This window comes from Tardiphaga sp. 20_F10_N6_6 (genome assembly GCF_052076045.1).
Taxonomy (GTDB): Bacteria; Pseudomonadota; Alphaproteobacteria; order Rhizobiales; family Xanthobacteraceae; genus Tardiphaga; species Tardiphaga robiniae.
This window is the reverse complement of the sequence record NZ_CP197239.1, coordinates 850154-961614: the sequence shown is the minus strand read 5'-3', so window position 1 is coordinate 961614 and position 111461 is coordinate 850154. Positions and strand designations below refer to the sequence as shown.

The following is a 111461-nucleotide window of genomic DNA, read 5'->3' as shown; positions in this document are numbered from 1 at the left end:
CATCTGGCGTTTCGTGGCGCGGATATCGATTGGCAAATCTGGATCGAGAGTGGAGCACGGCCTGTTCCTCGGAAATATGTGATCACCAGCAAGACGGTGACCGGGGCACCGCAATACACGCTCAGGATCAGGGACTGGAAGAATGACGCCGTCGTGGAGGCCGACACATTTGTATTCAAGCCACCGGCCGGTGCGACGAAGGTCGATCTGGATTCCGGCGCAATGGCAGAGTTCGACGAAATTCCCCCCGGTACGCCATCAGGAGCAAAAAAATGAAATCAGTGCGAAAAGTGATCATGGTAGCAGTCGCGCTCATGTCCTTTGTAGCGGGATGGTGCTGGAGCGGCGGAGACGTCACAATACATGGGGTATTCTCCGTCGCTGAAGCGAGGGTTGGGCGGCCGCTGACACCGATGAGCTATGCCGGGGTAGCGCGCCGGACCACCCGCCGAGCCGTTGCAGTGGGTGCTGCGGCCGGCGCCGCGGGCGTCTATTATGGCTCATCGTGCAGGCAAGTCGTGGACGCCTATGGGCGAGTCACGACGGTCTGTTGACGTCAGCGCTGCCTGGCCCGGCTGTTGCGGAAATGCGCACACGCTGACACTGTGTCATAGCGACTGTTCGCGAGTCTCAGACGGTTGGGGAGGACGATGAATCGCTGCATCCCCGTTGCTGTCACGGATCGACTACGCCTGGTCGTACGTCTGTGTGTCTGCGCGCTGCTGTGGGCGTCCATTCCGTTCGACATTGCCGGAGCTACTGAGCGTAGTGACATTAAGCGCGTGCTGGTACTTCATTCATTCGGTCGGGAATTTCGCCCCTGGAGCGAGCATGCTAGGAGCATCAAGGCGACGCTCGAGCGGCTTTCGCCGTGGCCGCTGGACATCCAGGAACATGCGCTGCTCACGGCGAGGTTCAATAACCCGGGTCCGGAAGCACCGTTCGTTGACTATTTGAACTCGCTCTACCATGGCCGTCCACCTGATATCGTGTTGAGCATCGGAGCGCCGGCGGCAACGTTCGTTCAGAAGTATCGCGAGCAGCTTTTTCCCGGAACGCCAATGGTTCTGACGGTGGTGGAGCAGCGGCTGGTGAACCGCGTGAACCTCACGGACAACGACACCGTCATTTCGGTCCGCAATGATTTTCTGGCCGCGTTCAAGAATATTCTTCAGGTCATGCCGGAAACTCAGACGATTGCCGTTGTGATCGGTGCCTCAGCATTGGAACAATTTTGGCTTGAGGAGCTAAAAAGGGAATTGAAGCCGCTAGAGAACCGTGTCGCCTTTGTCTATTATACCGATCTTCCGTTTACGGAAATTCTCAAGAGAGCGTCTGCGCTTCCGCCGCACACCGTCCTGTTCTGGGGTTTGATGTCTATCGACGCTGCCGGTGTCAGCCATGAAGGCGACCTTGCCTTGCGTAGCCTTCATGCAGTCGCCAATGCGCCGATCTTCTCCTACCAGGAAGCCTTTTTCGATCCAGAAACCGTTGGCGGCCCGATGCATTCGATCGCCGAAACCAGCAAGCAGACTGTCAACGCTGCGGTTCGAATCCTTGGCGGCGAGAAGCCGGGGAACATCAAAGTCGAGCCGATTGAATTCGCTGCGCCGAAATTCGATTGGCGGCAAATGCAACGCTGGGGCATCAACCAGAGCAATCTGCCGCCGGGCAGCGAGATCCTGTTTCGCGAGCCCGATATTTGGGCGCAGTATCGCTGGCAGATTCAGCTGATTGCTGCCGTCATTCTGATCCAAACGGGGTTGATCAGCGGCTTATTGCACGAACGTCGCCGGCGACGCCTTGCCGAGATCGAGTCACGACAGCGGCTGGCGGAACTTGCGCACGTCAACCGCTATTCGGCCGCCGGAGAGTTGACGACCTCCATTGCGCATGAGCTGAATCAGCCGCTTGGCTCCATTCTTACGAATACAGAGACAGCGGAGCTTTTGCTGAAGGGGGCCTCTCCGGATCTCGCCGAAGTTAGGGAAATCCTTGCGGACATCAGGCGTGACGATCAACGGGCCAGCGAAGTGATCCGCCGACTTCGCAGCGTACTGAAGAAAACGCCGTTCGAGGTCCGGGACATCGATTTGAACAGTACGGTGCGGGAGGCGATCGGGCTTGTAGAAGCAGTGACTGATCGACGCGGCATTGCGCTAATGTTCGCTGCCGCTTCGGGCGATTTGTACGTCAAGGGCGATCCGGTTCAGCTGCAACAGGTCATTCTCAACCTGATCATTAATGCAATGGACGCAATCTCCGATGCCGACGATAAAGAGCGCGAAGTCAACATATCGACGGCCCGGCTGAACGCGCACGCCGAAATCAAGATTAGCGACACCGGTCCAGGAATCGTGGTCGCGGATATCCGGAGCATCTTCAACCCATTCTTCACGACCAAGGCGCAAGGCTTGGGTATGGGACTCGCCATCGCCCGTACTATCGTAGAGGCGCACCAAGGGGAGATCTCTGCTGCAAATCAAGTATCAGGCGGCGCGCTGTTTGTGATCAAAATCCCACTCGCTCTCGCGCAGTCGTCCACCGCATGAAGTCAGAGATCCTCCAACGTCGCGGTCACTGGAAATTCGGCTTTCCTTGATCTTGATCAAAGGACCTTCCTCCCTTCCGTCGATGCTTGCTGCAGGGAACCCCGAAGGAGGGTGTGATGTTCTGCTGCCGCAAGATTCTATTCGCGCTTGCACTGGTGATGGCGATCCCTGTCGCTGTCTCGGCCCAGACGGTTGATAAGGCAGCCGCTCCAGACGTTCCGGCGAGCCGACCAACGCCGAGCGTCGAGCTGCTAAAGCCAGAGCAACTTGAGGCGCTGGTCGCACCCATTGCGCTTTATCCCGACGAACTGCTCGCGAATGTCCTGGCAGCATCGACCTACCCGCTGGAGGTAGTGCAGGCGGATCGTTGGGCCAAGGAACGCAAGTCGCTCAAGGGTGACGCGCTGAAGGAAGCGGTCGACAAGCAGGCGTGGGACGACAGCGTCAAGGCTCTGGTCAGCACTCCGGACGTCCTGGCGATGATGAGCGACAAGGTCGATTGGACAAAGAGCCTCGGCGATGCGGTGCTCGCTCAACAGCCGGATGTCATGGATGCGATCCAGCGGCTGCGGGCGAAAGCCTATGACAACAAAAAGCTCGTGACCACCAAGCAGCAAAAGGTCAGCGTTAAGGCCCAGGAAAGCAAGCAGGTGGTCGTGATCGAACAGGCGGATCCTGCGGCGGTTTATGTACCGTATTACGATCCGGCAACGGTGTACGGGACCTGGCCCTATGCGGAATATCCACCGTATTACTTCGGGTACCCGTCCTATATCGGCGCGGGTGTTGTCGCGGCGGGTGTCGCCTTCGGCACCGCATGGGCAATCGGGCGTTGGGGCAACTACTGGGGCGGTGGCTTCAACTGGGGTAACCGCAACGTCTATGTCAACCATCGCACGACCAATGTTGGAAACGGTTGGCAGCACAACCCGGCGCACCGCCAGGGCGTGCGCTACAACAACGCCAACGTTCAGCAGCGCTTCAGCAACAACAATCTGAAGGCGGGCGCCTCGAACCGGATGGATTTCCGTGGTCGCGACGGGCAGCAGGTGCTGCGTCCGAACCAGGGCGCTGGCGATCGCGCGGGAGATCGAGGCGGCGTTGGCGCCGGCACACGAGATCGGCCGGGAGGTGGAGATCGCGCCAGCGTTGCGGACCGGGCCAAAGGCGGCGCCGATCGCGCGAAGGCTGGCAATCGCGCCAAAGGCGGCGGTGATCGTGTGAAGACTGCCAACCGCAGCGGGGCCGGCGCGGCCGGGCGTGGCGGTGGAAATCGTGGCGGTGCAATGAATGTGTCGTCCGGCCGCGCGGCGGCGGCGGCGTCTGCACGCGGACGGGCCAGCATGGCGAGCATGCCGCGCGGCGGCGGCGCAAGCTTCGCTGGCGCGCGCGGAGGCGGCGGCTTTCATGGCGGTGGCGGCGGTGGTTTCCGTGGTGGTGGCGGCGGTGGTTTCCGAGGTGGCGGCGGCGGTGGGCGGCGGTCTGACATCGCTCTGAAGCATGACGTTGTCCTGCTGGGCCATCTCGCCAACGGTCTCGGCTACTATCGCTTCAGCTATCTCGGCGGCCAGAAGGCCTATGTCGGCGTGATCGCGCAGGAAGTCGAAAACGTGGTGCCAGATGCCGTGAGGCGGGGCAGCGACGGCTACCTGCGGGTGAAGTATGAGGCGCTCGGTCTGACGTTCCGCACCTATCGGGATTGGCTTGCAAATGGCGCAAAAATCCCTTCGGAGGTGTCGCCATGATCGTTTGGACGTCAATCCATCGCGCTGCATCGACAACTGCGGCGACTGTCGTGGCGCTGGCCCTCATGGGCTCGGTGTCGGAAGCGCAACAATCCTTTCCAACGCCGGAGGCTGCTGCAGCGGCGCTTGCCATCGCGGTCAAGGGTGACGCTAGCGATATTCTAAAGGTCCTCGGCAAGGCAGCCGATGACATCGTGTCGTCCGGTGACGAGGTGGCCGACGCTGACACGCGTCTGCGCTTCACGTCCATGTATGACGCCAAGCATGCGATCAAGACGGAGGGCAACAAGAGAGCTACCTTGATGCTCGGTACGGACGACTTTCCGTTCCCGATTCCACTCATCAACACCAAGACAGGTTGGGAGTTCGATACTGAAGAGGGCCGCATCGAGGTCCTGTATCGCCGGATCGGCCGTAACGAACTTGATGCGATCCAGACCAGTCTCGCCTATGTCGACGCCCAGAACGAATATGCCGAGAAGGATCGCGGCGAGGGCGCTGGCGTTTATGCACAGCGGATTGTATCGACGCCGGGCAAGAAGGACGGGCTGTTTTGGCGTGATGATGGCGATCCGAGCCCGTTGGGTGCGTTGGTCGCAGAAGCTTCAACTGAAGGCTACCAGGTCGGTGAAAAGCCGCAGCCGTATCACGGCTACTACTTTCGCATACTGAAAGGGCAGGGGGCCAATGCTCCCGGCGGCGCGCTGATCTATTTGGTGAAAGGCAAGATGATCGGCGGCTATGGACTAATCGCCTGGCCTGCCGAATACGGAAATTCCGGCGTCAAGACGTTCGTGGTCAATCATGCCGGGACGGTCTACGAAAAGGATCTCGGACCGCAGACCGACCGGATCGTGAGGCGCATGTCCTTGTTCGATCCGGACCAGACCTGGAAAAAAGTCGATGCAGAAAAGCCCTGAGCGCGGGATATCTGCTTTGCGTCTGCTCGTGATGCATCTGACGGCAGTTGTACTGCTCACATCGACTGTTCCGGTGACGCCGTCCCGGGCTCAGGCATCCGGCTATGTTCGGGTAAAGCTGTTGAAGGCGGGGCTGGTCTTGGGCGCGGGCGGCGGCAGCGGCATCGTGACATATCGCGGCCGGGACTATCCATTCAGGGTATCCGGCCTGAGTCTCGGGTTTGCAGCGGGAGTGTCCGTCATTCGACTGACAGGATGGGCCTCGGGCATAAGGCAGATCAGGGACTTTGCCGGCACCTATAGCTCTGTTGGGGGTGGAGGCGCCTTCGTTGGCGGGATGGGCGGCGTTCAACTAACGAATGGGCAGGGTGTAAGGATTGCCCTGCGCGGACCCCGCGCGGGAGTGGAGCTTGCTGGAAATATCGGCCAGATCACAATTTCCCTGAAGGAGTGACGAGCGGATAGTCACGACGTAATCGGTTTGATTTCGTAAGAGGTGCGCACTCAGCATGAATTTATCGAAAGCGCCTGAAAGGCCTTATCTATTCTTGGGGCGGTCCGCAGAAATTGGCTGGGGATTAGTGCTGTCACGTAAACTATCCACTATTCGCGGTAAGGCCTTGATCTGCCGACAGTGCCCCTGGGTGTTCGCATTTCTGCTGTTCGCGCCGTCTGCTGTCACTGCTCTCCCGCTTACTTCGTTTCGCTATGAGACGCAGGCGCGGGAGCATTGCCATGAAGATACTGTTGTTTGGCTCGATTATCGCGACGAGGTCTATTACCTCAAGCGGCAGAGAAAATACGGGCGAGGCATGACGGGAAGTTTCGGTTGCGAGAAAGAAGCTCGGGGTAGTGGTTTTCGACGATCGCTTCTTGGGAGACGGTGAACGCCGATTCGCCGGGATGACCGACTACAGCGGGACGAGGATAAAATCTATCCTACTGGCGATTCAGACGCGTACGGCGGGCGCTGACGGTTCTCGTCCAAACCTCATGAAATTTCCTGGCTGAAGTCTTGTCGATATGCGGACCGATCAAGGCCGTCATAGCGAATGTGAGATCGTCGTAGTCGATCTCGCAGGTTTCGGCTCGCTGCTTAGGCAAGATGTCGTTCGCGACGATATCGGCAAACAGCTTCTTGTCCGCGCCGTAAGCGATACACAAAACATTGAAAGCTCGCTGGGCCGGCATCGAATGCTCGTCCGAGAACTTATCGCGAGAGGACAGGGGCTCCGCTTCCGGAAGCTCCTTTGCGCGAAGATAGGCTGCGCCGAGGATCATTCTGCGGGCCTCGGCTTTGCTGAGCCGGAGCATGACGTAAGCGGAGAACTGATCGGCCGCATCCTCCTCCCGGCCGAGGACAGGGATTTGCAGCATGTCGAAAACAGCATGTCCGGTCTCGTGCAGGAAAACGTCGAGCGCTGGACCGAGAATTGTGTCGGCTTTGGAGACCCCAGCAGGGAGATCGCGCGTCGTCGCATTCTTCAGAATCTCTGCCAGCAGTTCGTAGCACAACGTGACGACCTCATCTCCGTACCAGGCATCGGGAACGCCGTCGCAACTCGCGACTTTGAGTGTGAGCGGATGGGGAAGGCGGAGAGGGCTCAGCAATTGCTGCAGGAGTTCAAGGGCTCGGCCTTGCTTGATCTGATCGTAGATCGCTTGGTGCGACGGATCTGTTGGCCGAATATACTTGTATCGGATCTGGTCAGGCTTGGCTCGCGGCGCAGCATCTACGCTGCCGATGGCGGCCATGGCGCCGAGGAGTATTGCGGTCACTGCGGCAAGCGATCGGCTCAACAAGCCGCTCCGTACTACATCCGAAACGGTCGTCCGATGGGATTGCAGATGGTCGAGCTGTGGCGACATGTTCGACCTGCTTTTAAGGGGTCTCTTCGCTGTTCGAGCAGCTCTCTCGTTCGCTTGATGCGGGCGGAGACGTTCGCCAGCCTTGCATCGACTTACGGCTTGCGAGTACAGGACTATCCGCAGGGTTTGGGCAACAGAGATTTGATTTTCAAGAATGGCGCGTTGAATTTGAGCTATCATCTCAGTTGTTAGAAGTGCGCCCGCGAGCAAGCGGCAGCCGCAAGCGCTTTACTTGCCGGCCCGCGCCGGGTGCCAGGGCGTGCTGGCATGCAGATCGCGGTGGCCTGGAAGCTCCGCGACCGCAATTATGAGAATGGCGACAACGAGCCGGGCAGCCGCGGCATACCGACCTCTACCGTCTCACCCCGACGCGATTGACGCCACCATTCATGTTGCCACCGGCGTTATGACGAACCGCAGCGCGCGCCACCGGACGTGCCCTAAGCGCGACGCCCGCGCGGGCAACACAACCTGAAGGATAGCTGACGTACTGGCAATAAACGACCGCGTTGGCTGGCGCCGGATTAAGAGTGAGGCCTGCAGACCCCAACAGGGCGCTCGCAATAATACCGGCAATAGTCGCCGACTTGATTGATGGACTTTTCCTCGGGTGCATGGCCGCACTCCCTCTTTCACGCTTGCGTCACCGAAGGGTGACTGGTGGAGACGCCTGTGGGGCGCGTTACTATAGCGTGAATGCTTGAAGCTCGCAGACGTTGACCTAGATCAAAGGTTTTGTCTCCGACCCGACCGGCGGCACCGTTGCCAAAGATGACGCGCTGCGGCGCTACTGCTGAGAGTAGGGAACGCGATTCATCGTCATGGGTCCGCAGGTTCTGTGGAGGGGACTGAGTTGGGACTGTGCGACCGCAACTGTTGACGATATCTGGTTTGAGAAAGGCCGTGGTTTTAATGCAAGGATAATACGCTGCCATGGCGACTGATCCAGCAGCCAAGCAAAATGACATGTACAGCAGACATGGAAAGCGGTCACTGATTTTTCCATGACTTCGGTGCTTCTGCGCGAAGCGCCGGCGGCACGCTCAGACCGAGTTGCTTGGCGCTATTGACGTCGATGGATAATTCATACTTCGGTGCTAATGGGTTTGCGGATGCTGGCGTCGAGCAGTAGCTGAATCTTTCGACCGCCGTAGGGAGGACCGAGACGATGAAAATCACTTTGGCGACCATCGCACTGCTCCCGATAATCGTGACGGTGCAGATGCAGACGCTGACGGACGCCGAATCGACGTTCCTAGACCAACTTGCTACCGCAGCCGCGGTGCTCGAACAACGGTGCACCGGCTACGAGGCCAATGGCGTCGGCGGCGTCCAACAAGGGGCCAAGCTTCTCGGGAGCGCTGATGCGGCGATGGCAATGATCGAGGCTTATGACGCTGCTATAAAGGCCCACGATGCCAAGGATTACGACCGAAGTAAATTCCGTCCTGAAGTATCAGAGGCGGCTGGAAAAACGACCAATCGAGTGCTCGCGGCCTTGAGGAGAGCGCCTAAAGTGGCGTGCGCCGATTACGGCGACATAAGCGTGGAACACGGCATGCTAAGGAGGTATTGAACTGCCGCGCCGACGCCATGACAAGAATTATGTCGGCTTTGGAGACCCCAGCAGCAGAGAGATCGCGCGTCGTCGCATTCTTCAAAATCTCTGCCAGCAGTTCGTAGCATAATGTGACGACCTCATCTTCGTACCAGGCGTTGGGAACGCCGTCGCAACTCGCGACTTTGAGTGTGAGCGGGTGGGGCAGGCGGAGAGGGCTCAGCAATTGCTGCAGGAGCTCGAGGGCTCGGCTTGCTCGATCTGATCGTAGATCGCCTGGTGCGACGGGTCCGTTGGCGCAACATACTTGTATCGGATCTGGTTGGGCTTGGCTCGCGTCGCTGCATCTACGCTGCCGACGGCGGCCAAGGCCGCGAGGAGCATTGCGGTCACAATTGCGGTCGCTGGGGCAAGCGTTCGGCTCAACAGGCCGCTCCGTATCGCGTCCGAAGCGGTCGTCCGATAGGATTGCCGATGGTTGGGCTGTGGCGACATGTTGGTAAGCCGATTCGAGCGTGGAGATTGCGCCTGTTATTTCTGATCTCGGTGCGATGCGCCGAACGCCGCACGATAGATTGCCCAGTAAGCGACACCGACAAAGCCGGCGCCGCCTATGATGTTGCCGAGCGTTACCGGCAACAGATTGTGGAATATCGCGGACATTGTGATGGATGAAGTGTCGAAATTCGCTGGCGCGTGACCGGTTTGGACTAGCAGCCACGCCAGGGGGAGGAAATACATATTGGCAACGCAGTGTTCGAACCCGGCTGCTATGAAAGCAGACACCGGCAGGATGACTGCAACGATCTTGTCGGTAACTGACCGGCCAGCATAAGCAAGCCACACCGCCGCGCAAACGAGCACGTTGCAAAGGATGCCTTTGAAGAACAGTGTCATCATATCGGGGCGAAGTTTTCCGGCGGCCGTATTCAGTATCGAAAGGCCGATGCGGCCATCATTCATGTCCGGGTGATGAGAGAGAAAGACCAGCACAACCAGTCCAAGTGATCCGAGGAAATTTCCGAGATAGACGGTGGCCCAGTTGCGGAGCATCGCCGCCGTAGATACCTTTCCGCTCGCCCACGCCATCACGATCAGGTTGTTGCCCGTGAACAACTCGGCGCCTCCAACTAGAACAAGCGCAAGTCCGAGGGAGAACACTAACCCGCCGACGACGCGCACAGTGGCGAAGCTGAGATCTGCGTCGCTGGCAATGATCGTGTAGTAAAGAGCGCCGAAGCCGACGCTACCGCCCGCGATGACCGCCAGCATGAAGGAGGCCAGGAACGGTAGCGTTGCCTTCTTTATACCGACCTTTTCTACAGCTTCCTTGATTTCTGCCGGGCTGTAAGCCTGCAGATTGAAGATAGCCGGTTGCGGCGCGGGGATCCGATCGGGCATTCCTGCTCCTCCTCGATCGTCGTCACTGGCGCTATTGCCCGCCTGTACTGCCTATCGTCAAAAGCCCGACGATCTGCGCCGCGATCACTTTCAAAAGTGTCATCGATGGGAAGATCATGGCGTAGCCGATGTCTGGGCGTTCGGTCGGCGCCATTTTCGTTGAATAGACCAGGATGGCAGGGTTTCCAGTTGCGCCGGATGCCACGCCGACCAGGTCATCGTATGGGATCTTCAGAATGTAGTGGCCGACAACGAGGACGATGAACACTGTCGTCAGAAGTATGGCAACGCCGATGAACAGCATTGTGAATCCCGATTCCGCTACGGTGCGGACGAAGGGCTGTCCGGAATTCACCCCAACAGTTGCGAGAAAAATCGCGAGACCGAAGTTCCGAAGAACGATGTTCGCTGGCAGAGGCATGGTCCAAAGCATCGGTCCGGTGCGGCGGAGCTTGCCGAGAACGAGCGCAACGATTAGCGGGCCGCCGCCGATGCCGAGCGTCACAGTACCCACGCCCGGAATCGGAATAGGGATCAGACCGAGAAGGACGCCCATCACCATGCCGAGACCGAGCGAAACATAGCTGAAGTCAGCAGTCGCCTTGATGGAGTCACCAAAATGTTTGCGGATGTCTTCTTTCTTGTCCGGCGGCGTCAGCACTCCGACGCGGTCGCCAAACTCCAGCATGAGGTCGGGAGATGGAACGAGGTCAGCATCGTAGCGCCGCACGTGCAAGATGTGCGCTGGCACGCCGGGCGGCATCGGCAGCTTCGAAAGCGGTACGCCGACCGTGCTGGCCTTGCCAACGAAGACCCGGATGTAATCGAGGTCGGCGCGGTCGCTCGCGAGCCGGCCCGGTTCGAGTCGGCCAAGACGTTCAGCCGCCAGTGCGATTTCCTCTTTGCGATCGGCGACGACGAGCAGGGCGTCTCCCGCATTCAGAATGGTGCCGTCGGTCGGAACGACGTTGCGGCCGTTCTGGCGGACCATCGTGATCTGCAGCTCGGCGAGAGAGTCAGTGGCGAGGTCTCCAAGCGTGACACCGGAAAAGTTCTCGCCGATAGTGATTTCGCCCATATGAAAATGCTGGGCCTTGGCCGGGAACTTGGGCTTAACGAGCCTGGTCATGAAATAGATGCAGAGAATTGGACCGATGACGCCAAACGGATATGCGATTGAATATCCGATCGACGGGTCCTTGTTCTTCATGACGTCGAGCGCGGCCTGTAGTGATGCCGTGCTTGTCATCGATCCCGCATAAAGCCCAAGGGTATGACCAATTTTGATGTTAAATATGTGCCCGAGCCCGAGCGCTACGGCCAAGCCGGTCAGGCACGCAACGAGGGCGAGCAGATTGTATTTCTGCCCAACTCCGCTCATGCCTTCGAAAAACTGACGGCCGTAGAGGATGCCGATCCCGTAGAGGAACATGATTAGACCGGTCAGTCCGATCGGACCAATGATCTGGGCTTTTGGCGCAAAGGCCCCGATCCCGAGGCCGACAAAAAGAACGGCTCCGACGCCCATGGAAAATCCGGCGATGCTGATCTGGCCGACGAGGTAGCCTAATCCAATCGCCAGAAAAGCCGTCAAGATTGGCTGGCTGCCGATGATGTCGCGCGCAAAATCCATCATGTGTCTTACTCCCAAATCTGCCGAACAATTGTTTGATCAGCGTGCTTGACATCCCGCAGCACGGAACTGTCCGAGCACCCGGTTCACCAGATCCGGACTGGGCGGTAGCGTGTCAGCAAGTTTGTATTCGAGACCCATCGCTTTCCACTTGAACGCGCCCATCTGGTGGAAAGGTTGCACTTCCACCCATTCGACATTCTTCATCGGCGCGACAAATCGCGCGATGCCATCGACATTCGCCGGATCGTCATTCTCGCCGGGAACGAGGGTGAAGCGGACCCAGACCGGCTTCGACATCGACGCCAAGCGCTCGGCAAAACGAAGCGTTGGCGCGATGTCGCGGCCGGTAGTTCGACGATATGTTTCGGGATCCGAACTCTTGATGTCGAGAAGAACGAGGTCGATCTCGGACAGATAGGTATCGTCCGCGTGATCGCCGAGGAAGCCGGAGGTCTGCACAGCCGTGTGCAGGCCCATCTTCTTGGCGCCGGCAAATATTTGCTGGGTAAACGCGCGCTGTACCATCGGCTCGCCACCCGAGATGGTTAGCCCGCCGCCAAGTGCCCGAAGGGAGGGCGCGAAATCGGCAAGGCGGCGGAGCACGTGGGCGGCCGAGACGTAGGTGCCGTCCTTAAGGTGCCAAGTGTCCGGATTGTGACAATAGGTGCATCGCAGAAGGCAGCCCGAGACGAACAGCACGGTGCGCAAGCCGGGCCCGTCGTAGCGAGAGGACGTCTCATAGGAATGGCAGTATCCGAACGTGCCTTCCTGGTCCTTGAATTTGTCCTCATCGGGCGCGTCGGGTGAAATCCCGACCCGAAGGTCATGACGACTTCCCGGCTCCAGGGTCTGCACCGTTGACATGGTGCACCTCGCTCAGATCTGGCCGTGGAAGGTGCGGCTGATCACGTCGCGTTGCTGCTCTGGCGTCAGTCGGACGAAATTCACGGCATAACCCGAGACCCGGATCGTAAGTTGTGGATACTTGTCGGGGTTTTTCATCGCGTCCTCGAGCGTTTCCCTGTCGATGACGTTCAGGTTCATATGGAACCCGCCTCGATCGAAGTACACGTCGAATGCCTTGACTGCTTCATCCACGAGTTGGTCTTCCGACAGATGAGCCTTCTGGGGAGCGACCGAAACTGTGTAGCTGATGCCGTCCTGCGCATCCTTGTAGGGTAGCTTTGCGACCGAGAGGCAGGACGCGAGCCAACCGTGGCTATCGCGTCCATGCATTGGGTTCGCGCCAGGTCCGAACGGCTCTCCTTTCCGCCGTCCGTCCGGGGTGTTTCCGGTGGCTTTGCCGTAGACGACGTTGGACGTAATCGTGAGCACGCTCTGGGTGTGTGTCGCGTTCCGGTAGGTCGGATGCTTACGGATTTTCTCCATGAAGCGCGTGACGAGGCTAGAGGCGATCTGATCGACCCGGTCGTCGTTGTTACCGAACTGCGGCGTCGACTTGTTACCCTCGTTCTGGTAGTCAACCACAAGTCCCGTCGCGTCTCGCACGACGCGTACTTTCCCGTACTTCATAGCGCTGAGACTGTCGGCAACCACCGAGAGGCCTGCTATGCCGAACGCCATCGTCCGCAGGATGTCGCGGTCGTGAAGCGCCATCTCCAGACGCTCATAGAAGTACTTGTCGTGCATATAGTGGATGCAGTTCATGGCGTGGACGTAAATCTTGGCGAGCCACTCCATCGTCGTATCGAACTTACCCATCACATCGTCGTAGTCGAGGAAATCACCCGCAACGGGCTGCGACTGAGGCGCGACCTGCTCGCCAGATACTTCGTCTCGGCCGCCGTTGATGGCATAGAGCAGTGCTTTCGCCAGATTGACCCGCGCTCCAAAGAACTGCATCTGCTTTCCGAGGCGCATTGCCGAAACACAGCAGGCAATGCCGTAATCGTCCCCCCAGAAAGGTCGCATCAAATCGTCATTCTCGTACTGAAGTGAAGAGGTGTCCTTGCTGACTCTCACGCAGTATCGCTTGAAGGGCGCGGGCATCTTGGTCGACCAGAGCACCGTAATATTCGGCTCGGGCGCCGGACCGAGATTGTAGAGCGTGTGCAGCATCCGGTAGCTGCTTCGGGTCACCAAAGCCCGCCCGTCCAAATCCATGCCACCAACGCATTCGGTCGCCCAGTAGGGGTCGCCGCTGAACAACGCATCATAGTCAGGGGTACGGAGGAAGCGGACGATGCGGAGCTTCTGGACAAGCTGGTCCCAGAGCTCCTGGGCCCCGGTTTCGTCCAGAATGCCGCCTTTCAGGTCGCGCTCGATGAAGATATCGAGGAAGCTCGATATACGGCCGATCGACATCGCGGCGCCGTTTGCCTCCTTGATCGCGCCAAGATAGGCGAAATAGGTCCACTGGAATGCTTCATGTGCATTCGCTGCTGGCTTGGATACGTCGCTCCCGTAGAGCTTCGCCATGGCAGCCAGATCGCCGAGCGCACGCATCTGCTCCGAGAGTTCTTCGCGCATCCGAATGATTTCGTCGGTTGGCCACATGTCGTCGATCTGGGCGCGTTCTGCCTGCTTGACCTCAACGAGACGGTCGATCCCGTAAAGAGCCAAACGGCGATAATCACCAATGATGCGGCCGCGCCCGTAAGAGTCGGGCAGACCGGTAACGATCCCGGATCTCCGACAGTTCATGATCTCGGGCGTATAGGCGTCGAACACGCCATCATTGTGCGACTTACGATATTTCGTGAATGCCTCGTGCACGCGCGCGTCAGGTTCGAAGCCGGCAGCTTGCAAACCATTCTCAACCATCCTCAGGCCGCCGAACGGGAAGATCGCTCGCTTGAAGGGCTCATCCGTCTGCAGGCCGACAATGACTTCATTGTCGCGATCGATATAGCCAGCTTTGTGTGCCAGCATAGTGGAAGGAGAGGCCGCATCTACCGCAAGCACGCCCTTCTTTCTCTCATCCGAAAAGTAAGGCTGCAGTTTCGCCCATACCGCCTTTGTGCGCTGCGATGGAGCTGCCAGGAAAGTCTCGCTACCGGTATAAGGCGTAACGTTCCGGACAATAAAATCGCGCACATTGATCGAAGTCTGCCAGTCTCCTGGCCGGAACCCCTTCCAGCGATCTTTGGTGTCAGCTTCCTTCCTGAGTGCTGCACTTGCTTTCATGGTTTCCTCCGGTGCTTCCTCGGTCGCTGTGCCGATGGGGTGATTTTGCGCGAGCAAGTGTCTCGGATGTTGGTCCAGCCGAGCTACCGATGCTTGATCTAGATCAAGCCAACGCTGAGCCAAGCGCAGTTGTATCCACAGAGTTCTTGCCTCTCCGTCGTCTTACCCGCCCGAGCGGTCACTCAGTTTAGGGGGCTGGTCTTGCAGCGATGCGGCGGGACCGCCTGATATGTGCTGCGAACTTGTAGGGGAGAAACGGCTCTTGGCGGTGTGTGAATTAAAAGAGGGTTCCGAATGGCTGAAACACCCAAACTCTCCGTAGAGAAAGCGTTGAGTAAACTGCGTGAGAACGATGCAAAATCGGATAGCGCAGTACGCGACGAAAAGAGCGATGCGCTGAATGAAGAAATAAAACGAATGAGAGCGCAGCGTCTGCGGCTAGGTCAGCAGCCGCCCAAGCGCGACTAGTGCCTGCGAGACAAAGACTTTCGATCTCTTCCTTCTCGGGAGCTTCGCTGTGATTCCGAGCGAGCCGCCTTTAACGGACGCCTATCTGAGAACGCCAAAGGCCGCGGCGTTTGCCGGGATCATATTCTCGGTCCTGTTGTTTGCAGTGTTTGGGCTCATGCGGCTCTCAGTCCCCTCCGATCCTTTCGAGCGGGGAGCTTGGCTTGCGGGAGGCACCGGTTATGTCACGCTGGCCATGAACCTAGTGCCATTCGCCGGGATAGCTTTTCTATGGTTCCTGGGAGTTCTTCGCGATCGACTCGGGGCACGGGAAGATCGTTTTTTTGCTACGGTCTTCTTAGGAAGCGGATTTTTGATGTTGGCCATGCTCTTCGCCGCGGCCGCGGTTGTTGGTGCGATCATCATCGCGTTCCACGCGGCGCCCGAGTTGCTCATTCACTCTGCGACGTTTCACTTTGGGCGCGGCCTAGCCTACGGGATGGTCAACATCTATTTGGCGAAGACGGCGGCCGTCTTCATGATCACGACATCGACTATTGCTATCTATACCCGTTTGACGCCGCGTTGGCTGGCGGTCGGCGGATATGTCATCGCAGCTGTTCTTCTGCTTGGAAGCAATTGCTTCGATGGAAGCTTGCTCGTTTTCCCACTGTGGGTCTTGGTCGTCAGCGCGTCGGTCTTGTACGACAGGCGGCCCGTTCCTAGTTCGAAGGCGCTGCCGCCGCAAAATTAAGGCGTATTGGGTTTATTGATGGTAGCACAGACGCTAGGTCATCATCGCTATCACATCATATATGGAGCATGTCGATGTGGATTCTGATGTACGTCTTTTCCTACTCAGTGAGCCCTGCGGTGACAAACGACAGATCGGAATGGAGACTTCTTCCAACTGTTGTGTTTCAGGAGTTCTCCAACGAGGAACGATGCAAGAAAGCCAAGCTGATGCTTGAAGGCAGCTTAAAGGAGGCGGGAGCCAAGTTGAAAAGTGGGCTTGAAGACCTTAAGAGTGTCGGTAAGGCCGACCCTGCGCAGATCATCATTGCATTTAATGTGGAATGCCTTCCGAAATAGATTGTGCCGCTAAGATATCGCTATTGTCTTACTCCACAGCCAGCACCGGCGACGAATAGATGACAGCTCCACGAAATCCCAACGTGCCTAAAGTGGTCACTCGATGCTGACTTCTTGTCCGTGCATAGCTGTTAGCAGCGATACTCTCTACCGCGGTCGTGGCATCTTGATGCCGAGCGCCCGTTCAATGCCGGACACCACCGTTGCGCGCGGGTTTGTCGAACAATAATCTTTCACCACCTTAGCGGCCTGCGCGAATTGATAGAGGTCGATGGTGGTATTTCGAACGCTCGCATTGTAGTAGCCACTCAGCCACATGGCGATGCCGGAGAAATCCTGGAAGCCGAGCTTGGTCAATTCACTGCAGCTCATCTTGCTCATGTCGACGACCATCTTGTCTTCTGCAGCGGCTGGCGCAGCCAATGATGATATGACCGTGGTCGCAACGAGTAATTTATGCATGCCGCTCTCTGCGTTGTTTCATACGCAACCAAGCGGCTGCGCTATGCCTCGGCGGGCAGATTCCGCTGGTTGCGGCTACCCGGACTTGATCTGAATCAATGGGCGGTCTGGTCAGGAGTCCATTAGTGTCGGTCATTTCCTGGCAGCAGGCTGACACTCCTCTTTTTACGGTCACAGAGCCGCAGCGGAGGAGTTTTTGTGCGAGACACGCAGCATGGACGCGATCAAGCTACCCATCTGGCTGCGGATCACGTTGGTCGCAGGCGCCGTCGTTCTGATGACGAGCGCCGGGCTATTTGCCTGGCGCTGGCATGCCCGGCCTACAACCCTCTCCATCGCGGCGGGGTCACTGGATGGCGAGGCGAGCAGGTTGGTCGCTGCATTGGCTAGCAGGCTGGCGCAGCAGAAGGCGCCGGTGCGGCTCAACATCGTTGAGGCAGCAGGCGCTGCCGAAGCGGCCGATGCATTTTCTTCCGGCACGGTGGATCTTGCCGTGGTCAGGGGTGACGTTGGCGACCTCTCGCAGGCGCAAGCGGTCGCCGTTGTGACGCATACGGTGGCTCTGCTGGTCGCTCCACCGGGCTCTCCTATTACTGATATTGCAAGCCTGAAGCGCGCCAACGTCGGCGTAGTCGGCGGCGATATCAATCAGCGGCTCGTAAAAGTCTTGATCGACGAGTATGACCTCACGCGATCTGGGGTCGTCTTCAAGAATATTGGGCTGGCTGACACGCGACGCATGATCGACTCCAAGGAAGTGCGCGCGATACTGATCGTGATGCCACTTGCGGAAAAGTATCTGTCGCTTCTGCGTAGTCTGTTCCCGCAGGCCGGGAAATCCGGCCCAACACTGATCCCGATCGAATCGGCTCCGGCTATTGCCCAGAAGGAGCGGGCGTATGAGTCCTTCGAAATTCCAAAAGGTACGTTGCGAGGCTCTCCGCCCAATCCGGCCGAGGACGTCACTACGCTGCGGACCTCATTCTATCTGGTTGCCCAAAAGACGTTGAGCAGCGATCTCGTGGCGGACCTCACGGAATCCGTGATGAAAGCGCGGCGCGACTTATTGGCCGAATTGCCGATCTTGGCTCAGGTCTCGGCGGCCGATACAGACGCGTCTGCCTATCTGCCGGCGCACCCGGGGGCGGCGGTATTCTACAACGGCACGCAGGTGAGTTTTCTGGACAAATGGGGCAACATAATCTTTTTGGTACCCATGATCGTGGGCGCGCTTGCGTCCGTGTTCGCTGCATCCTGGAAGTTCCTGTGGGCGAAGCCGCCGCTGACCCAAGAGGAGGCGCTGGATGTACTCTATGCACTCGGACGGCGTATCCGTGGCAGCAGCGATGAGGCTGAACTCGACGAAATCGAGCGCGAGATCGACGGAGTGCTTCAGACGCAACAATTAAAGCGCGCGTCGAGCGATGAGGAGGCCCGCGATGTTGTTGCGCTAAACGTGGCAGCCCATCGGCTGGAAAACCTGATCCATGATCGCAAGCTGTTGGTTGGGGCGCAGCGAACTGGCGCGTCTGGAGAACAGGCCTAATGCAATTCCTCGCGCGTTGCCCGAGCGCACGCCGCTCTCGAGGTTGCCTGCCGTGTGCGGCGTACCGCTCGTAGCTTCGGTCGACCGAACGCAATCGGGCAAAATTGCGAGTAGCGCGAAAGGTAGTCGACTTCCATCGTTTCAAGAACAGGACAATGCGGGGTGTTGCTGGCATCACCTCAGCCAGACCCCGTGGGATTTCGTGGCTCCGGTTTCAGAATTCGGGAACGTCTCGGGCAGCGCCGTAACTGCCCTCGGCCCGGTCGAGAATGATCCAGAACGAATGTCGCAACGTATTTGTAACTGCCGCTCTAGCTGGGGATTGCCTCCCATGCTTTGATGTTGGGGCAGGGATCATTCCAGGGCGGAGGCACTCTTGACTGGCAATGGCGTGGGGCGGCTAGGGGCAGTTGATCCGACTCGGCAATGGGTCACCGCGATTGGCGTGACCGTGGCGGTTGGCTTCGCGTTTTTTCTAGCGGCGCGGCTCGGTCTTACTCTGCTGACAAAGCCTGATGGCGTGGCCGTGTTCTGGCCGGCTTCCGGTGTTGCCACCGGAGCCCTGATAGCGCTTGGTCCCCGTGCCAAATTGCCAGTTGCTATCGGGACGGCCGCGGCAACGATTGCAGCCAATATGTCGGGAGACAGAACCTTGGCAGGCTCTGTCATCTTTGCTCTGTGCAATGCCGGTGAGGCATTGCTTGCCGCTGGCCTTATTGAGCGCAGATTTGGTCCGGGTTTCGCTCTCGACCGGTTGCGACATGTCCTCGAATTGCTCGCGGCAGCGGTTTTCGCGAGCTCTATCTCGGGGATCGGCGGGATCTTGGGGTTCAAATTATTCCAGGGTTCGACAGCACCGATCTTGACCATTTGGGAGCACTGGTTCGCGTCAGCCGCGCTTGGCATCATAACCTTTGCGCCTTTGCTGATCGGAACTGGCGCGGCCGTGCGCAACCCGCCGTCGGCAAACGAGGCTGTGGAAGGATCATTACTGCTCTTGGCAATAACTGTGCTGGGCGCCCTTGTTGTCTTTCCGCCGCACGGATCATGGACGCATGTGGTTCCCATCGCGCTGCTGTTCCCGCTATTGCTGCTGCTGACGGCCCGTTGCCAACCGATGTTCGCCGCGGCAGCAGCATTCATCTTTGCGCTGACAATCGTGTGGACTATAGCCTTTGACATTGGGTATTTCGGCACCCCTTACCTGCCGATAGACGAACGCGTCGTGGGCGCGCAAGCCGCCATCCTGACAACGTCGCTCTGCGCGCTGGTTCTTGCCTCTCTGTTCGCAGAGCGGCGTGAGCACGAGGCAGCGGTTAGCGAGGTTGCGGCCCGGTTGGAAGAGGCGTTGGAGGCCGGTGCGGTAATGGCCTTCGAATGGGACGCTCGCACCGGCTTGTCGCGACATAGTGAAAATGCTTCGAACGTACTTGGCTGCGACACACTAGTTCCGTTAACAACAATTCGCTTTTTTGCGCTGGTTCACCCTGATGACCGCGCTAGCTTCAAGTCGCAGGTGAAAAATGTCCGGCCGGACAAACCTTCGTATGCAATCACCTTTCGAGTGATGCACCCCGACGGTCGGGAAATGTGGCTTGAAGAAACGGCAACGGCCGAGTTCGACCAAGCCGGGGAATGCATATGCATCAGGGGCCTGACCCGCGATATAACGGAACGCAAGCGAGCTGAGGAGCATCAACGGTTGCTGGTGGCAGAGCTTGATCACCGCGTCAAAAATGTGCTTGCGCGGGTCGGGGCGGTCGCCATGTGCACGAGACAGGGCAGCAGTACGATGGACGAATTTGTCCAATCCCTCGATAAGCGCATTCAAAGCATGGCAATTGCCCATGAGTTGTTAAGCCAGAATAAGTGGGAGCGAGTTCGCGTCGCGGATATTGTCCGCCTCCAGTTGGCGCCCTATGCGACGAAAGCAAACACGACGACTTGCGGACCCGATATCGCGCTCAACGCCGTGGCAGTTGAGGCGCTGGGGATGGTGTTGCACGAGCTTGTGACGAATGCATCCAAATACGGCGCACTGTCGATCCCGGAAGGCCGGGTGTCCGTAAGCTGGGGCTCCCGCAGTAGTGGAGGCGCCGCGAAAGTTTTGAACATCGTGTGGCGCGAGACAGGGGGTCCACCGGTAGAGGCTCCGCCTCAGGAAGGATACGGAACAAGCCTCATTTGCAGTCTCATCCCGCATGAGCTCGGTGGTACGGCCAACCTTGCATTTTCGTCTGAGGGTATATCCTGTACAATCGAGATACCACTCAAAACAGGCATAGCCGATGCCACGTGAAAGGACCTCTCATCGTTCCTTCTGTCTGTTAAGGATAGGGCGCAACATCGCGAGAAGTGTTTCCGCTCTTACGGGTTTCGTCAGAATGGCCTCGGCCTTGCCGGGAGGTAGAGAGACGGACGAGTAACCTGTGACGACGAGAACGGGAATACAAAGTTCGTGCAGGCGATCAATCAAGTCGTTAGACCGCTCGCCGTTTCGGAGATTGATATCGATGATGCCTACATCGGGAGCATCTTCGGCAATCAGGCGCTCGGCGTCGGCTATGGTAGCAGCTGGACCGGATACATCCGCTCCCAATAAGCGAAGCAGTCGTTTCATAGCATTGCCGAGTTGCCAAGAGTCTTCAACCAATAGGATATGTGTGCCTTTCAGTTCCGACGGTCCGCTTGCAATGGGTTGGTGACCGATCAGCGCCATGTTGGATCCCTGCGCAATGGTATCTGTTGTGACCTGTCTTCATTGCTGCCACGCCAGCGATTATCGGAACGCTAACGCTCAAATCCGTGCTTGTTCCGGAAGCGGGAAAGCCTATGCCGACGAATGCCCTTTCTGAGGCCCACAACCTTGTCGCTGCAATCGTAAAGTGGCAAATCCCCGCCAGTTTCAACTGTTCACCAGCAGACTTCCGAGTTCAGAGCCTCGTGGAAGGAACGCTATTCAGTGTCAAGTTCCTTACAATGTATAACGGTGTTCTGAAGGTCAATTGATAAGAAGGCTTCGGCACCCAGGAGACCAGTAACGAGGCGCCGAACAAATGGTTATCGCTGTCATCTAACTGGTCTAGGTCCATACGAAGTAGTGGCTGAGTGAACGATGCAATTGGATTAAAATTGAGGAGCCGTGCGCCTCCGAAAGACTGAACCCCGACGCGACCGGTGAGCTTCCAATTGTTGTCCCACTGGTAGTAGCCGCCGACGTAGCCGATCAGGTTTGCATTGACGGTGGCCAAGACAGTACCGGCTGCCACCTTTGTGTATTGAAAGGCGGCCAGCATTCCACACGTCTCGTCATCGTTCAGAGCGTAATCCGCTTCGATGACGTTATTGAAAGATGTCGTCGCCAGCGAAGCGTCGGGCACGGAGCGCGTTAAAGTCTCCTGTATCGTAATCGTCGGGATCAGGCCGCCGTTCTGGCGGTATACGTCAGCCTGGAGCCCGACGTTCCAGCTCTTGTTCGTGAATGCGCTCCAGGCGTCAGCGCCTGCATGGGTGGCGGCCGCGCACCGCACCAGGCGCTTCCGAGTCACGTCACGGTCACGAACAAGAGAAGCGGGCGATCGGCCCGAGTCCGGATCACGGACCGGGGACAGTTCATCAAGGGGCGCTGCATTTATCTGTCTCGAGCAGCCGCCAGCGCAAATCGGCTGGCGGCATCGCCAAGGTGACCGTCCTGCGGGAGGTCACGGGGAGGCTCGGCCAGAGTTATACGTGGAAACACACGTGTGAATGCGTGCACGCGTGTACCGCTTGCGAGGTGATCTACTGACAAAATGCTAGGGGCTGCGACCCCGTGTAACACGATAAACCGGGCCTACGGTCCCTACGCCGGGGGGCGCGTCTGCGCAACATACTGGCAGGCCCTGTCCCGTGGCGCGATGCGGGAGCGGCGGAAGCTCGCGTTCGACATCCGGAGGGCTGTCGAGCCGTACAATTCGCTGATGCGCTAGCGCTCATGTTCCGCCAATTGCGTACTTCGGCAGCGCGCGTCGGTCACTGCGGATCAGGTGGGGCAGCACGAACCTCCACCCGCATGACGGTTGGCTTCTCCGCTTGCCACGCATCGAGCAGCGTTAGACCGAACTGAGCATTGACGTAGTCAGCGACGAAGCTGGTCGGTGCAGCCAGCGTGACGACATCCGCCGTTTCGCCAACGAAGCTCAGCTTCGCGATCCAGGCGCCGCATATGTCATCGCCGAGCCGCCTCCGTAGACGCCTCACAACGGCGGCCAGCAGCGGATCCGTGTCCCACCGCCCGAAAGGATCGGGGCGAGCAGTTGGTGCGGCGACTGCCGACTGCCCCGTCTTGGAAGACCGCACGGCATCGTCGATGACGTGCACAAATACCTCGATCAACCTGGCCAATAGCCTCGCATCGGCATCATCGGTCTTGTGGAGCGTCTCTGCCAACCGAGATACGCGATCCATTGAAGTGCCACCTGTCATGCTGCCCTCCGGCTCATCAGCTCGAGCCGAACCCTTGCCAGGCTTTCTTCGGTCAGGCTGCCGGATCGCTGCTGGGCGGTGAGCTGGTCTAACCGGCCAGGAGCAAGTTCGCCGAGCAATTCCCAGCCAAGCGCCACGTCCCCGCGACCCAGCCGGCTAGCAATTTGCGATTGCAACGCCTCGGATCGAACAGGCGGAGGGGTCGACGCGGGTCGCGCGCGCGCAGCAGTAGAGCTCTCGGTAAAAGAAGAAGGTTTAGTAAAGTCAGTATTTGATTTCTTCATTTCTTTATATGCAGCCGCCCTAGCCGGCGCCGGGTCAGCCGGAGCCGGGTAATCAGGCTGCGGTAGAAATGCCACAGCGTCTGTTGCAACATCGCCTGCGACATCATCGACGTCCGTCACGGGGGCGGGCTCGTCACGGATCACATATTCGAGGGCGACGAACGCACCATTTTCATTGCGGATCGTTTCGCGCGTGACGTAACCAGCAGCAATCAGGGTGCGAAAGATACGCTGCATGCGATCCTTGCCAACACCCATGACCCGCCCGACCTGCGACAGATGCACAGCCCAATTCGGAGGCCGTGACAGCAAGTATCCCAGAACGCCTTTTTCATCGACACCGATCCGGCCGTCTTCCCAGATTGAGTTCGGAAACGATGCGTAGCGGGAGTTGTGTTTTCTTCTGATAATCGTCATCGACGCTCGTTCCGATTGAGCTTTTTCGGGGCGCTTGCCCCGCGGTGAAGTCTTCAAACGGGATTTGTTAGATTCGTGTTATGCGGAGATTGACGAGGCGCCAGGGTCAATAATCGACAGCTTTTAGGTCCGCTCACCAATCGCTGACATTGTGCTTGGCAGTCGGCCGGCAGGCCAGCCACCGCCTCGCATCCAAAGGCAGCCGGGATCGGCCCGGATGGCCGCGACCGGCGATGGCTTCGATCCTCCGCCTTCATTGCTGCGCGGGATCATTTCATGCGCCATCGAGTGACGCCCAAGCTGGCGCGCCCGCTGCGAACATTCATCGTGGGACAATTTACGGTTGTCTAACCACGATCTCAATGAGACCAAGTATGATGATGCACGTTTAAGGGGAAATAACGAGGTTGCGTTCCACGATCCACTCCCGTTTGGGGATGGGGGATCTGTTGTGGCGAAATCGAGCGTCAGTAATCAGCTGTTTTACGGCGACAACCTTTATTACTTGCGTGAACTGGATCGCGAAACCGTCGATCTGATTTACTTGGACCCGCCCTTCAACTCGAAAGCCAACTACAACTTGTTGTACCGAACCCCGAAGGGGGACGCGGTCCAAGCACAAACGACCGCCTTCAAGGATACATGGTGGTGGGACACCCCTGCGGCTCGCGCGTTCGATGACGTCGTTGCTTCTGGATCGCGTGCGGCACCAATCTTAGTGGCCCTCCGGTCATATTTGGGCGACGGCGATCTAATGGCTTATTTGGCGATGATGTCTGTCCGTCTTGTGGAAATGCATCGGATTTTAAAGCCAACAGGGAGCCTATATCTTCACTGCGACCCGACTGCTAGCCATTATTTGAAGCTGATATTAGACAGCATTTTCGGTGTCGATAATTTCAAGAATGAAATTACTTGGAAGCGCACTGCTGCGCATGGTGATAGCGGGACTTGGAGTCGGGTGGCAGACAAAATACTATTCTATACGCGTAGCCAGAATTTCACTTGGAATACTCCTTACGAGCCGCATTCTGATTCTTATGTGGCCTCGCATTATTCAAACGCGGACAAGCAAGGCCGCAAGTTTCAGCTGACATCGATGTTAAGCCCGTCGCCGCGCCCTAATATGATGTACGAGTGGAAAGGTTTTGCATCTCCCCCTATGGGATGGCGTTTCTCCCGAGAAACGATGGCTGATCTCGATAAGAAAGGGCTGATTTGGTATCCGACAACGAAGGCCGGTGCCTTGGATACGACTAAGCGACCCCGTTACAAGCGGTTCTTGGACGAGCAAAAGGGAAACGTATTAACAACAATCTGGACGGATATTCATCCCGTGAATGCTCGGGCTAAAGAGCGGATGGGGTATCCAACGCAGAAGCCAGTTGCTTTGCTTGAAAGGATTTTGGCGGCTTCGACCGACCCCGGCCATCTAGTGCTTGATCCATTTTGCGGTTGCGGGACTACCATTGAGGCCGCGCAGAAACTAGGGCGTAAGTGGCTTGGCATTGACGTAACCCATCATGCCATCGATGTCATCGAAGGGCGACTTGATGAACGGTGCCCAAATTCAACCTATAAGGTTGCCGGCCGCCCCGAGAACGTTAGCGAGGCGCGCAATTTGGCAGCGCGAGACCCCTATGAATTTCAATGGTGGGCAAATTGGCTGATCGGGGTGCAAAACTACCTCGAAAAGAAAAAGGGAGCCGACAAGGGAATCGATGGGATCATCTATTTTCGCAACGGTCCGCGTGGAATTGGCAGAGTTATTGTATCGGTCAAGAGCGGAGAAAACGTCAGCCCCGAAATGGTTGCTGCTTTAGCAGGAACAGTTCAGCGCGAAGAAGCTGAATTGGGCGTGTTCGTATGTCTGGCAGAGCCAACGCGCAGAATGAGGCAGGACGCTGCTGGGTCCGGTATGGTCAGCACGCCGCACGGCCGTTTTCAAAAAATTCAAATTGCGACCATTGAGGATATGTTGGCTGGGAAGCGTCCCGATCTCCCTCCAGCAATAGAAACGGATGCATTCCGCCATAGCCTTCGGCCCGTCCGCCCGGCAGCAGCTGAAACGCCTTCCGATCAAATGTCGTTCCGATTCGAAATCAAGGGCGGCAAGAAATTCGATAAGGAAACGCATTGGTCGGGCAAGGTTCTTGCCCGAATTGCTGCCAATGAATGAACTCACGACTTGCCGCCATCAATTACCGTGAACAGCTTGCGGCGCTGAGGGGCGGTCGGGACCGGTGCAAGGGGCTGCGTAGCAAGCGCGGCGTCGATCAGGTCGCCAATCGCCCAAGCGCGGTCCACAACGCCTAGGGCCTTCGCTGGCGTCGTCTTGAGTGGTTCATGAACCCGGCACAAGTTGTAATGCGCAACGTACAGGGCAACCGCTGCGACGTGGTTATCCAGCTTCTTGGAAAAGCCGTTGGTCAGACGGGTGAAGCGGTGCGATCCAATGCGGAGCGAGAGGTTCTGGCGCTCCACGCAGCTAGTCGAGACATACTGCTCGGGATCGCCCGACATTACCTCACGGCTTACAGCTACTACAGCGGCGGCCGAGTACCGGGTGACAGCATCCTTGGCCAGATGCGTTACGCTGTACGTCTTTCCGATCACGCCATGGGACGCGCCGTCGCGGATCGCCGCGCGGTAGGGGCGGAGACCATCGGTGCTAATCTCTGGCGGCCAATCACCCGGCCGCGCAGATCGTGCAGAAAGTCCATGTGCTGTCGGTGTTACGCTTGCCGACACCCCAGCTGATGATGGCCTTCTGCGATCCGGCCTTGCCGAGGAAAACGTACTGGTCGCCCTTGGCGTGGATCTCGTTCTTTTTGACGTTTTTCTGCTTCTTGCCGACGAAGAGCATGCCTCGTCCAATTCCAGGCGCTCCGTGCGGACGCCAACCGTCAGGTGGTCGTGCAGCTCCATGCAGCCAACGCCGACGCGGAGCATTGGCGCCGTGAACAAGGCGAGAACAAATGTCTTTTGAAAACGTCCAACAAAACGTCCAACATGAATGCTCGTCGCTGCGAAGTTCATTGATTTAATTGATGAATTTTTGGGGGAATGCGGCTTTGGCGCTCCCTAGCGGAATCGAACCGCTCTCTCCACCGTGAAAGGGTGGCGTCCTAACCGATAGACGAAGGGAGCAAAAAACCCCGGCCGATCCAGCGGCCCGAAATCAGGCCAAGGATACCGCGGTTCTGCACGGCTATTTCTAAAATCGCCGCAACATCAAAGCTTTAGGGCTGATCTATCGCGGGCGGCACCGACCGAAAGCAAATCAGTTTGGTGCCAGCGGCCGAACGTATAGTGACGTTTGTTCGGGTCGGCAAGTGGGCGGTGAGGGGATCAGGTGGATGATCCCCATGCGCGGCGCACGGACCTTGTGCACAGGACATTTCGAACTCTTCTGCACCTCTCAACGGTTCTTAAAGCATGCAGGCTTAAGGCTCTCTCCCGGGGGCGTGGAGTGATGCGATGGCAGTGACGAAAAAACGCGACACACGCCGATCCGTACACCAGGCCGCATGGATCACGCTGGACGGTGGATTCGCGGCCCGGCAATGCAATGTGCTGGATCTCTCGGCCTCCGGCGCGAAAGTCGTCGTTGACGATCCCACGTCGGTCCCCAACAAGATGAAGCTGGCCTTCTCGCGCGACGCACGCACCGGGCGTACGTGTGAAGTGGTCTGGCGCCGCGGTAAGACGCTGGGCGTTCGCTTCATCGCATAGGGCTGCACCATCGTGCGCCCCGATATCGTCATTCCCGTATTGATGGGCTGCGCGCTGCTGTGGTGGATCGGCCGTGGTATGAACTGGTCCACGCGCCTTATCGTGACCGCGATCACGCTGGTGGTGATCATGGGCATCCTGCTGCTCGAACGCTCGCTGAACTAACGTTCAAGCGAACGCCTGCGCTCAGGAGAGCGGCGGCGCGACATAGGTCTGGAAGCCCGGCCGTACCGAGATCGCCTGATACCAGCGTTGCAGATGCGGAAGTGCAGGGCGGATGACGCCCTCGACGCCGAACCATCGCCGCGCATAGCAACCGATGGCGATATCGGCGAGGCTGAAATCGTCGCCTTCCATCCAGGTTTGACGGGAAAGTTGCCGGTCGACCATCTCCCACAGCGCCGCATTGGCATCCGCGGCCTTCTGCAGCGCGGCCATGTCGCGGTCGGCGACGGGCGTCCGCACCAGTCCCCAAAACAACGGGCGCTCGGCCGGCTGCAGCGTCGTCAGTGTCCAGTCGAGCCAGCGCTCCATCCCGGCGCGCACTTTTGGCGTGGATGGGTAGAGCGTCGATGTAGCGCCATAGGCCAGGGCGATATAGCGCATGATGGAATTGGATTCCCACAGCACGAAATCGCCTTGCACCAATGTGGGGACGCGGCCGTTGGGATTCATCGCCAGATAGTCGGCCTCGCTGTTGCGGCCAAACTGCATGCCGGCATCAATGCGCTCATAGGCGACGTCGAGTTCATGGCAGCACCACAGAACCTTTTGCACATTGACGGAATTGGCGCGGCCCCAGATCTGCAGGGATGGAGTGGGAGTCTGTGGCACGATGAACCTCGCTGGCGAATAAGCGCCGCAGGTTTAGCCAGCAACGCGCCGCCATCGCAAGGCCGGTCTCGTGCTGACCTCTCACAAAGGAGCGAGCCCGCAAACAAAACAGGCCCCGCGTGAGCGAGGCCTGTTCATGGGTTCAGCTTGGGAGGCGTCAGCGACCGAAGAAGAGCCACAGCAGAATGATCACCGGAATCGGTACACCCAGCAGCCAGAGCAGAATTCCACGTCCCATTGTCTCAGCCTCCATGAAATCAGTATCGCATCAACAACGCGGCACTGCTCATGGCGTTCCACCGCTGCACCTGCAGCGATGCGTTTTGTGAGTTACCAATGTCCGGTGTTGGGCATTGACGACCATGGCTCCTGCGGCGGCAGTGCGTCGCCTTTCTGCAGCAGCTCGATGGAATGCAGATCGGGCGATCGCACGAACGCCATCTGGCCATCGCGCGGCGGACGATTGATGGTGATGCCGAGCTTCATCAACCGGTCGCAGGTCGCATAGATGTCGTCAACCTCATAAGCGAGATGACCGAAATAGCGATCCTCGCCATATTTCTCTTCGTCCCAGTTGTAAGTGAGTTCGACCAGCGGCGCGCCTCGTCCCTTGGTCTTGGCAAGTAACGCCTCGTCTTCGGCGGCGCACAAGAACACCAGAGTGAATTTCGCCTTGTCGTTGTCGACCCGGCGGACTTCCTTGAGCCCGAGCGCATCGGCATAGAATTTCAGGGCCGCATCCAGATTGCGGACGCGCAGCATGGTGTGAAGGTAGCGCATTGGGATTGTCTCCATGGGATCGACACAAGCGTGCAACCACTAGGGCAGCGGCGCTTGCCATAGCAGCTAAACAAGACAAATGGCAGATGTCGTCTTGAGAAAGAGGGCGCACCATCTGAATTGTGAAGAGCGTTGCCCTCAGGCGCTGACATCCACGATGGCGGGCGTATCGATTTCCCGCTTGTGCCAGACGGTCAAATCCTTGCGCGGCTTCTCCCACGCATATTCGTCACCGCTTTTTTGCAAATGCTGAATGGCCGCCACATGGGCGTCATCGGCGCTCTTGGCTTCCACGACGATCTCCACGGATTCCTCGACGGAGCGAACGACGACGACGCTAAAAAATTTCCTTGCCATGCGGGCATAACCGGCAGCGCAAGGCTACGTTCCCGGTGACGATGTATTAAGCCGTGACCGCAGCATTTTATCGGGAACGCTGCCGTAATGGGTAATCTCGAACCGTGCGGGATTAGGTCGGGACGATGCTGAAATGATGATCATCGATCTTCTCCCGCGTGATGTCGACGATGGCGCCAGGAAACCGAACCGCCTTGCCCGACGAATCGAGCGTGCACTTGCCGCGCGCATAGACCCAATGCGTGTCGCCGTGAGAGACGACGCGATATTCACGGGAGAACACCTGACCGGTCGTCAGTGAGCGAGTGATAGCGGCGGCGACATCATCGATGTCGTCCGGATGAATGGCATCCAGCCAGTCTTGCAACGGCGTGCCCCGCGAGGCCAAATCCGCATTGACGCCGAACAGACGGGCGAATTTGCTGTCTGCATAGACGCGGTCATTGGCGATGTCCCAGTCCCAGGTGCCGACCAATCGATCCTGGATACTGGAATCGCCTTCATGATGACGCACGCCGCTCTGGGCGGCTTCGAGCGAAGCCATCCGCAGGATCTGCGCGAGAACTGTGTGATGGCCCGCCTGCGCCGAGATGGCGAGCTCCCTGCAGATCTCCGAGATGGGCCGACCGACAATCATCACCGCTCCCGGAACTTATTGGCCAACTGACCGTAATATTGCGTATATTGATGGGCATTCAATTCAACGTACAGGGAAAAGGTTCCGAAACCTTTTTGTACAACTTGGGAGTGTTACTCGTGTGGCGGTTTGGAAGGGCTTCGGACGAGGAGGCCTTAAAAATGGTTGTGACTTACCTCACCATTAACGAGCCGGAGCGCCGTCGCGAAATATTCGAACTCGCTGAGAAGTATGCGAAGGAGACCTGCACTCCGCCGATTTCGCAGGACAACGTCGATAAGAAGTAACAGGCAGAGGAAGTAACGAACCAGGCAGGAGCGCTTCACGATGCGGCCTGTAGTTTAGTTTGATCGCGGGAGCGCCGTTAACAGTCCACAACGGCTTCGTTAAAATCCGATCGGCCAAGTAACCTTCATCGGTTAGGTTAAAACCAGAGTATGATTGCGCGGAAATAAGAGTGAGCTATTCATTTCCCATCGAGGGAGTGACCATGTCCGCTTCGTTTCACAATGCCGACAAGCCGACGCATCGACGGGTGATGCTCGTGGGATTTCTGTTCTGCGCAGCCTTTGTCGCGGTGAGCTTCTTCGCCCGGCCGCAGCCGGCAACGGACCATGTCCTGCTGAAAGCCGACAAGCTCACTCGCACCGCCGGCCAGCCCGTGGCTGCCAACTAGCCAAGCAAACCATCAACGCTGGCTTGGCGTGGTGTTTGGGGTGAAGGGTACGATCACGCGTACGGGCTCTGGCAATGCGGGTCGCTCATAGGCGACATGCTGGGCGCCTTTATTGGCAACAGCGGGTGTCGGCTTGAGGAGCCACGGTACGAAGGCGATCATTCCGCAGACAAGCGCGACCGCGCTGAGCAGGAATACACTATTATCTTCTTCTCTCGGTCCCATGCCATGGAAACACCGCACTGCGGCGTTCGTTCCAATGAGCTATGCGACCGCATGCAAGCGGCGAGGGAAGACTATGAGAATTGTCGCTGTTGGACTGCTGATCGCTGTCATACCGCTGCAGGCCTTCGCTGCGGCGTCAAAGAAGCCAGTGGCAACGAAGCAGAGCATGAAGCCGGCACTGCGAAAACCAAATATCTGTGCGCAATACGGTGCCGGATTCCTGCAGGTTGAGGGGACGTCGACCTGCATCAGGGTCGGCGGGAGCGTCGGCATTGGTGGGGGTGTTTCGCACTAGAGCGTGGATCGCCGCGGACTGCTGGCTACCTCAGACCTTCTTGTCGAGCTCAACCGGCGCCTCCGGCGGCTCGTGATGGTCGTCATAAGCCCGTTTCGCCTGCAACTGGTCCCATGCTCCCGTGCGCAATGACAGCCGACCGTAAGGCGGCGGGTTCGGCCTCAGTTCGACGGTTTGAACGACAAGGGCTGTGGACATCATCTCCCATAATGCCGCGGGTGCGATTGGGTTCTCCGAGCTCTGGAAGTGCAGTTAAAGCCGGGTTGGCGGAATCTCCGGCATTTGAACAATTACTTGTGTGGCAGGTGAGCGGCGCCCGGAACAAGTCACAGTCGTGCATGTTTTGCACTCACCAAACGGCATATGGGACACCTTGCGTGGACGAAGATTTCAATGACGCCGGCGAGCAGCTCGCCATTTATATCAACCAGTTAATTGAAGAGGCCGACGACGATGGACGACCGGAAGAACAAGGGTCAGCCGGATCGCAGCAAGATCAACATGCACGAGGCGCATGAGGTGAAATACTGGACCCATCAGCTCGGCGTTTCCCGCGAGCAGCTGCAGGCGGCGGTGGAGAAAGTTGGCAATGCGGCTGCGGCAGTGCGCAAGGAACTGGCGCACTAGAGCCGATGCATCGAACTGGGTGAACAAACAAGAACGGCACCCGATCAGGTGCCGTTCTGCTGTGTGGTATCTCCCGGGCGTCAGATGCCCATGGGAACGCCGTAGTAATCGTTCACCGCGCGGGCCTGCGATGTGTCAGCCCAGTTCCAACTATTGTCGTTGCCGTATTTGGGAGCGTTCTCCAGCTGCTGCTGCGTTACGCCAGTGCGATAACCGCCCAGTGCGGTATCATATTTCAGCGACTGCCAGGGCAGGGGATAGTGATCGTCGCCGATGCCGAGAAAGCCGCCAAAGCTGAGCACAGCGTAGGACACCCGGCCACTCTTCTTGTCGATCATCACGCGCTCGATTGAACCGATCTTCTGGTCGTCAGCGCCGAACACTGCGGTGCCTTCGACCTTGTCGCTGCCAATCAGGTTACCTTGTTCACTTGCTTCGATGGGCATGTAGAGCCTCCCTTTTGGTTGTGTCTGGCCAACAGGTAAAAGGGAGAAACGTTCCTACGTCGTTGCCCTGCAAATGTTTTGGGACGCCCAGCGTCGTCAGCGACTGGCCACGAGACGCAGGCGCGGCTTCAGCGTATTTTGCAAGTCGTCAGCAAGCTTGAGGACCCGCGGATCGCTGGAGCGGGCTGCGCAGGTTGAGAACTGATTGACTGAGCGGACAAGAGCCTCGCGTTCCTCGCGCGTACGCGTGACATGCGGACTCGATAGGCGCAGCACCATCTGGCCAAGGCCGACGAGCAATTCATCGAGCGCCTTGTCGATCTTTGCGATCTGTTCAATCATCGCCATTACTCCACTGCTCGCACGTGTGTCCGTGCGACACCGCGTACATTCATGGAGAGGAAAGCGTCGGCTTTGCGAGCCGTTCCGATAACCGGCCCCTCATGGTGAATGAAACGTGAAGGCGATATGGGGCGCGTTAAGGCTTCACCCCGAGCTAATCGGCGCCTTGTCGCGGGGGAGCGCAGCCAAGCGACGCGTATAGGGTGACGGTTTCATTTTGCGATGCGTCACGGGAATCATCTTGTCGCGTCCGTTGTGTTCGTCGAAAGCGCGAAGCCGCTCTCGGATGAATTCGGGGTGCGCCGCGTGAAAGGCCTGAAGCTGGCGTGCGAGCTGCGCACGGCGATAGCGAATGGGCATCATGACGCACCTCCGGTCTGGAACCCGAGCGGTGAAATCTTACAGGCCCTGAAACCAACAAAAAAGCTTGGCGTTATTTGGCCAGTGGTGAACAGAAAGGGTATCACATGAAAAAAGCAGCATTGATCCTGGCCACTGTCGCAGCCATCGGCACGACCGCCATGACGGCGCCGGCTGAAGCGCGCGGATGGGGTAGAGGTTGGGGACCGGGTCCCGCAATCGGCTTTGGTATTGCCGCAGGTGCGCTGGCCGCGGGGGCCTATGGTGCGTACGGACCGTACGGATACGGATATGGCCCACGCTATTATGGCTACGGTCCCGGCTACGGCTATTACCGACCGCGCTATTACCGTCCGGCCTATTATGGCGGTTACTATGGTCCCGGCCCCTATGCCTATGGTGGGCCGCGCTACTATCGTAGCTACGGCTATTGGTAGGGGCTGAACAATATCAGGGCCCGGAGCATTGCTTCGGGCCCTGTGCGTTGCACTCGCTGTGACTCCCGACCAATAAAAAGCCAGCCAGATAATGGCGGGCTTTTTATTGGTCGCTGCTGCGAGCAGATCGTAGCTAGTGCCGCACGCGGCGGTCCTGACGGGGCGTCACGAACTCGTTCCAGTCGGTGGCCCGTACCTTTTCGATCGTGGTCTCGTAATAGTCTTCACGTTCGCGCTGGAACTTCGCCTGCTTCTCGCGAAATTCTGCCACCCGGCGTTCCATGTCGGCGCGTGCCGCTGAAATTCTTTCTTCGTTCATTCTCTTCTCTTCGTTTCGCTCCTCAAGAGAGCATCAATGCCGAATGCGGCATCAATCCGATCTTTGCAAGGCGACCGGTGGATAAGTCGCAGCGCGCGACGCTCACGCAAGCTGAGATCTCCCGCACCGAATCGCCTGCAAAACAAAACCTCGCATCACGGCTGTGAAGCGAGGTTGGATGTTCCAGCGCAGACGTAACGCCGCCGACACCAAAGGGTTCCGTTATTCAGCACTCTCCAATGCGAGCGCCTGTTCGAAATCCCGCATCCGCGCGTTGACCCAGTCTTCGTCCTGACAACTCAACAGCAGCATTTCTCGTTCTGCCTTGCGGCAGAATTCCGGATCCGGATCGATGCTTTTCCAAAGGTCGATACGTGCCTGTAAATCCATGTCAGTCTCCCTGTTTTCCAGCCGCGTATGCCCCGCCAACCCGGCGATTCCTGTGACGTCCCGATAAAACATTGGCGAATGATGTTCTCCATTTGTTCTAGTTCAGGTCAGCCATTCTGTCCATCGGGATCTCGCTGCGGCAGATTGGAATGCACGGAAATTCTGCAGGGGAATGGTGCGATCCGGGGTCCCGATTTTGATCGCGATGGAGAGTGTCATCGTCATCGGCTATAAGGCCGCTCGCTCGGGGCCTTTTGCTTCGGCGTCTGTGAGGAGAGCTGCATGAGCAAGCAGGCAATGCGCGAAGAGGCCGAGCGTCTGATCCGCGAGACTATGGAGCGCCGGGCGCTGGTGGTGAAGCAGGGCGACACACGGATTATGACGACCTGCGGCAAGTGCGGCGCGGCGAACAAGGTCTCGGCGCCAAAGGGTGTCGCGCGGGTGTCTTTCACCTGCAAGGAGTGCGGTCACGAGCAGGTCACGCTCTGACCCTATGCTGAGACCGGAAATCGGCGCGAAAATTGCTTTGTGTTTCGCGGTGGTCCGGGGCAATAATTGCGGTAACGGCTCGGGGAGAGCCGACTGCAAAAATTGAAGGGCGTGAACGATTACCCTTGGACCGGTGCGTATTTGCTGTGTTGGGGACGACCATGCGTTTTTGGGTTTTGGGGACTTTCGGAATTTCTCTGGTGGCGTTGGCCACACCTTCCGCAGCTCAGTCCATTCGGACAGCTGAACCGCTCATCCTGGCGCCTTACGAGAGCGCGCTGGTCCAGGACGGGTCATGTGCCGCTGGCAAGATCTTGAAGGTGACCGGCGCCATTCGTGGCCTGCGCCGCAAGAAGCTGTGCATCCCGCTCAATGAGATCCAGGCCTCGCTGGGCTCGGTGGTTCAGTAGCCGCTCGCGGCAAGGCTTGCTTTGACTGGACGACTTTCCGAGATCGCATCAATCGCCTGTTAACGTTGGAGTGTGCACTCGCTTGGGCTGTACGGGCGACGTGTTACCCTGCCGGCATGATCAGTCTCGTCCCAGTCGCCGTCGTCCTGGCGTCCGAACGCGGCGTCCGGCCGGCGCCGGTGATCGATTCCAGTGACGCTACCCAGCGCGACTATTGGGCCTATCGGCTGAGTGTCTCGCCGACCGAACTGAACGCTGCAATCGAAAAGGTCGGATCGTCGGTCGCCGCCGTGCGGCGACACCTCGGCAAATAACCCGAACCGACAGACCGTCTCCTCACGTTGAAGCCCGCAAGGCGAAAGCCCCGCCGGGGGAGGACGGGGCTTTCTGAAAACAGAGCATCGGGGAAGCTGCTCCGGCTTTACAACCGGTCGCGCCCGGAATCGTTCCGCAGCGTTGTTCGGATACGCGTCTGCATGGCTTCGTAGTAGACGTCGCGCTCGTGGATCATCTGGGCCTGGCGAGCCTTGAACGAAGCAACGCGCTTGAGGATCTCGGCCCGTTCAGATGGGCCCGAATAAAGCGGATCTCTCCGGGCAGGAGATGGCACGTTAGTTGGAACTGCAACAGGAATGTCCTGCGAACTACGCTCCGAGGTTTCAATTGCTGCGTTCGCCGCATGTACAATCAGAGCAGGAGCCATCAAACGATCTGCGTCCACGGTGGCAGGCGAGGTGACGGTTTCCGTTGAATCGGACGCGTGCGACGGCGCGTGGCTCGGCGGTTGCCAGATGTTCAGTCGCTGGGCCGCGACCGGATGCGCGGCGGCGACCTCCTGTACGAATGCGAGCGTCTGCGCGACCAGTCGGTCACGCTCTTCTTTCCAGGATGCCATGACGCGCTTCCCCAATCCCGTATCCATTCTCTGCGAAGCGTGAGCTCGACGTCAATTGAATTGCATCCATCATGATGTCTTCGGTGGATGATCGCGCTGCCGCGCTTGCGGCGCATGGATGTTACCGCTAGTTCGGAACAAACGGAGATTTCCATGGCCAAGATCGATCTGGACTCACTGAGCATCGAGGAACTTGCGGCACTGCGCGATAATGCATCCGACAAGCTGGCGGAGAAAGTTGCTGCACGTCAGGCTGAGCTCGAAGCCGAGCTCGATAGGCTCGCGCAGTACGGCAAGTCCGTGAAGAAGTCTCAGGCAACGCCGGTGGCGAAGCCGAAGAAGGACGATCTGCCGAAGAGCGAGCTCTCCGCCGATGTTTCGCGAGCTGCATAAAGATTTCGCAAATCGGTATTTGACTACTTAAGGGCGGAGCTCATTTTCAGCTTCGCCCCGATATTTGATTTTGATGTGGTGTTTTGACACCGCCCGCATTTCATTTAATTGACGCACGCTGGCGCGTATTTTGCGCGCCTTGGGAAGGAGTGCGGACGCATTTGATCGGAGCTTGTTTATGCCGGCCCTTGATATCAAGTCTCTTTCGGTTCCCGAACTCCTCGCATTGCGGGAGGATATCGACAAGCAACTGCAAGCCCACCGTGCCGAATTGCAGGCGCAACTCGCACAGATCAGAAGCGTCGATGGCAAAACCAGCCGCGTCAAAGGCATCAAGGTTCCGGCGAAGTATCGCCATCCCAAAACGGGAGAGACCTGGACCGGGCGCGGCGGTGTTGCGGGCTGGCTCGCGAAGGAGATCGCCGCCGGTCACAAGCGGGAAGACTTTTTGATCGACAAGCCCGCCAGGAATGGACGCGCCAAAGCGAAATAGATCCTGGAAACGTGGCGACGAAGCAAAACATGCGTTGATCCCGGCATGGCACCGGATCCCGGTCTGCGGCATTGTCGTCGGATCACTTCCTCTCGGACCTTCCAATGATTGCAACTGACCTTCGCACTGGCGTGGATCGTCTTGGCGAGATGATCGCCGAAGCCAGAACCATCGTGCCGTTCACCGGCGCGGGGATCTCGACCGAAACGGGCATTCCCGATTTCCGTTCGCCTGGTGGCTTGTGGACCCGTAACCGGCCAATTCCGTTCGACGAGTTCGTCGCCAGTCAGGATGCGCGCGATGAAGCCTGGCGCCGGCGCTTTGCGATGGAAGAGACATTCGCTGCGGCCAAGCCTGGTCGCGGGCATCGCGCACTCGCCTCGCTCTACAAGGCTGGCAAGATTCCTGCTGTGATCACCCAAAACATCGACAACCTGCATCAAGCGTCCGGCTTCAAGGCTGACGCTGTGATCGAGCTGCACGGCAATACGACCTATGCGCGCTGCATCGGTTGCGCGAGGCGCTATGAGCTCGATTGGGTGAAGAGCAGATTCGATTCCGAAAGACAGGCGCCAGACTGCACGGTATGCGGCGAGCCCGTGAAGGCTGCGACGATCTCATTCGGTCAGGCGATGCCTGAAGATGAGATGCGTCGCGCAGCTGAGCTATCGCAGCACTGCGATCTGTTCATTGCGATTGGATCGTCGCTCGTCGTGTGGCCCGCAGCGGGATTCCCGATGATGGCGAAACATGCCGGTGCACGCCTTGTTATCATCAACAATGAGGCGACCGAGCAGGACGATCACGCTGACCTTGTCATTCGCCATGATATCGGCGAAACGCTCGGACCATTCGTCGGAAATTGATGCGCATCTGATTCGTTTGAGCGCAAGCTGTTCATAGCTGTCACTGTGTTCGTTTTTTGTCTTTGCTGATCAGGCGACAGTGTTATCTTCGAATCGAAAGATTCGCACCGCGCCATCGTGAATTAGCTTCGATGGGGCATGTGAGATGGCGCTGACAGGGCTGACAGCGCAAATGATAGTGGGATCCGGGGCCATGGGGTCGGACGCATTTGAGTCCAAGCGGTTGGGGGGACTGATTCCCGGAGCGGGTGGTCCGCGACCAGGGAATGAGCTTTCAGGCAACGCAAGCCGCGACGCACTCGACCCCTTTGCGGGTGTCGGCGAAGGCAACGCCGTCGATCTCGTCGAGATCAGCGGTGTTATCAAGTGGTTCGATGCTTCCAAGGGTTATGGCTTCATCATTCCTGACAATGGCGCAGCCGACGTGCTCCTGCATGTGACCGTGCTTCGCCGCGACGGCTACCAGACGGCCTATGAAGGTGCCCGTGTGGTCGTTGAATGCACCCAGCGGTCCAAGGGCTATCAGGCTTTCCGCGTTGTTTCGATGGACGAGTCGACTGCCATCCATCCCGCGCAGATGTTGCCGCCGCGCACTCATGTCAGCGTGACGCCTACCAGTGGCCTCGAGCGGGCGCAGGTGAAGTGGTTCAACCGGCTGCGTGGCTTCGGCTTCCTCAGCTGCGGCGAAGGCACGCCGGATATCTTCGTCCACATGGAAACCCTGCGCCGCTTCGGCATGACCGAGCTGCGTCCCGGCCAGTATGTGCTGGTGCGCTTTGGGCCCGGCTCCAAGGGCATGATGGCTGCCGAGATCCAGCCCGAAGGCGGTACGCCGGGTCTTTCGTCGCACTAAGCCGTCTACGGTTTTCCAAGTTTCTTGCGGGTTTCCTGCCAGCCTTACCGTCCGAGGGCCATCACGCGGCTGTGCATCACGACCGTCTGGCGCTGGCACGCGTCGTCAGGCTAGGGTCGCGCCGCCCGGCGTCGTGACCGGGCTCTTTGCGTGGATTGCCCTTCATGAGTCTGTTTCGCTTCGCCGCCCGCTGCCGCCTCTCGATGCTGGCGGTGATCGCCGCTCTGGCCCTTGTCGGCCCTTACAAGCCAGCCGCAGCCGCCGAATTCCAGCCGCTCGAAATCGTCACCAAGTCAGGTGTGCGGATGTTCTCCGTCGAAATCGCCAAGACCGACGAGGAGCGGGCGACCGGTCTGATGTACCGCAAGGAGCTCGCGGACGGCCGCGGCATGCTGTTCGACTTCACGCCGGAGCAGCAGGTCTCCATGTGGATGAAGAACACCTTCGTTTCGCTCGACATGGTCTTCATTACCGGCGACGGCCGGGTGCTCCGGATCGCGGAGAATACCGAGCCACAATCCCTCAAGATCATTTCATCGGGAGGCCCCGCACGGGCTGTTCTCGAAGTGGTCGCAGGCACCGCCAAAAAATATGGAATCGCGCCCGGGGACCAGGTGGTCCATCCGCTGTTCAAGAAGCGCTAAGTCATTGAATATAATGGGGGATGGTCGGGGCACTAGGATTCGAACCTAGGACCTGCGGTACCCAAAACCGCCGCGCTACCAGGCTGCGCTATACCCCGACGATGCGGTGTCGATACACGCTTAGGCCGGGGGCAGCAAGGCATCTGCCGGCGATTTCTCGCCTGTCCCGCACCATGTTCGACAACGGGTCTATTCTGCGGCTTTCGACGGCGATGCCTGCTGTTCTGACGTTGCTGGAGCTGCCGGCTTCGGCAACGGCTTGTCCTGCTTCTTCGACCACGAGATGTAATAGGCCACGCCGGTCATGATGCCGATGCCGGCGGCGCTGACGAATATTTGCGCCAGCAGCGAGCCCGACGACATCATCAGCTGGAAGTGGCCGACGAAGGACAGGAACACGCCGACGCAGAATACGGCGAGCGACTGCTGGCCGCATTTGATGAGCGGCTGAAACACCGGCCACTCCAGGCCTTTCCATTCCTTCGGCACGAAGCGGGTGACGAAGAAGGCGATGATCACGAAATGCAGCACGCGATAGGGCGCGAGGTTGGTCTTGTCGTTTGGATTGAACGCGTCGAACAACCAGTCCGGCATGATCATGTGGCCGGTGTCCGGGAAGCGACCGGCCATGGTCATGACAAGCGAGAACAAGAGATAGGCGATGCCAAAATACAGCAGCACCTTGGAGCGGATCACCGAGCGTGACTCGAGCGCGCCGCCGAGCGCGAACCAGGCGCCGAACACAAACAGTAATTGCCAGGTGAACGGGTTGAAGTACCAGACGCCGTAGGGATAGGCGGGCAGATTCCAGCCGAACTGGCGTGCCGCGAAATACAGCGCCAGCGACGCCAGCATCGTCAGATCCGGCTTGCGCAGCATCATCCACAGCACCGGCGGGAACAGGCCCATCAGCACAATATAGAGTGGCAGCACGTCGAGATTGAGCGGCTTGAACTTGAGCAGCAGACCTTGCGTCAGCGTCTGGATCGGATTGTCGACCAGACCGGCAACGTTGAACTCGTTGATGATGTCGGGGTCGTTATAGCGCTGCGCCACATAGCCGATGGCGGCGATGTAGATCACGAACAGGATAACGTGGGCGACATAGAGCTGCCAGACCCGCTTGGTGAGGCGCGTAGCGCCGACGATGAAGCCGCGCTCCAGCATCATCTTGGCGTAGACGAAGGACGCCGTGTAGCCGGAGATGAAGACGAACAGGTCGGCGGCGTCGGAGAAGCCATAGTTCCGGGTGGTGACCCAGTTCACCACATTGTCGGGGATGTGATCGAGGTAGATCGCCCAGTTGGCGATACCGCGGAACAGGTCCAGCCGAAGGTCTCGGCCTTTGGGGGGAAGGATGGCGTGAATATCCATGGGTGCCGCTTCAGGAGCCCTTCGTGATGCCGAATTGCGAGATCAGATAGACCGCTTCGTGCCCCGATTGTCACGACGCCGTGGAACGAATATACACAATAACGAAGCCGCCAAACGACGGAATCACGGATCAAATTCGTGACAATTGGATATACCAGCCCCGCCGTTTTCACCAATTTGTCGCAGTGTCGCAGCTGACCAAGGCCGATCCCGAGACGCTAATCCCGAGACGAAGGCCCATCCTTAAAAGGCTATCGCATTCCATGACCGCACGTATCTTCAAAGCCCCCAAGAATGCCATGCAGGCAGGCCTCGCCAAGACCAAGGACTGGCAGCTCGATTATGAGCCGGAGCAGGCGCGGGTGATCGAGCCCCTGATGGGCTGGACGTCGTCCGGTGACATGAAGCAGCAGCTGTCCATCCACTTCGACAGCAAGGAAGAGGCGGTCGCCTACTGCGAGCGCGAAGGCATTGCCTATCAGGTGATCGAGCCCAAGGTGCGTGCGCCCCGGACCATCGCCTATGCCGACAATTTTGCGTTCCGCCGCTCGGAGCCATGGTCGCACTGACGACCGGTTTGCGGGCAAATCAGCCTCCGTAACGCTCCAAATCTCACCCTGACCAGCACCGAAAGTTAGGGTTGCGTCCCGCCACGACGGGGTGACACCATCATGGCAGGCCCGTTGCCGGGCCGCCGTGCAAACAAGAAACAGACCCTGCAGGAAACGGAAGCCGATGTCGCTTCGCTCCACGATCGATCCCACCTCGGCCGAGTTCAAACGCAATGTCGATGTGATGAAGGCGCAGGTTGCCGAGCTCAAGGACAAGCTCGGTGCGGTCGCCGGGGGCGGCGGCAAGGCGTCCCGCGCCAAGCACACCGCGCGCGGCAAGATGCTGGCCCGCGAGCGTGTCGATCTGATGATCGATCCCGGCACGGCCTTCCTCGAACTCTCGCCATTGGCCGCCAACGGCCTCTATGGCGGCGATGTCCATTCCGCCAGCGTTATCACTGGCGTCGGCCGGGTGTCGGGCAGGGAGTGCATGATCGTCGCCAATGATGCGACCATCAAGGGCGGCACTTACTATCCGATGACGGTGAAGAAGCATCTGCGCGCGCAGGACATCGCGCGGCAGAACAATCTGCCGTGTATCTATATGGTGGACTCCGGCGGTGCGTTCTTGCCGCAGCAGGACGACATCTTTCCGGATGAGCGCCATTTCGGCCGCATCTTCTACAATCAGGCGCAGATGTCGGCGCAGGGCATTCCGCAGATTGCTGTCGTGATGGGCTCGTGCACTGCCGGCGGCGCTTATATGCCGGCGATGTCCGACGAGAGCATCATCGTGCGCAATCAGGGCACGATCTTCCTCGGCGGTCCGCCGCTGGTGAAAGCAGCAACCGGGGAGGTGGTCACCGCGGAAGAGCTCGGCGGTGCCGACGTCCATTCACGACAATCGGGCGTCACCGATCACTATGCGCAGAACGATGGTCACGCCATCGGCATCGCGCGAAAAATCGTCGCGACACTGAAGCCACCACAGCGGGCCACACTGAACATGCAGGCGCCCCGCGATCCTGTATACGCGGCTGAAGAACTCTACGGTGTCATTCCTGCCGACGCGCGCAAGCCGTTCGACATGCACGACATCATCGCGCGCATTGTCGACGGCTCCGAATTCGACGAATTCAAGAAGCTCTACGGCACGACTCTAATCTGCGGCTTCGCGCATATCTGGGGCTTCCCGGTCGGCATCATCGCTAACAACGGCATCCTGTTCAGCGAGAGCTCGCTGAAGGGCGCGCATTTCATCGAGCTCTGCTGCCAGCGCAACATCCCGCTGGTGTTCCTGCAGAACATCACCGGCTTCATGGTCGGCAAGAAATACGAAGCCGGCGGCATTGCGCGCGATGGCGCCAAACTGGTGACAGCTGTCGCCACGGCCAACGTCCCGAAATTCACCGTGGTGGTCGGCGGCTCCTATGGCGCCGGCAATTACGGCATGTGCGGCCGCGCCTACAGCCCGCGCTTTCTGTGGATGTGGCCCAATGCCCGTATCTCGGTGATGGGCGGTGAGCAGGCAGCGATGGTGCTGAGTCAGCTGCGCCGCGACAATATCGAAGCCAAGGGCGGCACCTGGTCGACCGAAGAGGAGGAAGCGTTTCGCAAGCCGACACGCGACCAGTTCGAGACCCAGGGCAGCCCGTATTACGCAACGGCGCGCCTCTGGGATGATGGCGTGATCGATCCCGCAGATACGCGCCTGGTGCTCGGACTTGGTTTGTCAGCATCGGCCAATGCGCCGATCGAGCCGACGCGCTTCGGCCTGTTCAGGATGTGATGATGGCCAAAGCCGAAATCTCAAAAGCTTTATATCGCCGCTTTCGCACGCTCCTGATCGCCAATCGCGGCGAGATAGCCTGTCGCGTCATCCGTACCGCGCGGGCCATGGGCTTGCGCACCGTCGCGGTCTATTCCGAGGCAGATGCCAATGCGCTGCATGTCGCGGAAGCCGACGAGGCCGTGTTGATCGGCCCGGCGCGTGCGCGCGACAGCTATCTCAATATCGAGCGCATTCTCGAAGCTGCAAAGAAGACCGGCGCCGAGGCGATCCATCCCGGCTACGGCTTTCTCTCCGAGAGCGCCGAGTTCGCGCAGGCTTGTGCCGATGCCGGCCTGATCTTCGTTGGACCTACTGCGGAGATGATCACTGCGATGGGCTCGAAGTCGGGCTCCAAGGCGCTGATGGAGAAGGCTGGCGTGCCGCTGGTGCCGGGCTTCCATGGCGAAGCGCAGGACGACGCGACATTGGCCAAGGCAGCCGACAAGATCGGCTTCCCGGTTCTGGTGAAGGCCTCAGCGGGCGGCGGCGGGCGTGGCATGCGCGTGGTGCGCTCGGCTGTTGAACTGGCTCCGGCCATCGTCAGCGCCAAGCGCGAAGCCAAAGCAGCGTTCGGCGACGACCGCATGCTGATCGAAAAGTATGTCGACAATCCCCGCCACATCGAGGTGCAGATCGTCGGCGACAGCCACGGTAATCTGGTCTCGCTGTTCGAGCGCGAATGTACGTTGCAGCGACGGCATCAGAAGGTGATCGAAGAGGCGCCGTCGCCGACGTTGAACGGCGCGCAGCGTGAGGCGGTTTGCGCGGCTGCACGCAAGGCCGCAGGCGCGGTGAACTATGTCGGCGCCGGCACTATCGAATTCGTCTCTGACGGCAAGGACGTGTTCTTCATTGAGATGAACACGCGCCTGCAGGTCGAGCATCCCGTCACTGAACTGATCACCGGCATTGATCTGGTCGAATGGCAGCTCCGCGTGGCGTTCGGCGAAAAGCTGCCGCTGTCGCAGGACCAGATCAAACTCAACGGCCACGCCATCGAGGCGCGGGTGTACGCCGAGAACCCGCACAAGAATTTCATGCCGTCGGTCGGCAGGATCCGCACCTGGCGCACGCCCGCTGAGACGAACGGCTTGCGCATTGATGCTGGCTATCGCGAGGGCGATGCGGTGTCGCCGAACTACGACGCCATGCTCGCCAAGGTGATCGCCTGGGCGCCGACGCGCGATGCGGCGATCAACCGGCTCAATCGTGGGCTGGAAGAAACTGATATTCGCGGCATCGTCACCAACACGCCGTTCCTGTCGGCGCTTGTGACGCATCCGGATGTGCGTGCCAACACCATCGACACCGGCTTTATCGAGCGTGAATTAAAAGTGTTGACGCCGGACTCGGCGGTGCCCGGCGATCTCGAACTATGCGCGGCCGTCGCCGCCATTGTCTCGAGCGAAGAGCAGGCAGCACGGGCCGCCGGTGCCTCGCCCTGGCTGACGGCTGGCTGGATGCCGGTCGGGCGTCGCCAGCGGGTGTTCAAATTCAAGCATGGTTCGGACGAGCAGCGCGTGACGTTGAATTACGGCAGCGGTCCTGCAACGATTTCGATCGGCACTCGCGAACTGGGGTTTGAGACGGCTGCGGCCGATGACGGGCATTTCGATCTGACACTGGACGGAGCACGCTCGCACATCGTTTCGGTGATCGAGGGCCACGAACTCTACCTGCGTACGCGTCACGGCCGTTTCGACATGCATTGGGTCGATCCGTTCGGCGGCGACGATGAAGAGCAAGTCGGCGAGGACAAGATCGTTGCGCCGTTGCCGGGCACTGTGGTGGCGCTGCTGGCCGAGGAGGGCGCGACCCTTGAGAAGGGCGCGGCCATCCTGACCTTGGAAGTCATGAAGATGGAGCAGACCTTGCGCGCGCCGTTCGCAGGCGTGCTCAAGCGCATCAAGTGCAAGGTTGGCGATATCGTTGGAGAAGGCGTCGAGCTTGCGGAAGTCGAGCCGAGCGCCTGATCTTCTGAAAGACGTGTGAGATTGAAACAAGCATGAGTGATCAGGTTCGTATCGTCGAGGTCGGTCCGCGCGACGGTCTGCAGAATGAAAAGACGCCGGTGTCGGTCGAAGACCGCATCGCCTTCGTGAAGGCTTTGGTCGGGGCTGGCCTGCATACGGTCGAGGTCGGCTCGTTCGTGTCGCCCAAGGCGATCCCCAAAATGATGGGTTCGGATCAGGTATTTCTCGGCGTGCGCGATTTGCCCGGTGAATTCCATGTGCTGGTGCCGAACGAGAAGGGCTATGAGGGCGCGAAGGCGGTCGGCGCGAAAGTCATCGCGGTGTTCGCCTCGGCCTCGGAAGGCTTTTCGCGTGCCAACATCAATTGCTCGGTCGCCGAATCCATCGAGCGCTTCAAGCCGGTGATCGAGCGCGCCAAGGCCGACGGCATCCGCGTGCGGGGTTACGTGTCCTGCGTTCTCGGTTGTCCCTATGATGGCGACGTCGCGCCGCAGGCGGTCGTCGATGTCTCGAAGACGCTGTTTGATCTCGGCTGCTACGAAGTCTCACTCGGCGACACGATCGGTGTCGGGACGCCGTCGAAGGCGCGGCAGATGCTGCGCGCCGTTGCTGGCTCGGTTCCCATGCCAAAGCTCGCTATGCACTTCCACGACACTTATGGTCAGGCGCTGGCCAATCTCTATGCCGGGATGGAAGAAGGCTGTCGCGTTGTCGACAGCGCTGCCGGCGGTCTCGGCGGCTGCCCCTATGCGCCCGGTGCGACCGGCAATGTCGGCACCGAAGATGTGGTCTACATGCTGGAAGGCATGGGGATTGCGACGGCCGTCGATATGAACAAGCTGCTCGCTGCGACCAACACCATCAGTGCTCTGATCGGCCGCCCGCCGGTCAGCCGTGTCGCTTCGGCACTCAACGCGAAGACGCGCTGAGAGCCAGTTGGCGGACGACAGGATAGGTCAGGCCGGGACGTCCAGCGCGAGCTTGAGGAGGTTCGCGGTGAGCGGCGTCTTGGCGACATAGTCCTTCCACGCCGTATCGCGCGCGATATCGCGCCACTTGCCGACGGTCGCAGCGTCGAGCGCGCTGACCTGGGCGCCGGCCTTCTCATAGACCCTGGACACTTCGACATCGTCTTGCTGCGCGCCCGCCTTGCCGAAGGCTTCCATCTCGGCGCCGACCGAGACCAGAATATCCTGGTGTGCTTTCGGCAATTTGTCGAACACAGCCTTGGACATCATCAGCGGCTCAAGCATGAACCAGTAGGACGCACCCGCGCCGGAGGTCAGATGCTTGGCGACTTCGCTCAGCTTGAATGAGATGAGGCTGGTCGATGAGGTGATGCCGGCATCGCAGGCGCCGCTCTTCATCGCCGCGTAAATTTCGTTGGACGGCATTGAGAGCACGCGTGCGCCGGCAGTCTGCAACATCATGTTCATCTCGCGCGAACCGCCGCGTACCGTGAGACCCTTGGCGTCCTCAGGAACAACCAGCGGGCGCGAGCGGCTAGCCACACCGCCGGCCTGCCAGACCCAGGTCAGCAGCACGATGCCCTTGTCGGCGAGAATGTCGCTCAGTGCCTTGCCGATCGGCAGGTTCTTCCAGCGCAAGCCCTGATCGTAGGTCGAGACCAGACCGGGCATCAGGCCGATATTCGCTTCCGGCAATTCATTGCCGGCATAAGGCAAGGGATAAAGGCTGAGATCGAGAGTCCCTTTGCGCATGGCGGAAAATTGCGCATCTGCCTTGATCAGCGACGAATCCGGATAAACCTCGGCAACGAGGTCGCCGCCACTCTGCTTGGCAATGGCGGCGGCGAAAGTCCGGACCAGACGGTCGCGGAAGTCGCCGTTATCGATGGTGCCGCCGGGAAACTGGTGCGAGATCTTCAGTGTAGTCGCTGCCTGCGCCGTACCGATACCGCAACGAAGGATCGCAGGCACGGCGAGGGCCGATCCAAGGATGTGGCGGCGAGTCAGCATGCGTAACTCCTGAAAGTGTTCGTCTGGTGCCGGGCGGGACAAAATGCGCCCGCGTCCTGTTGCTCCGTCACCGCGCGTCCCTTCGTTTATACAATCCGAACCGGCGGGCAAGTGATGTTGCGTCGCACGCAATGGCTATCGGATGCATCATCAAGACTTTTTTGATGCGACGTAACAAACCGCGACCTCCGTACGTCTGGTTCATAGCGACAGACGTCGCGCTTCAGAAATGGATCCGAGGAAAAACATCATGACCATCTCCACCAAGTTTGCGCTCGGCGTGTCCGCCGCGCTCGTCTCGCTCAGCCTTGCGCTGGCACCTGCCGCGTTCGCTCAGGACAAGATGAGCAAGGATGACGGCATGAAAAAGGACACTATGTCGAAGGGCGACGGTATGAAGAAGGATGCCATGTCTCACGACGGTATGAAGAAGGACGATGGCGTGAAGAAAGACGGCATGATGAAGAAGGAAGACGGAATGATGAAGAAGTAACGTCTTCACCCGCATCGCTGTGACGGGCCCGTCCGTGCGGCGGGCTTGTCATGTTGCGCTGCTCGTTGCTGGATCTGAAAACTCGGCATAGCCTCCGCGCACAAGAAAATGCCTGGGAGGCCATGATGAAAAAAGAACGACGCCTCGTCGTTGCGGCGACTTGTCTGATCGCGGCAACGCTCTTTCCAAGCGCGACGACATGGAGCGCCACTGACGAGATGGGCTTTGTGCGCATCAATCAGGGCGAGGAAGTCTGGAAGAATCCGTTCGGTGTCGGCGTTGAAGTTGCGACGCTCTATGGCGATCCCTCGAAGCAGGGCATCTATGTGCTGCGGATCAAATGGCCGCCCGGCATCATGAGCAAGCCGCACAAGCATCCCGAAGATCGTCACGTCGTGGTGCTGTCGGGCACCTGGTACACCGGCACGGGCGAAGCCTTCGTGCCCGAAAAGTCGATCCCGATGAAGACCGGCGGCTACATGGTGCATCCCGCCGGTGCGGTGCATTGGGACGGCACACGGGAAGAGGGCGCGGTGATCCAGATCACCGGTTACGGCCCGAGCGGCAACAAATTCGTCAAACCCGACGAGCCGCAATTCGGCAAAACGAACTGACCTCGGACAATCAATTCAGGCAGCGTGCCATCGGATGATGGCACGCTGATCTCGTGCTTATTTACGCTTCTTGCGGGCGGCGTAGCGGGCGTCGCGGGCAGCTTTCTGCTGGGCTTCCAGCGCGGCCTGGGCAAGCGCGGCTTCTTCCTTCTCGCGCGCAGCCTGGACTAGAGCAGCGGCGGCTTCCTCGGCTTCGCGGGCCTTCTGGACGGCCTTCTCAGCGTCGCGGATGGCCTTGGCTTCCGCGCGTGCGACGGCAGCGGCTTCGCGCTCGGCGGCGCGCGCCTTCACGGCAGGATCATCGGGCCCCGGTGCTGCCTTGAATTTGTTCAGAATGTTCTTCTTGGCTTCGATCGCAGCCTTCTGGCGATCCGCGAAGCTGGGTTCCTTAAATGACATGAACGAGGCCTTGTCGCTTTCTTTGGTTTGGGGTGGGTCATTGTCGGGTGCGGCAGCCGGGCAAACACCCAGGCAATGGCCGAAACTCCGCTGCGGTTTACAGCCGACAGCGCGGCAACGCATCAACTATCTGCGATTTACGGCAATCTTACGCATGATTTGCCGGCAAGGAGGCCTGCGCGAGGCTGGGGCGGAGCTTGTGCCGGGGTGATCCGCGTATATCCGCAAATCCCGGGAATCGGGCATGTTTTGGTCATCCGGCGATTTGGAGCGCGCGGAGCAGGCCGCCTGTGCGGCGCGAGGACCGATATGGATGCCCAGAAGACAGCCGTCGATGCCGTGGTCATTCAGACCGGCTGTGATCGCGACATGGTGACCCACTTCATTCGCGGCCTGTATCTGGCGGGCGTTCGCGACCCCAAGCGACTGACTTTCAAAGGGCTGCAATTCGCAGCAGAAGCAGGCGCTTAGCAACATTTGTAGCCAAAATGGCCATGTTGCGGCTTTCCAGCGGCCGTGGTGCTGCCTTGAACCTGCGGTGCCCTCCGGCTGACTGATCAGGAACTTTCCGCGAAATGCGGAGTTCCTGTCGCCATCGGGAGTTATCCATGCAAGCAGCCATCGATCGCGTCATCCGCTCGTTCAGCTTCAAACATCCGGCCTCGCTCGCAGAGCCGATGTCGGACAGTCGCTCAATCCAGGCAAGCGATGAGGCGACAGAGTTGGCGACCCGGCTGCTTGAAAATTACAAGGGTCAGCTGGCCCGACGCAGCTCCAAGCCTGACTGAGGACTGATTCAAGCATCCTCATTGACCGATCTTCATGGATCGCGGCTTCGGGATTCGGCATTGCCAGGACTTGCGTTGCGGTGCGATGACGGGGCATGACTGCGCCGCTCGCAGACCCAACCATCCAGGAGACATGATGCGAAACTCCCAGCGTGCCGTCAGAGCCACGGCCGTCGCGCTCAGTGCGGCCATGATCGTGGCCGTGTCCAACGTCTCCCTTTCTTCCGCCATGGCGCAAGCGCCTCAAAAACAAGCGCCGCAGAAAATGGCGCCAGCCGCAGGAAAAACCATGACCACAGCTTCAGGCCTCCAGATCGAAGACACCACCGTTGGCACCGGCGCGACGCCGGCCAAGGGCCAGACCTGCGTGATGCATTACACCGGCTGGCTCTATGAGAACGGCGTCAAGGGCAAGAAATTCGACTCGTCGGTCGATCGCAACGAGCCGTTCGAATTCCCGATCGGTATGTCGCGGGTCATCAAGGGCTGGGACGAAGGCGTCGCGACCATGAAGGTCGGCGGCAAGCGCACGCTGATCATTCCGCCGGATCTCGGCTATGGCGCGCGTGGTGCCGGCGGCGTGATCCCGCCAAATGCGACGTTGATCTTCGACGTCGAACTGCTCGGCGTCAAATAAGCCCGATCAAACGAACCTATGCCTGCGCGATCCTGCGCAGTAACGTCCGTGACGCTTCCTCGCCGGCATAGATGTCGGCGAGGGGCGCTGCCTTCGCGATGAAGGGGGCCTTGTCCGGCGTGACAAATGTCACGCCCATCGCTTCGACCTGCAGGCGCGTTTGCGCCTCGAATGCGGTCCACAGCTTGTTCATGTGATGATACGACAGGGCGGCGGCTTCGCGGATGATCTCCCGCTGTTTCGGCGTCATGCTATTGAGCCGGCCGGCGCCTACCAGCAGTACATCCGGGATCATGGTGTGTTCGTCGAACGAGTAGTGCGTTGCGACTTCAGCATGTTTCCCGACGATCAACGCCACCACGCTGTTCTCTGCACCATCGACCAATCCCGACTTCAGCGCGACATAGACATTGCTCCATGACAGCTCGATGCCTTCGGCACCGAACAGCTGCATCAGCTTGACCATCGTCTCGGACGGCTGGATGCGGATCTTCATGCCCTTGAGATCGTCGGGATGCAGGATCGGTTTTCGGCCATAGAAGCTGCGCGCGCCGGCATCGTAGAAGGTCAGGCCGGTGAGACCCGCCGATGTGGTCGAGGCCAGAATGTCGTTGCCAACCTCGTTGCTCGTTACTTTCAGCCAGTGCGCGCGATCGCGGAACGTGAAAGGCAGGTTGAGAACCTTGTAGGCCGGATGGAAGCGTTCGAGCACGCTGGCGCTGACTTTCAGAAAATCCAGCTTGCCGGCCTGTACCTGCGACAGCAGGTCGACTTCCTGACCGAGCTGCCCGTCCGCAAACAGCGCGATGTCGAGTTCGCCCTGCGAACGCTCGCGCGCCAGATCGGCAAAGTGCTGCATGGCCGGGTGGACGGGATGGGTGGTCGGCAGGCTATGGGCGAGGCGCATCTTCAGCGGTTCGGCGCGCAGGACTGCAGGGCAGGCGATCGCCATTCCCGCAGTCAGCAAAAGTCGGCGCCGAGAAAGCATTGTCTGCCCCGTGTCCTGGCTGGAATCTGATGCAAGCGTCGGCGCGTCCCCTGCGCCGGACACCATGTTACGTCGGAACCGGAGAAGTTTAAAGTCTGCCGCCAGCTACTTTGGGGCGATTGGCCTGGAGCAGGGCGACATAGCGGTTCTTGGCATCGGGCGCGACCGCTCCGCGGCTGGCGAGATGATGCACGCAATTCAGCGCCAGATCGAACGAAGCGTAGCAATGATGCGCGATCAGTGCGAGGTGCTTGAGCTGCTCGCTCTCCATCGCCTCAGCCTGGATGAAATCCCGGACATAGACGATATCGGCCTCGACGAGTTGATTGATGGCAGCAGCAGGGTTGGGGCCCATCATCGGCGCGATCATCTTCTTGTTGATGGCCGCGAACATGTGCGGAATGAAGCCGAGGCTGCGCAGTTCGAGATCGATGTCGCCGAACACCGGCTGCTTCTCATAGAGCGGCACGAAGGAGACTTCGGTCTGAATGGCGACGGCCTTTGCCAGTTTGCTGCGACCGTTCCTGAACACCGACAGTTCGCCACCCTGAATGTCGATCTTCAAGAGATCGATGTGCTCGATCTCGGCGATATCGTCGAGCCGCCGTGTATCGAGCGGGAGCCTGTCGACGACCCGTCCGAGCTCGGTAAAATTCGGAAAGTGCGTGAGTGTTTTCGGCTCAGGCTGCAGCAGGCTGGCAAAGCCGATGCCGCGGCAGATGTTCAGCGTATGGCTGCCGCCATCGCCGACGGCATAAGGAAGATAGGTCTCAAACGCGCCCTTGCCTAACTGCAGTTGCGCCAATGCCTGCGGATGCGGATCGAAACCGGTAACGCGGCAAAGTCCGCTTTGCAGCATCGGCTTATAGGGCGGATCGCCATCGATGGGATTGGCGCCAATATCGACGACATCGGTCATCCGTGCTGGTTGGAGCAGCGCGGATAAACCATCATCGTTGCGTCGAATCGCGCCGTGCATGCGTACCTTTCCTGCGAATGGTGCGACAATGCGTGCTTCAGCGAGCCTGATCTGTGTGTCAGAACGTCGCGCGACAATTCGGACGGTCTGGGCGCTTGCGCCGAAAATGGGGGATGGAATGAAGCACGAACAGAGAGACGACACCGCGCGCCGCCGCCCCATCCATCATTCGCCGCTGTTCTGGATCGGCGTGGTTCTGTGCCTGGCCGCCATCGTCATCTATGTGATGTCTTACGACCTGTCGGCCGGTCGCTAAATAACGACGCTCACACTTTCTTTGGCTTCTTCTTTGTCGAGGTGTTCAGCGCCACCGCAGCGCGGATGAGCGCCTTCAGCGCCTTTTCATCCAGCTTGTCGCCCTCGTGAATATCGATAGCCCGCCGGGTGTTGCCGTCGAGGCTGGAGTTGAACAGGCCTGACGGGTCATCGAGCGATGCGCCCTTCGCGAAGGTCATCTTCACGACCGCCTTATAGGTCTCGCCGGTGCAGATGATGCCCGCGTATTCCCAGACCGGAACGCCGCGCCACTTCCATTCCTCGACCACGTCCGGGACAGCCTGCTTGATGACCTTTCGGACGCGAGCGAGCATCTCGCCGCGCCAGTCACCCAGCTCCTTGATCTTCGTGTCGATCTGCGCGGAGGGAGAACCTGCCTCGTTGATCTCCGTCGATGTGCTGGACGTCTTTTTTGCCATGCGCTCCCCCTCAGACGTCCGGCGCCATATAGCCGTGTTGGTGGTGCTTATCTACGTGTCGTGAAAATAACCCCGGCCTGTTTCCGGCGTCCAGCCTTCCACCACAGGCGGACGAGAAATCGCTGCGTATTGCGTATTCCGGATCGCGAACCAATTCCGGTGTCACTAAATTGCGTATAGCCTTGAGTCACCGGCGCTTTGCGTGATTCGTAGCGTTTTTCTTATCCAGTTCAGTCGCGTTCGAGAGCATTCCGCCCGTCACGGCGTGTTTGCTGTCGTCAACTATGTCGCGACCATTTCTGCTGAATGGAAAGGCAGATTTTTAAGATGTGCTGCGTTAGTCGTGACAGTAGCAGTCGCCAAGATGACTCGGAGGAGTCCGGATATGACGTATCGCCACGCTGTCGCTCTCGCAGCTGTCCTGTTGGGGGGCGTCGGCGCCGCCCATGCCCAGACGCTGCCATCCTATATGGCGCCGATTTCCGGGCTCACCGCGACAACGCCTGCCGAGACCGCCACCAAGGACATGCTCGCGCTCAACACCGGCATGTTCGAGCTCTACGGCGACGCAGCCAAAGTCTTCCGCACCAATATTCTTGCCAAGCATCCCGTGATCCTCGGCCTGTTCTCCGGCGCCGGCGGCAAATTCACGCTGTATCAGCCCGGCAAACCGCCGCTCGACGCGCCCTCGGTGCCGATGGTCTATCAGCTGCTCAAGTCGGTCGGGCACAGCACCATGGCGCTGGCCGAGGTGGTCGGCCCCTATGTGAACAATCCCGACAACAAATCCTGGCTCGGCTCGATGAAGGCCTATCGCAGCCGCATGCAGTCGGCGCTGGATGGCCTCGATCTCACGCCGATGCAGGCCGACTGGCGCGACAACAACCGCACCATTCTGCAGAACAATCTGGCTTTCATGGACGAGTGCATCGCCAAGGGCGTCATCCCCTTCGATGTGCTGGAGACATTTGGCAAGAAGCAGGCGCCGTTCCTTGCGAAGAACGTGACTTGGGCCGCGCAGACCCAGGTCAATCACTGGATGACCGTGCTGGGCGACTGGAAGAAGATGCTGGGTCCCGATTGGGACAAGGCCTATGCCGCGAGCAACACGATTTATGTGGCACGGCAGAACAACGTGCTGTTCAGCGTGCTGGCGCAGTTCTTCCCGCCGGAGGCCATCAACGATCGTCTGCTGCTGATCGAGACCGTGTCGTTCACCACCACGCAAGCCGACATGCTGGAGTCGCTGACCCGCATCATCGCCGATCGCTCGGTGGGCTCGCTGTTCTTCGGCAACTATCACCTGATGGATTATGAATTGATGGGGGGCGACGCCCGCGCTGCCATCATCGCCGAGAGCGCCAAGCGCGGCATGACGCCGTTCCTGCCGCCCGTGGTGCCGTTCGGCTCGAACCAGTGGCCGACGCTGATCACGACCGGGCCGGGGCCGGCCACCATCGCCGATCTCAAGTAATCGGCGCAGCGGCGGACGGCTGTCGATCAGGGGTGGAAGCATGCGGACTTCGCGTCGCGAGTTCATGAAATGGGTATCGGCGGGCGGTATTTCGCTCAGCCTGTCGCATCTGGCTGCGGCGGAGCCGGTGGCGTTCCCGGCACGCGAGACACTGCCGGGGCGGGGCAAGCTCAATCCCGCTATCGGCGGTGCCGGTCGTGTCGATGGCGTCGCCAAGGTCACCGGCTCGAAACTCTATGCCTCGGATTTCCGGGCGAATGACCTGCCGGGCTGGCCGGCCAAGACCTCGCACGCGATTTTGGTGCGCGCGCCCGATGCCACTCATGTTTATCTTGGCATGGACCTCGCGCGGTTGAGCGGGGCGCTGAAGCCTACGGTAATCGTCACCGCGGCGGATCTCGCCAGGATCAACATCCGCGTTCCCGCCTATTATGAAGGCGATCTGTTCTGTCCCGTCGGCAAGACGCCGCTCTATATGGGCCAGCCTGTTGCGCTGCTGATCTTTGAGCAGTTCGACACCTATGACCGCGCGCGGATGGCCTTGCGCGATGGTACCTTCGTGCAGTTTGGCGAGGAGACCGGCCCGATCGTAATGCCGAATTATGCGGCGTATCGTTTCACCCGCGTTGCCGGCGCCACGCCCGATGCGCCCGATGTCTACTCGCCGGTCCTTGCCGGCTGGGTCACACCCGGCCGTACCCAGGCGTCCGCGCTGCCGGTATGGTCCTCGACCGCGCACAAGAACGAGGCCGGTTACGAGAAGGCTGCGGTCTATGGCGACCAGATCCGTGCCGAGATCGCCGCCAGCGAGTCTTCGGCTCTGGTGCTGGACCGCACCTTCGATACGCAGTCTGTCGATCCGATGTTTATGGAGCCGGAATGCGGACTCGGCTGGTACAGCGCAAAAGACAAGGCGCTCGAACTGGTGCTGGGCGTGCAGTCGCCGTATGAAGCGGCCGAATCAATCGCGTTTCTGCTTGGCGAAACCAAGGCGCCGTTCAAGCCGAGTGCGATCAACGCGCAATTCGCTTATGTGGGGGGCGGTTTCGGCGGTCGCGACCATACGCCATTCATTTTCTATGTGACGCTGGCAGCGATATTCTTCCCGGACCGTCCGGTTCGGCTGGCGCACGATCGGTATCAGCAATTTCAGGCTGGCATCAAACGCCACGCCATCAAGATGCGCTCGCGCATGTCTGTCGATCGCGCCTCTGGCAAGATCACGGCCTTCGCCGCCGATCACGTGCTCGATGGCGGTGGTCTCGCCAATTTCTCGGCCAATGTCGCCACCTGCGCCGCAACGGCCGCGATTGGTATCTATGACGTGCCGAAGGTCGATGTGACGACTGTGGCAGAGCATACCCGCGGCGTGACCGCGGGCTCGATGCGCGGCTACGGTTCGCTGCAGACCATGACCGCGCTGGAAGTTCTGATCGACGAGGCGGCGCTTGCGCTGAAGCTCGATCCCATCGATTTCCGGCGACGCAATGCCCTGAAGCAGGATGGCCGCACCATGACCGGCAATCCCTATATCGTCTCGGTGCGGAGCTTAGATGTTCTCGACAAGCTCGAGCAGCACCCGATCTGGAAGCAACGAGCTGCAGAGAAGGCGCGCGCGACCAGTGGCATACTGGTCGGCACCGGCGTCGCCTGTGTGACCAAGGACTACGGCACCGGCGGCGATAGTTCTAACGGTCGCGTTGAACTCAGCCCCGACGGCAGGATCGCGATTTTCTGCGACCATGTCGAGATGGGCAACGGCATCGGCACGGCGCTGGCCAATCGCGTGGCATTGCATCTCGGCAGCATCGCTGACGAGGTGGCTGTGTCGCAGGTCGGCGTGTTCGACGCGATGGAGCTGGTGACCTCCGGCGATTGCTACACCATGGATCAGAAGACTCAGGACAAGGCCGAGAAGGATCCGCGCTGGGTGCCGTCGATCAGTTCGGCCACCTCAGCCTCGATCGGCGCCCATGTCGGAACGCATGCGGCGGCGGAAGCTGCGCGGGTGATCTTCCGCTTCGGTCTGTGGCCGGCGGCGCTGGCGCTATGGAATATCGGCCCGCGCGATCCACGCGCCAGGGACTTTGCCAAAGCGCAGTGGAAGGACGGACAGCTCACAATGGCGGGCCTGCCGTCGCTGCCGTTGGACAAACTCGCCGCCGCGGCCCATGCACGCAATCTGGTCACCGGCGCCGTGGCGCACGGGTTCTCGCGCTGGTCGTGGGCACGCGCACGTTTCCCCATTAACGGCGAGCAGTATCGCGCCGAGATCGACGGGCTCGCGCTACGTCGTGGCGCCGGCAAATTCACGCGCATCAACCGTGCCAGCGTGTTGTTCCCGCCAACCGATAACAACCGGATGGGCACGGCCTATACAGCGGCATGCGGTGCAACAGTCCGGGTCGAGATCGAGAAAGCGACCGGCGTGCTGCGCATCGCCAAAGCCTATACCGCATTCGAATGCGGGCAGGCGCTGGTGCCGGAGGTCGTGATTGGCCAGGCACAAGGCGGCTTCGCCATGGGCGTCGGTTACGCACTTTTGGAAACGCTGCCGCCGTTTGAGGGCGGACCCGGCAACGGGCAATGGAATCTCGGTCAATATCTGGTGGCGCGAGGATCAGACCTGTCGCTGCGCGACGTCGAGATTGAGCTGATGCCGCCGCTGACACCGGACGAATTGCCGAAGGGCATGGCCGAGGTGGTGATGATCCCCATCGTGCCGGCATTGCTCAACGCCATCCATGACGCCATCGGCCACCGCTTCGCGGCGCTGCCGGTGACACAGGCCATGCTCAAGGGAGCGCTCGCGTGACGACACTGGGCATCACCATCAACGGACAGGTCCATGCGCCCACCGAGGTGCGCGACGATCTCTCCATGAACGACTTCCTGCGCGAATATCTGGGCATGACCGGCACCAAATTCGGCTGCGGCGCCGCGCAGTGCCTGAGCTGTGTCGTGATCGTCGACGAGCCCGACGGCACCTGCCACACCAATCCGACCTGCGTGACCTCGGCGGCGAGCTTCCACGGCAAGACCATCCGCACGGTCGAGGGCCACGCCAAGAACGGCGAGCTGTCGCCGTTGCAGAAGGCTTTCATCAGGCATTTCGCGTTCCAGTGCGGTTACTGTACCGCCGGTTTTCTCAATGAAGGGCAGGTGCTGCTCGAGCAGATGGCCAGGACGCCTGTGCCGCGCGCGGGCCTTGAAGAGAGGATCGCCGAGGCGCTTGACGGGCATCTGTGTCGCTGCACCGGCTACTTCAAGTATCATGAGGCCGTGCTCGATGTGATCCTCAGCGACGCGAAGCGCTATCTCATTCAGGAGCCGCGCGGATGAGAGCCGAGACACGCGTCAAGACTCTGGTTGTCGTCGCGACGCTCGGGATGAGCATGCTCACGGCCTATGCGGCCGGGCAGGGCGCATCGAAAGGGCTGGCGAGCCCGGAGAGTTTCAATGGCATCGCCGATACCAGTGCGCGCTCCGCAGCGATCTTTACCGAACTCGGCAAGGTGTTGACGCATCCGCGCTGCGTGAACTGCCATCCCGCCGGCGACATGCCGCGGCAGGGCGATGTGCGCCGTTTGCATCAGCCGCCGGTGACGCGTGGGTCCGATGGCCACGGCACCGCGGCGATGCGCTGCAACTCCTGTCACAAGGACGCCAATTTCGAACCCGGCCGCATCCCCGGTCATCACGAATGGCACCTGGCGCCGCGCGAGATGGCATGGGAAGGCAAGACCGTCGCAGAGATCTGCGCGCAGATCAAAGATCCCGCACGCAATGGCGGCCGCAAGGTCGAGGATCTCATCGACCACATTGGCAAGGATACGCTGGTCGGCTGGGCCTGGGCGCCTGGTTACGGACGTGCACCTGCTCCGGGCACACAGGCGGAGGCGGGCGCACTCGTGGAAGCCTGGGCGAAAACAGGCGCCGCCTGTCCGGGCTGACGCCGCGACGCCATTTCTGACCCAGTCCCGTTTGTCTCTGTAGACTGGCCCGGCGCCAACAGATTGTATGTTCGTTACGCGGGAACTCTCTGAACAGAAATCCATTATCCGGTCTGAAAAAACCGGAGGTGTGTCATGAAGCAAGTGCCCGACGCTGAAGAAAACCGCCGGCTGGGGAAAATCCAGTCTGACAAGGCTGGCAAGCTCCCCGAGGGCGATGCCAAGCAGGCTCACTTGAAGAAAGCTCGAGACTACGAAGCGGATGCTCGTTCGAGGGCTTGGCGGGACTCCAATCTCAAGTCTCCGAAGTAATGATCGGGAACGATTGTACGCTGACTAACTTAGGAGGAGTGCCATGTTGGCTCTCGAGGTTTCGGAATGCCGACAGTGCTGGTTGTTGAGGATGAAGCCCTCATTCGGGATTTGATCAGCGAAGAATTGGTCGAAGCAGGATTCGATGTTTTGCAGGTCGGCGACGCCAATCAGGCAATTGCCGTCCTAGAGGCCCGCCAGGATATCCACCTCGTATTCACGGATATCGATATGCCCGGCTCCATGGATGGCCTCAAGCTAGCTGCTGCTGTTCGTGACAGGTGGCCACCGATCCACATCATTATCACAACTGGGAAAGCGAGGCCCATGACGATTCCGGCCAACGCGCTTTTCATTCCGAAGCCCTACCTGACCACGGCGGTGATATCTGCGATGCGGACGTTCGAGAACATGCGCTAGGTGGTTGGCATCGGCAATTTCGATTCCGGTACCGCAGCGTCTGCTGCGCTGGTGGAAGCCTCTGCCTAGATCATACGGATAACCTTCTCGGCATCCGTATAAGCCTCGTCTTCTGATGGGAAATCCTCAGACGTGACAACGCTTTTCAATGCAACGCCATTCATGGTCAGGACGGCTCCATCTTTGCGGGAAATAGCTGCACGCCAGAATCCTGGCCGTCGCTGGTAAGCGAGAATGGAGAATTGAGCTTTATTTGCCATTGTAATGTTCGGCGCCTCAAAGGCGGCCGTGTCAAGGCCGGCTAATTTGGCGAAGTCGCGCGCGCCGCAGCTGGGCTTGATGTGAGCTAAGTGAACTCTCCTAAGGGCATACGATCGTGCGGAAAAGCGACGCATCTGTCGCGTCGCCTCAGGCTCTTTATCAAGAAGGTATCCGCGGCCTCAGTTTCCGAGCGAGTTCGGAACTTGGCGTCATCGGGCCGGTTAAGGCAAAGGCCGGCATCCTCGCGAGGGCGTGGCTATGCCGGTCTTACCCAAGGGAGAGGCAGATGAAAGTAACACGCCAAGTTGTACTAGTTTGTGCAGCCACGCTGGGTCTCGGTAGCGCGTCGGTCCAAGCGGGTCCATGCAACACCAGCAAAACGACTGAAATGCGCGACGCTGGTTCGGGCCCGACTCCAGGCAACACCGGCTCGACGGTCGGTGCAAATTCCAAAACTGATCAGCACCCGCCGACGAGCGCCATGAACCAGCAGTCCGGGAATATTCCTGCTTCATCTGAGGATGCCCAGAAGCAAATGCAAGGGAAGCCAACTGCGGCGCAGCAGGCCGACGGGGCGAAGGCTCAAGGCAGCGACTGCTGATGTTCATGACGAACCGGCCTTCAGCACGCGGGGCATTCATCGCTTAGGCTGTCGAGCACGTTCTACTCTTGCCAAGAACGTGCAGTGTTCCGCGAGCGACAGAGCGTAATCTACTTGGTGCTGTGTCGCGGCCGCATGTAACCGGCTCGTCGCATGACGCGATCGCTTGGGCTTCCATCAGTAAATCGGCCGCCGGCATTCCAGGCCATGGTCAGACCTTCTCGCCTGAAATCTATCCGCTCGAGGGCTCGTCGGGATCCCCTCCGTTCAAGTGCAGTCCAGCGCGTTCCTCAACCTGCCAAGCTTCTTCCTGGTATTTCGCCGCCAAAACATTCAGCCGATCTGATACTGACCGAAATCCGACGAATTTGGCGAACTCTTTGCACCTTCGAGACATGGCCCTCAGTTGAACTGCTGTTGCGATCGCTTTTCGTTGGAGCTTTGTGGGAGCCATCGACGTCCTAGGTTTCACCGCGCGACAAACACTCCACCATTTCGCAAAACAGCGGGCGCGTTGAACCAACGACAAGAAGATGAGTGTAGTTCCATGAGACAAAGTATCGCAAGGCCGGCGAAGAGCGGGCCTATCGATATCCGGTCATCAGCTTTCGCGTGCTAGTTCGAAAGATGCGGCGCAGCTCGCATTGATACGCGAATAAAAGTTCCAGCGTTGCCGAAATGAAAAACCTAGCGTGACGCGTGAATGTGAGAAGGTTCAGCAGCATCTGGCAGAGTTGGCTGGTTACAGTCAACGTGATGGTCGCTGATCAAATCAAGCGCCCGATGCTTCCACCTTTCGGCTTCGGCTAGAAATTTCCAACTTTCCTCGGGAAAAAACGAGGCGCGCTGTCGACACATGCTTTCCATTGCTCGTGCATGTAGAAGCTCTTTCATCGCTTCCTCCCCATTTGAGAACAGACCTCATTCTGCGCTCCACAAATCAGACGTAAAGAGCCTCGGAGAAATAAATCGCCCGAAATACCGTGGGGATCTGCATCGGGAGCGCTGCTTCCGTGCCGGTTTGATCAATCTCAGTAATCGAATATCGTTCCGAGCCGAGTCCGGCGCCATAGGTCGCTCTGCGACGCAACAAATTCGCGGTTGTGAAGGAGGTCACCTCCGAAACCGGTTTGGCACAGAAAGCGGTGCCAGAGCCGGCCCGACCGGCGCGCTTCACATGGATGGTCAGAGGATGCTGTCAAGCGACACTGCTGCGAGCTGTCTCTAATGCATTGCTGAGCTCGTGAAGCTCATAGGGTTTGCGCAATAGCAGAAACTCTGAACCTGATTTCCGGGAGGCGTCACTATAGCCCGTCGCAAGCACCACCGGCATGTGCGGGTGACTCCGTCTGAGATTGCGAGCGAGGCCGAGACCATCCAACTTTCCCGGCATCACAATATCACTAAATACAATGTCGATGCCGTCGCGTTCAATCTCGCGCATTGCGGATTCTGCGTCCGTTACCCATTTCACGCGATATCCCAGCTCTTCCAAAAGAACGGTGCTGGAGGTTGCGACATCTGGATTGTCTTCAACGAGAAGAACGGTGCCGGCGCCTTCGGCCAGAACCTCTGCTTCATGCACGCCAGCATGGCCCTCTCCGCGTGGGAGCCGAATGACGATTTCCGTGCCTGCGCCGAGCTTGCTTTTGATTTCTACACTGCCGCCAGCCTGGTTGACAAAGCCATGGACTTGCGAAAGCCCCAATCCCGTTCCCTTGCCGACAGGCTTGGTCGTGAAAAAGGGATCGAACACCTTCGCAATGACATCCTCAGGAATACCAGCGCCGGTATCGATCACTTTGATATTCACATGCTCGCCTGTATCTTCTCCGTCCGCGACACGATGATTTTCTGCTGTGATCGTCAACGTGCCCCCGTCGGGCATGGCATCACGAGAATTGATGCCGAGATTGATGATTGCGGTCTCGAGCTCGGTTGGATCCGCGAAGACCGGCCAGACTCCGGCGGGTACGGAGATTTCGAGCTTTATCGCGCTGCCTAGGACTGTGGCCAAGACTTCGCGTACAGCTTGCACTGTCTCTCCAACGTCAAGCAGCACCGGGTCGACTTGTTGGCGCCGCGCAAAAGTCAGCAGTTGGCGCGTCAGTGCCGCCCCGCGGCGAACGCTTGCCTCTATCGCTTCTGCTGCCTTGACCACGCGAGGGTCAATGGCGTGGCGCTTGATAAGCCGAGCGTTACCGGTAACCGCCATAAGTAGGTTATTAAAATCATGTGCCACTCCACCGGTCAGCTGACCGAGCGCATCCATCTTCTGTGATTCAGCCAGCTGCCTTTGCATATTTTCAAGTTGCTGCACCGCCAGGCGTCGTTCTGTGATGTCGCGCGTAATCTTGGCAAAGCCGATCAACTCGCCTGCATCATTGCGGACGGGATCGATGACCACACTCGCCCAGAAAAACGTGCCGTCTTTGCGAACGCGTAAGCCTTCCTCCTCGTAACGGCCGTTCTTACGGGCAGTCTCCAGAGCACGCGCCGGCTTTCCCGCTTCGCGATCACCAGGGGTGTAAAATCGCGAGAAGTGCTGTCCGATAATTTCTTCGGGAAGATAGCCCTTGATTCGCTGGCCGCCCAAGTTCCAGCTGGTGATCCGACCTTCCGGATCAAGCATATACAAAGCGTAGTCGGTGACATTTCCCACTAGCAGGCGAAAATGGTTCTCGCTCTCGTTTAATGCGAAGCGCGCCTGCATCCGCTCGGTGATGTCCCGCGTGATTTTCGCGAAACCGACAAGCACACCATCTTCATAAATGGCATCAATGACGACGGAAGCGAAAAATCGCGAACCGTCCTTACGCATCCGCCAGCCTTCCGCTTCGAAGCGCTTGTCCCGCCGCGCGGCCTCTAGCGCAGCAGCGGGAAGTCCGGCTTCGCGATCCTCCGGGGGGTAGAAAACCGAAAAATGCTGACCCACGATTTCATCAGCGGAATATCCTTTGATCTTCTCGGCGCCTGTATTCCAATTTGATACAATGCCGTTCAGGTCCAGCAGATAGATCGCATAATCTGTGACGCCTTGAACGAGGAGCCGAAAGGCGCGCTCGCTTTCGAAAAGACCGCGTCCAGCGCTATTTGTCTCTGCCATCGTTCACTTCCCGCGAAACTACTAACGCGTGTCCAGTTTGGCGGTGCCCACAAGGCTGCACCGCTGTCGGCACGGCGACGGAGAGATCCGCAAGGTCTTCAGCGTAAGCCGTCATGCGTGGGACACAAGAAGACAGTTTTTGGGGGAGGCGGAACTAACGAAGTGCCAGGGAGTTAAGTCCTGTTTAGGCGAAGTCAACGCGGCGCTGAAGAAGGCCGCCGCAGCGTTGAAAAATTCGTCGCGATCTGTCCAATCCACGATCCGTATATGATCAGTGCGATCACAACCGCCAATCCTGCAAAGACCCACGACTGCGTCTCTGATTGAGGCACGTTGACCGTGAAAAAAGTTACCGCGTTATAATGTACGGCAAGTCATTGAAAGTATTGGAATCGGAAAATGACGTGGCGATCCCAGCAGGATTCGAACCTGCAACCCACGGAGTAGAAATCCGTTACTCTATCCAGTTGAGCTATGGGACCGGCGCGTCGTCATATCATCGTCGGTATGGCTTGGACAGACCGGGTAAATTGGCCGGATTCGGACACGGTTTTCAAGCGTTTGGGCGGTTGGTGAGCTGGCCTTTCTCTTGCTGATTGAGCGGTGAACCCGCGATTTCAGCCAGAAAGTGTGCCGACTTGATCCGCTTTTCGTCCCAAAACCGAACGTCCGTCTGTGCCTTTGACGTCGCTTCGATACCTGTCCCGTTCGGGGATGCCTTCGCAGCTTCGGGGCCGGCAGATTGGCGGGCCCTAAGACTCCGACGGCGGGGGCCGCGATGGTGGCTTGTCGTCCTTGTTATTGTCACTGGAGATGCCGCGCTGGCCGGTCTCGCCTGGCTCGCCGTCGACGTCATCCTCAAATAGCTGCTCCGGGAAGCCGTATTGCCTGGTCACGAAACGGCCGGCCATATAGGAGATCTGGCACGCGATCAGACATCCGGTCGTGACCGCAACGCCGCCCAGCGCCGAAAATCCCTGGCCCCATGTCACGACGGCGGACAGGACAGCGACCAGCACGGTCGTTACGACAATGACCCAGACGGGGCCGACGAGTCCGACGGCGAGGCCCGCCAGTGAACTTGTCGCCAACAGAAGTTCGATCATGATGCGATGCGCCCAGAACGACCGAACGGTCGGGCGATCGCCGTGATCGTCCTATGCCGCAAGGCGCACCCATCTGACCGCAGCTGGAAGACTTGGGTACCCGTGATCTCCGGTCGTCCCCAACAGGCTGCTTTTAGTCTTAACGTGTCGCGTTTGATTAAAACGCGTAGGGGGCGATCGCGGGCCGGGCCGGCCGTTCATGCGCCTATGACCCGTTGTAAAACTGTCACCAAAATCGTCGGCGCGTGCTCGAACCGTTTCCCACACAGGGGCGACCAATCGGCGGTGACGTGGCTTTGCTTTCGGCAGGGCCCGCCGCCATGATGCCCGCGGCTTGCGCGTGGGGCTGCGATTTGAGTTACCCGGGTTCGTCACATGATGTTGCCAGCAATCACCGTGTCTCGCGTTGCGCCGGTCGAGAGACTCGCGAACAAGCTGGCCATGAGTCCGTCACCGTTTTTACGCACATTTGAATCCAGGCGGCATTCGTCCGTGCAGGGGAGTTGTCCATGATTGGTCTGGTTCGCGCCGTCACTGTCTGCGCCACGCTGGCGTTCGGCCTCGTCTCGGCTCACGCGGCCGACAAGGCTTTCCGACGGGATGAGCTGGCGGATTCCGCGATCAAGCTCGAGGCGCAGATCAAGAGCGAGGCAGGGCCTGTCGCCAAGAGCGCGGCAACTTTGCGTACCGACGCGGACGCCGCGTTCAAACGCTCGGATTTCCGCGCCGGTTTGCAGACGCTGGGCCAGATCGTGGCGATTGCGCCCGATGACAGCGCCAACTGGCTGCGGCTCGCCAAGACGATCTTCCAGATCCGCCCGGCAACCTCGTCCGAAACCACCTTCCTGCGCGAGCGCGCCGCGACCGCCGCCTATATCGCCTATCAGCGCGCCGGCAATGCCGGTGAGGAGGCCGAGGCGCTGGCCGTGCTTGGCCGGGCCATGGAAGAACGCAAGCTGTGGCGCCCGGCGCTGGACGCGCTGCGCCTGTCGCTCGAGATGCGCGAGGTCGCCGACGTCCGCGGCCAATACGAGAAGCTGCGCGACGATCACGGCTTCCGGTTGCTCGATTACACCGTGGACTCGGATTCCGCCTCGCCACGGGCCTGTTTCCAGTTCTCGGAAGAACTCGCCAAGCGGGTCGATTTCGCGCCGTTCCTGGCGCTCGCCGGCAGTGACAAGCCGGCACTGACCTCCGAGGAGAAGCAGCTCTGCGTCGAAGGCCTCAAGCATGGCGAGCGCTACAACATCAACCTGCGCGCCGGTCTGCCGTCGACGGTGAAGGAGAGCCTGCCGAAGTCGGCCGAGTTCAATATCTATGTGCGTGATCGCAAGCCGTTCGTGCGTTTCACCGGCCGCGCCTATGTGCTGCCGCGCACGGGCCAGCAGGGTATCCCCGTGGTCTCGGTCAATACCCAGGCGGTCACCGTCAATGTGTTCCGGATCGGCGACCGCAATCTGATCAACACCGTCATCGGCAGCGACTTCCAGACGGCACTGAGCAAGTACCAGCTCGAGAGCCTCGGCGACGAGCGCGGCATGAAGGTCTGGACCGGCGAGCTGGCCACGGCGTCGACGCTCAATGCCGACGTCACCACGGCATTCCCCGTCGATCTGGCCATCGGCGAGCTGCAGCCCGGCGTCTATGTAATGACCGCGGCGGCCAAGGGGCCGGGCTCAGGCGGTGGCGATGACGACGGCTCGCTGGCGACCCAGTGGTTCATCGTGTCGGATCTTGGTCTCACGGCTTTCTCGGGCAATGACGGCATCCACGTGTTCGTCAATTCGCTCGCTTCGACCGATCCGATGGCCAAGGCCGATGTCCGGCTGGTCGCGCGCAACAACGAGATTCTTGCGACCAGGAAGACCGACGACTCCGGCCATGTGCTGTTCGAGGCGGGGCTCGCCAAGGGCGAGGGCGGTCTGTCGCCGGCACTACTGACGGTGACATCAGACAAGAACGACTATGCGTTCCTGAGTCTCAAATCGAACGCCTTCGATCTCAGTGATCGTGGCGTCTCCGGCCGCGCAGTTCCTGCCGGTGCCGATGCCTTCGTCTATGCCGAGCGCGGCGTTTATCGCTCCGGCGAGACGGTCTATCTCACCGCGCTGTTGCGCGACGGGCAGGGCAATGCCGTGACCTCGGGCCCAATGACTCTCGTGGTCGAGCGCCCCGATGGCGTCGAGTTCCGCCGCGCCGTCCTGCCTGACCAGGGCGCAGGCGGTCGCAGCCTGACGCTGCCGCTGAATTCGGCGGTTCCAACGGGCACCTGGCGCGTTCGTGCCTTCACCGATCCGAAGGCGCCGTCGGTCGGCGAGACCACTTTCATGGTCGAGGATTACGTCCCGGATCGGATTGAATTCGATATATCTTCCAAGGATAAGCTAATCAAAGCTGATGCTCCTGTAGAACTTAAAGTCGATGGTCGTTTCCTCTATGGCGCGCCCGCGTCGGGCCTGCAGCTCGAAGGCGATCTGCTTGTCAGCCCTGCCGCGAACCGCCCAGGATTCGCTGGCTACCAGTTCGGCGTTGCCGACGAGGAAAGCGCCAGCAATGAGCGGACGCCGATCGAAGGCCTGCCGGAGGCCGATGCCAATGGTGTCGCGACGTTCCCGGTCAGCCTCGCCAAGCCGCCGTCCTCGACGCGGCCGCAGGAGGCGCAGATCTTCATCCGCATGACCGAAGCCGGCGGCCGCGCCGTCGAGCGCAAGTTCGTGCTGCCTGTTGCGCCGAGTGCGCCGATGATTGGCGTGAAGCCACTGTTCAAGGACAAGAATGTCGCCGAGGGGGACAACGCCGCTTTCGACGTGGTGGTCGTATCGCCGGAGGGAACCTCGCTGGCCCGTAGCGGCCTGCGTTACGAATTGCTGAAGATGGAATCCCGCTACCAGTGGTATCGGCAGAATTCGTCTTGGGATTATGAACCAGTCAAATCGACGAAGCGCGTCGCCGATGGCGATCTCACCATCGCCGCCAATGCGCCGGCCCGCATCTCGCTGCAGCCGCAGCCCGGCCGCTATCGGCTCGACGTTAAATCGAACGAAGCCGACGGCCCGATCACCTCGGTGCAGTTCGATGTCGGCTGGTATTCCGACGGCAGCGCCGATACGCCGGACCTGCTGGAGACCTCCATCGACAAGCCGGAATATCTGTCGGGCGACACCATGATCGTTTCGGTCAATGCCCGCACCGCCGGCCTGCTGACCATCAATGTGCTGGGCGATCGCCTGTTGACCACCCAGAGCATCGCCGTCAAGGAAGGCCAGTCGCAGATCAAGATCCCGGTCGGCAAGGACTGGGGCACAGGCGCCTATGTGGTGGCCACGCTGCGCCGACCTCTCGACGCCGCCGCCAAGCGGATGCCCGGCCGCGCCATCGGGTTGAAGTGGTTCGGTATCGACAAAAAAGCACGCACGCTCGACGTCGCACTGTCGCCGCCGGCGCTGATCCGGCCCAGCACGACGCTGAAGCTGCCGGTGAAACTCGGCGGGCTCAATCCCGGCGAGGACGCCAAGATCGTGGTGGCTGCGGTCGATGTCGGCATTCTCAACCTGACCAATTACAAGCCGCCAGCGCCGGACGATTACTATCTCGGCCAGCGCCGCATGACGTCGGAAATTCGCGACATCTATGGGCAGTTGATCGACGGCATGCAGGGCACTCGCGGTCAGTTGCGCACTGGCGGTGATAGTGCCGGCGCGCAGATCGAGGGCTCGCCGCCGACCCAGAAGCCGATGGCGTTGTATTCCGGCATCGTCACCGTGGCCGCCGACGGCACTGCGCAGATCGAGTTCGAGATTCCCGAATTCGCCGGCACTGCCCGTGTGATGGCCGTGGCCTGGACCGCGACCAAACTCGGCCGCGCCACTGTGGACGTCACGGTGCGCGATCCCGTGGTGCTCACTGCGACCCTGCCGCGGTTCCTGCTGTCCGGCGACAAGGGCACCATGAGCTTCGACCTCGACAATGTCGAAGGCGCACCGGGCGACTACACCATCGCTGTAAAGACCTCCGGCCCCGTCAAGGTGACCGGCAATCCGGCGACGACGATCAAGCTCGCGGCCAAACAGCGGACCTCGATGGCGCTGGCCATCGATGCATCCGGTGCGGGCACGGCCCAGTTCGACGTCGATATCAAGGGACCGAACGGGCTGACGCTGGCGCGGCACTATGTGCTCGACGTCAAGGCAGCCACGCAGGTTCTGGCGCGTCGCTCGATCCGCACGCTGGCCAAGGGCGAAAGCCTGACGCTGACTTCGGACATGTTCTCCGACCTCGTCCAGGGCACCGGCGGCGTCTCGCTGTCGGTCAGCCTGTCCACGGCGCTCGATGCAGCGACCATCCTGAAGGCGCTGGATCGCTATCCCTATGGCTGCTCCGAGCAGATCACCAGCCGCGCGATGCCGCTCCTCTATGTGAACGATCTCGCGGCCGGCGCGCATCTGGCGATGGATACCGGTGTCGATCAGCGCATCAAGGACTCGATCGACAGACTGCTGGCGCGTCAGGGCTCGAACGGCTCGTTCGGCCTGTGGTCGGCGGGCGGCGACGATGCCTGGCTCGATGCTTATGTCACGGACTTCCTGACCCGCGCTCGCGAGAAGGGGTTTGTGGTGCCGGACGTGCTGTTCCGTGCCGCGCTGGACCGCGTGCGCAATTCGGTCGTCAATGCTGACGAACCGGAGAAGGACGGCGGTCGCGATCTCGCTTACGGCCTCTATGTGCTGGCCAAGAACGGCACTGCGCCGATCGGCGATCTGCGCTATCTCGCCGACACCAAACTGAAGAACCTGGCGACGCCCATCGCCAAGTCGCAGCTGGCGGCGGCGCTGGCGCTGGTCGGTGACCGTGCCCGTGCAGAACGTGTCTATGCGGCGGCCGTCGAAAGCCTAGCGCCGAAGCCGGCCATCGAATTTGGCCGCGTCGATTACGGCTCGGCGCTCCGCGACGCGGCTGCACTGGTCTCGCTGGCCAGCGAAGGCAATGCGCCGCGTGCAACGCTGACGCAGGCGGTCCAGCGTGTCGAGGCCGCGCGCGGCCTGACGCCGTTCACCTCCACGCAGGAGAATGCGTGGCTGGTGCTGGCGTCGCGTGCGCTGGCCAAGGAAGCCAACACGCTGGCGCTCGACGTCAACGGCTCGGCTGTGAAGACCGCGCTCTATCGCAGCTACAAGGCGGCGGAGATGTCCGGGCAGCCGATCAAGATCACAAACACCGGCGACACACCGGTGCAGGCGGTCGTCTCGGTGTCCGGTTCGCCGATCACGCCAGAGCCGGCGGCATCCAACGGCTTCAAGATCGAGCGCAATTATTTCACGCTCGACGGCAAGCCCGCGGATGTCACCAAGGCCAAGCAGAACGATCGCTTTGCCGTGGTGCTGAAGATCACCGAGGCCAAGCCGGAATACGGGCACATCATGGTGGCCGACTATCTGCCGGCCGGTTTCGAGATCGACAATCCGCATCTAGTGTCGTCGGGCGACAGCGGCACGCTGGACTGGATCGAGGATGGCGAAGAACCTGAGAACACAGAATTCCGCGACGACCGCTTCACCGCGGCGATCGACCGGAAGAGCGACGACAAGGCGGTGTTCACCGTCGCCTATATTGTTCGGGCGGTATCGCCCGGGAAGTACGTGCTGCCGCAGGCCTATGTGGAGGACATGTATAATCCGTCGCGCTACGGGCGGACGGGGACGGGCAGTGTCGAGGTCGCGAAGGCGAAATGAGCGAGGGCACGTCCACACCACACACTCCGTCATCCCCGGGCTTGTCCCGGGGATCCACGTCTTCTTGTGTGGATCGTGGGCAAGACGTGGATGGCCGGGACAAGCCCGGCCACGACGTGAGGAGAGGCTGGTGGCTTATCCGAAAGGCTGTCGCCGCTGCCACCGTAGTTGTGGTCCTGACTGGTGCAGCGACCGCCGCGTGGGTGGCCTCCCTCGGCCCTTTGCCGCTCGACCAGGCGCGCAAAATCTCCACCACCGTTATCGATCGCAACGGCAAGCTCCTGCGCGCCTATGCCATGTCCGATGGACGCTGGCGGCTGCCGGTCGACGCGAGGACGTCCGTCGACCCCGGTTATCTCAACATACTGCTCGGCTATGAGGACAAGCGCTTCTACAGCCATCATGGCGTCGATCCACTGGCGCTTGGCCGCGCCGCGCTGCAGCTCGTCACCCGCGGCGAGATCGTGTCGGGCGGTTCGACCATCACGATGCAACTTGCGCGGCTGATCGAACCACGGCAGCAACGCTCGATATCGGCGAAGATCAGACAAGCCGTCCGTGCGCTGCAGATCGAGCGGCAGATGAGCAAGGATCAGATCCTCGATCTCTATCTGGCGCTGGCGCCGTTCGGCGGCAATCTCGAAGGTCTTCGCGCCGCGTCGATCGCCTATTTCGGCAAGGAGCCCAAACGGCTGTCGCTGGCGGAATCTGCATTGCTCGTAGCGCTGCCGCAATCGCCGGAACACCGCCGGCTTGATCGCCATCCCGGCAATGCCCGCGTGGCGCGCGACCGCGTGCTCGAACGTATGGTCGGCGAGGGCAGGGTGTCGGCTGCCGATGCCATGCAGGCAAAATCCGTCAGCGTGCCGAAGCTGCGCAAGCCGATGCCGATCCTGGCGCCGCATTCCGCGGATCAGGCCATGTCGCTGCACAGAGATCGCCCCATCATCAAGCTGGCGCTCGATGCCGGGATCCAGCGTGCGCTTGAAGGCCTCGCGCATGACCGCGCGGCGACGCTGGGCAACAATATCTCCATCGGCCTCATCGCTGTCGATAACGAGAGCGGCGACGTGCTCGCCCATGTCGGTTCGCCCGACTATTTCGACGATCGCCGCGCCGGGCAGGTCGATATGACCCGCGCGGTGCGTTCTCCGGGCTCGACGCTGAAGCCATTCATCTATGGCCTCGCCTTTGAAGATGGCTTCGTGCATCCGGAAAGCCTGATCGAGGATCGGCCCGTTCGCTTCGGCAGTTACGCGCCGGAGAATTTCGAAATGAGCTTTCAGGGCACCGTGCCGGTGCGCAAGGCGCTGCAGCTCTCGCTAAACGTCCCGGCTATCGCACTGCTCGATCGTGTCGGCGCATCGCGGCTGTCGTCACGGCTCAAGCAGGCGGGTGGCAATCTGGTGCTGCCGCCCGGGGAGGCGCCCGGTCTGGCCATGGGCCTCGGCGGCGTCGGCATTACGCTGCAAGACCTCGTCCAGCTCTATACAGGCGTGGCGCGGCTCGGCAGTTCCAAGCCGCTGCGGGAGATCATGCAGGCCAATGGCGGCGACGATCGCGAGCCGTTGCGGTTGATGGATCCGGTCGCAGCTTGGCAGGTCGGCAATGTCCTGATCGGCACGCCGCCACCGGAGAATGCCGCGCATAACCGGATCGCCTTTAAGACCGGCACCAGCTACGGCTATCGCGACGCTTGGTCGGTCGGTTTCGACGGACGGATGACCATCGGCGTCTGGGTCGGCCGGCCCGATGGCGCGCCGGTGCCCGGCCTGGTCGGTCGCACGGCCGCGGCTCCGATCCTGTTCGATGCCTTTGCCCGGACCGGCAAGCTGCCGGCTCCGTTGCCGAAGGCGCCCAAGGGCGTGCTAATGGCCAATAATGCAAAATTGCCGCTGCCGCTGCGTCGGTTCCGCCCGGTCGGCGAGTTGATCCGTACCGGCAGCGATCAGGCCCTGCACATCCAGTTCCCGCTGAACGGTTCCCGGATCGATGCCAGTGGCGGCGAGGGGCAGCTTTCGGGAGTGCCGGTTAAGGTGGCCGGCGGGGTGCTGCCCATGACCGTTCTGGTCAATGGCATGGCTGCTGGGGAACTCGACAGCCGGCGCCAGCGGCTGGTCGATCCGCCTGGTCCGGGTTTCGTCCGGCTGACGGTCATGGACGCCATGGGCACCGCAGACACAGTTGTGGTCAGAATCCAATAAGCACGGGCTAACTGGTTGTCCGGTCGGCGGTTTCAGCGTATGCGACAGGCATGGCCGAGACCTATCCAAGACCCCGATTTGGCGCCCCGCGCGAGCCGAAAACCCGTGTCGATCCAGGCAGCAGGCTGGTGCGCGTGCTTGATTTCGTCAGCTCCGGCCATGCCTGCGCAGTCGCGTTCCTAACCATTTGCGGGTTCCTGTTCTTCCTGCCCGGCTTCTTCACTATCCCGCCGATCGACCGTGACGAAGCGCGCTTCGCGCAGGCGACCAAGCAGATGGTCGAGACAGGCGATTTCGTCGACATCCGGTTCCAGGACGAGGTCCGCTACAAGAAGCCGGTCGGCATCTACTGGATGCAGGCGGCCGTGGTCGAGACCGCTGAGGCGCTGGGCTTGCAGAACGCCGAAGTTCGCATCTGGCTCTATCGCGTGCCATCGCTGATCGGTGCCATTGGTGCAGTGTTGCTGACCTATTGGACCGCGCTGGCCTTCCTGGCGCGGCGCGGCGCCGTGCTGGCTGCGTTGATCATGTGCAGTTCGGTCTTGCTCAACGTCGAGGCCCGGCTCGCCAAGACCGATGCGATGCTGTTGCTGACCGTCATCGCCGTGATGGGCGCGATGGCGCGGATTTACCTGGCGTGGCAGCGCGGCGAGGAGGCCGACAAGTCGCGCTGGCAGGAGCCGGCGGTGTTCTGGACGGCCATGGCGATCAGCATTCTGGTCAAGGGCCCGCTGATCCTGATGTTCGTCGGGCTGACGATCATTGCACTGGCGATCATGGATCGCTCGGTCGCATGGCTGTGGCGATTACGGCCGCTGGTCGGCGTCATCTGGATGCTGTTGCTGGTGCTGCCGTGGTTCGTCGCGATCTTCCTGAAGTCGGGGCAAGCGTTCTTCTCCAATTCGCTCGGTGGCGACATGCTGAGCAAACTGGCTGCACAAGAATCCCACGGCGCGCCTCCGGGCATGTATTTCCTGCTGTTCTGGATTACCTTCTGGCCCGGGGCACCGCTGGCCGGTATGGCCACGCCGGCGATCTGGCGCGCGCGCCGCGAGCCCGGCGCACAATATCTGCTGGCCTGGCTGATCCCATCCTGGATCGTGTTCGAAGTCGTGATGACCAAGCTGCCGCATTACGTGCTGCCGCTCTATCCGGCGATCGCCATCCTCGTCATCGGCGCGCTTGAACGCCAGGTGCTGGCGCGCAATTGGCTGGCGCGCGGCGCGGCTTGGTGGTTCGCGATCCCGGCGCTAACCGCTGTGGTCGCCGAGATCGGTGCCGTCGCGATCGTCCGCCACCCGGTGTTTCTGGCCTGGCCATTTGCCGCCGCAGCACTGGTGTTCGGCCTGTTTGCCTGGTGGCTGTATGATAACGCCCGCGCAGAACGCTCGTTGCTGAATGCGGTTGTGGCCTCATTGTTCATGAGCGCCGCCTTTTATGGCGTGCTGCTGCCGTCGCTCCGACCGCTGTTTCCGAGTGTGCAGATCGCACGTGCGCTGCGTAACGTGGTCTGCGTCGGTCCCAAGGCTGCGGCAGCGGGATATCACGAGCCGAGCCTGGTGTTCATGACCGGCACATCCACACAACTCACTGATGGTGCCGGCGCGGCGGATTTCCTCGGGCAGGGCAGCTGTCGCTTCGCGCTTGTCGAATTGCGTTCAGAACGCCAGTTCGCGATGCGCGCCGAGGCCATCGGCTTGCGTTACAACATGGCAACCCGCATCGACGGCTATAACTTCTCGCAGGGTAAAGCGATTTCGGTGGCGATCTATCGCTCCGAAGGGACCGAGTAATGGTAGCCCCGGACAAATCGCAGCCACAGACCTATCTGTCGCAACTCGTTGCGCTTGTCTGGCAGTCATTCGCACAGCTTGTTCGCGCACCGTCGCATTCGCGGCGTGCCGAAGCTGCTCGTTATTGGGCGCGCCGTTCGCTGGCGCTTGGCGCCGTGACAGCCGTGATCATCATCGCGCTGATGTTCATCGTCGATGCCACCGAGATCGGACTGATGCCGGCGCGGGGCACGGCCGGCCTGTGGCCGCTGCGTATCTTCACTGACTTCGGCAAGGACGAATATGTCCTGCTGGCGTTGTTCGCGTTTATGATCGTTCTGGCCCTGCTGGCGCCGCTGCGGCACGGCACGTCGCGCGCCGTACTTGTCAGCTTCGGCACGCGCATTCAGTACATCTTCCTGTCGGTCGCGCTGTCGGTCTTCGTGGCTGAAATCATCAAAGGTATGCTCGGCCGTGGCCGGCCTTTCGTCAGTGGCGCGGCAGACCCCTTTCACTTTTCGCATTTCGCCTGGACGCCGGCCTATGCCAGTTTCCCGTCGGGTCATGCGACCACGAGTTTCGCATTGGCTTTCGCGGTCGCCGCGCTTTGGCCGCGGCTGCGCACGGTGATGATCGTCTACGCCGTCGCCATCTGTGCCAGTCGGCTCGTCCTGCTGGCGCATCATGCCAGTGACGTGGTCGGCGGCGGGCTGGTCGGCTGGATTGGCGCCATGACGGTGCGATACTGGTTTGCGGCCCGGCATCTGGCTTTCACCATCCACCAGGACGGCACGATCGACCCGCTGCCAGGGCCGTCCGCAGGCCATCTCAAAAGGGTTGCCCGCGGGACCGCGGCCCCATAATAAGCGGTCTTCGCCGGGCCGGCTGCGACAAGTTCCCGCAGGACCGTCCTCCAACCAAGAGCTCCGATTTGTCCGCTCCCGAAGCTGCCCCCGTCGATGTCTCCATTGTCGTGCCCGTGCGCAACGAGCAGGACAATGTCGCGCCTTTGATCGCCGAGATCACCGCTGCGCTCGACGGCCGCTGGCCCTATGAGATTATCTACGTCAATGACGGCTCGACCGACGCCACGCCGGCTCGGCTGGCCGAGCTGATGCAGACGCGCAGCAATCTGCGCCGTATCGACCACGCCGCATCATCGGGCCAGTCGGCCGCCGTGCGTACTGGCGTGCGCAACGCCCGTGGCGCCATCGTGGCCACGCTGGATGGCGATGGTCAGAACAATCCGGCATTCCTGCCCAACTTGATTTCGGCCATTCAGGATGGCGGCGGCCGTGTTGGTCTCGCCGCCGGGCAGCGCGTTGGCCGCAAGGATACCGGCTTCAAGAAAGCGCAATCGAAGATCGCCAATGCTGTCCGCAACGCGATCCTGAAGGACGGCACCCGCGATACCGGCTGCGGCCTGAAGGCGTTCCGCCGCGATGTATTCTTGTCGATGCCTTATTTCGATGGTCTGCATCGCTTCCTTCCGGCCCTGGTGCGCCGCGAGGGCTTCGACATCGCCTATGTCGATGTCACCGATCGGCCGCGCCATTCCGGTGTGTCCAATTACGGATTTTTCGATCGACTCTGGATAGGCATCATGGATCTTGCCGGCGTCTGGTGGCTGATCCGCCGCAAGCGTACGACGCCGGTCGCAACCGAGTTCAAATAAATGCTGATTCAATACGGTCAGGCGCTTGGCGACTATATCTACGACGTCTTCGTCGCGAAGTTTGATTTCTGGCTCGCCTTTGGCTTGATCGCGCAACTGCTGTTTACCGCGCGCTTTCTCGTGCAGTGGATTTCCAGCGAACGCGCCGGACAGAGCGTTGTGCCGATGGCGTTCTGGTTTTTCTCGATGGCCGGCGGCTTCATGACGCTGATCTACGGCATCGCCAAGCGAGAGCCGGTGATCATCCTCGGCCAGGCCTTCGCCACGGTGATCTATGTCCGCAACATCATGCTGATCATCAAGAACCGCGGCAGCGGATCGAAGACGCTGTCGAATTGACAACACGAAGGCTTCGTTATCGCGTCAACGCGTCGATCCGGTCGGGCGGCAGCAGGGACGCGGTTCGAACAACGGCGATATCACCGAGCCGCATTGAGTGCAGCAAAGCCCCGTTCGAGATCAGCCTTCAGGTCATCCACGCTTTCTAGGCCGATATGGAATCGCAATGCGGGACCGCCGGGTGCCCATGTGGTGGCACTGCGGTAGTCCGAGCAGTCGAACGGGATGACGAGACTCTCGAAGCCGCCCCAGGAATAACCCATGCCGAACAGCTTGACGGTATCGAGCAGGGCATCGACGGCCTTTTGCGGCGATGGCTTCAGGATGATGCTGAACAGACCGGATGCGCCGGTGAAGTCGCGCTTCCAGATTGCGTGGCCGGGATGATCCGGCAAAGCGGGATGCAGCACCTTCAGCACTTCGGGGCGGGTCTGAAGCCACTGCGCCATCTCCAGCGCCGAGCGCTGATGATGTGCGAGCCGCACCGACATAGTGCGCAGACCACGTAATGCGAGGAACACGTCGTCCGGTCCGGCACAGGTGCCGAGCAGCTTGATGCCCTCCTGGATCAACGGCCACGCCGCGCCATTGGCGGAGATGGTGCCGAACATGATGTCGGAGTGACCTCCGATATATTTGGTCGCCGCTTGGATGCTGATATCGACGCCTTGTTCGAGCGAGCGATGATACAGCGGCGTGGCCCAGGTGTTGTCGTCGAGCACCAGCGCGCCGCGCGCATGCGCAATGCCGGCAATGAGAGGCACATCCGGCATTTCGAAGGATTGTGAGCCCGGCGCTTCGACCAGGACGGCGCGGGTATTCGATTTGAACAGCGCTTCAATGCCGGCGCCGATCAGCGGATCGAAATAGGTGGTCTCGATGCCGTAGCGTGCCAGCATGCCGTTGCAGAAATTGCGTGTCGGCCGATAGGCGCTGTCGCTGACGAGGAGATGATCGCCGGCCTTGAGCACCGAGAGCAGAGCGGTCGAGATCGCGGCGAGGCCCGATGGCACGAGCCCCACGCCGGCACATTTCGGGCCTTCCAGTGCCATCAGCGCTTCCTGCAATGCCTTGGTGGTCGGCGTGCCGTGGCGGCCATACTGAAACTCGCCGCGATGCGCGTGGAGGTCGTCGGCGGTCGGATACAGCACCGTGGAGCCGCGCACGACCGGTGGATTGACGAAGCCCCGCTGCGATTTGGTGTCGCGGCCGGCGGTGACGATCACGGTGTCCGTGTCGAGCGAGGTGGTGCCGTGATTATCGTTCGAAGCTGTCATAATGGGGCCGCCGGTCTGCAGGTGTTGCAAGGCCATTGGCATCTGGGTTGCCGAATGGCTGGTTCCGTCACTAAGAGGACACGGCGGATGGCCGTCAACCCCTTGACCCGGCTGGCTGATCGTTCTCTGTTGCGGACCTCGCGATCCCCCGCGGCACGTTGAGGGGCCTGCCGCGAAATCTGCGATTTCCTGCTGATTCGTACGGTCTTTTTAGATCGTCTCTGCTGTCGTTCGCCTTTCCGGTCGGGCCATTCACGGCTATGGAACTGATCCGTAGGCTCGTCATTCAATTCTTTGCGTCGACCGAGCGTCCTGACGTCCCCAAAGAGGCCTTACATGAAACGCGCAACCTTGATGTTCTCTCTCGCTCTTGCCGCCAGTCTGACCGCGCAAGGCGCATCTGCGCAGACGCTCAAGACCGTGAAGGACCGCGGCATGCTGTCCTGCGGCGTCACCCAGGGCTTGCCGGGTTTCTCGGCGCCGGATGACAAGGGCAACTGGGTGGGCTTCGACGTCGACCTGTGCCGCGGCATCGCGGCGGCGATCTTCAACGATGCTACCAAGGTGAAATATGTGCCGCTCTCGGCGAAGGATCGCTTTACTGCCTTGCAGTCCGGCGAGATCGACGTGCTGTCGCGCAATACGACCTGGACCCTGTCGCGCGATACGTCGCTTGGCGTGAACTTCGCCGGTATCAACTACTATGACGGCCAGGGTTTTCTGGTCCGCAAGGCGCTCAAGGTGAATTCGGCACTCGAGCTGAATAGCGCCTCGATCTGCCTGCAGACCGGCACCACCAACGAGCAGAATGTTGCCGACTATTTCAAGGGCAACAACATGAAGTATGAAGTGATCGCGTTCTCGACCGCCGACGAGACTATCAAAGCCTATGAGTCGGGCCGCTGCGACGTCTTCACGGCTGATCTCTCGCAACTTTATGCAGAACGCCTGAAGCTCACAGTGCCTGCAGATCATGCCGTGCTCCCTGAGGTGATTTCCAAGGAGCCGCTTGGCCCATTGGTGCGTCATGGCGATGATCAGTGGCTCGATGTGGTGCGCTGGACGCTGTTCGCGATGGTCAATGCCGAAGAGCTCGGGATTACCCAGAAGAACGTTGATGACCAGGCGAAATCCGACAAGCCAGAGCTGAAGCGCATCTTCGGCACCGACGGCAATCTCGGTGAAACGCTGGGCCTCACCAAGGACTGGTTCGCGCGCATCATCAAGGCGACGGGCAATTACGGTGAGGTGTTCGACCGTAATGTCGGCGCAGGCTCGAAGCTCGGGATCTCGCGCGGACTGAACCAGCTCTGGAACAAGGGCGGCATCCAATACGCACCGCCGATCCGCTGAGCGCATCATCGCCCGTGGCGACATCGACCGAAGCCAGAAAACCGCCGCTGCAACTCGTTGCAAAACTGCGACGTGTGCTGGGCGGGCAGGCGGGCTGGAGCGGCTTTGTGCTCCAGGTCGTGTTCGTCGCAGCCCTTGTCTGGATCGGCTATGAGATCGTCGAGAATGCACGCTCCAACCTGGCCGCGCAGAAGATCGCATCCGGCTTCGGATTCCTATCAAATACCGCGGGCTTTGCGGTCAGTCAGGCGCTGATCCCGTATTCGGAATCGGACACCTATCTGCAGGTGTTTTTCGTCGGCCTCGTCAACACACTCGTCGTGTCGCTGATCGGCATATTCTTTGCGACCATCATCGGATTCATCGTCGGCCTCGGCCGGATGTCGCCGAACTGGCTGCTGGCGCGGATCGCAGGCGGCTATGTCGAACTGATCCGTAACCTGCCGCTGCTGTTCCAGATCCTCTTCTGGTATCTCGCCGTGCTCGCCACACTGCCGCAGCCGCGGCAGAGTATCTCGTTGCTGGACAGTTTCTTTCTTAGCAATCGCGGCTTTGGATTGCCGAAGCCGATCGGGACGGAGGCTTTTACGGCGTTCGCGGTCGCTGTGATCGTTGCGATCATCGCCGCGCTGGTGTTGCGCGTTTATGCGCGACAGCAGCTCTTCGCCAAGGGGCGTGTAATAGCCGTCTGGCCGATCACCTTGGGCTTGCTGATCGGTTTGCCGTTGCTGACGGTGCTCGTGCTCGGCAAGCCCGTGACATTCGAGTATCCGGTACTGAGAGGCTTCAATTTCTCAGGCGGCCTGCGTGTGCTGCCGGAATTCGTCGCGCTGACACTAGCGCTCTCGACCTACACCGCCGCCTTCATCGCCGAGATCGTGCGCGCAGGCGTCCAGTCGGTGCATAAGGGACAGGCCGAAGCGGGCGCATCGCTTGGACTTAGCCGGGGTGCAACGCTCCGACTGATCGTGGTGCCGCAGGCGATGCGCGTGATCCTGCCACCGCTGACCAACCAGTATCTCAACCTCACCAAGAATTCGTCGCTGGCTGTTGCCATCGGCTATCCCGATCTGGTCTCGGTCTTTGCCGGGACGACCATGAGCCAGACCGGGCAGGCCATCGAGATCATCGCCATCACCATGGCGGTCTATCTCGTGATCTCGCTGGTCACGAGCGCGCTCATGAGCGTCTATGGCTGGCGGATCTCGCGGAGCATGGGCACATGAGCGATACCAGCTTCGTTGCAAGAGAACTGGTTGCAGAGCGCGCCGCTCCGGTGCGCAGCACGGGTTTCGTCGGCTTTGTGCAGACACGGCTGCTGAATTCACCGACCAATATTCTGCTGACTGTCATCAGCCTGTTGCTGCTGTGGTTCACCATTGCCCCCACGGTCAAATTCCTGCTGATCGACGCCGTCTGGCAGGGGCAAGACCGCACAGCGTGCCTGCCGGAAAACGTTGGCCACGCCGTTGGCGCCTGCTGGCCGTTCGTGCAGGCCAAGTTCACGCAGTTTATCTACGGCTTTTATCCTGAGTCGGAACGCTGGCGCGTCAATCTCACTTTCCTGCTGGGCGCGCTATTGCTGTTGCCGCTGCTGATCCCGCGTCTGCCCGCGAAGAGCGTGAATGCCGGACTGTTCTTCCTTGCCTTCCCTGTCGTGGCGTTCTTCCTGCTGTATGGCGGTGGCATCAATGGCTTCGGAATCAGTTGGGCCACGGATTTTCTGTCGACCGTCGCGGTCCACATCACGGATGTCGGTCGCCGGCTCAGGGGCATCGGCCTTCTGTCCGATATTGCTGTCATCGGTTATCCGCTTACGCTGATAGGCGACGGCGTCGTAGCATTCGGCGACGGCCTGCAACTCGTCGCGCTGCCGTTTGAGTGGTTACGCAACGAAGGCGTCAATCATGGCAAACCTGTCTGGTTCGAACTGACGACAACCGCCATCATTGTCTCGCTGCTTATGTTCTTGTTGAACGGCCACTTCCGCAGCGGCTGGCGTGCGCTGGCCAACAGTATCTCCGTCTTCGCTGGCATCGCCGTCGTCATCGCCCTGCTGCGGCTTGATCGTGGCGGATTGCCGATCGTCGATACGCGGCTCTGGGGCGGATTGCTGGTGACGCTGGTGGTGTCGATCACAGGCATCGTCACGTCGATGCCGGTTGGCATCGCGCTGGCACTTGGCCGACGCTCGACCATTCCGTTGATCCGGCTGTTCTCGATTGCCTTCATCGAATTCTGGCGCGGCGTGCCGCTGATCACCGTATTGTTCTTTGCGACCTATATGCTGCCGCTGTTCCTGCCGGGCAATTTCACTGTTGATGGGCTGGTGCGCGCGCTGATCGGCATAGCGCTATTCGCTGGTGCCTATAATGCCGAGGTGATCCGCGGCGGGTTGCAGGCGATCCCGCGCGGTCAGGCGGAGGCGGCAAGTGCGCTAGGCCTGTCCTGGTGGAAGACCACGCGTCTTGTGGTGATGCCGCAGGCGCTGCGCCATGTTATTCCCGGCCTCGTCAATAGCTTCATCGCGCTTTTGAAGGATACGTCACTGGTGTCGATCGTGGCGCTGTTCGATTTGCTCGGCCAACTCCGCGCGGCGTTCGCAGATCCGAACTGGTCGACGCCGACGACCTTGTTCACCGGTTTTGCCTTTACCGGCATCATGTATTTCGTGATGTGCTTCGGCATCTCGCGCTATTCGCTATTCGTCGAGCACCGGCTCAATGTGCATCGACGGAGTTGAGGTGACATGTCCGTATCCGTGAATCCCATCGTCTCGGTTGCCGGCCTCAACAAATGGTTCGGCGATTTCCACGTGCTGCGCGACATCGATCTTGCGGTCGGCCGCAGCGAGCGCATCGTGATCTGCGGGCCGTCGGGCTCGGGCAAATCGACGCTGATCCGCTGCATCAACGCGCTGGAGGAGTTTCAGGAAGGCCGCATCACGGTCGACGGCATCGAACTCGGTCCCAACCTGCGCCGCGTCGACGATATCAGGCGTGATGTCGGGATGGTGTTCCAGAGCTTCAACCTGTTTCCGCATCTGACGGTGCTTGAGAACTGCACGTTGGCGCCGATCTGGGTACGGCATATGCCGAAGAAGGACGCCGATGCTGCGGCGATGAAGTATCTGGAGCGGGTGCGCATTCCAGACAAGGCCAGTGCCTATCCCGGTCAGCTCTCCGGCGGGCAGCAGCAGCGTGTGGCGATCGCGCGAGCGCTGACGATGAATCCCAAGGTGATGCTGTTCGACGAGCCGACCTCGGCTCTCGATCCGGAGATGGTGAAAGAGGTGCTCGACACCATGGTCGATCTCGCCAATGAGGGCATGACCATGCTGGTCGTCACCCACGAGATGGGCTTTGCCAGGGAAGTCGCCAGCCGCGTCGTGTTCATGGATGCCGGACAGATCATCGAGGCGAATACACCGGACAAGTTCTTCGCCAATCCGCAGCATGCGCGGACGAAGCTGTTCCTGAGCCAGATTCTCCGCTGAGGCGTTGCGCCTCAGACTTTCTCGAACGGCACTAAGATATCGCTCTTCGTCTCCAGCCATGCCGGCACCGGCAGGTTCTTGCTGCGCATGAAGTCGGGGTTGAACAGCTTCGACTGATAGCGGCCGCCGGAGTCGCAGAGAAGGGTGACGATGGTCTTGCCCGGGCCCAACTCCTTCGCGAGATGGATCGCGCCGGCGATGTTGATGCCGGTCGAGCCGCCGAGGCAGAGGCCTTCGTGCTGCAGCAGGTCATAGATGACGGCGACGGCTTCCTCGTCAGGGATCAGGAAGGCGGTATCGACCTTCGCGGTCTCAATGACCGGCGTCACGCGGCCGATCCCGATGCCTTCCGTGATGGAATCGCCGGGCGTGGATTTGGCTTCGCCATGCTTGAACCAGTTATACATCGCAAAGCCATTTGGATCGGCGCAGGCCGTAACGATGTTGTTGTTCTTTTCCTTCAGGTAGCGGGTCGTGCCGGCCAGCGTACCGCCGGTGCCGACCGCCGAGATGAAGCCGTCCACCTTGCCGCCAGTCTGCTCCCAGATCTCCGGGCCCGTCGATTCGTAATGGGCTTTGGCGTTGTCGAGATTGTTCCACTGATCGGCAAACAGAACGCCGTTCGGCTCAGTCTTGCGCAGCTGATCTGCGAGCCGTCGTCCGACATGCTGATAGTTGTTCGGATTGGCGAATGGCAGCGCCGGCACTTCGATCAGTTCGGCGCCGTTGAGCCGCAGCATATCTTTCTTTTCCTGGCTCTGCGTCTCCGGGATCACGATCAGCGTGCGATATCCACGCGCGCTCGCCACCACGGCGAGACCGATACCTGTATTGCCCGCAGTCGACTCGACAATGAGACCGCCGGGCTTCAGATCACCGCGCTTCTCGGCTTCGAGGATCATCCATTTGCCGGCGCGGTCCTTCACCGACTGGCCGGGATTCATGAACTCGGCCTTGCCGAGAATGGTGCAGCCAGTCAGTTCGGATGCGCGCTTCAGCTTGATCAGAGGCGTGTTGCCGATCGCCTCGACGACGTCTTTGTTGAAGGTCATGGTGCTGAAATTCTTCGCTCGGGTTGTCGATCTCGCGGCGACCCTAGTGGAGGCCGCCGGGCCAGACAAGGGAAGGGTCTGGCCTCAAGATCTGGTGCCGCAGTGCGGAAAGTCCAGAGCGCGGGCTATGGGGCTTTTGCGAATACGACCTGGCGAACGTCGATATTGCCCGACAGGAAACCGGCCTCGCAATAGGCCAGGTAGTATTCCCAGAGCCGCCGGAACCGGTCGTCGAAACCGAGCGGCGTCAGGCTTGGCCAGGCCGCGCGGAAACTATCTCTCCAAGTCGCCAGCGTCTTGGCATAATCCAGTCCGAATATGCGTTCCTTGATGACAGGAACGCCGTATCTGGCCCCGAGGGATTTCAGGATTTCGGGCGACGGCAGCATGCCGCCGGGAAAGACGTAGCGCTGAATGAAGTCGACCTCGCGCCGATAGGTCTGGAAGAACTTGTCTTGGATCGTGATGGCCTGGATACCGATCAATCCGCCGGGCAGCAGCCGGTCGCGCAATTGTGAGAAATACTGCGGCCAGAACTGTTCGCCGACGGCCTCGATCATCTCGATCGAAGCGATGCGGTCATACTGTCCACGTTCGTCGCGATAGTCCTTAAACTTGATCTCGACCTTGTCGCCAAGGCCCGCGTCCTGCATCCGCTTACGTGCGAAATCGCGCTGCTCGGTCGAGATGGTGAGACCGGTGACATGCGCGCCGTAGTTCTTCGCGGCATATTCGGCAAAGCCACCCCAGCCGCAGCCGATCTCCAACACCTTCTGTCCGGGCTTCAGATCGATTGCTTCTGCAAGCCGGCGATATTTGTTGTTTTGCGCGGCCGTGAGATCCTGCGTACCGTCTTCGAAAATCGCGGACGAATAGGTCATGCTCGGATCGAGCCACGCAGAATAGAACGCGTTGCCGATGTCGTAATGCGCGTAGATGTTCTTGCGAGCTTGCCGCTTGGTGTTGCGGTTGAACCAATGGCGAACGATCTGCACGAAGCGCATCAGCGGATTGTTGCCGAGCATCACCTGAATGAGATCGTGATTGACGCAGAACAGATACAGGAATTGCGTGAGATCCGGCGTGTCCCATTCGCGGTGTAGATAGGCTTCCGCGATGCCGATATCGCCGCCATTCACAAGACGCGACGCGAACGCATAGCTGGTGATCGTCATCTCGGCGGCAGGACCAGGTTCCATGCCGCCGAGGCGGACACGCCGGCCATCGGGAAGTGTCACGTCGAGCGTGCCGCGGCGCAGACGTGAGCCGAAGCCCAATGCCAGTCGGACGATGCGCGGCAGATCGGGCAGCGCCTTGTCGACATTTTCCGGAGTAAGAACGATCAGGTCAGACATGCGCAGATCCAGGGGAGTTCGTGGTTCTGTGTTCGCATTCAAGTCGCATGGATGGATGTGCCTGCCGCTCTTCTGTCGGTCGGGACCGCCCTTGTGCGTTGCGAAATCCGATGAACGCGCGGGCGATTTTACAGGAGTATAAGCGCGGCTTTGTTTACTCGCCAAGCCGGTATTTCTCGCATGGCTTGCTTCACACGACACTAGGCGTATGCACCCTTGATCCAATAACCAGTCCATGCGTCGCAGAACCTGGTGCGGTGCTCGCCCTGAATCTGGTCGAGGCGCTTTCGCGCCGCGAGCGCCCTGGCGTCATCGTCGGCAATGCCTTGCAAACGGTTCATCCAGGTCACGGTTGGCATCCCCAGCGGTTTTCAAAATGGCGCCGACGGCACAGGGGAACGCAATCCGGCTGTCAGCAACAAATGAACACATGAAATCTTCGTAAGCCTGACCTGCCGGCGCTTCTGTCAGGGACCAAAAAACCCCACAAAATCGGGAGAATCTGTGCAAATCCGCTCATTTGCGGGCATCTAGCATTCGTGTCGCTTGCACGTTGCGACACGTAAGAACACTGTCCGCAGGATGATTGGGCAGCTAGAATGCGGGCTCGTTTCATTGACCAAGCATCACCCGGTGAACGTGTCTCAGGCTACATACTCCAACGCCTCGAACCTCGGCGCAAAGCGCGCGCGGCGGAGCCTTGTCCGGATGTCCGTGCGGTGAGTCTCCTGTTTGCGAAAAAGATCGGGCGTTCGGTCATCGCCTTTGCCGTTGTTGCCAGTTCGGCAGGCTGCATTTTGAGCAAGGATCTGCCTGATCCGGCCCTCGATATTCCCGAGGGCTATAAGGCGGCACGGCTCGCCAATCCGAACGGCGCCACGCCGACACTGGACTGGTGGCGCGGCTTTCGCTCCAGGGAACTGACGCAGCTGATGGAGGAGGCCCAGACGGTCAACCTCGATATCGCTGCGGCAACATCGCGAATCATGCAGGCCGATGCGCAGGCACGAATCACCGGCGCAGCGCTGCTGCCCAGCGTGAGCGGCGGCGGGCAGGAGACCTATTCGCGGACCTCGGGCTCCAGTTCCAGCGGTCTGACCAACGGCGGCCGCGAGGTGGTGACCTATTCGGCCTCGCTCTCGGCCAGCTACGAGATCGATTTCTGGGGCAAGAACCGCGACGCGGCGCTGGCTGCGGAAGAAACCTCGACGGCCAATCGTTTCGACCGCGACGTGGTGGCGCTGACCACTATGGCGGCGGTCGCCAATGCCTATTTCCAGGTGCTGACATCGCAGGACCGCATTCGCACGGCGGAGCGCAACATCGCCAGCGCGCAGCGCATCCTTGATGCGATCAAACAGCGCTTCAGTGCCGGCACCGGCACGGATCTCGATGTCGCGCAGCAGGAAAGCGTGCTGGCCAATCAGCGCGCCGCGGTGCCGCCGCTGCGGACCACGCTGGCGCAGAACGTCAATGCGCTCGCGACGCTGGTGTCCCGGCCCCCTGAAAGCGTGCGCGTGGCCGGCGGCTCGCTGAACACTATCGCCGCGCCGCGCGTCACGCCCGGTCTGCCGTCAGAGCTCCTGACCCAGCGGCCGGATATCCGTCGGCAGGAGGCGCAATTGGCCTCGGCCACGGCCAATGTCGGCAGCGCCCGGGCGCAGTTCTTTCCGAGTATCCAGTTGACCGGCTCGGGCGGTTATCAGAGCGCAGCGCTGGCCTCGCTGTTCCAACCCAACGCCGCCTTCTTCAGCCTCGTCGGCGGCCTGACCCAGCCGATCTTCGATGGTGGGCGGATCCAGGGTAATTTTGAGCTGACCCAGGCGCGTCAGGACGAGCTGCTGCAGACCTATCGCAAGACGGTCGTGCAGTCCTTCGCCGACGTCGACAACGCGCTGGTCGCGATTCGCCAGACCACCGAGCGGCTCCGGCTGCAGCGCGAGGTGGTCCGGGCGTCGAAGCGGGCCTTCGAGCTGTCCGAGCAGCAATTGCGCGCCGGAACCGCTGACATCGTAACTGTGCTAAACACCCAGCTGACGCTGTTCCAGGCGGAAGATGTCCTGTCGCAGGCGCAACTGGCGCGGCTGCAGGCGATCATCAGCCTCTATCAGGCGCTGGGGGGCGGCTGGGAGCCGAAAATGGAAAGACCGGTCAATGCTCTTTAAGCCGGAGTTGAAAGAGGCCGCGAAAGCGACTGGCGACGGTGTCGCCAAGGTCGCCGGCAAGGCGCGCCGCCGTACTGTGTCGATTGCCGTGACGCTGCTGATCCTCGGCGGGCTCGGCTATATCGGCTGGAACGCCTTCCAGCAGCGTCAGACCGCCAACCGCGGCGGTTTCCGACCGGACATGATGACGGTGCCGGTGCTTGCGGCGACGCCGAAGATCCAGGACGTGCCGGTCTATCTCGATGGCGTCGGCTCGGTGAAGGCCTTGAACAATGTCACCGTGCGCGCACAGGTCGACGGCAAACTGATCAAGGTCAATTTCAAGGAAGGCCAGGACGTCAAGGCGGGCGATGTGCTCGGCGAGATTGACCCGGTCCTCTACAAGGCGCTGTACGATCAGGCTGTTGCCAAGAAAGCGCAGGACGAGGCGACGCTGGCCAATGCACGGCTCGACCTGATCCGTTACCAGCAGCTTGCAACGTCAAACGCCGGCTCCAAACAGCAGGCCGACACCCAGAAGTCTCTCGTTGCCCAGCAGGAGGCGCTGGTGAATGCCGATCAGGCTGCCATCGACAATGCCGCCGCAACGCTGAGCTACACCAAAATCATCGCGCCACTGTCCGGCCGTGCCGGCCTGCGTCAGGTCGATCAGGGCAACATCATCCACGCGTCCGATACCACGGGCCTCGTGGTGATCACGCAACTGCAGCCTATCGCAGTACTGTTCAGCCTGCCGCAGCAGCAAATCGTTCGCGCCAACGCCGCTGCTGCCAAGGGCACGTTGATGGTCGATGTATTCGGCAATGACGGCGTCACCGTCATCGACACCGGTACGCTCACCGGCATCGACAATCAGGTCGATACAACCACCGGCACAGTGAAGCTGAAGGCCGAATTCCCGAACCCGAATTATCAGCTCTGGCCCGGTCAGTTCGTCAATGTGCGGCTGAAAGTCGAGACCCTGAAGGATGCGATGGTGGTGCCGACCTCGGCTGTGCAGCGCGGTCCCGCCGGTACATTCAGTTACGTGATCGAGGAGGGCGACATCGTCAAGGCGGTGCCGGTCACCGTGACGCAGCAGAACGAGACCACGGCCGTCATCGCCAAGGGCCTGTCGGCAACCGAGCGTGTTGTCACCACGGGTTTTGCCAATCTCGCAGAAGGATCGAAGGTGTCTGTCGGCACCAACGATCAGGAACCGACCGCCGACTTGGCACCACGCAAGCGTGGCGGGGGCAAGGGTAATGATGCCGGCGAGCGCCGTGGTAAGCGTGGTCAGAATTCGGGTGGCGCGGGCGGCCAGGGCAATCCGCAGGCACCGATTGGCCAGACGCCGCCTCCAGCCAGTCCGAGCGCTGCGCCATCGGGAGCGAAGTAGCCATGATGCTCGCACGATCGATCGCTTGAGTTGATGATTTCGATACCAAAGAGCGCACAGTCATGAGCGTCTCGGAACCCTTCATCCGCCGGCCCATCGCGACGTCGCTGCTCGGCATCGCGTTGTTGATCGGTGGCGCGCTTGGCTACTTCGGGCTTCCGGTATCGGCGCTGCCGCAGGTCGATTTCCCGACCGTGCAGGTCTCGACGCAATTGCCGGGCGCGAGCCCCGAAGTGACAGCGTCGCTGATCACCGCGCCTCTGGAACGTCAGCTCGGACAGATTCCGTCACTGTCATCGATGACCTCGACGAGCTCGTTCGGCGTCAGCCAGATATCGCTGCAGTTCGACCTGAACCGCGACATCGATGGCGCGACCCAGGACGTGCAGGCGGCGATCAATGCCGCCGCCGGCGTTCTGCCGAAGAACCTGCCATACCCGCCGGTCTATGCGAAGGTCAATCCGGCCGACGCGCCGGTGATGACGTTGGCGCTGACCTCGGACACCATCTCGCTGCGATCGATGAGCGATCTGTCCGATACACTCCTGGCGCAGCGGCTCAGCCAGATTTCGGGTGTCGGCAAGGTTGCCGTGCTTGGCGGCTTGAAGCCGGCGGTGCGTGTGCAGGCGGATCTGGCGCGGCTCGCTGCCTATGGCATCGCGATGGAAGACCTCCGTACGGCGATTGCCGGCGCCAACGTGTCAGGTCCCAAGGGCTCGCTCGATGGCGCGCAGCAAGCTTACACCATTGCCGCTAACGACCAGATCGCGGCGGCGGATCAGTATCGGCCGATCATTATCGCTTATCGCAACGGATCCCCTGTCACCATCGGCGACATCGCGCAGATCGTCGATGGGCTGGAAAACGACCGCACGGGCGGTTGGTATCAAGGCACGCCCGCCGTCATCATCGAGATCCAGCGTCAACCCGGTGCAAATGTCATCGAGGTCGTCCGCCAGATACGCGAGGAAATTCCGAAGGTGCAGCGCTCGATGCCGGCCGGTGTCAAGCTGACCATCGTGAGCGACCGCACCGTGACCATTCGCGCCTCGGTCCATGACGTGCAATTCACGCTGATGCTGTCCGTCATCCTCGTGACTTTGGTGGTGCTGCTGTTCCTCCGGTCGCTGCGTGCAACGCTGATTGCCGGCGTGGCGCTGCCGCTGTCGCTGATCACGTCCTTCGGCGTGATGTATTTCGCCGGCTTCAGCCTCGATAATCTCTCGCTGATGGCGCTGACCATCGGCACCGGCTTTGTCGTCGACGATGCCATTGTGATGATCGAGAACATCGTCCGTCACATGGAAGATGGCGAGAGCCCGATGGAAGCGGCGCTGGCGGGAGCGAAGGAAATCGGCTTCACGGTGATCTCGCTAACGGTGTCGCTGATCGCTGTCTTCATCCCGCTGCTGTTCATGTCCGGCCTTGTAGGCCGCATGTTCCGCGAGTTTGCGATGACGCTGACCATCGCCGTGGTGATGTCCGCCGTGGTCTCGCTGACGTTGACGCCGATGATGTGCTCGCGACTTTTGAAGCACACCAAGGATGAATGGCAGGTGCCGGGTCTGGGAGCCGTTAGCCGCTTCATCGACCGTATGGTGGCATTCTATCACCGCACGCTGCTGTGGGTGTTGCAGCATCAGCCAGCGACGCTGGTCGTCACGTTCCTGACCATCGTCGCAACGCTGGGCCTCTATGTCATCGCCCCCAAGGGCTTCCTGCCGCTGCAGGACACCGCCTCGATCACGGCTGTGACGGAGGCTGGTGCCGACGTGTCCTTCACGGAAATGCAGAGCCGGCAGGGCGCGGCAGCCGCAGCGATCCAGGCCGATCCGGATGTAACGGGAATCATCTCGGTGATCGGCGGCGGCTCGGTCAATCCGACCACCAATGTCGGCCGGCTGGTGATGACCCTGAAGCCGCGCGGCGAGCGCAAGGACGACATGAACGCCGTGATCGCGCGGCTCAAGGATCGCGTGGCCGCGATCCCTGGCATGACTGTGTATTTCCAGCCGGTGCAGGATATCCAGATCAGCACGCAAGCGAGCCGTTCGCAGTATCAATATACGCTGACCGGCACCGACGCGGCACAAGTCACCGAATGGTCGCAGAAGCTGGTCGCCGAATTGCGCCGCGATCCGATGTTCCGCGATGTGTCCTCGGAAGCGCAGACTGGCGGATTGCGGGCCTCGCTCGATATCAACCGGCAGCGCGCCGGTCAGCTCGGCGTCAATCTGCAGGGCGTCACCGACACGCTGAATGATGCCTTCGCGCAGCGCCAGATTTCGACCATCTACGGACAGGCCAATCAGTACCGCGTTGTGCTGGAGGCATTGCCGTCACAGCAGCGCGATCCCGACGTGCTGTCGAAACTGTATCTGCCCGGTGTGGCCGGCGCGCAGGTGCCGCTGTCGGCCGTAGCCACACTGACGCGTACCACGGCGCCACTGGCGATCTCGCATCAGGCGCAATTCCCCGCCATCTCGCTCAGCTTCAACCTTGGACCAAACGAAGCGCTTGGTGACGCGGTTGAGGAAGTCAAAAAGATCGAGACCCGGATCGGCATGCCAACCAGCATTGTCGGGATGTTCTCCGGCGATGCTGCGGAATTCTCCAAGTCGCTGTCAGGGCAGCCTTGGCTGATCCTCGCGGCGCTGGTGACGATCTATATCGTGCTCGGTGTGCTTTATGAGAGCTACATCCATCCGATCACCATTCTCTCGACGCTGCCATCGGCTGGTGTCGGTGCGATCCTCGCATTGATGCTGACCGGGCAGGACCTGTCGGTGATTGGGCTGATCGGCATCATCCTGCTGATGGGCATCGTCAAGAAGAACGCGATCATGATGATCGACTTCGCACTGGATGCCGAGCGCAATCGTGGCATGGCGCCCGAAGCCGCCATCGTGGAAGCCTGTCTACTGCGGTTCCGGCCCATCATGATGACGACGCTGGCGGCATTGTTTGGTGCGTTGCCGCTGGCGATCGAAAGCGGCACCGGCGCAGAGCTGCGCTTCCCGCTCGGTGTGTCGATCATCGGCGGTCTGCTGCTCAGCCAGATACTGACGCTCTACACCACGCCGGTGATCTATCTGGGGCTGGATCGCATCAACCGCCGGTTCGAGAAGAGTGCGCCGCCCGTTGCGGGTGCAGCCGGAACGGCGGGAGTAGGGGGGCCGCCCTAGTGGCTTCCATCTCCATCTCAGCGCCATTCATCATGCGGCCGGTCGGCACCACGTTGCTGGCGATCGGACTGTTTCTTCTCGGCGTCGTCGCCTATCACTTCCTGCCGGTCGCCGCGACACCCAATGTCGATTTTCCGATGATCCGCGTACAGGCGTCGCGCCCGGGCGCCGATCCGTCGATCATGGCGGCGACCGTCGCAGCGCCCCTAGAACGACGTCTGGGCATCATTGCCGGCCTCGATCAGATCACCTCAACGAGTTCGCTGGGCTCGACCAGTATTCAGTTGCAGTTCGCGATCGGCCGCGATGTCGATCGCGCCGCGCGTGACGTGCAAGCCGCGATCAATGCGTCGATGGCCGATCTGCCAACCGATCTTCCGACACTGCCTACGTTCCGCAAGGCCAACCCGTCCGCCGCACCTGTCTTCATTCTCGCTTTGACGTCGCCAACGATGTCCGCGTCCGCGATCTACGATGTCGCCGACACCGTGATCGTACAGCGGCTGTCGCAGGTGCCCGGGGTCGGCGAAGTCACTGCCAGCGGCGCCGACCAGCCCGCGGTGCGCATCCAGCTCAATCCGGTCGCGCTGTCGAATGCCGGGATCGCCACCGACGACGTGCGCACCGCCATCGTCAATGCCAATCCGCTTGGTCCTGTCGGCATCTTCCAGGGATCGCGGCAGAGCGAGACGATCTCGATGAATCCGCAGATGCGCACGGCGGAAGAATTTCGCGAGATCATCGTCAAGAGTTCGAACGGCAATTATCTGCGGCTGTCTGATGTCGCCGATGTTCAGGATGCGACGCGCAACAGCCGCTCGGTTGCCTGGTTCAACAAGCAGCCGGCGGTGCTGATCCAGATCACCAAACAGGGCGACGCCAACGTCATCGACACCGTCGATCGCGTGAAAGCGCTGATCCCCGATCTGAAACAATGGATTCCTGCCGGGATCGAGATTTCTGTTCTGACCGATCGTACCGGTACCATTCGCGCCTCGGTCGAGGACATGGAGTGGACGCTGTTTGCCACGGCCGTACTGGTGATGGCCGTGGTGTTCCTGTTCCTGCGTCGTGGCACGCCGACCATCGCAGCCGGCGTCTCGGTGCCGCTGGCGCTGGCCGGCACCTGCGTCGGCATGTGGCTGGCCGGCTTCTCGATCAACAACCTGTCGCTGATGGCGCTGGCGATCTCTGTCGGCTTCGTGGTCGACGACGCCATCGTCATGATCGAGAACATGTACCGCAATCTCGAAGAGGGCATGGCGCCGATGCAGGCGGCGCTCGCCGGCGCCAGACAGATCGGCTTCACGGTGCTGTCGATCAGCCTGTCGTTGATTGCTGCCTTCATCCCGCTGATCTTCATGGACGGTCTGGTCGGCCGATTGCTGCGCGAATTCTCGTTGACGCTGACATTCTCGATTGTCGTCTCGACGCTGGTGTCGCTGACGGTGACACCGATGATCTGCGCGCAATATATCAAGAGCGGTCTGTCGAGTACGGAGACCCGTTTTGACCGTATTGTTGAAGGCACGCTGTCCCGCGTCGTGGCGTTTTATGAGCGCACGCTGCATGTGGTGCTGGGTTTTCCATTCCTGACGCTGCTGGTGTTCTTCGCCACCATCGCGCTGACGATCACGCTCTACATCAAGACGCCGAAAGGTTTTTTCCCGAACGACGACAGTGGCTTCGTGATCGGCGCAACGCGCGCATCGGCCGATGTCTCGTTTCAGGCGATGCTCGGATTGCAGCAGCATATGGCTGATCTCGTGCTGAGCGATCCCGGCGTGGCCAGTATCGGTTCGTCGCTTGGCGGCACGGGCGGGCCGGGCGGCGGCGGCGCCAACCGGGGCACCATGTTTATCGCCTTGAAACCACCAGAGGAGCGCAACGGAGCATCGACTGAAGACGTCATCAATCGGTTGCGTCCGAAGCTCAGCGCGGTTCCGGGTATCCGTCTCTTCATGTTTGCCGCGCAGGATCTGCGCGCCGGCGGACGCCAGAGTGACTCCAACTATCAATACACGCTGACCTCGACCAATCTCGATCTCCTGCAGAAATGGGCACCGCTGGTCGGCAAACGGCTGGAGAGCGTCGAGGGCATCACCGACGTGTCGAGCGACCGCGATCCCGGCGGATTGCAACTGACGCTGACCATCGACCGCAAGATGGCATCGAGCCTCGGCGTCAAGGTGCAGGACATCGATAACGCGCTTAACAACGCGTTCTCGCAACGGCAGATTTCGACGATCTACACCCAGCGCAACCAGTACAAGGTGGTGCTGGAAATCGATCCGAAACTCCAGAACGATCCGTCCGATCTCGATCGTATCTATGTCGCGGGCCTGAATGGGTCGCAGGTGCCGTTGTCGGCGGTTGTGCGCATGTCGCGCACGTTGTCGGCGTTGGCGGTGTTCCACTCGCAGGGGTTCCCGTCGACGACGGTGTCGTTCAACACGCTGCCCGGCGTGCAGCTCGACGCCGTAACCGGCAACATCCAGCGCGCGGTCGACGAACTGCATATGCCCGAAGGAATCCGGGGAGGATTCGACGGCAATGCCGGTGACTTCAGCAAGACGACGGGGCGGCAGCCACTGCTGATCCTCGGCGCACTCATCGCGATGTATATCGTGCTGGGCGTGCTCTATGAGAGCCTGGTGCACCCTCTGACCATCATCTCGACGCTGCCCTCGGCGGGACTCGGCGCGTTGCTGGCATTGCAGATCACCAATACGCCGCTGACCGTGATCGCCTTCGTCGGCATCATTCTCCTCATCGGTATCGTCAAGAAGAACGGAATCATGATGGTCGACTTCGCCATCGAGGCGGAGCGGCATCGCGGACTGTCGCCCGCCGAGGCGATCTTCGAGGCCTGCACCGTGCGCTTCCGCCCAATCCTGATGACCTCGCTGGCGGCGGTATTCGCGGCGATCCCGCTGGTCATCGCAACCGGGCCGGGCACGGAACTGCGCCGCCCGCTGGGCATCACCATCATCGGCGGGTTGTTCGTCTCGCAGGTGCTGACGCTTTACACCACGCCGGTGATCTATCTCCTGATCGATCGGCTGCGTAACCGCTCCCGCCCGGCACCGCTGCCGGCCCCGGCCGAATAGCCAGATCCGGGCGTTACGGCGGTTGAAGCCTCGGGCCGCGCGGCGTATAGCGGGCAATGTCCAAGAAATCAGATCTGCAAGCCGCTGAGGTCGCTGAAGCGATCCCGGAATGTCCGCACTGCCACAAGCCGATGCCGCTGTGCATCTGCGACAGCATCACGCCCATCGACAACAAGATCGAGCTCCTGATCCTGCAGCATCCGCAGGAGCAAGACAGGGCGCTGGGCACCGCCCGCGTCGCCGCGCTACATTTCAAGAAGGCCACGGTCAAAATCGGCCTGTCCTGGCCGAGCCTCGTCAAGGCGCTGGGCAAGCCGGTCGCCGATCCCGCCCGCTGGGCGATCCTCTATCTCGGCTCGGCCAAGGTCACCGATTACGAGACCGACCGGGATATCCTCGCCATCGACCGCAAGGGTCAGGCTGAGGAAAACCAGCGCGCATTGCTGAAAGACATCCAGGGCATAGTGCTGCTCGACGGCACCTGGAGCCAGGCTAAGGCGCTGTGGTGGCGCAATGCCTGGATGCTGAAATGCCAGCGCGTGATCCTCGGACCGGCCAAACCGTCGCTCTACGGCAAGCTGCGCCGCGAACCGCGCAAGGACGGCCTGTCGACCATCGAAGCCGCGGGGATGTTGCTGGCCAGCCTCGAACGGAAGCCGGAGATCGAGACCACGCTGAACGAGGCTTTCGAGCGGATGCTGGCGAAATATCGCGAAGCCCAGACCGTCATGCCGGAACTGGCGCCAAAGCCCAAACCCAAGCGCGACTGGCGGCGTAAGAAGCACGCCTGATCGCGTTCGGTTTTGATTGATCCCGGCCTATCGGCTGCTGGGCGGCGGACCGACGCCGGCTTCACGCTCGTCACTCGATGATGACGGTCTGACGAGCGACGGAAACGGATTGCGGAACAGTCCGCCGCGCGCTTCTTCCACGACGGGTGCGGGAGGCGGTGCCGGGGCTGCGGCCTGCGGCGGCACCACTGGAACCGGCAGCTTCTCGCACTTCAGGGAGTAGACCAACTGGCCGTCGGCGGTCCGGCCGATCGGCGCGCAGGGATCGGTGCGGGCAGGAACGGGCGGTTTGGCCTGGGCCCAGCCTGGCGAGGTCATCAGCAACGTTGCGATCAAGACCCGGATGTTCATCGTGCCCCCTAGGGTTGGCAGGATGCTACGATCAATACTCCAATCTTGCCAAGCGAAGTGTTGCAGCGCACCACTCATAGCAGTCGCGCCCCGATCGCGGGTCCGGCAGGCTAAGTTGTTGATTGGATTGATGGAGGCCACGTCGGGAATCGAACCCGAATAAACGGTTTTGCAGACCGGCGCGTAACCATTCCGCCACATGGCCCCATAGCGGGTTAGTTACAGACCGTTCGCCATTTAGGCAATGCCCGGCTGAAATCTTTCATGGGGTCCGACAGACCGACACAAGATCAGCAGGAGGCCTGCCAGCCATCCGGAAACGGAATCAGCGGCCAGGGGCCGTCATTGTCGTTCGCAGCGGTCGGAATCGGGGCGAAGAACATTTCCTGGCTGCGCAGATCGTCCCGCACATCGGCCTCGATTTCGGCCCGGACCGTCTCCAGCAGATAGTCAAATTCGGCTTCGCTCATCTTTTAGCTCCCTGTCTTGGGGAGCAATCTGACGCAAAGCCTTTGTTGGGCTGTTGAATGGATCGTTCAAATTGTATCGATCCACACGCGAGGTCCGTCATGGTTACCGGGACGTTTACCTCACTGGATCAATGGCGTGGCTCGCGAACGCCGATCAAGCATCGCCGACGGTAACGTTAAACTGTCTGGGCTGTAACGGGTGTGTCTGTCTCCAGCAGCGTATCCAGCATTTTGCGGCCCCTGGTGCTGGCCTGCATCAGGGGATCCGCCTTGAAGGTCGACTTCAGGAAGCTCGATACCGCGCGGATGCGCGGCACGAATTGCAGATCGTTATGGACGTTGATCCACAGCTCGCGCGTGGTCGACAGCTTGTCGTGCAGCACCGGGATCAGGTCGGGGCGACGCGCAGTCGCAAAACTCGGTAGCAGTACGAGCCCGACACCGCCCGCCGCAGCATTCATCTGTGCGCACATGCTGTTGGAATGGAACGAGACCGGCGGGCTCTTGATGATGTCATCGAGCCAGCGCACGGAGTCGAGCTGGATCTGGTCGTCGATATAGGTGACGAAGCTGTGCTTTGTGAGTTCGGATGGGCTCTTCGGCATGCCATGTGCGTCGAGGTACCCCTGTGCCGCATAGAGCCCGAGCTGAAAGCAGCCGATCCGCTCCGAGACCATGCCCTGGCCGGTGGGGCGGAAGAAGCTCAGAAACAGATCGGCCTCGCGCCGGTTCACCGAGACGCTTTGTGGTGATGTCAGCAATTCGACGGTCAGGTCGGGATGCAGTTTGCGCAGTTCGACGAAGCGATAGGCGAGGTAGAGCGAGGCGATGCCTTCCATCGTGGCGAGACGGACCCGGCCAGCCATACGGCTGCCGCCGCATTGCACGTCTTCCCGCATGGCGATCACGGCGCTTTCGATGCGCTCGGCATGGCAGAGCAGGCGGTCGCCCGTCTCGTTGACCTTCAGTCCGGACGGCAGTCGCTCGAACAACGCCACGCCGAGGGTGCTCTCGAGATGCGCGATGCGGCGACTGATGGTGGATTGATCGACCCGGAGGCGCTTGGCCGCACTGCCTAGGCTGCCGCCGCGTGCCGCGTGAATGAAGACCTTGAGGTCATCCCAATCGAGCGATTTGAAGTTTTCCATGCAGAGTTAACAGCAAGAGCTGTGCCAGCACGCGTCGCTGGGACGCCATGTCGCGGTGGAAAAGCCAGTCTGCAAGGCCCTTTGCAGGATTGTCTATACCCCGAGCGATCCGAAGCAACCTAGCCTGACGGGAACCAAGAACGATCCGTTCTCTCTCGCTTTGTGGACGCAGCGCTGCCGGACTTTCGGGTTCAGCGAGTGACCATGAATGAGGCTCCGGCGATGATCTCGCAGGCACCAAGAGAGTCGCGACGGCATGCCGTTCCAGAAGCTCAATTTCGCCGGGGCCAGCCCCCATCGCGGCTCACCGGCCAATGGCGGCGGTGATCGAACCAGAAAGGTGTGTCATGCAGTTTGACCGTCGACAGCTTTTGCTCGGGGGAGTCGGCACTGCCGCCGGCCTCATGCTTCCAGGCAGCGCGTTCGCGCAATCGCCGGCCACCATTGGTACATTTCCGGAAGGCGTCACGGCGGATTCTGTGTTCGTCGGTCTGACCATCCCGCTCACCGGCGTCTTTTCGGGTGACGGCGGCGACCTCAAGCTCGGCTATGAACTGGCTATCGCGCAGATCAATGCCGGCGGCGATATCGCGCAGAAGTGGGGCCTCAAGGGCAAGGGCGTGCTCGGCCGCCAGATCAAGTACAAGGTCTCCGACACCGAAGGTAAGCCCAACCTCGACGTGCAGAGCGCGACGCAGTTCATCCAGCGCGACAAGGCGATCATGGTGTCGGGCTCGGTGTCATCAGCCAGCGCCATCGCACTCGAAGAACTCGGTTCGCGCGAGAAGGTGCTGTACATGGTCGGCATCGCCGGCTCCAACGACATCACCGGCAAGAACTGCCAGCGCTACGGCTTCCGCTCGCAGCAGAACGCTTACATGGCCGCGAAGGCGATGGCGCCCGTCGTCGCCAAGGCGCTCGGCAAGAACGTGAAGTCGGCCTTCCTCGTGCCTGACTACACCTATGGCCACACGGTCTATGACAGCTTCGCCAAGTTCTCGGCGGAGCAGGGCTGGAAGCAGGTCGCCAAGGAGGTCGTGCCGCTCGGCACCACCGACTATTCGTCGGCGCTCCTGAACATCGCCAATAGCGGCGCGGATGTCTTCGTCAACATCGCCTTCGGCGGCGATGCGGTTGCCTCGACCAAGCAGGCCGAGCAGTTCGGTGTACTGAAGCGCATGAAGCTCGTGGTGCCGAACCTGTCCTCGTTCCAGGACAAGGAGCTCGGCGCCGAACTGATGCAGGGCGTCTATGGCAGCTGCGATTTCTGGTGGGGCCTGCAGGACACCTATCCACTCGCCAAGACCTTCGTTGAGAGTTTCGTGGCGCAGAACAAGTACTATCCGCGCTGGGGCGCGCATATCGGCTACATGCAGACCTATCTGTGGGCGATGTCGGTCGAACGCGCCGGTACGTTCAATCCGGTCGATGTGATCAAGGCGCTGGAGAGCTCCAAGGCGCAGCCTTACGAGACGACCATCGGCAAGGTCTATTTCCGCGCCGAGGATCACCAGATGGTACGCCCGATCCCGATCCTGCGCGGCAAGAAGCCGTCCGAGATGAAGAACAAGGAAGACTTCTACGAGATCGTCGATATCGCCGACGGCGAAAGCGTGATGAACGCACCGGACTTCTTCGGCTGCAAGCTCGGCCCCTACACTTAAGGATCACCATGCCAAGCTGGCCCGTCCTCATCTCGCAGGCCTTCAACGGCCTGGCCCTCGGCACGCTGCTGGCGCTCGTCAGTAGCGGTCTGACGATCATCCTGGGCACGCTTGGCGTCCTCAATTTCGCCCACGGCGCGTTGTTCGCCGTGGGCGCCTATGCCGCTTTCGTCCTGCTGCAATACACCTCGTCCTTCGTGCTCGCGATCGTCGTCGGCTGCGGTTTCATGCTGGCGCTCGGTCTGCTGCTGGAACGCATCATCATCCGTTATTTTTACGACCGGCCGCATGAAGACCAGATCCTCGTCACCTACGGCGTCGGCATCGTGCTCGTCGAATGCGTGCGTGCAGCCTTCGGCGGCAATGCGCAGCGGGTGCCGGTGCCGTCCTGGGGGCAGGGCGCGACCCAGATGGGCTTCCTGATCTATCCGACTTATCGCCTGCAACTGATCGCCATCATCGCCGGGCTGCTGCTCAGTCTCTATCTCGTGCTCTATCGCACCTCGATGGGCCTTGTGGTTCGCGCCGGCATCGAGAATCCCGGCATGGTCGGCATCCTCGGCATCAATGTGCGCCGCGCCTTCCTGCTGGTCTTCGCCATCGGCGTTGTCGCCGTCGGTCTCGCCGGCATGCTCTATGCGCCGGTCGTGGCCGTGACGCCGGACATGGGCGCCAATTTCATGGCGCAGTCTTTCGTGGTCATCGTGCTCGGCGGCCTCGGCTCGTTCCCGGGCGCAGTCATCGGCGGCCTGATCGCGGGCGAGATCATCAGCCTGACCAGTGCTTTCAACTCGTCCTATTCGGAAGTGATGCTCTACGCGCTGATGGCGGTGCTGCTGATCATGCGCCCGCAAGGCCTGTTCGGTTCGGAAGGCCGCGCATGATGCGTCCTCGTTCCGGCGGCTTGCGGGGCTGGCTTCCCGAACTCGCGGTGCTGTGCACGCTGATCGTGGCACCCATCGTGTTTCCGCATCTCGGTTTCTCGACCGATCTGCTGACACGTGTGTTGAACTGGGGCCTGATCGGCCTCGGCTTCGATATCCTGTTCGGCCTGACGGGCCTGCTGTCCTTTGGACAGGCCGCATTTTTTGGCGTCGGCGGCTTTGTCAGCGCCTATCTGCTGGTGTCCCACACCATCGATAGCGTCTGGCTGGCGCTGGCGATCGGCACCGTTGCAGCCGGCCTGTTCGGCCTCCTGGTCGGCTGGTTCGCCGTGCGCCGGGTTGGCATCTATTTCACGATGATCACGCTGGCCTTCGGCCAGATGGCCTATTTCATCGAGAATTCCCCGCTGTCGGACTACACCGGCGGCGAGAACGGAATCCCCGGCGTGCCGGTGCCGGTGCTCGGCTTCGGCGCCAATGCGATCCGCATCAGCGCGGGCATGCCGATGTATATCCTGTTCGCGGTGATCTTCTTTCTCGGCTACGTGCTGGCGCGCCGCATCGTCGGCTCGCCGGTCGGCGCGATCCTGCTGGCGATCAAGGAGAACACCGGTCGCGTCGCAATGCTCGGCCATAACGTGCCGGCGTACAAGCTGACGGCCTTCGTCATCGCCGCGCTCTATGCGGGCCTTGCCGGCGGTCTGCTCGGTTCGTTCCAGAGCTACATGCCGCCGGATGCGTTCTCGCTGGAGACGTCGGGACAACTCGTAGTTCAGACCATTGTCGGCGGTGCCGGCACGCTGATCGGTCCGCTGGTCGGCGCGGCCGTCTGGCTGTGGCTGCGCGACAATCTGCAGCTCATTCCGGGCTTTGCGATCCTGTGGAAGCTGGTGCTCGGCATCGCCTTCATCATTCTGGTCATAGGGCTGCGCCGCGGCATCTGCGGCGAGATCGCCCATTGGTGGAACGAACGCCGTAATCTGGCTGCCGCACGGGCGGCCGCGGCCAAAACTGAAGCCATCGAGGCGCATAATATCGACGTCGCCACCAAACCCGTCGCGCCTCCCAAGGAGGTCAGGCTGACCCTTGCCGAGCCCATAACAGGTGATAGCGACATTGCACTCGAAGCCCGATCTCTGGCGCGGCACTATGGTGGCCTCAAAGCCGTCGATGGCGTCTCCTTCAAGGTCCGCCGCGGCTCGATCCACGCAGTGATCGGCCCGAATGGAGCCGGCAAGAGCACGCTGTTCAAGATGCTGCTCGACGAAGTCAGCCCGTCCTCCGGCGAAGTCCTGCTGTTCGGCGAGAAGGTCACAGGTGTCGGCGTCAGCCGCGCGGCGCAGCTCGGTATCGCCAAGAGCAACCAGCTCAATCAGCTGTTTCCCAACCTGTCGGTGCGCAAGAACCTACGTATCGCGGCGCTGGCACGCCGTCGCGGCCCGATGCGCTTCGATCTGTTGCGCGGCGCCGGCAGCATTCCCGACGTCGAGGAGCAGATCGCCTCGATCCTCAGCCTGCTCAATCTCGTCCAGCGCGCCGACACGCCGGCGCATATTCTGGCCTACGGCGAAAAGCGCCGGCTTGAGATCGGCATGGCGCTGGCGACCAGCCCGAATGTGCTGCTGCTGGACGAGCCGCTGGCCGGCATGAGCCCGGCAGAACGCATCGCGACCTGCGCCTTCATTCGCGATATCGGGCGCTCGCGAACCGTGGTCATCGTCGAGCACGATCTCGACGCCATCTTCGAACTCGCCGAGCGCATCACCGTGCTCTATGAGGGCCGGCTGCTGGCGGACGGCACCGCCGACGAGATCCGGCGCAATCCGGCCGTGCAGGACGCCTATCTGGGAGGGCTGCACGCGCATGAGCCTGCTTGAAGTCGACAAGATCAATACGCTGTATGGCGATTCCCACGTGCTGTTCGACCTGTCGATCAGGGTCGAGCAGGGCGAGGTCGTGGCACTGCTCGGCCGCAACGGCGCCGGCAAGACCACGACGCTGCGCTCGATCATGGGCGTACTGTCACCCCGCAGCGGCCATATCCGTCTCGACGGCAAATCCATCGAGGGCATGCCGCCCTCGACGATCGCCAGCATGGGCGTCCAACTGGTGCCGGAAGAGCGCGCTATTTTCGGTGGCCTGACGGTCGAGGAAAACCTGCGCATTGCCGCGCTGACAGCGCCCAATGCCTGGTCCTACGATCGCATCTACGAAGTGTTTCCGCGCCTCAAGGAGCGCCGTAAATCGGCCGGACGCACACTGTCAGGCGGCGAACAGCAGATGCTGGCGATTGCACGCGCGCTGATTCGTGATGCGCGCATCATCCTGCTGGACGAGCCGTTCGAGGGCCTGGCGCCGCTGATCGTGCGCGATCTCGTCGAGGTCTCACGCAATCTGGCTGCTGAAGGCCGCACCATGATCGTGGTCGAGCAAAACGTTGCGGCGGCATTGAGTTTCGCCAACCGCGTCTATGGGCTCAATAACGGCCACGTGGTGTTCGAAGGCACGCCGGCCGACCTCAACGCCAGTCCCGACCTGATGCGAGACTTCCTCGGCGTCGGAATGTGATTCCCGGGACGTAATCCCGGAGACAATGGCCCCGGGCAACGTGATTCCCTAGATTTCGATCGGCACCGCGAGGCGCCCGATCAGGAGCGCCACCTCATCGAGGTGATCGCTGTCATGCGCCTCGACGGCTTCGGCGAGCCGGGTGACGCATTCGTCATCACTGATAAAGGGCAGGGAGTTGAGGTCGGTCGGAAGCGCGCGGTCGGTGTGCGTGGCTGGCATCGGTCACCTCGTTCGATTCGGAACTTGTTCAACGTCGCAACGGGCAGTCTTGCGGTGCAATAAGACTAAATAGCGACACGGTTGGAAAGATTATTCTTCGCCCGCATGCGACATGGGCCCGCCGAGAACGGGGTCGAGCATCAAGAAGATCCCGTAACATGAGGCTTTTTCTGAGTTTTCCCCGATTGGCGGCCTCTGCGGGAAGAGGTGCATTTCCTGCTTTCCAAGCGCGGATCGCTTTGTTATACGCTGCGGCCTGCGAACAAGCTTCGCACGTTCCCTGGTAGCTCAGCGGTAGAGCATTCGACTGTTAATCGAATGGTCGCTGGTTCGAATCCAGCCCGGGGAGCCAAACATCCTTCCGCAAAAATGGCTGCCAGAAACCGCGCTCGGGACCGCCTCGATAGCGCGTTGGCTGGTGTGTTTTTACGAACCTTGCATCCCGCTGTGCGCTGCCGTAATTCCTGCAAAAGGAACTTCCAGCCGTTTGCAAGGGATTGCTCATGTCCGACTTTTCGACCGCACGCCAGAAGATGGTTGATGGTCAGGTGCGTCCCAGCGACGTCACCGATTTGCGCATCATCGATGCCATGCTCGCGGTGCCGCGCGAGGAGTTCGTTCCTGCCAGCCAGCGCGCCATGGCCTATCTCGACCTCGACCTCGAAGTCGCCCCGAATCGCTTTCTGATCAAGCCGGTGGTGCTGGCGCGGATGCTGCAGGCCTCCGACGTAAAGGCAACCGACAAGGTTCTGGTGGTCGGTTGCCCCACGGGCTATGCGGCCGCCGTGATCGTCCAGTTTGCCGGGCAGGTCACCAGCGCGGCCGGCATGCCGGCCGATGGCGATGCCGCGAACGGCCCCTATGATCTGATCGTTCTGGCCGGCGCGACGGAAGTCGTCCCGACCGGGCTTTACAAGCAGCTGGCCCCCAATGGTCAGCTAGTGGGCGTATTCGCCCTGACCAAGCCCGCCCGCGCCGTGATCGTGACCCATTCCCACGAGGATTTTGGCTCCCGCCCCCTGTTCGATGCTACCGCGCCGGTTCTGCCGGGCATGGAAAAGCTCCCGTCATTCGTTTTCTAGGGCCGACTGTCCGCCTTATCGGGCATCGGGGCACCGCTAATATCGCCAGCGGTAATTACAAGTGTGGCTTGGATGTCCCATTCGCCAAGTTTTCACTGTCAAGTTTCCACGAGAGGTTCCGTCTCGCCAATGCGAGGAATATGGTGAGTGGAGACTCGCTAACGGACATCATCTGTTCGGTCGCCATAAGTGTGCGCCCGGATCAGTGAACGGCATGGATGGATTACCAAGAATGGGCGGCGTAAAAGCTCTCACCGGTGCTGCAGCTGCGGCCCTTTTGCTGGCATTTGCCGGAACGTCACCCGTTCTGGCTGATACGATCGAAGCGGCGTTGGTTCGCGCTTATCAGAACAATCCTCAATTGAATGCCCAGCGCGCTTCGGTGCGCGTCACTGACGAGAACGTGCCGCAGGCTTTGTCGGGTTACCGGCCGAGGGTCGCTATCACCGCGAGCGGCGGCTATCAGTACACGGACGCGGTCAACAGCATTGCAGGTACTGCGACCGCAATTCACGGCGTGCAGGTTCCCCGCGCCGTTGGCGCGACCATCACTCAGAATGTGTACAACGGCCAGCAGACTGCAAACCGTACCCGAGCTGCCGAAAGCCAGGTATCGTCCGCACGCGAAGGCCTGCGCGTGCTGGAACAGTCAGTGTTGCTTTCCGCCGCGACTATCTACATGGATTACCTGCGCGACGCGGCCACCGTCGAGGTTCAGCGCAGCAACGTGCGTGTGCTCGAGCAGACGCTGAAGCAGACCCGCGACCGGTTCAATGTCGGCGAAGTCACGCGCACCGACGTGGCGCAGTCCGAGGCGCAGCTCGCCGCCGGCCGTACGCAGTTGCTGAGCGCCGAATCGACGCTGACGACCACGCGCTCGAATTTCCGCCGCATTATCGGCAACGAGCCGGTGGCTTTGCAGGCAGGTTCGCCAGTCGACCGCTTTCTGCCCGCCACGCTACCTGCCGCTATCGAGCTCGGCCTCACTGAAAATCCGAGCGTGACCGCAGCAATGTTCGGGGTCGACATCAGTTTCCTGAACACCAAGGTCAACGAAGGCGCACTGTTTCCAACAGTGACGCTGACGGCCAACATCCAGCAGGGTTGGGAACAGTCGATCTCGCAGCCGCGCGGTCTGACGGCGTCAGGCATCGCCCAGGTGTCGGTCCCGGTTTACCAGGGCGGCGGCGAATATTCGCTGATCCGTCAGTCCAAGGAAACGCTCGCGCAGCAACGCCTCGCTCTCGACCAGACGCGCGATCAGGCGCGCGCGAGCGTCGTGCAGGCCTGGGGTCAGTTGCTGGCGGGTAGGGCGCAGGTCTCGTCCGCACAGGCACAGGTGCAGGCTTCCGAAATTGCGCTGAACGGCGTTCGCGAAGAAGCCAAGGCCGGCCAGCGCACCACGCTCGACGTGTTGAATGCCCAGCAGGCGCTGGTGAACGCGCGCGTCGCGCTTGTCACGGCGCAGCATGATCGTGTGGTGGCATCATACTCGGTGCTCAACGCAGTTGGCCGTCTGTCACCGATGGTGATGAAGCTGAACACCAATGTGTATGACCCCAGCGTGCACTATCATCAGGTGCGCGATAGCTGGGTCGGCGTGCGTACGCCCGACGGACGCTAACGCGCTCGGATATCACCTGATATCGTGTCGAAAGGGCCGCTTGTGCGGCCCTTTGCTTGCAATCAATTTGTCCGATGACGTACCGTTTGCATTGCTGGCTTAGCGATTCGGAATGCCTCTCCTAATTCCTTGGGCATTTCCCGCGCGACAGCTGGTGGTCAGGCCTCGCTTGATCTTGGGGACAAGTCAGGCTTGCGCGCTGAATCGAACGGTCGTCAAAACGACAACCCGCAAATTCAGCCTCGTCTGGTGTAAAATATTGACGAGAGCGTTGATGATGCGGAGTCGGACATGACGCAACCTGCAAAGGTCCAGGAGCCCTCGATGGAGGAGATTCTGGCGTCGATCCGACGTATCATCGCCGACGACGAAGCGAAGCCGGCCGTCGCCGAAGTTGCTCCTCCGCCGCCGCCCAAGCCAGCTCCTGCACCCAAGCCTGCTGCGATGACAGACATCCCGCCGTCGGCGATTCCTGCCGCGCAGGCTGCTGCCGCCAAAGCACCGCCTCCAGCCCCGAAGCCCGCGCCACCGCCGCCGGAGCCTGCTGCCTCCAACAGCCAGGACGACATCGACGCGATGTTGGCCAGCTTGGAAGCCGCGACCACCGAGGAAGAGGTGCGCCCGGCGCAGCCCGACGGTGATGTGTTCGAACTGACCGACGAGATGGTGGTCGCCGACCCCGAGCCGGAACCCGCATTCCAGCATGTCGAGCCGGATGACGACCTCGAATTCGCCGAAGCTGTCGCTGCCAGCAGCCAACGACCCGCACCGCGCTTCGACCCGCCGTCCTATGATCCGCCCCCGGTCGCACCGCAGCAGCAGATCCTGTCACACAGCACCGTGTCGTCCGTGGAGTCGGCCTTCAATGCGCTGGCCAATACGGTCCTGAGCAACAACGCGCGGACCCTTGAGGATCTCGTCAAGGAGATGCTGCGTCCGATGCTGAAGTCCTGGCTGGACGACAACCTGCCGGGCCTCGTCGAGCGCATCGTCAAGGCTGAGATCGAGCGCGTCTCGCGCGGCGGCGGCCGCTAAGCCCGCGAGACAGGCAACGACGGCCTTTCAGGGCCTTCGTTTGGCCCTCCGGGGTGGTTAAACAGCCCTATATGTTGACTTGAGCCGCGCTGGCGGGTTTCTAGCGCCATCGGCTTCCTGCGTTCGCCCCAGGCCCTAAAACCGTGGCCGAAAACCCCTGATTTGATTGAATTGTCATGATCGAAAAGACCTATCAGCCTGCCGATATCGAGACCCGCATCGCCGCTGCCTGGGAAGCCGAAGGCGCGTTCAAGGCCGGCCGCGCGGACCGGGTGGATGCCGAGCCCTATACGATCGTGATCCCGCCGCCGAACGTCACCGGTTCGCTGCATATGGGCCACGCCCTCAACAACACGTTGCAGGACGTGCTCTGTCGTTTCGAGCGTATGCGCGGCCGCGACGTGCTGTGGCAGCCCGGCACCGACCATGCGGGCATCGCGACCCAGATGGTGGTCGAGCGCCAGTTGATGGAGCGCCAGGAGCCCGGTCGCCGCGACATGGGCCGCGAGGCATTTCTTGAACGCGTCTGGAAGTGGAAGGCCGAGAGCGGCGGTGTGATCGTCAATCAGTTGAAGCGCCTCGGCGCCTCCTGCGACTGGTCGCGCGAGCGCTTCACCATGGACGAGGGCCTGTCCGAGGCGGTCATCAAGGTGTTCGTGCAGTTGCACCGCGAGGGCCTGATCTACAAGGACAAGCGCCTTGTGAACTGGGATCCAAAGCTGCTGACTGCGATTTCGGATCTCGAAGTGCAGCAGGTCGAGGTCAAGGGTAACCTCTGGCATCTGCGCTATCCGCTCGAAGGCAAGAATTTCGATCCGGAAGATCCGACCTCGTTCATCACCGTTGCCACCACGCGTCCCGAGACGATGCTCGGCGACAGCGGCGTCGCCGTGAATCCGGATGACGAACGCTACACCCATCTGATCGGCAAGAACGTGGTTCTGCCGCTGGTCGGCCGCCTCATTCCGATCGTCGCCGACGAATATTCCGACCCGGAGAAGGGCTCCGGCGCGGTGAAGATCACGCCGGCACACGACTTCAACGACTTCGAAGTCGGCAACCGCCACGGCCTTGCACGCATCAGCATCCTCGATATCGAAGGCAAGCTCGCACTCGCCGACAACGAGGACTATCTCCGCGGCCTGCCGGAAGCGGCGTCGGAGCTCGTCGAAGAATTGCACGGCATGGAGCGCTTCAAGGCGCGCAAGACCATCGTGCAGCGGCTGGAAGATTTCGGCTTCCTCGAGAAGATCGAACCCAACACGCATATGGTGCCGCATGGCGACCGCTCCGGCGTCGTCATCGAGCCCTATCTGACCGACCAGTGGTACGTGGACGCCAAGACCATGGCGCAGCCGGCGATCGCCGCTGTGCGCACCGGCGCGACAGAGTTCGTGCCGAAGAACTGGGAAAAGACCTATTACGAATGGATGGAGAACATCCAACCATGGTGCATCTCGCGCCAGCTCTGGTGGGGCCATCAGATCCCGGCCTGGTACGGCCCGGATGGCAAGGTATTCGTCGCCGAAACCGAGGAAGAAGCGGTCGGCAACGCGCTCGGCTATTATGTCGAGCAGGAAGTGATCACGGAAGAGCAGGGCCACGAGATGGCGCTCGATCCAGCGAAGCGCGAGGGCTTCATCACGCGCGATGAAGACGTGCTCGATACCTGGTTCTCGTCGGCGCTGTGGCCGTTCTCGACGCTGGGCTGGCCGCAGAGCTCGGTCGATGTGGATCGCTACTATCCCACCAATGTGCTGGTCACCGGCTTCGACATCATCTTCTTCTGGGTCGCCCGGATGATGATGATGGGCATGCACTTCAAGAAGGACGTGCCGTTCCCGACCGTCTACATCCACGCCCTCGTCCGCGACGAGAAGGGCGCCAAGATGTCGAAGTCGAAGGGCAACGTCATCGATCCCCTGAACCTGATCGACCAGTACGGCGCCGACGCGCTGCGTTTTACGCTGGCTGCGATGGCCGCACAGGGCCGCGACATCAAGCTCGCGACCCAGCGCGTCGAGGGCTATCGCAATTTCGCGACCAAGCTCTGGAATGCCTGCCGCTTCGCCGAAATGAACGAGTGCGTGCTGCCGGCGGGCTTCGATCCGACCAAGGCCAAGGAAGTGCTCAACCGCTGGATCGCGCATGAGACCGTCAAGGCGACGCGCGAAGTCACCGAAGCCATCGAAGCCTATCGTTTCAACGATGCAGCGGGCGCGGCCTATCGCTTCGTTTGGAACGTGTATTGCGACTGGTATCTCGAACTCGCCAAGCCCTTCATGATGGGCGAGGACGGTCCGGCCAAGACCGAAACCCGCGCGATGGTCGCCTGGGCGCGTGACGAGATCCTGAAGCTGCTGCATCCGTTCATGCCCTTCATCACGGAAGAACTCTGGGCCGTCACCGCGCCGCGCGACGGTCTGCTGGCGCTGGCGCCGTGGTCGCGCAAGGCGAGCGGCCTGACGCGCGAGCAGGAAGCGCTGATCATCGCGACCGCCGCGAGCGATCCGATCGTCGCGCCGATCCTGATGGGAGATCCCGAACCGGTCGCCGATTTCAAGGATGACGCCGCCGAAGCCGAAATCGGCTGGGTCATCGATCTGGTGACGGAGGTTCGTTCGGTGCGAGCCGAGATGAACATCGTGCCCGCGACATTGACGCCACTCGTGCTGGCCGGTGCGTCTGCCGAAACTCAGGCTCGTGCCCAGCGCTGGAGCGACGTCGTGAAGCGCCTCGCGCGTCTCGGCGACATATCCTTCGCCGATGTCGCCCCGCAGGGTGCCGTGCAGCTTCTGATCCGCGGCGAGGTCGCAGCGCTGCCGTTGAAGGGCGTGATCGATCTCGGCGCCGAGAAGACGCGTCTCGACAAGGAACTGGTGAAAGCCGAAGCCGACATCAAGCGCGCCGACGCCAAGCTCTCCAACGAGAAATTCGTCGCCAACGCCGCGGAAGAGATCGTCGAGGAAGAGCGCGAGAAGCGCGAGGCAGCCGAGGCCCGCAAGGCCAAGACGCTGGAAGCGCTGGAGCGGCTCAAGAACGCGGTGTGAGTTTGATCGTAGGATGGGTTTCGCGAAGACGCTCTACCTATCCTACCGCTCACACCTTCGCAAACGGCTTGCTCAGATACTTTGAGCCTCTCACCCCGTATCGCCACGGCAATTCCACGGCCTTGGTGATGCCGATGCGGATGCCTGCGACAATGTCCGGCACTTCTGTCCTTGCGTGAATCGCAATCGGCGGCTTGTCCAAAGCCAGCCCGTTATGCGCGATGCTGATGCCCAGCGCCTGGCACACCTTGCCAGGCCCGGAGCACAGCATGCGCTCATCCTGCAGCCCGCGTCGCAGCTGCATCTCGCCAATCCCGAATGTCGGTTGCAGTGCGCGGATCAGCACCGCGCTGGCCGAATCCTCGGCCTCGCAGACGAAGTTCACGCACCAGTGGATGCCGTAGGAGCGGTAGACATAGGCAAAGCCGGGCGGCCCGAACATGATCTGGTTGCGCGGCGTCTGCCCGTTGAAGGAATGGGCCGCGGGCTCGGTGTGATGATAGGCCTCGACCTCGACGATCTCGCCACCGACGCCATCCACCAGGAGCGTCGCACCGATCAGTTCGGGGGCCACATCGTGCACGCTCCGCGCGAAAAAGCTGCGTTTGAGTGCCTTGCCGAGCTTTTGGGGGATTTGGTGAGGTTTTGGAGCCATTCTGCCTGCTATGTTACGATGCAGGGCCGGGCAAGGCGAGGGCGGGTTGCAGGACAGGGCCCGGCGGATTACCTAAGGCTTCACTCAGAACGGACAGTTCATGGTCGTCGTCCTCGATACCGTATCCACCACACCGCTCCGCCCGCGTCACCCTGAAAAAGTGAATCGGCCGGATTCGTTCTCGCCGCCGAAGCCGGACTGGATCCGGGTCCGTGCGCCGACCAGCCGTGGCTATGGTGACACCCGCAAGATCGTCAAGGAAAACGGCCTTGTTACCGTTTGCGAGGAAGCCGGCTGCCCGAATATCGGCGAGTGCTGGCAGAAGAAGCACGCCACCTTCATGATCATGGGTGACACCTGCACCCGCGCCTGTGCGTTCTGCAACGTGAAAACGGGGATGCCGGGCGCGCTCGACGGCATGGAGCCCGAGCATGTCGCCGAAGCCGTGCGCAAACTCGGCCTGCATCATGTGGTGATCACCTCGGTGGACCGCGACGATCTCGCCGATGGCGGTGCCGAACATTTTGCGCAAACGATTCGTGCCATTCGCGCGGCATGTCCTACGACCACGATCGAAATCCTGACGCCTGACTTCCTACGCAAACCGGGCGCCCTCGAAGTCGTCGTCGCGGCGAAGCCCGACGTGTTCAACCACAATCTCGAAACCGTGCCGTCGCGCTATCTGACGGTGCGACCGGGCGCGCGCTATTTCCATTCGCTGCGCCTGCTGCAGAAGGTCAAGGAACTCGACCCGACCATCTTCACCAAGTCCGGCATCATGGTTGGCCTCGGCGAGGAGCGCCACGAGGTGCTGCAGGTGATGGACGACATGCGTTCCGCGGATATCGACTTCCTCACGATCGGCCAGTATCTGCAGCCGACGCGCAAGCATCACGTGGTGTCGCGCTATGTCACCCCCGATGAATTCAGCGGCTATGAGAAAGTCGCCTACACCAAGGGCTTCCTGATGGTGTCGGCGAGCCCGCTGACGCGCTCGTCGCATCATGCCGGCGAGGATTTTGCCAAGCTGCAGGCTGCGCGCGCCGCTCTCGCGCGCTGAGAACGCGACGATGCCGAGATTTGCCAACAAGCGCCGCGTGCGTCACAGCGCCTCCCAGATGTTCGATCTGGTCGCCGATGTCGAGCGCTATCCGGAATTCGTGCCGTTGTGCAAGTCGCTGAAGATTCGCCAGCGCACGCCGCATGAGAATGGCACCGAGGTCATCGTTGCCGACATGACCGTGTCGTTCAAGCTGGTCCAGGAATCCTTCACCAGCCGCGTGACGCTGGATCGGCCGAACCTGAAGATCATGGTCGAATATCTGCGCGGTCCGTTCAGCAATCTCGAAAACCGCTGGACCTTCGAGCCGAAGGCAGATGACGGGGAATGCGATGTGGGCTTCTTCATTGCCTATGAATTCAAGAGCCGCATGCTGGCGATGCTGATGGGCACGATGTTCGACGCGGCATTCCAGCGCTTTGCCGTAGCCTTCGAGAAGCGCGCGGACGAAGTTTATCGCAGCCCGCGCGTCTCGAGCGTTCCGTCTACTTCTTAGTCGTCGGCTTTTTTAGTGGCGCGGTCGGCCTGCGTCGTTTGACGGCGGTCCGTCGCGGCGAACGCGCCACGCGCGGGCGCGCGAGACTCGCTGCTTCGCGCTTCTTGGCCGGCGGCTGTGGCCCACGTGCCAATTCCATCAGCATCCGCAGAGCTTCAAGCACGGAGCGCTGACGCACCGCGCTGCGGCCGATGGCGCCGAAGCGGCATTCCTTGTTGACGATGCGGCCGTCACGCGACGCAACGGCAAAATGCACGAGGCCGACCGGCTTGCCCGGCGTTGCGCCTCCGGGGCCTGCGATCCCGGTGATCGAAACCGCGAGATCGACATCCGCTTCTTCGAGCGCACCGACCGCCATCTGGATCGCGGTCTCCTTGCTGACCGCACCGAAACTGTCGAGCGTCGCAGTCTTGACGCCGAGCATCGCGTGTTTGGCGGCATTGGAATAGGTGACGAAGCCGCGATCGATCACGTCGGACGAGCCGGGAATTTCGGTCAGTGCGCCAGCGACGAGGCCGCCGGTGCAGGACTCAGCGGTCGCGATCGTCAGCTTGCGGCTGCGGCAGAGATCGAGCAGCGCGCGGGAGAGGGCTCGTGCGTCGCTCGCTGCCATGTCAGTCCATCCAGGGAAGGCGAATGGTGGCAGCCGCAGTCGCGGCGATGCCTTCTTCACGGCCGGTGAAGCCGAGACGTT

114 protein-coding genes and 5 tRNA genes (2 of these 119 running past the window's edge) are annotated in these 111461 nt (G+C 60.6%); 71 read left to right on the top strand and 48 right to left on the bottom strand.

Going from position 1 to position 111461, the window contains the following annotated elements:
* The 6 genes from AB7813_RS04570 to AB7813_RS04545 form a co-directional block, all read left to right on the top strand.
* Positions 1-276 carry the 3' portion of a DUF2092 domain-containing protein gene (locus tag AB7813_RS04570; RefSeq protein ID WP_441227907.1) on the top strand. The gene continues 528 nt to the left of window position 1, outside the view, so the window shows 276 of its 804 coding nt (coding positions 529-804); its start codon lies off the left edge, out of view; it ends in the stop codon at positions 274-276.
* Positions 277-314: 38 nt separating this feature from the next.
* Positions 315-554 (top strand): hypothetical protein, encoded by a 240-nt coding sequence (locus AB7813_RS04565; protein WP_439073021.1) that lies wholly within the window; start codon positions 315-317, stop codon positions 552-554.
* A gap of 96 nt (positions 555-650) precedes the next feature.
* On the top strand, positions 651-2552 hold the full coding sequence (locus tag AB7813_RS04560; protein ID WP_439088862.1) for a sensor histidine kinase: 1902 nt from the start codon (positions 651-653) through the stop codon (positions 2550-2552).
* Positions 2553-2668: 116 nt separating this feature from the next.
* Positions 2669-4297: a DUF3300 domain-containing protein gene (locus AB7813_RS04555; RefSeq protein ID WP_439083419.1), complete on the top strand. Its 1629-nt coding sequence runs from the start codon at positions 2669-2671 to the stop codon at positions 4295-4297.
* Positions 4294-5217, top strand: coding sequence for a DUF2950 domain-containing protein (locus AB7813_RS04550; protein ID WP_441227906.1), 924 nt, complete (start codon positions 4294-4296; stop codon positions 5215-5217). Before AB7813_RS04555 ends, AB7813_RS04550 begins: the two co-directional genes overlap by 4 nt.
* Positions 5201-5671: a hypothetical protein gene (locus AB7813_RS04545; protein ID WP_120289546.1), complete on the top strand. Its 471-nt coding sequence runs from the start codon at positions 5201-5203 to the stop codon at positions 5669-5671. The genes AB7813_RS04550 and AB7813_RS04545 overlap by 17 nt, the downstream gene beginning before the upstream one ends.
* Positions 5672-6156: 485 nt before the next feature.
* On the opposite strand, the gene AB7813_RS04540 is transcribed toward AB7813_RS04545, so the two are convergent.
* The 3 genes from AB7813_RS04540 to AB7813_RS04530 all read right to left on the bottom strand — a co-directional run bounded on the left by AB7813_RS04540 (position 6157) and on the right by AB7813_RS04530 (position 8277).
* Positions 6157-7086 (bottom strand): DUF4344 domain-containing metallopeptidase, encoded by a 930-nt coding sequence (locus AB7813_RS04540; protein ID WP_439061623.1) that lies wholly within the window; start codon positions 7084-7086, stop codon positions 6157-6159.
* Between the two features lie 352 nt (positions 7087-7438).
* Positions 7439-7702: a hypothetical protein gene (locus AB7813_RS04535; protein WP_120289550.1), complete on the bottom strand. Its 264-nt coding sequence runs from the start codon at positions 7700-7702 to the stop codon at positions 7439-7441.
* Positions 7703-8076: 374 nt separating this feature from the next.
* A complete protein-coding gene (locus tag AB7813_RS04530) occupies positions 8077-8277 on the bottom strand; it encodes a hypothetical protein (RefSeq protein ID WP_147421633.1) in 201 nt (66 codons plus the stop codon).
* Between AB7813_RS04530 and AB7813_RS04525 the strand changes: the two genes are divergently transcribed.
* Positions 8255-8662, top strand: coding sequence for a hypothetical protein (locus tag AB7813_RS04525; RefSeq protein ID WP_120289552.1), 408 nt, complete (start codon positions 8255-8257; stop codon positions 8660-8662). The two genes, AB7813_RS04530 and AB7813_RS04525, sit on opposite strands and share 23 nt — an antisense overlap.
* A 513-nt stretch (positions 8663-9175) precedes the next feature.
* Here AB7813_RS04525 and AB7813_RS04520 read toward each other — a convergent pair.
* From AB7813_RS04520 to pflB, 4 genes are read right to left on the bottom strand one after another with little or no spacing between them, the layout of a single operon-like run.
* Positions 9176-10045, bottom strand: a complete 870-nt coding sequence (locus AB7813_RS04520) for a formate/nitrite transporter family protein (RefSeq protein WP_120289556.1) — start codon at positions 10043-10045, stop codon at positions 9176-9178.
* A 31-nt stretch (positions 10046-10076) separates the two neighbouring features.
* On the bottom strand, positions 10077-11681 hold the full coding sequence (locus AB7813_RS04515) for a TrkA C-terminal domain-containing protein (RefSeq protein ID WP_120289558.1): 1605 nt from the start codon (positions 11679-11681) through the stop codon (positions 10077-10079).
* Between the two features lie 36 nt (positions 11682-11717).
* Entirely contained in the window at positions 11718-12545 is an 828-nt protein-coding gene (gene pflA, locus AB7813_RS04510; protein ID WP_093758490.1) for a pyruvate formate-lyase-activating protein, read from the bottom strand.
* A 12-nt stretch (positions 12546-12557) separates the two neighbouring features.
* Positions 12558-14828, bottom strand: a complete 2271-nt coding sequence (gene pflB, locus AB7813_RS04505) for a formate C-acetyltransferase (RefSeq protein ID WP_441227905.1) — start codon at positions 14826-14828, stop codon at positions 12558-12560.
* A 294-nt stretch (positions 14829-15122) separates the two neighbouring features.
* On the opposite strand from pflB, the gene AB7813_RS04500 reads away from it, so the two are divergent.
* The 3 genes from AB7813_RS04500 to AB7813_RS04490 all read left to right on the top strand — a co-directional run bounded on the left by AB7813_RS04500 (position 15123) and on the right by AB7813_RS04490 (position 16367).
* Positions 15123-15296, top strand: coding sequence for a hypothetical protein (locus AB7813_RS04500; RefSeq protein WP_170849664.1), 174 nt, complete (start codon positions 15123-15125; stop codon positions 15294-15296).
* Between the two features lie 49 nt (positions 15297-15345).
* Positions 15346-16029: a hypothetical protein gene (locus AB7813_RS04495; RefSeq protein ID WP_439083420.1), complete on the top strand. Its 684-nt coding sequence runs from the start codon at positions 15346-15348 to the stop codon at positions 16027-16029.
* Between the two features lie 74 nt (positions 16030-16103).
* Entirely contained in the window at positions 16104-16367 is a 264-nt protein-coding gene (locus tag AB7813_RS04490) for a hypothetical protein (RefSeq protein ID WP_120290313.1), read from the top strand.
* A gap of 147 nt (positions 16368-16514) precedes the next feature.
* Here AB7813_RS04490 and AB7813_RS04485 read toward each other — a convergent pair whose 3' ends face one another.
* Positions 16515-16829: an HdeA/HdeB family chaperone gene (locus AB7813_RS04485; protein ID WP_120289562.1), complete on the bottom strand. Its 315-nt coding sequence runs from the start codon at positions 16827-16829 to the stop codon at positions 16515-16517.
* 214 nt (positions 16830-17043) lie between these two features.
* Between AB7813_RS04485 and AB7813_RS04480 the strand changes: the two genes are divergently transcribed.
* Together AB7813_RS04480 and AB7813_RS04475 are read left to right on the top strand one after the other, a co-directional pair.
* On the top strand, positions 17044-18375 hold the full coding sequence (locus AB7813_RS04480) for a TAXI family TRAP transporter solute-binding subunit (protein WP_439083421.1): 1332 nt from the start codon (positions 17044-17046) through the stop codon (positions 18373-18375).
* Between the two features lie 376 nt (positions 18376-18751).
* A complete protein-coding gene (locus AB7813_RS04475; protein ID WP_439083422.1) occupies positions 18752-20674 on the top strand; it encodes an HWE histidine kinase domain-containing protein in 1923 nt (640 codons plus the stop codon).
* Between the two features lie 9 nt (positions 20675-20683).
* On the opposite strand, the gene AB7813_RS04470 is transcribed toward AB7813_RS04475, so the two are convergent.
* Positions 20684-21094, bottom strand: coding sequence for a response regulator (locus AB7813_RS04470; RefSeq protein ID WP_439083423.1), 411 nt, complete (start codon positions 21092-21094; stop codon positions 20684-20686).
* Between the two features lie 214 nt (positions 21095-21308).
* The gene (locus AB7813_RS04465) at positions 21309-21923 is read right to left on the bottom strand and encodes a hypothetical protein (protein WP_439061612.1); all 615 of its coding nucleotides are present in this window, start codon (positions 21921-21923) and stop codon (positions 21309-21311) included.
* Between AB7813_RS04465 and AB7813_RS04460 the strand changes: the two genes are divergently transcribed.
* Positions 21882-22061, top strand: a complete 180-nt coding sequence (locus tag AB7813_RS04460; protein WP_439083424.1) for an RlpA-like double-psi beta-barrel domain-containing protein — start codon at positions 21882-21884, stop codon at positions 22059-22061. The two genes, AB7813_RS04465 and AB7813_RS04460, sit on opposite strands and share 42 nt — an antisense overlap.
* A gap of 325 nt (positions 22062-22386) precedes the next feature.
* Here AB7813_RS04460 and AB7813_RS04455 read toward each other — a convergent pair whose 3' ends face one another.
* Positions 22387-22839: a DnaA N-terminal domain-containing protein gene (locus AB7813_RS04455; RefSeq protein ID WP_439083425.1), complete on the bottom strand. Its 453-nt coding sequence runs from the start codon at positions 22837-22839 to the stop codon at positions 22387-22389.
* Positions 22836-23540 (bottom strand): hypothetical protein, encoded by a 705-nt coding sequence (locus AB7813_RS04450; protein ID WP_439083426.1) that lies wholly within the window; start codon positions 23538-23540, stop codon positions 22836-22838. The genes AB7813_RS04455 and AB7813_RS04450 overlap by 4 nt, the downstream gene beginning before the upstream one ends.
* 343 nt (positions 23541-23883) lie before the next feature.
* Here AB7813_RS04450 and AB7813_RS04445 point away from each other — a divergent pair, with 343 nt between their 5' ends.
* Positions 23884-25719, top strand: a complete 1836-nt coding sequence (locus tag AB7813_RS04445) for a DNA methyltransferase (protein ID WP_439083427.1) — start codon at positions 23884-23886, stop codon at positions 25717-25719.
* A gap of 2 nt (positions 25720-25721) precedes the next feature.
* Here the strand turns inward: AB7813_RS04445 and AB7813_RS04440 are convergent, their stop codons facing one another.
* The 3 genes from AB7813_RS04440 to AB7813_RS04430 all read right to left on the bottom strand — a co-directional run bounded on the left by AB7813_RS04440 (position 25722) and on the right by AB7813_RS04430 (position 26690).
* Positions 25722-26063, bottom strand: a complete 342-nt coding sequence (locus AB7813_RS04440; protein ID WP_439083428.1) for a hypothetical protein — start codon at positions 26061-26063, stop codon at positions 25722-25724.
* Positions 26064-26229: 166 nt separating this feature from the next.
* Positions 26230-26406 (bottom strand): hypothetical protein, encoded by a 177-nt coding sequence (locus AB7813_RS04435; RefSeq protein WP_439083429.1) that lies wholly within the window; start codon positions 26404-26406, stop codon positions 26230-26232.
* A gap of 209 nt (positions 26407-26615) precedes the next feature.
* Positions 26616-26690: transfer RNA gene (locus AB7813_RS04430), tRNA-Glu, on the bottom strand.
* Between the two features lie 330 nt (positions 26691-27020).
* On the opposite strand from AB7813_RS04430, the gene AB7813_RS04425 reads away from it, so the two are divergent.
* Positions 27021-27275, top strand: coding sequence for a PilZ domain-containing protein (locus tag AB7813_RS04425; protein ID WP_175368958.1), 255 nt, complete (start codon positions 27021-27023; stop codon positions 27273-27275).
* A 12-nt stretch (positions 27276-27287) separates the two neighbouring features.
* On the top strand, positions 27288-27440 hold the full coding sequence (locus tag AB7813_RS04420; RefSeq protein WP_439063923.1) for a hypothetical protein: 153 nt from the start codon (positions 27288-27290) through the stop codon (positions 27438-27440).
* Positions 27441-27461: 21 nt separating this feature from the next.
* On the opposite strand, the gene AB7813_RS04415 is transcribed toward AB7813_RS04420, so the two are convergent.
* From AB7813_RS04415 to AB7813_RS04400, 4 genes are all read right to left on the bottom strand, one after another.
* Positions 27462-28109 (bottom strand): glutathione S-transferase family protein, encoded by a 648-nt coding sequence (locus tag AB7813_RS04415; protein ID WP_338117612.1) that lies wholly within the window; start codon positions 28107-28109, stop codon positions 27462-27464.
* A 330-nt stretch (positions 28110-28439) separates the two neighbouring features.
* Entirely contained in the window at positions 28440-28889 is a 450-nt protein-coding gene (locus tag AB7813_RS04410; RefSeq protein WP_089264233.1) for a VOC family protein, read from the bottom strand.
* 138 nt (positions 28890-29027) lie between these two features.
* Positions 29028-29195, bottom strand: a complete 168-nt coding sequence (locus AB7813_RS04405; RefSeq protein ID WP_244628521.1) for a hypothetical protein — start codon at positions 29193-29195, stop codon at positions 29028-29030.
* Between the two features lie 163 nt (positions 29196-29358).
* Positions 29359-29883, bottom strand: a complete 525-nt coding sequence (locus AB7813_RS04400; RefSeq protein WP_175368960.1) for a PAS domain-containing protein — start codon at positions 29881-29883, stop codon at positions 29359-29361.
* A gap of 161 nt (positions 29884-30044) precedes the next feature.
* Between AB7813_RS04400 and AB7813_RS04395 the strand changes: the two genes are divergently transcribed.
* Positions 30045-30170 (top strand): hypothetical protein, encoded by a 126-nt coding sequence (locus tag AB7813_RS04395; protein WP_256461297.1) that lies wholly within the window; start codon positions 30045-30047, stop codon positions 30168-30170.
* Positions 30171-30373: 203 nt separating this feature from the next.
* Complete coding sequence (locus AB7813_RS04390) at positions 30374-30559, top strand: hypothetical protein (RefSeq protein ID WP_116662218.1); 186 nt, start codon at positions 30374-30376, stop codon at positions 30557-30559.
* A 550-nt stretch (positions 30560-31109) separates the two neighbouring features.
* Here AB7813_RS04390 and AB7813_RS04385 read toward each other — a convergent pair.
* The gene (locus tag AB7813_RS04385; RefSeq protein ID WP_170849665.1) at positions 31110-31277 is read right to left on the bottom strand and encodes a hypothetical protein; all 168 of its coding nucleotides are present in this window, start codon (positions 31275-31277) and stop codon (positions 31110-31112) included.
* Between the two features lie 255 nt (positions 31278-31532).
* Between AB7813_RS04385 and AB7813_RS04380 the strand changes: the two genes are divergently transcribed.
* Positions 31533-31706 (top strand): DUF3606 domain-containing protein, encoded by a 174-nt coding sequence (locus AB7813_RS04380; RefSeq protein ID WP_081422012.1) that lies wholly within the window; start codon positions 31533-31535, stop codon positions 31704-31706.
* A gap of 80 nt (positions 31707-31786) precedes the next feature.
* On the opposite strand, the gene AB7813_RS04375 is transcribed toward AB7813_RS04380, so the two are convergent.
* Together AB7813_RS04375 and AB7813_RS04370 are read right to left on the bottom strand one after the other, a co-directional pair.
* Entirely contained in the window at positions 31787-32152 is a 366-nt protein-coding gene (locus tag AB7813_RS04375) for a PRC-barrel domain-containing protein (protein WP_175368961.1), read from the bottom strand.
* Between the two features lie 96 nt (positions 32153-32248).
* A complete protein-coding gene (locus tag AB7813_RS04370; RefSeq protein ID WP_081422011.1) occupies positions 32249-32494 on the bottom strand; it encodes a hypothetical protein in 246 nt (81 codons plus the stop codon).
* Positions 32495-32961: 467 nt separating this feature from the next.
* On the opposite strand from AB7813_RS04370, the gene AB7813_RS04365 reads away from it, so the two are divergent.
* Positions 32962-33291 carry a hypothetical protein gene (locus AB7813_RS04365; RefSeq protein WP_184516805.1) on the top strand — a complete coding sequence of 110 codons (330 nt, stop codon included), beginning with the start codon at positions 32962-32964 and terminating at the stop codon, positions 33289-33291.
* A 133-nt stretch (positions 33292-33424) separates the two neighbouring features.
* Here the strand turns inward: AB7813_RS04365 and AB7813_RS04360 are convergent, their stop codons facing one another.
* Both AB7813_RS04360 and AB7813_RS04355 read right to left on the bottom strand, forming a co-directional pair.
* Positions 33425-33610, bottom strand: a complete 186-nt coding sequence (locus tag AB7813_RS04360) for a hypothetical protein (RefSeq protein ID WP_184516802.1) — start codon at positions 33608-33610, stop codon at positions 33425-33427.
* 222 nt (positions 33611-33832) lie between these two features.
* Positions 33833-34000: a hypothetical protein gene (locus AB7813_RS04355; protein ID WP_158550333.1), complete on the bottom strand. Its 168-nt coding sequence runs from the start codon at positions 33998-34000 to the stop codon at positions 33833-33835.
* 282 nt (positions 34001-34282) lie between these two features.
* Here AB7813_RS04355 and AB7813_RS04350 point away from each other — a divergent pair, with 282 nt between their 5' ends.
* From AB7813_RS04350 to AB7813_RS04340, 3 genes are all read left to right on the top strand, one after another.
* Positions 34283-34489 (top strand): hypothetical protein, encoded by a 207-nt coding sequence (locus AB7813_RS04350; RefSeq protein WP_439063922.1) that lies wholly within the window; start codon positions 34283-34285, stop codon positions 34487-34489.
* A gap of 161 nt (positions 34490-34650) precedes the next feature.
* Positions 34651-34899, top strand: a complete 249-nt coding sequence (locus AB7813_RS04345; protein ID WP_139212548.1) for a DUF6719 family protein — start codon at positions 34651-34653, stop codon at positions 34897-34899.
* 116 nt (positions 34900-35015) lie between these two features.
* The gene (locus tag AB7813_RS04340) at positions 35016-35213 is read left to right on the top strand and encodes a DUF3606 domain-containing protein (RefSeq protein WP_089264248.1); all 198 of its coding nucleotides are present in this window, start codon (positions 35016-35018) and stop codon (positions 35211-35213) included.
* A gap of 107 nt (positions 35214-35320) precedes the next feature.
* Here AB7813_RS04340 and AB7813_RS04335 read toward each other — a convergent pair whose 3' ends face one another.
* Positions 35321-35794, bottom strand: coding sequence for a hypothetical protein (locus AB7813_RS04335; RefSeq protein WP_439063921.1), 474 nt, complete (start codon positions 35792-35794; stop codon positions 35321-35323).
* A 153-nt stretch (positions 35795-35947) separates the two neighbouring features.
* Here AB7813_RS04335 and AB7813_RS04330 point away from each other — a divergent pair, with 153 nt between their 5' ends.
* From AB7813_RS04330 to AB7813_RS04310, 5 genes are all read left to right on the top strand, one after another.
* Positions 35948-36187, top strand: a complete 240-nt coding sequence (locus tag AB7813_RS04330; protein WP_439083430.1) for a hypothetical protein — start codon at positions 35948-35950, stop codon at positions 36185-36187.
* Between the two features lie 178 nt (positions 36188-36365).
* The gene (locus AB7813_RS04325; RefSeq protein WP_093758516.1) at positions 36366-36680 is read left to right on the top strand and encodes an H-NS histone family protein; all 315 of its coding nucleotides are present in this window, start codon (positions 36366-36368) and stop codon (positions 36678-36680) included.
* Positions 36681-36784: 104 nt separating this feature from the next.
* Positions 36785-37546, top strand: a complete 762-nt coding sequence (locus tag AB7813_RS04320; protein ID WP_089264251.1) for an SIR2 family NAD-dependent protein deacylase — start codon at positions 36785-36787, stop codon at positions 37544-37546.
* A 193-nt stretch (positions 37547-37739) separates the two neighbouring features.
* Positions 37740-38399, top strand: a complete 660-nt coding sequence (locus AB7813_RS04315; protein ID WP_170849667.1) for a cold-shock protein — start codon at positions 37740-37742, stop codon at positions 38397-38399.
* Positions 38400-38563: 164 nt separating this feature from the next.
* Positions 38564-39043 (top strand): DUF192 domain-containing protein, encoded by a 480-nt coding sequence (locus tag AB7813_RS04310; RefSeq protein WP_093758517.1) that lies wholly within the window; start codon positions 38564-38566, stop codon positions 39041-39043.
* A gap of 21 nt (positions 39044-39064) precedes the next feature.
* Here the strand turns inward: AB7813_RS04310 and AB7813_RS04305 are convergent.
* Both AB7813_RS04305 and AB7813_RS04300 read right to left on the bottom strand, forming a co-directional pair.
* A tRNA-Pro gene (locus tag AB7813_RS04305) sits at positions 39065-39141 on the bottom strand.
* A 91-nt stretch (positions 39142-39232) separates the two neighbouring features.
* Positions 39233-40417, bottom strand: a complete 1185-nt coding sequence (locus tag AB7813_RS04300; RefSeq protein ID WP_093758518.1) for an OpgC domain-containing protein — start codon at positions 40415-40417, stop codon at positions 39233-39235.
* Positions 40418-40680: 263 nt separating this feature from the next.
* On the opposite strand from AB7813_RS04300, the gene AB7813_RS04295 reads away from it, so the two are divergent.
* From AB7813_RS04295 to AB7813_RS04280, 4 genes are all read left to right on the top strand, one after another.
* On the top strand, positions 40681-40986 hold the full coding sequence (locus tag AB7813_RS04295; RefSeq protein WP_089264254.1) for an ETC complex I subunit: 306 nt from the start codon (positions 40681-40683) through the stop codon (positions 40984-40986).
* Positions 40987-41152: 166 nt separating this feature from the next.
* Complete coding sequence (locus AB7813_RS04290) at positions 41153-42757, top strand: carboxyl transferase domain-containing protein (protein WP_089264255.1); 1605 nt, start codon at positions 41153-41155, stop codon at positions 42755-42757.
* A gap of 2 nt (positions 42758-42759) precedes the next feature.
* Positions 42760-44772: an acetyl/propionyl/methylcrotonyl-CoA carboxylase subunit alpha gene (locus AB7813_RS04285; RefSeq protein WP_093759094.1), complete on the top strand. Its 2013-nt coding sequence runs from the start codon at positions 42760-42762 to the stop codon at positions 44770-44772.
* Between the two features lie 32 nt (positions 44773-44804).
* A complete protein-coding gene (locus AB7813_RS04280; protein WP_093758519.1) occupies positions 44805-45701 on the top strand; it encodes a hydroxymethylglutaryl-CoA lyase in 897 nt (298 codons plus the stop codon).
* Between the two features lie 27 nt (positions 45702-45728).
* On the opposite strand, the gene dctP is transcribed toward AB7813_RS04280, so the two are convergent.
* The gene (gene dctP / locus AB7813_RS04275; protein ID WP_093758520.1) at positions 45729-46751 is read right to left on the bottom strand and encodes a TRAP transporter substrate-binding protein DctP; all 1023 of its coding nucleotides are present in this window, start codon (positions 46749-46751) and stop codon (positions 45729-45731) included.
* Between the two features lie 250 nt (positions 46752-47001).
* Between dctP and AB7813_RS04270 the strand changes: the two genes are divergently transcribed.
* Together AB7813_RS04270 and AB7813_RS04265 are read left to right on the top strand one after the other, a co-directional pair.
* Complete coding sequence (locus tag AB7813_RS04270; protein ID WP_093759095.1) at positions 47002-47244, top strand: pentapeptide MXKDX repeat protein; 243 nt, start codon at positions 47002-47004, stop codon at positions 47242-47244.
* Positions 47245-47369: 125 nt separating this feature from the next.
* Positions 47370-47858, top strand: coding sequence for a cupin domain-containing protein (locus AB7813_RS04265; protein WP_139285835.1), 489 nt, complete (start codon positions 47370-47372; stop codon positions 47856-47858).
* Between the two features lie 57 nt (positions 47859-47915).
* Here AB7813_RS04265 and AB7813_RS04260 read toward each other — a convergent pair whose 3' ends face one another.
* A complete protein-coding gene (locus AB7813_RS04260; protein WP_093758522.1) occupies positions 47916-48257 on the bottom strand; it encodes a DUF6481 family protein in 342 nt (113 codons plus the stop codon).
* A 309-nt stretch (positions 48258-48566) separates the two neighbouring features.
* On the opposite strand from AB7813_RS04260, the gene AB7813_RS04255 reads away from it, so the two are divergent.
* The 3 genes from AB7813_RS04255 to AB7813_RS04245 all read left to right on the top strand — a co-directional run bounded on the left by AB7813_RS04255 (position 48567) and on the right by AB7813_RS04245 (position 49682).
* Positions 48567-48728 carry a hypothetical protein gene (locus AB7813_RS04255; RefSeq protein ID WP_441227904.1) on the top strand — a complete coding sequence of 54 codons (162 nt, stop codon included), beginning with the start codon at positions 48567-48569 and terminating at the stop codon, positions 48726-48728.
* A gap of 137 nt (positions 48729-48865) precedes the next feature.
* Positions 48866-49045 carry a hypothetical protein gene (locus AB7813_RS04250; protein WP_089264262.1) on the top strand — a complete coding sequence of 60 codons (180 nt, stop codon included), beginning with the start codon at positions 48866-48868 and terminating at the stop codon, positions 49043-49045.
* Between the two features lie 136 nt (positions 49046-49181).
* Positions 49182-49682 (top strand): FKBP-type peptidyl-prolyl cis-trans isomerase, encoded by a 501-nt coding sequence (locus tag AB7813_RS04245; protein ID WP_439063919.1) that lies wholly within the window; start codon positions 49182-49184, stop codon positions 49680-49682.
* A gap of 16 nt (positions 49683-49698) precedes the next feature.
* Here AB7813_RS04245 and AB7813_RS04240 read toward each other — a convergent pair whose 3' ends face one another.
* Positions 49699-50634: a TRAP transporter substrate-binding protein gene (locus AB7813_RS04240; RefSeq protein WP_439063918.1), complete on the bottom strand. Its 936-nt coding sequence runs from the start codon at positions 50632-50634 to the stop codon at positions 49699-49701.
* A 124-nt stretch (positions 50635-50758) separates the two neighbouring features.
* Positions 50759-51589 (bottom strand): FkbM family methyltransferase, encoded by an 831-nt coding sequence (locus AB7813_RS04235; RefSeq protein ID WP_439063917.1) that lies wholly within the window; start codon positions 51587-51589, stop codon positions 50759-50761.
* Positions 51590-51767: 178 nt separating this feature from the next.
* Here AB7813_RS04235 and AB7813_RS04230 point away from each other — a divergent pair, with 178 nt between their 5' ends.
* Positions 51768-51905, top strand: coding sequence for a hypothetical protein (locus AB7813_RS04230; protein WP_439063916.1), 138 nt, complete (start codon positions 51768-51770; stop codon positions 51903-51905).
* Positions 51906-51915: 10 nt separating this feature from the next.
* Here the strand turns inward: AB7813_RS04230 and AB7813_RS04225 are convergent, their stop codons facing one another.
* Positions 51916-52344: a DUF1801 domain-containing protein gene (locus AB7813_RS04225; protein WP_120289627.1), complete on the bottom strand. Its 429-nt coding sequence runs from the start codon at positions 52342-52344 to the stop codon at positions 51916-51918.
* A gap of 385 nt (positions 52345-52729) precedes the next feature.
* Between AB7813_RS04225 and AB7813_RS04220 the strand changes: the two genes are divergently transcribed.
* The 6 genes from AB7813_RS04220 (at position 52730) to AB7813_RS04195 (ending at position 58503) form a co-directional block, all read left to right on the top strand.
* Positions 52730-53818: a hypothetical protein gene (locus tag AB7813_RS04220; protein ID WP_439063915.1), complete on the top strand. Its 1089-nt coding sequence runs from the start codon at positions 52730-52732 to the stop codon at positions 53816-53818.
* Between the two features lie 40 nt (positions 53819-53858).
* Positions 53859-56633, top strand: a complete 2775-nt coding sequence (locus AB7813_RS04215) for a xanthine dehydrogenase family protein molybdopterin-binding subunit (RefSeq protein ID WP_439063914.1) — start codon at positions 53859-53861, stop codon at positions 56631-56633.
* Positions 56630-57160, top strand: a complete 531-nt coding sequence (locus tag AB7813_RS04210; protein WP_184516750.1) for a (2Fe-2S)-binding protein — start codon at positions 56630-56632, stop codon at positions 57158-57160. The genes AB7813_RS04215 and AB7813_RS04210 overlap by 4 nt, the downstream gene beginning before the upstream one ends.
* A complete protein-coding gene (locus tag AB7813_RS04205) occupies positions 57157-57771 on the top strand; it encodes an Isoquinoline 1-oxidoreductase subunit (RefSeq protein WP_439063913.1) in 615 nt (204 codons plus the stop codon). Before AB7813_RS04210 ends, AB7813_RS04205 begins: the two co-directional genes overlap by 4 nt.
* A gap of 135 nt (positions 57772-57906) precedes the next feature.
* On the top strand, positions 57907-58083 hold the full coding sequence (locus AB7813_RS04200) for a hypothetical protein (RefSeq protein ID WP_170849671.1): 177 nt from the start codon (positions 57907-57909) through the stop codon (positions 58081-58083).
* A gap of 66 nt (positions 58084-58149) precedes the next feature.
* Positions 58150-58503 carry a response regulator gene (locus tag AB7813_RS04195; protein WP_175368981.1) on the top strand — a complete coding sequence of 118 codons (354 nt, stop codon included), beginning with the start codon at positions 58150-58152 and terminating at the stop codon, positions 58501-58503.
* 65 nt (positions 58504-58568) lie between these two features.
* Here AB7813_RS04195 and AB7813_RS04190 read toward each other — a convergent pair whose 3' ends face one another.
* Positions 58569-58898, bottom strand: coding sequence for a hypothetical protein (locus AB7813_RS04190; protein ID WP_439083431.1), 330 nt, complete (start codon positions 58896-58898; stop codon positions 58569-58571).
* A gap of 152 nt (positions 58899-59050) precedes the next feature.
* On the opposite strand from AB7813_RS04190, the gene AB7813_RS04185 reads away from it, so the two are divergent.
* The gene (locus AB7813_RS04185) at positions 59051-59365 is read left to right on the top strand and encodes a hypothetical protein (RefSeq protein WP_244628519.1); all 315 of its coding nucleotides are present in this window, start codon (positions 59051-59053) and stop codon (positions 59363-59365) included.
* A 1198-nt stretch (positions 59366-60563) separates the two neighbouring features.
* Here the strand turns inward: AB7813_RS04185 and AB7813_RS04180 are convergent.
* The 3 genes from AB7813_RS04180 to AB7813_RS04170 form a co-directional block, all read right to left on the bottom strand.
* Positions 60564-62471: a PAS domain S-box protein gene (locus tag AB7813_RS04180; RefSeq protein ID WP_439088868.1), complete on the bottom strand. Its 1908-nt coding sequence runs from the start codon at positions 62469-62471 to the stop codon at positions 60564-60566.
* Between the two features lie 405 nt (positions 62472-62876).
* Positions 62877-62953: transfer RNA gene (locus AB7813_RS04175), tRNA-Arg, on the bottom strand.
* A 270-nt stretch (positions 62954-63223) separates the two neighbouring features.
* Positions 63224-63577 carry a hypothetical protein gene (locus AB7813_RS04170; protein ID WP_439083433.1) on the bottom strand — a complete coding sequence of 118 codons (354 nt, stop codon included), beginning with the start codon at positions 63575-63577 and terminating at the stop codon, positions 63224-63226.
* 509 nt (positions 63578-64086) lie between these two features.
* Here AB7813_RS04170 and AB7813_RS04165 point away from each other — a divergent pair.
* The 6 genes from AB7813_RS04165 to AB7813_RS04140 all read left to right on the top strand — a co-directional run bounded on the left by AB7813_RS04165 (position 64087) and on the right by AB7813_RS04140 (position 75296).
* A complete protein-coding gene (locus tag AB7813_RS04165) occupies positions 64087-69306 on the top strand; it encodes an alpha-2-macroglobulin family protein (protein WP_439083434.1) in 5220 nt (1739 codons plus the stop codon).
* Positions 69303-71510 carry a penicillin-binding protein 1C gene (gene pbpC / locus AB7813_RS04160; RefSeq protein ID WP_439063910.1) on the top strand — a complete coding sequence of 736 codons (2208 nt, stop codon included), beginning with the start codon at positions 69303-69305 and terminating at the stop codon, positions 71508-71510. Before AB7813_RS04165 ends, pbpC begins: the two co-directional genes overlap by 4 nt.
* Positions 71511-71560: 50 nt before the next feature.
* Positions 71561-73303 (top strand): ArnT family glycosyltransferase, encoded by a 1743-nt coding sequence (locus AB7813_RS04155; RefSeq protein WP_439063909.1) that lies wholly within the window; start codon positions 71561-71563, stop codon positions 73301-73303.
* The gene (locus tag AB7813_RS04150) at positions 73303-74145 is read left to right on the top strand and encodes a phosphatase PAP2 family protein (RefSeq protein WP_175368988.1); all 843 of its coding nucleotides are present in this window, start codon (positions 73303-73305) and stop codon (positions 74143-74145) included. Before AB7813_RS04155 ends, AB7813_RS04150 begins: the two co-directional genes overlap by 1 nt.
* A gap of 68 nt (positions 74146-74213) precedes the next feature.
* A complete protein-coding gene (locus AB7813_RS04145) occupies positions 74214-74957 on the top strand; it encodes a glycosyltransferase family 2 protein (RefSeq protein WP_184516724.1) in 744 nt (247 codons plus the stop codon).
* Positions 74958-75296, top strand: a complete 339-nt coding sequence (locus AB7813_RS04140) for a lipid-A-disaccharide synthase N-terminal domain-containing protein (protein WP_092143185.1) — start codon at positions 74958-74960, stop codon at positions 75294-75296.
* An 80-nt stretch (positions 75297-75376) separates the two neighbouring features.
* Here AB7813_RS04140 and metC read toward each other — a convergent pair whose 3' ends face one another.
* A complete protein-coding gene (metC, locus tag AB7813_RS04135; protein ID WP_175368989.1) occupies positions 75377-76573 on the bottom strand; it encodes a cystathionine beta-lyase in 1197 nt (398 codons plus the stop codon).
* Between the two features lie 336 nt (positions 76574-76909).
* Between metC and AB7813_RS04130 the strand changes: the two genes are divergently transcribed.
* Genes AB7813_RS04130 through AB7813_RS04115 form a run of 4 tightly spaced genes read left to right on the top strand, consistent with a single transcriptional unit; the run spans position 76910 to position 81422 of the window.
* A complete protein-coding gene (locus AB7813_RS04130) occupies positions 76910-77926 on the top strand; it encodes an amino acid ABC transporter substrate-binding protein (RefSeq protein WP_093758538.1) in 1017 nt (338 codons plus the stop codon).
* A gap of 14 nt (positions 77927-77940) precedes the next feature.
* Positions 77941-79152: an amino acid ABC transporter permease gene (locus AB7813_RS04125; protein ID WP_441227903.1), complete on the top strand. Its 1212-nt coding sequence runs from the start codon at positions 77941-77943 to the stop codon at positions 79150-79152.
* On the top strand, positions 79149-80669 hold the full coding sequence (locus tag AB7813_RS04120; RefSeq protein WP_184516718.1) for an amino acid ABC transporter permease: 1521 nt from the start codon (positions 79149-79151) through the stop codon (positions 80667-80669). Before AB7813_RS04125 ends, AB7813_RS04120 begins: the two co-directional genes overlap by 4 nt.
* Positions 80670-80675: 6 nt before the next feature.
* On the top strand, positions 80676-81422 hold the full coding sequence (locus AB7813_RS04115) for an amino acid ABC transporter ATP-binding protein (protein WP_439063907.1): 747 nt from the start codon (positions 80676-80678) through the stop codon (positions 81420-81422).
* A gap of 11 nt (positions 81423-81433) precedes the next feature.
* Here AB7813_RS04115 and AB7813_RS04110 read toward each other — a convergent pair whose 3' ends face one another.
* The 3 genes from AB7813_RS04110 to AB7813_RS04100 form a co-directional block, all read right to left on the bottom strand.
* Positions 81434-82474 carry a cysteine synthase A gene (locus AB7813_RS04110; protein ID WP_231080657.1) on the bottom strand — a complete coding sequence of 347 codons (1041 nt, stop codon included), beginning with the start codon at positions 82472-82474 and terminating at the stop codon, positions 81434-81436.
* 125 nt (positions 82475-82599) lie between these two features.
* A complete protein-coding gene (locus AB7813_RS04105; RefSeq protein ID WP_439063906.1) occupies positions 82600-83829 on the bottom strand; it encodes a class I SAM-dependent methyltransferase in 1230 nt (409 codons plus the stop codon).
* A 200-nt stretch (positions 83830-84029) separates the two neighbouring features.
* Positions 84030-84179, bottom strand: coding sequence for a hypothetical protein (locus tag AB7813_RS04100; protein WP_439063905.1), 150 nt, complete (start codon positions 84177-84179; stop codon positions 84030-84032).
* A 393-nt stretch (positions 84180-84572) separates the two neighbouring features.
* Here AB7813_RS04100 and AB7813_RS04095 point away from each other — a divergent pair, with 393 nt between their 5' ends.
* The 5 genes from AB7813_RS04095 (at position 84573) to AB7813_RS04075 (ending at position 94458) form a co-directional block, all read left to right on the top strand.
* Complete coding sequence (locus AB7813_RS04095) at positions 84573-85994, top strand: efflux transporter outer membrane subunit (RefSeq protein ID WP_439064625.1); 1422 nt, start codon at positions 84573-84575, stop codon at positions 85992-85994.
* Positions 85984-87372, top strand: coding sequence for an efflux RND transporter periplasmic adaptor subunit (locus AB7813_RS04090; RefSeq protein ID WP_439083437.1), 1389 nt, complete (start codon positions 85984-85986; stop codon positions 87370-87372). The genes AB7813_RS04095 and AB7813_RS04090 overlap by 11 nt, the downstream gene beginning before the upstream one ends.
* Positions 87373-87434: 62 nt before the next feature.
* Complete coding sequence (locus AB7813_RS04085; protein ID WP_439083438.1) at positions 87435-90557, top strand: efflux RND transporter permease subunit; 3123 nt, start codon at positions 87435-87437, stop codon at positions 90555-90557.
* A gap of 32 nt (positions 90558-90589) precedes the next feature.
* Entirely contained in the window at positions 90590-93667 is a 3078-nt protein-coding gene (locus AB7813_RS04080; protein WP_439084232.1) for an efflux RND transporter permease subunit, read from the top strand.
* 56 nt (positions 93668-93723) lie between these two features.
* On the top strand, positions 93724-94458 hold the full coding sequence (locus AB7813_RS04075) for a tRNA-uridine aminocarboxypropyltransferase (RefSeq protein WP_439083439.1): 735 nt from the start codon (positions 93724-93726) through the stop codon (positions 94456-94458).
* A gap of 27 nt (positions 94459-94485) precedes the next feature.
* On the opposite strand, the gene AB7813_RS04070 is transcribed toward AB7813_RS04075, so the two are convergent.
* The 4 genes from AB7813_RS04070 to AB7813_RS04055 all read right to left on the bottom strand — a co-directional run bounded on the left by AB7813_RS04070 (position 94486) and on the right by AB7813_RS04055 (position 96427).
* Positions 94486-94809: a hypothetical protein gene (locus AB7813_RS04070; RefSeq protein WP_175368861.1), complete on the bottom strand. Its 324-nt coding sequence runs from the start codon at positions 94807-94809 to the stop codon at positions 94486-94488.
* A gap of 131 nt (positions 94810-94940) precedes the next feature.
* Positions 94941-95014 (bottom strand) — tRNA-Cys (locus AB7813_RS04065).
* 85 nt (positions 95015-95099) lie between these two features.
* The gene (locus tag AB7813_RS04060) at positions 95100-95279 is read right to left on the bottom strand and encodes a hypothetical protein (protein ID WP_068736432.1); all 180 of its coding nucleotides are present in this window, start codon (positions 95277-95279) and stop codon (positions 95100-95102) included.
* A gap of 176 nt (positions 95280-95455) precedes the next feature.
* Positions 95456-96427 carry a LysR family transcriptional regulator gene (locus AB7813_RS04055; protein WP_439063902.1) on the bottom strand — a complete coding sequence of 324 codons (972 nt, stop codon included), beginning with the start codon at positions 96425-96427 and terminating at the stop codon, positions 95456-95458.
* A 347-nt stretch (positions 96428-96774) separates the two neighbouring features.
* Between AB7813_RS04055 and AB7813_RS04050 the strand changes: the two genes are divergently transcribed.
* From AB7813_RS04050 to AB7813_RS04035, 4 genes are read left to right on the top strand one after another with little or no spacing between them, the layout of a single operon-like run.
* On the top strand, positions 96775-98091 hold the full coding sequence (locus AB7813_RS04050) for an ABC transporter substrate-binding protein (RefSeq protein WP_439063901.1): 1317 nt from the start codon (positions 96775-96777) through the stop codon (positions 98089-98091).
* 8 nt (positions 98092-98099) lie between these two features.
* Positions 98100-98975, top strand: coding sequence for a branched-chain amino acid ABC transporter permease (locus AB7813_RS04045; RefSeq protein WP_439063900.1), 876 nt, complete (start codon positions 98100-98102; stop codon positions 98973-98975).
* Positions 98972-100852 carry a branched-chain amino acid ABC transporter ATP-binding protein/permease gene (locus tag AB7813_RS04040; RefSeq protein WP_439063899.1) on the top strand — a complete coding sequence of 627 codons (1881 nt, stop codon included), beginning with the start codon at positions 98972-98974 and terminating at the stop codon, positions 100850-100852. Before AB7813_RS04045 ends, AB7813_RS04040 begins: the two co-directional genes overlap by 4 nt.
* Positions 100839-101543 (top strand): ABC transporter ATP-binding protein, encoded by a 705-nt coding sequence (locus AB7813_RS04035; RefSeq protein WP_439063898.1) that lies wholly within the window; start codon positions 100839-100841, stop codon positions 101541-101543. The genes AB7813_RS04040 and AB7813_RS04035 overlap by 14 nt, the downstream gene beginning before the upstream one ends.
* Before the next feature lie 48 nt (positions 101544-101591).
* Here AB7813_RS04035 and AB7813_RS04030 read toward each other — a convergent pair whose 3' ends face one another.
* The gene (locus tag AB7813_RS04030; RefSeq protein WP_170849674.1) at positions 101592-101765 is read right to left on the bottom strand and encodes a hypothetical protein; all 174 of its coding nucleotides are present in this window, start codon (positions 101763-101765) and stop codon (positions 101592-101594) included.
* 277 nt (positions 101766-102042) lie between these two features.
* Between AB7813_RS04030 and AB7813_RS04025 the strand changes: the two genes are divergently transcribed.
* From AB7813_RS04025 to AB7813_RS04005, 5 genes are all read left to right on the top strand, one after another.
* Positions 102043-102117 (top strand) — tRNA-Asn (locus tag AB7813_RS04025).
* A 151-nt stretch (positions 102118-102268) separates the two neighbouring features.
* A complete protein-coding gene (locus AB7813_RS04020; RefSeq protein ID WP_439063897.1) occupies positions 102269-102847 on the top strand; it encodes a protein-L-isoaspartate O-methyltransferase family protein in 579 nt (192 codons plus the stop codon).
* 232 nt (positions 102848-103079) lie between these two features.
* Positions 103080-104471, top strand: coding sequence for a TolC family outer membrane protein (locus AB7813_RS04015; protein ID WP_439063896.1), 1392 nt, complete (start codon positions 103080-103082; stop codon positions 104469-104471).
* Positions 104472-104762: 291 nt separating this feature from the next.
* The gene (locus AB7813_RS04010) at positions 104763-105506 is read left to right on the top strand and encodes a PopZ family protein (protein WP_439063895.1); all 744 of its coding nucleotides are present in this window, start codon (positions 104763-104765) and stop codon (positions 105504-105506) included.
* Positions 105507-105682: 176 nt separating this feature from the next.
* Positions 105683-108556 (top strand): valine--tRNA ligase, encoded by a 2874-nt coding sequence (locus AB7813_RS04005; protein WP_439063894.1) that lies wholly within the window; start codon positions 105683-105685, stop codon positions 108554-108556.
* 49 nt (positions 108557-108605) lie between these two features.
* Here AB7813_RS04005 and AB7813_RS04000 read toward each other — a convergent pair whose 3' ends face one another.
* Positions 108606-109211, bottom strand: coding sequence for a DNA-3-methyladenine glycosylase (locus tag AB7813_RS04000; protein ID WP_439083440.1), 606 nt, complete (start codon positions 109209-109211; stop codon positions 108606-108608).
* Positions 109212-109311: 100 nt separating this feature from the next.
* On the opposite strand from AB7813_RS04000, the gene lipA reads away from it, so the two are divergent.
* Positions 109312-110271, top strand: coding sequence for a lipoyl synthase (gene lipA / locus AB7813_RS03995; protein ID WP_439083441.1), 960 nt, complete (start codon positions 109312-109314; stop codon positions 110269-110271).
* 10 nt (positions 110272-110281) lie between these two features.
* A complete protein-coding gene (locus tag AB7813_RS03990; RefSeq protein WP_093759100.1) occupies positions 110282-110767 on the top strand; it encodes a type II toxin-antitoxin system RatA family toxin in 486 nt (161 codons plus the stop codon).
* On the opposite strand, the gene AB7813_RS03985 is transcribed toward AB7813_RS03990, so the two are convergent.
* Both AB7813_RS03985 and AB7813_RS03980 read right to left on the bottom strand, forming a co-directional pair.
* The gene (locus tag AB7813_RS03985) at positions 110757-111380 is read right to left on the bottom strand and encodes a CinA family protein (protein WP_093758557.1); all 624 of its coding nucleotides are present in this window, start codon (positions 111378-111380) and stop codon (positions 110757-110759) included. The genes AB7813_RS03990 and AB7813_RS03985 overlap by 11 nt on opposite strands.
* Before the next feature lies 1 nt (position 111381).
* Positions 111382-111461: the end of a bifunctional 2-C-methyl-D-erythritol 4-phosphate cytidylyltransferase/2-C-methyl-D-erythritol 2,4-cyclodiphosphate synthase gene (locus AB7813_RS03980; RefSeq protein ID WP_439058400.1), read on the bottom strand. The gene runs 1117 nt beyond the window's last position; 80 of the gene's 1197 nt are visible here — the last part of the coding sequence; its start codon lies off the right edge, out of view; it ends in the stop codon at positions 111382-111384.

Bases quoted from the DNA above. Each gene is read 5' to 3' on its own strand.
- AB7813_RS04565 (WP_439073021.1), top strand. From the start codon at position 315: ATGTCCTTTGTAGCGGGATGGTGCTGGAGCGGCGGAGACGTCACAATA.
- AB7813_RS04560 (WP_439088862.1), top strand. From the start codon at position 651: ATGAATCGCTGCATCCCCGTTGCTGTCACGGATCGACTACGCCTGGTC.
- AB7813_RS04555 (WP_439083419.1), top strand. From the start codon at position 2,669: ATGTTCTGCTGCCGCAAGATTCTATTCGCGCTTGCACTGGTGATGGCG.
- AB7813_RS04550 (WP_441227906.1), top strand. From the start codon at position 4,294: ATGATCGTTTGGACGTCAATCCATCGCGCTGCATCGACAACTGCGGCG.
- AB7813_RS04545 (WP_120289546.1), top strand. From the start codon at position 5,201: ATGCAGAAAAGCCCTGAGCGCGGGATATCTGCTTTGCGTCTGCTCGTG.
- AB7813_RS04540 (WP_439061623.1), bottom strand. From the start codon at position 7,086: ATGTCGCCACAGCTCGACCATCTGCAATCCCATCGGACGACCGTTTCG.
- AB7813_RS04535 (WP_120289550.1), bottom strand. From the start codon at position 7,702: ATGCACCCGAGGAAAAGTCCATCAATCAAGTCGGCGACTATTGCCGGT.
- AB7813_RS04525 (WP_120289552.1), top strand. From the start codon at position 8,255: ATGAAAATCACTTTGGCGACCATCGCACTGCTCCCGATAATCGTGACG.
- AB7813_RS04530 (WP_147421633.1), bottom strand. From the start codon at position 8,277: ATGGTCGCCAAAGTGATTTTCATCGTCTCGGTCCTCCCTACGGCGGTC.
- AB7813_RS04520 (WP_120289556.1), bottom strand. From the start codon at position 10,045: ATGCCCGATCGGATCCCCGCGCCGCAACCGGCTATCTTCAATCTGCAG.
- AB7813_RS04515 (WP_120289558.1), bottom strand. From the start codon at position 11,681: ATGATGGATTTTGCGCGCGACATCATCGGCAGCCAGCCAATCTTGACG.
- pflA (WP_093758490.1), bottom strand. From the start codon at position 12,545: ATGTCAACGGTGCAGACCCTGGAGCCGGGAAGTCGTCATGACCTTCGG.
- pflB (WP_441227905.1), bottom strand. From the start codon at position 14,828: ATGAAAGCAAGTGCAGCACTCAGGAAGGAAGCTGACACCAAAGATCGC.
- AB7813_RS04500 (WP_170849664.1), top strand. From the start codon at position 15,123: ATGGCTGAAACACCCAAACTCTCCGTAGAGAAAGCGTTGAGTAAACTG.
- AB7813_RS04490 (WP_120290313.1), top strand. From the start codon at position 16,104: ATGTGGATTCTGATGTACGTCTTTTCCTACTCAGTGAGCCCTGCGGTG.
- AB7813_RS04485 (WP_120289562.1), bottom strand. From the start codon at position 16,829: ATGCATAAATTACTCGTTGCGACCACGGTCATATCATCATTGGCTGCG.
- AB7813_RS04480 (WP_439083421.1), top strand. From the start codon at position 17,044: ATGGACGCGATCAAGCTACCCATCTGGCTGCGGATCACGTTGGTCGCA.
- AB7813_RS04470 (WP_439083423.1), bottom strand. From the start codon at position 21,094: ATGGCGCTGATCGGTCACCAACCCATTGCAAGCGGACCGTCGGAACTG.
- AB7813_RS04460 (WP_439083424.1), top strand. From the start codon at position 21,882: ATGGGTGGCGGCCGCGCACCGCACCAGGCGCTTCCGAGTCACGTCACG.
- AB7813_RS04455 (WP_439083425.1), bottom strand. From the start codon at position 22,839: ATGACAGGTGGCACTTCAATGGATCGCGTATCTCGGTTGGCAGAGACG.
- AB7813_RS04450 (WP_439083426.1), bottom strand. From the start codon at position 23,540: ATGACGATTATCAGAAGAAAACACAACTCCCGCTACGCATCGTTTCCG.
- AB7813_RS04440 (WP_439083428.1), bottom strand. From the start codon at position 26,063: ATGTCGGGCGATCCCGAGCAGTATGTCTCGACTAGCTGCGTGGAGCGC.
- AB7813_RS04435 (WP_439083429.1), bottom strand. From the start codon at position 26,406: ATGCTCTTCGTCGGCAAGAAGCAGAAAAACGTCAAAAAGAACGAGATC.
- AB7813_RS04425 (WP_175368958.1), top strand. From the start codon at position 27,021: ATGGCAGTGACGAAAAAACGCGACACACGCCGATCCGTACACCAGGCC.
- AB7813_RS04410 (WP_089264233.1), bottom strand. From the start codon at position 28,889: ATGCGCTACCTTCACACCATGCTGCGCGTCCGCAATCTGGATGCGGCC.
- AB7813_RS04400 (WP_175368960.1), bottom strand. From the start codon at position 29,883: ATGATTGTCGGTCGGCCCATCTCGGAGATCTGCAGGGAGCTCGCCATC.
- AB7813_RS04395 (WP_256461297.1), top strand. From the start codon at position 30,045: ATGGTTGTGACTTACCTCACCATTAACGAGCCGGAGCGCCGTCGCGAA.
- AB7813_RS04390 (WP_116662218.1), top strand. From the start codon at position 30,374: ATGTCCGCTTCGTTTCACAATGCCGACAAGCCGACGCATCGACGGGTG.
- AB7813_RS04385 (WP_170849665.1), bottom strand. From the start codon at position 31,277: ATGTCCACAGCCCTTGTCGTTCAAACCGTCGAACTGAGGCCGAACCCG.
- AB7813_RS04380 (WP_081422012.1), top strand. From the start codon at position 31,533: ATGGACGACCGGAAGAACAAGGGTCAGCCGGATCGCAGCAAGATCAAC.
- AB7813_RS04375 (WP_175368961.1), bottom strand. From the start codon at position 32,152: ATGCCCATCGAAGCAAGTGAACAAGGTAACCTGATTGGCAGCGACAAG.
- AB7813_RS04370 (WP_081422011.1), bottom strand. From the start codon at position 32,494: ATGATTGAACAGATCGCAAAGATCGACAAGGCGCTCGATGAATTGCTC.
- AB7813_RS04365 (WP_184516805.1), top strand. From the start codon at position 32,962: ATGAAAAAAGCAGCATTGATCCTGGCCACTGTCGCAGCCATCGGCACG.
- AB7813_RS04360 (WP_184516802.1), bottom strand. From the start codon at position 33,610: ATGAACGAAGAAAGAATTTCAGCGGCACGCGCCGACATGGAACGCCGG.
- AB7813_RS04355 (WP_158550333.1), bottom strand. From the start codon at position 34,000: ATGGATTTACAGGCACGTATCGACCTTTGGAAAAGCATCGATCCGGAT.
- AB7813_RS04350 (WP_439063922.1), top strand. From the start codon at position 34,283: ATGAGCAAGCAGGCAATGCGCGAAGAGGCCGAGCGTCTGATCCGCGAG.
- AB7813_RS04345 (WP_139212548.1), top strand. From the start codon at position 34,651: ATGCGTTTTTGGGTTTTGGGGACTTTCGGAATTTCTCTGGTGGCGTTG.
- AB7813_RS04340 (WP_089264248.1), top strand. From the start codon at position 35,016: ATGATCAGTCTCGTCCCAGTCGCCGTCGTCCTGGCGTCCGAACGCGGC.
- AB7813_RS04335 (WP_439063921.1), bottom strand. From the start codon at position 35,794: ATGGCATCCTGGAAAGAAGAGCGTGACCGACTGGTCGCGCAGACGCTC.
- AB7813_RS04330 (WP_439083430.1), top strand. From the start codon at position 35,948: ATGGCCAAGATCGATCTGGACTCACTGAGCATCGAGGAACTTGCGGCA.
- AB7813_RS04325 (WP_093758516.1), top strand. From the start codon at position 36,366: ATGCCGGCCCTTGATATCAAGTCTCTTTCGGTTCCCGAACTCCTCGCA.
- AB7813_RS04320 (WP_089264251.1), top strand. From the start codon at position 36,785: ATGATTGCAACTGACCTTCGCACTGGCGTGGATCGTCTTGGCGAGATG.
- AB7813_RS04315 (WP_170849667.1), top strand. From the start codon at position 37,740: ATGGGGTCGGACGCATTTGAGTCCAAGCGGTTGGGGGGACTGATTCCC.
- AB7813_RS04310 (WP_093758517.1), top strand. From the start codon at position 38,564: ATGAGTCTGTTTCGCTTCGCCGCCCGCTGCCGCCTCTCGATGCTGGCG.
- AB7813_RS04300 (WP_093758518.1), bottom strand. From the start codon at position 40,417: ATGGATATTCACGCCATCCTTCCCCCCAAAGGCCGAGACCTTCGGCTG.
- AB7813_RS04295 (WP_089264254.1), top strand. From the start codon at position 40,681: ATGACCGCACGTATCTTCAAAGCCCCCAAGAATGCCATGCAGGCAGGC.
- AB7813_RS04290 (WP_089264255.1), top strand. From the start codon at position 41,153: ATGTCGCTTCGCTCCACGATCGATCCCACCTCGGCCGAGTTCAAACGC.
- AB7813_RS04285 (WP_093759094.1), top strand. From the start codon at position 42,760: ATGGCCAAAGCCGAAATCTCAAAAGCTTTATATCGCCGCTTTCGCACG.
- AB7813_RS04280 (WP_093758519.1), top strand. From the start codon at position 44,805: ATGAGTGATCAGGTTCGTATCGTCGAGGTCGGTCCGCGCGACGGTCTG.
- dctP (WP_093758520.1), bottom strand. From the start codon at position 46,751: ATGCTGACTCGCCGCCACATCCTTGGATCGGCCCTCGCCGTGCCTGCG.
- AB7813_RS04270 (WP_093759095.1), top strand. From the start codon at position 47,002: ATGACCATCTCCACCAAGTTTGCGCTCGGCGTGTCCGCCGCGCTCGTC.
- AB7813_RS04265 (WP_139285835.1), top strand. From the start codon at position 47,370: ATGAAAAAAGAACGACGCCTCGTCGTTGCGGCGACTTGTCTGATCGCG.
- AB7813_RS04260 (WP_093758522.1), bottom strand. From the start codon at position 48,257: ATGTCATTTAAGGAACCCAGCTTCGCGGATCGCCAGAAGGCTGCGATC.
- AB7813_RS04255 (WP_441227904.1), top strand. From the start codon at position 48,567: ATGGATGCCCAGAAGACAGCCGTCGATGCCGTGGTCATTCAGACCGGC.
- AB7813_RS04250 (WP_089264262.1), top strand. From the start codon at position 48,866: ATGCAAGCAGCCATCGATCGCGTCATCCGCTCGTTCAGCTTCAAACAT.
- AB7813_RS04245 (WP_439063919.1), top strand. From the start codon at position 49,182: ATGCGAAACTCCCAGCGTGCCGTCAGAGCCACGGCCGTCGCGCTCAGT.
- AB7813_RS04240 (WP_439063918.1), bottom strand. From the start codon at position 50,634: ATGGCGATCGCCTGCCCTGCAGTCCTGCGCGCCGAACCGCTGAAGATG.
- AB7813_RS04235 (WP_439063917.1), bottom strand. From the start codon at position 51,589: ATGACCGATGTCGTCGATATTGGCGCCAATCCCATCGATGGCGATCCG.
- AB7813_RS04230 (WP_439063916.1), top strand. From the start codon at position 51,768: ATGAAGCACGAACAGAGAGACGACACCGCGCGCCGCCGCCCCATCCAT.
- AB7813_RS04225 (WP_120289627.1), bottom strand. From the start codon at position 52,344: ATGGCAAAAAAGACGTCCAGCACATCGACGGAGATCAACGAGGCAGGT.
- AB7813_RS04220 (WP_439063915.1), top strand. From the start codon at position 52,730: ATGACGTATCGCCACGCTGTCGCTCTCGCAGCTGTCCTGTTGGGGGGC.
- AB7813_RS04215 (WP_439063914.1), top strand. From the start codon at position 53,859: ATGCGGACTTCGCGTCGCGAGTTCATGAAATGGGTATCGGCGGGCGGT.
- AB7813_RS04205 (WP_439063913.1), top strand. From the start codon at position 57,157: ATGAGAGCCGAGACACGCGTCAAGACTCTGGTTGTCGTCGCGACGCTC.
- AB7813_RS04200 (WP_170849671.1), top strand. From the start codon at position 57,907: ATGAAGCAAGTGCCCGACGCTGAAGAAAACCGCCGGCTGGGGAAAATC.
- AB7813_RS04195 (WP_175368981.1), top strand. From the start codon at position 58,150: ATGCCGACAGTGCTGGTTGTTGAGGATGAAGCCCTCATTCGGGATTTG.
- AB7813_RS04190 (WP_439083431.1), bottom strand. From the start codon at position 58,898: ATGCGTCGCTTTTCCGCACGATCGTATGCCCTTAGGAGAGTTCACTTA.
- AB7813_RS04185 (WP_244628519.1), top strand. From the start codon at position 59,051: ATGAAAGTAACACGCCAAGTTGTACTAGTTTGTGCAGCCACGCTGGGT.
- AB7813_RS04180 (WP_439088868.1), bottom strand. From the start codon at position 62,471: ATGGCAGAGACAAATAGCGCTGGACGCGGTCTTTTCGAAAGCGAGCGC.
- AB7813_RS04170 (WP_439083433.1), bottom strand. From the start codon at position 63,577: ATGATCGAACTTCTGTTGGCGACAAGTTCACTGGCGGGCCTCGCCGTC.
- AB7813_RS04165 (WP_439083434.1), top strand. From the start codon at position 64,087: ATGATTGGTCTGGTTCGCGCCGTCACTGTCTGCGCCACGCTGGCGTTC.
- pbpC (WP_439063910.1), top strand. From the start codon at position 69,303: ATGAGCGAGGGCACGTCCACACCACACACTCCGTCATCCCCGGGCTTG.
- AB7813_RS04155 (WP_439063909.1), top strand. From the start codon at position 71,561: ATGGCCGAGACCTATCCAAGACCCCGATTTGGCGCCCCGCGCGAGCCG.
- AB7813_RS04150 (WP_175368988.1), top strand. From the start codon at position 73,303: ATGGTAGCCCCGGACAAATCGCAGCCACAGACCTATCTGTCGCAACTC.
- AB7813_RS04140 (WP_092143185.1), top strand. From the start codon at position 74,958: ATGCTGATTCAATACGGTCAGGCGCTTGGCGACTATATCTACGACGTC.
- metC (WP_175368989.1), bottom strand. From the start codon at position 76,573: ATGACAGCTTCGAACGATAATCACGGCACCACCTCGCTCGACACGGAC.
- AB7813_RS04130 (WP_093758538.1), top strand. From the start codon at position 76,910: ATGAAACGCGCAACCTTGATGTTCTCTCTCGCTCTTGCCGCCAGTCTG.
- AB7813_RS04120 (WP_184516718.1), top strand. From the start codon at position 79,149: ATGAGCGATACCAGCTTCGTTGCAAGAGAACTGGTTGCAGAGCGCGCC.
- AB7813_RS04115 (WP_439063907.1), top strand. From the start codon at position 80,676: ATGTCCGTATCCGTGAATCCCATCGTCTCGGTTGCCGGCCTCAACAAA.
- AB7813_RS04110 (WP_231080657.1), bottom strand. From the start codon at position 82,474: ATGACCTTCAACAAAGACGTCGTCGAGGCGATCGGCAACACGCCTCTG.
- AB7813_RS04105 (WP_439063906.1), bottom strand. From the start codon at position 83,829: ATGTCTGACCTGATCGTTCTTACTCCGGAAAATGTCGACAAGGCGCTG.
- AB7813_RS04090 (WP_439083437.1), top strand. From the start codon at position 85,984: ATGCTCTTTAAGCCGGAGTTGAAAGAGGCCGCGAAAGCGACTGGCGAC.
- AB7813_RS04085 (WP_439083438.1), top strand. From the start codon at position 87,435: ATGAGCGTCTCGGAACCCTTCATCCGCCGGCCCATCGCGACGTCGCTG.
- AB7813_RS04080 (WP_439084232.1), top strand. From the start codon at position 90,590: ATGCGGCCGGTCGGCACCACGTTGCTGGCGATCGGACTGTTTCTTCTC.
- AB7813_RS04075 (WP_439083439.1), top strand. From the start codon at position 93,724: ATGTCCAAGAAATCAGATCTGCAAGCCGCTGAGGTCGCTGAAGCGATC.
- AB7813_RS04070 (WP_175368861.1), bottom strand. From the start codon at position 94,809: ATGAACATCCGGGTCTTGATCGCAACGTTGCTGATGACCTCGCCAGGC.
- AB7813_RS04060 (WP_068736432.1), bottom strand. From the start codon at position 95,279: ATGAGCGAAGCCGAATTTGACTATCTGCTGGAGACGGTCCGGGCCGAA.
- AB7813_RS04055 (WP_439063902.1), bottom strand. From the start codon at position 96,427: ATGGAAAACTTCAAATCGCTCGATTGGGATGACCTCAAGGTCTTCATT.
- AB7813_RS04050 (WP_439063901.1), top strand. From the start codon at position 96,775: ATGCAGTTTGACCGTCGACAGCTTTTGCTCGGGGGAGTCGGCACTGCC.
- AB7813_RS04045 (WP_439063900.1), top strand. From the start codon at position 98,100: ATGCCAAGCTGGCCCGTCCTCATCTCGCAGGCCTTCAACGGCCTGGCC.
- AB7813_RS04040 (WP_439063899.1), top strand. From the start codon at position 98,972: ATGATGCGTCCTCGTTCCGGCGGCTTGCGGGGCTGGCTTCCCGAACTC.
- AB7813_RS04035 (WP_439063898.1), top strand. From the start codon at position 100,839: ATGAGCCTGCTTGAAGTCGACAAGATCAATACGCTGTATGGCGATTCC.
- AB7813_RS04030 (WP_170849674.1), bottom strand. From the start codon at position 101,765: ATGCCAGCCACGCACACCGACCGCGCGCTTCCGACCGACCTCAACTCC.
- AB7813_RS04020 (WP_439063897.1), top strand. From the start codon at position 102,269: ATGTCCGACTTTTCGACCGCACGCCAGAAGATGGTTGATGGTCAGGTG.
- AB7813_RS04015 (WP_439063896.1), top strand. From the start codon at position 103,080: ATGGGCGGCGTAAAAGCTCTCACCGGTGCTGCAGCTGCGGCCCTTTTG.
- AB7813_RS04010 (WP_439063895.1), top strand. From the start codon at position 104,763: ATGACGCAACCTGCAAAGGTCCAGGAGCCCTCGATGGAGGAGATTCTG.
- AB7813_RS04005 (WP_439063894.1), top strand. From the start codon at position 105,683: ATGATCGAAAAGACCTATCAGCCTGCCGATATCGAGACCCGCATCGCC.
- AB7813_RS04000 (WP_439083440.1), bottom strand. From the start codon at position 109,211: ATGGCTCCAAAACCTCACCAAATCCCCCAAAAGCTCGGCAAGGCACTC.
- lipA (WP_439083441.1), top strand. From the start codon at position 109,312: ATGGTCGTCGTCCTCGATACCGTATCCACCACACCGCTCCGCCCGCGT.
- AB7813_RS03990 (WP_093759100.1), top strand. From the start codon at position 110,282: ATGCCGAGATTTGCCAACAAGCGCCGCGTGCGTCACAGCGCCTCCCAG.
- AB7813_RS03985 (WP_093758557.1), bottom strand. From the start codon at position 111,380: ATGGCAGCGAGCGACGCACGAGCCCTCTCCCGCGCGCTGCTCGATCTC.